At 68.8% G+C, this 87,984-nt stretch carries 84 protein-coding genes, 1 rRNA gene and 3 pseudogenes; 47 read left to right on the top strand and 41 right to left on the bottom strand.

From position 1 onward, the window contains the following. The 11 genes from rrf to ABH929_RS16735 all read left to right on the top strand — a co-directional run. A 5S ribosomal RNA gene (rrf, locus tag ABH929_RS16685) occupies positions 1-92 on the top strand; the annotation flags it as partial. Between the two features lie 1,526 nt (positions 93-1,618). Next, positions 1,619-2,431 (top strand): hypothetical protein, encoded by an 813-nt coding sequence (locus ABH929_RS16690; protein WP_404562007.1) that lies wholly within the window; start codon positions 1,619-1,621, stop codon positions 2,429-2,431. Between the two features lie 31 nt (positions 2,432-2,462). Then, complete coding sequence (locus tag ABH929_RS16695; RefSeq protein ID WP_131922791.1) at positions 2,463-3,434, top strand: HAD-IIA family hydrolase; 972 nt, start codon at positions 2,463-2,465, stop codon at positions 3,432-3,434. Between the two features lie 10 nt (positions 3,435-3,444). Continuing rightward, the gene (locus tag ABH929_RS16700; RefSeq protein WP_159572718.1) at positions 3,445-3,612 is read left to right on the top strand and encodes a hypothetical protein; all 168 of its coding nucleotides are present in this window, start codon (positions 3,445-3,447) and stop codon (positions 3,610-3,612) included. A gap of 13 nt (positions 3,613-3,625) precedes the next feature. Next, positions 3,626-4,438 (top strand): TlyA family RNA methyltransferase, encoded by an 813-nt coding sequence (locus ABH929_RS16705; protein WP_404562009.1) that lies wholly within the window; start codon positions 3,626-3,628, stop codon positions 4,436-4,438. Further along, positions 4,435-5,364, top strand: a complete 930-nt coding sequence (locus ABH929_RS16710; RefSeq protein ID WP_111086586.1) for an NAD kinase — start codon at positions 4,435-4,437, stop codon at positions 5,362-5,364. Before ABH929_RS16705 ends, ABH929_RS16710 begins: the two co-directional genes overlap by 4 nt. Before the next feature lie 25 nt (positions 5,365-5,389). Continuing rightward, the gene (gene recN, locus ABH929_RS16715) at positions 5,390-7,084 is read left to right on the top strand and encodes a DNA repair protein RecN (protein ID WP_404562012.1); all 1,695 of its coding nucleotides are present in this window, start codon (positions 5,390-5,392) and stop codon (positions 7,082-7,084) included. Between the two features lie 94 nt (positions 7,085-7,178). Further along, complete coding sequence (locus tag ABH929_RS16720; protein ID WP_404562014.1) at positions 7,179-8,894, top strand: CTP synthase; 1,716 nt, start codon at positions 7,179-7,181, stop codon at positions 8,892-8,894. A gap of 168 nt (positions 8,895-9,062) precedes the next feature. Then, positions 9,063-9,638 carry an NUDIX domain-containing protein gene (locus ABH929_RS16725; RefSeq protein ID WP_404562015.1) on the top strand — a complete coding sequence of 192 codons (576 nt, stop codon included), beginning with the start codon at positions 9,063-9,065 and terminating at the stop codon, positions 9,636-9,638. After that, positions 9,635-10,216 carry a DUF1349 domain-containing protein gene (locus ABH929_RS16730; RefSeq protein ID WP_404562016.1) on the top strand — a complete coding sequence of 194 codons (582 nt, stop codon included), beginning with the start codon at positions 9,635-9,637 and terminating at the stop codon, positions 10,214-10,216. The genes ABH929_RS16725 and ABH929_RS16730 overlap by 4 nt, the downstream gene beginning before the upstream one ends. A 49-nt stretch (positions 10,217-10,265) precedes the next feature. Then, positions 10,266-11,258: a site-specific tyrosine recombinase XerD gene (locus tag ABH929_RS16735; protein WP_263091470.1), complete on the top strand. Its 993-nt coding sequence runs from the start codon at positions 10,266-10,268 to the stop codon at positions 11,256-11,258. A 114-nt stretch (positions 11,259-11,372) separates the two neighbouring features. On the opposite strand, the gene ABH929_RS16740 is transcribed toward ABH929_RS16735, so the two are convergent. Next, entirely contained in the window at positions 11,373-11,819 is a 447-nt protein-coding gene (locus ABH929_RS16740) for a DUF2510 domain-containing protein (RefSeq protein WP_404562017.1), read from the bottom strand. 123 nt (positions 11,820-11,942) lie between these two features. Between ABH929_RS16740 and ABH929_RS16745 the strand changes: the two genes are divergently transcribed. After that, a complete protein-coding gene (locus tag ABH929_RS16745; protein WP_404562019.1) occupies positions 11,943-12,476 on the top strand; it encodes an ASCH domain-containing protein in 534 nt (177 codons plus the stop codon). Positions 12,477-12,485: 9 nt separating this feature from the next. On the opposite strand, the gene ABH929_RS16750 is transcribed toward ABH929_RS16745, so the two are convergent. Continuing rightward, positions 12,486-13,517: an LLM class flavin-dependent oxidoreductase gene (locus ABH929_RS16750; RefSeq protein WP_276583151.1), complete on the bottom strand. Its 1,032-nt coding sequence runs from the start codon at positions 13,515-13,517 to the stop codon at positions 12,486-12,488. Positions 13,518-13,573: 56 nt separating this feature from the next. Between ABH929_RS16750 and ABH929_RS16755 the strand changes: the two genes are divergently transcribed. From ABH929_RS16755 to ABH929_RS16765, 3 genes are all read left to right on the top strand, one after another. Then, a complete protein-coding gene (locus ABH929_RS16755; RefSeq protein ID WP_404562021.1) occupies positions 13,574-13,906 on the top strand; it encodes a TraR/DksA family transcriptional regulator in 333 nt (110 codons plus the stop codon). A 219-nt stretch (positions 13,907-14,125) separates the two neighbouring features. Then, a complete protein-coding gene (locus ABH929_RS16760; RefSeq protein WP_404562023.1) occupies positions 14,126-15,052 on the top strand; it encodes a hypothetical protein in 927 nt (308 codons plus the stop codon). A gap of 119 nt (positions 15,053-15,171) precedes the next feature. Next, positions 15,172-15,627, top strand: a complete 456-nt coding sequence (locus tag ABH929_RS16765; protein WP_243648858.1) for a TIGR02611 family protein — start codon at positions 15,172-15,174, stop codon at positions 15,625-15,627. A 110-nt stretch (positions 15,628-15,737) separates the two neighbouring features. On the opposite strand, the gene ABH929_RS16770 is transcribed toward ABH929_RS16765, so the two are convergent. Continuing rightward, positions 15,738-16,991, bottom strand: coding sequence for an MFS transporter (locus ABH929_RS16770; RefSeq protein ID WP_404562025.1), 1,254 nt, complete (start codon positions 16,989-16,991; stop codon positions 15,738-15,740). 100 nt (positions 16,992-17,091) lie between these two features. Between ABH929_RS16770 and ABH929_RS16775 the strand changes: the two genes are divergently transcribed. Further along, complete coding sequence (locus ABH929_RS16775) at positions 17,092-17,457, top strand: ArsR/SmtB family transcription factor (protein ID WP_404562026.1); 366 nt, start codon at positions 17,092-17,094, stop codon at positions 17,455-17,457. After that, positions 17,454-19,040, top strand: a complete 1,587-nt coding sequence (locus ABH929_RS16780) for a methyltransferase (RefSeq protein ID WP_404562027.1) — start codon at positions 17,454-17,456, stop codon at positions 19,038-19,040. The genes ABH929_RS16775 and ABH929_RS16780 overlap by 4 nt, the downstream gene beginning before the upstream one ends. An 18-nt stretch (positions 19,041-19,058) precedes the next feature. Here ABH929_RS16780 and ABH929_RS16785 read toward each other — a convergent pair whose 3' ends face one another. Next, positions 19,059-19,919 (bottom strand): NAD(P)-dependent oxidoreductase, encoded by an 861-nt coding sequence (locus ABH929_RS16785; RefSeq protein WP_111086594.1) that lies wholly within the window; start codon positions 19,917-19,919, stop codon positions 19,059-19,061. 183 nt (positions 19,920-20,102) lie between these two features. Between ABH929_RS16785 and ABH929_RS16790 the strand changes: the two genes are divergently transcribed. From ABH929_RS16790 to ABH929_RS16800, 3 genes are read left to right on the top strand one after another with little or no spacing between them, the layout of a single operon-like run. Next, entirely contained in the window at positions 20,103-20,849 is a 747-nt protein-coding gene (locus tag ABH929_RS16790; protein ID WP_404562029.1) for a S8 family serine peptidase, read from the top strand. Continuing rightward, positions 20,846-21,577, top strand: coding sequence for an SAR2788 family putative toxin (locus ABH929_RS16795; RefSeq protein ID WP_404562031.1), 732 nt, complete (start codon positions 20,846-20,848; stop codon positions 21,575-21,577). The genes ABH929_RS16790 and ABH929_RS16795 overlap by 4 nt, the downstream gene beginning before the upstream one ends. Continuing rightward, positions 21,574-22,005 carry a hypothetical protein gene (locus ABH929_RS16800; protein WP_404562033.1) on the top strand — a complete coding sequence of 144 codons (432 nt, stop codon included), beginning with the start codon at positions 21,574-21,576 and terminating at the stop codon, positions 22,003-22,005. The genes ABH929_RS16795 and ABH929_RS16800 overlap by 4 nt, the downstream gene beginning before the upstream one ends. 111 nt (positions 22,006-22,116) lie before the next feature. Here ABH929_RS16800 and ABH929_RS16805 read toward each other — a convergent pair whose 3' ends face one another. Further along, entirely contained in the window at positions 22,117-22,707 is a 591-nt protein-coding gene (locus ABH929_RS16805) for a TetR/AcrR family transcriptional regulator (RefSeq protein WP_123294964.1), read from the bottom strand. A 131-nt stretch (positions 22,708-22,838) separates the two neighbouring features. Between ABH929_RS16805 and ABH929_RS16810 the strand changes: the two genes are divergently transcribed. Further along, the gene (locus tag ABH929_RS16810; RefSeq protein WP_263091405.1) at positions 22,839-24,107 is read left to right on the top strand and encodes an MFS transporter; all 1,269 of its coding nucleotides are present in this window, start codon (positions 22,839-22,841) and stop codon (positions 24,105-24,107) included. 48 nt (positions 24,108-24,155) lie between these two features. Continuing rightward, positions 24,156-26,615, top strand: coding sequence for a glycoside hydrolase family 3 protein (locus ABH929_RS16815; protein WP_404562080.1), 2,460 nt, complete (start codon positions 24,156-24,158; stop codon positions 26,613-26,615). Positions 26,616-27,063: 448 nt separating this feature from the next. Here ABH929_RS16815 and ABH929_RS16820 read toward each other — a convergent pair whose 3' ends face one another. After that, positions 27,064-28,080: an LLM class flavin-dependent oxidoreductase gene (locus tag ABH929_RS16820; protein WP_404562035.1), complete on the bottom strand. Its 1,017-nt coding sequence runs from the start codon at positions 28,078-28,080 to the stop codon at positions 27,064-27,066. An 87-nt stretch (positions 28,081-28,167) separates the two neighbouring features. Here ABH929_RS16820 and ABH929_RS16825 point away from each other — a divergent pair, with 87 nt between their 5' ends. Further along, positions 28,168-30,771, top strand: coding sequence for a DEAD/DEAH box helicase (locus ABH929_RS16825; protein ID WP_404562037.1), 2,604 nt, complete (start codon positions 28,168-28,170; stop codon positions 30,769-30,771). Beyond that, positions 30,771-31,283: a GNAT family N-acetyltransferase gene (locus tag ABH929_RS16830; RefSeq protein WP_404562039.1), complete on the top strand. Its 513-nt coding sequence runs from the start codon at positions 30,771-30,773 to the stop codon at positions 31,281-31,283. The genes ABH929_RS16825 and ABH929_RS16830 overlap by 1 nt, the downstream gene beginning before the upstream one ends. Positions 31,284-31,293: 10 nt before the next feature. Here the strand turns inward: ABH929_RS16830 and ABH929_RS16835 are convergent, their stop codons facing one another. The 3 genes from ABH929_RS16835 to ABH929_RS16845 form a co-directional block, all read right to left on the bottom strand. Then, a complete protein-coding gene (locus ABH929_RS16835) occupies positions 31,294-32,331 on the bottom strand; it encodes an SDR family oxidoreductase (RefSeq protein WP_404562041.1) in 1,038 nt (345 codons plus the stop codon). Between the two features lie 185 nt (positions 32,332-32,516). Beyond that, positions 32,517-33,038 carry a ribonuclease H gene (locus ABH929_RS16840; RefSeq protein ID WP_404562042.1) on the bottom strand — a complete coding sequence of 174 codons (522 nt, stop codon included), beginning with the start codon at positions 33,036-33,038 and terminating at the stop codon, positions 32,517-32,519. 70 nt (positions 33,039-33,108) lie between these two features. Then, positions 33,109-33,939: a hypothetical protein gene (locus tag ABH929_RS16845; RefSeq protein ID WP_263091411.1), complete on the bottom strand. Its 831-nt coding sequence runs from the start codon at positions 33,937-33,939 to the stop codon at positions 33,109-33,111. Between the two features lie 104 nt (positions 33,940-34,043). Between ABH929_RS16845 and ABH929_RS16850 the strand changes: the two genes are divergently transcribed. Further along, complete coding sequence (locus ABH929_RS16850; RefSeq protein WP_205463137.1) at positions 34,044-34,295, top strand: hypothetical protein; 252 nt, start codon at positions 34,044-34,046, stop codon at positions 34,293-34,295. Positions 34,296-34,509: 214 nt separating this feature from the next. Continuing rightward, positions 34,510-34,851, top strand: coding sequence for a hypothetical protein (locus ABH929_RS16855; RefSeq protein WP_404562045.1), 342 nt, complete (start codon positions 34,510-34,512; stop codon positions 34,849-34,851). Between the two features lie 45 nt (positions 34,852-34,896). Here the strand turns inward: ABH929_RS16855 and ABH929_RS16860 are convergent, their stop codons facing one another. Then, positions 34,897-35,715 carry an aldo/keto reductase gene (locus ABH929_RS16860; protein WP_263091413.1) on the bottom strand — a complete coding sequence of 273 codons (819 nt, stop codon included), beginning with the start codon at positions 35,713-35,715 and terminating at the stop codon, positions 34,897-34,899. Between the two features lie 190 nt (positions 35,716-35,905). Further along, positions 35,906-37,111 (bottom strand): MFS transporter, encoded by a 1,206-nt coding sequence (locus ABH929_RS16865; protein WP_263091414.1) that lies wholly within the window; start codon positions 37,109-37,111, stop codon positions 35,906-35,908. Between the two features lie 377 nt (positions 37,112-37,488). Here ABH929_RS16865 and nrdH point away from each other — a divergent pair, with 377 nt between their 5' ends. The 5 genes from nrdH to ABH929_RS16890 all read left to right on the top strand — a co-directional run bounded on the left by nrdH (position 37,489) and on the right by ABH929_RS16890 (position 44,107). Beyond that, a complete protein-coding gene (gene nrdH / locus ABH929_RS16870; protein WP_404562046.1) occupies positions 37,489-37,722 on the top strand; it encodes a glutaredoxin-like protein NrdH in 234 nt (77 codons plus the stop codon). Between the two features lie 111 nt (positions 37,723-37,833). Next, positions 37,834-38,250, top strand: coding sequence for a class Ib ribonucleoside-diphosphate reductase assembly flavoprotein NrdI (gene nrdI, locus ABH929_RS16875; protein WP_071291227.1), 417 nt, complete (start codon positions 37,834-37,836; stop codon positions 38,248-38,250). A gap of 17 nt (positions 38,251-38,267) precedes the next feature. Next, positions 38,268-40,373: a class 1b ribonucleoside-diphosphate reductase subunit alpha gene (gene nrdE, locus ABH929_RS16880; protein ID WP_404562047.1), complete on the top strand. Its 2,106-nt coding sequence runs from the start codon at positions 38,268-38,270 to the stop codon at positions 40,371-40,373. A gap of 94 nt (positions 40,374-40,467) precedes the next feature. After that, a complete protein-coding gene (gene nrdF, locus ABH929_RS16885; protein ID WP_111086559.1) occupies positions 40,468-41,469 on the top strand; it encodes a class 1b ribonucleoside-diphosphate reductase subunit beta in 1,002 nt (333 codons plus the stop codon). An 868-nt stretch (positions 41,470-42,337) separates the two neighbouring features. After that, entirely contained in the window at positions 42,338-44,107 is a 1,770-nt protein-coding gene (locus tag ABH929_RS16890; protein WP_404562048.1) for a protein kinase, read from the top strand. A 69-nt stretch (positions 44,108-44,176) separates the two neighbouring features. Here ABH929_RS16890 and ABH929_RS16895 read toward each other — a convergent pair. The 5 genes and pseudogenes from ABH929_RS16895 to ABH929_RS16915 all read right to left on the bottom strand — a co-directional run. Beyond that, positions 44,177-44,656 (bottom strand): annotated as a pseudogene (locus ABH929_RS16895) (ATP-binding cassette domain-containing protein); the annotation flags it as partial. A gap of 287 nt (positions 44,657-44,943) precedes the next feature. After that, positions 44,944-45,309 (bottom strand): annotated as a pseudogene (locus ABH929_RS16900) (RNA-binding domain-containing protein); the annotation flags it as partial. Positions 45,310-45,967: 658 nt separating this feature from the next. Next, on the bottom strand, positions 45,968-47,944 hold the full coding sequence (locus ABH929_RS16905; RefSeq protein ID WP_404562049.1) for a hypothetical protein: 1,977 nt from the start codon (positions 47,942-47,944) through the stop codon (positions 45,968-45,970). 2 nt (positions 47,945-47,946) lie between these two features. Continuing rightward, on the bottom strand, positions 47,947-48,531 hold the full coding sequence (locus ABH929_RS16910; RefSeq protein WP_404562050.1) for an ABC-three component system middle component 2: 585 nt from the start codon (positions 48,529-48,531) through the stop codon (positions 47,947-47,949). Continuing rightward, positions 48,528-49,604, bottom strand: a complete 1,077-nt coding sequence (locus ABH929_RS16915) for a hypothetical protein (RefSeq protein WP_404562051.1) — start codon at positions 49,602-49,604, stop codon at positions 48,528-48,530. Before ABH929_RS16915 ends, ABH929_RS16910 begins: the two co-directional genes overlap by 4 nt. Before the next feature lie 700 nt (positions 49,605-50,304). Here ABH929_RS16915 and ABH929_RS16920 point away from each other — a divergent pair. Beyond that, positions 50,305-51,375: a hypothetical protein gene (locus ABH929_RS16920; protein ID WP_404562052.1), complete on the top strand. Its 1,071-nt coding sequence runs from the start codon at positions 50,305-50,307 to the stop codon at positions 51,373-51,375. A gap of 805 nt (positions 51,376-52,180) precedes the next feature. On the opposite strand, the gene ABH929_RS16925 is transcribed toward ABH929_RS16920, so the two are convergent. The 5 genes and pseudogenes from ABH929_RS16925 to ABH929_RS16945 all read right to left on the bottom strand — a co-directional run bounded on the left by ABH929_RS16925 (position 52,181) and on the right by ABH929_RS16945 (position 55,445). After that, positions 52,181-52,606 carry a PRC-barrel domain-containing protein gene (locus ABH929_RS16925; RefSeq protein WP_404562053.1) on the bottom strand — a complete coding sequence of 142 codons (426 nt, stop codon included), beginning with the start codon at positions 52,604-52,606 and terminating at the stop codon, positions 52,181-52,183. Between the two features lie 125 nt (positions 52,607-52,731). Further along, positions 52,732-52,974: pseudogene (locus tag ABH929_RS16930) on the bottom strand (methionine synthase); the annotation flags it as partial. After that, positions 52,971-53,324 (bottom strand): SdpI family protein, encoded by a 354-nt coding sequence (locus tag ABH929_RS16935; protein WP_404562054.1) that lies wholly within the window; start codon positions 53,322-53,324, stop codon positions 52,971-52,973. The gene ABH929_RS16935 and the pseudogene ABH929_RS16930, both read right to left, overlap by 4 nt. A 190-nt stretch (positions 53,325-53,514) precedes the next feature. Continuing rightward, the gene (locus ABH929_RS16940) at positions 53,515-54,444 is read right to left on the bottom strand and encodes a phosphotransferase (RefSeq protein WP_404562055.1); all 930 of its coding nucleotides are present in this window, start codon (positions 54,442-54,444) and stop codon (positions 53,515-53,517) included. A gap of 2 nt (positions 54,445-54,446) precedes the next feature. Then, positions 54,447-55,445, bottom strand: coding sequence for a LacI family DNA-binding transcriptional regulator (locus tag ABH929_RS16945; protein WP_404562056.1), 999 nt, complete (start codon positions 55,443-55,445; stop codon positions 54,447-54,449). 152 nt (positions 55,446-55,597) lie between these two features. On the opposite strand from ABH929_RS16945, the gene ABH929_RS16950 reads away from it, so the two are divergent. Genes ABH929_RS16950 through ABH929_RS16965 form a run of 4 tightly spaced genes read left to right on the top strand, consistent with a single transcriptional unit; the run spans position 55,598 to position 60,760 of the window. Then, positions 55,598-56,899 carry an ABC transporter substrate-binding protein gene (locus tag ABH929_RS16950; RefSeq protein ID WP_404562057.1) on the top strand — a complete coding sequence of 434 codons (1,302 nt, stop codon included), beginning with the start codon at positions 55,598-55,600 and terminating at the stop codon, positions 56,897-56,899. Next, positions 56,896-57,846 (top strand): carbohydrate ABC transporter permease, encoded by a 951-nt coding sequence (locus tag ABH929_RS16955; protein ID WP_402739621.1) that lies wholly within the window; start codon positions 56,896-56,898, stop codon positions 57,844-57,846. The genes ABH929_RS16950 and ABH929_RS16955 overlap by 4 nt, the downstream gene beginning before the upstream one ends. Continuing rightward, positions 57,843-58,817 (top strand): carbohydrate ABC transporter permease, encoded by a 975-nt coding sequence (locus tag ABH929_RS16960; RefSeq protein ID WP_404562058.1) that lies wholly within the window; start codon positions 57,843-57,845, stop codon positions 58,815-58,817. Before ABH929_RS16955 ends, ABH929_RS16960 begins: the two co-directional genes overlap by 4 nt. Further along, positions 58,814-60,760 (top strand): beta-L-arabinofuranosidase domain-containing protein, encoded by a 1,947-nt coding sequence (locus ABH929_RS16965; protein ID WP_404562059.1) that lies wholly within the window; start codon positions 58,814-58,816, stop codon positions 60,758-60,760. The genes ABH929_RS16960 and ABH929_RS16965 overlap by 4 nt, the downstream gene beginning before the upstream one ends. A gap of 85 nt (positions 60,761-60,845) precedes the next feature. Here ABH929_RS16965 and ABH929_RS16970 read toward each other — a convergent pair whose 3' ends face one another. After that, complete coding sequence (locus tag ABH929_RS16970; RefSeq protein WP_404562060.1) at positions 60,846-61,802, bottom strand: CPBP family intramembrane glutamic endopeptidase; 957 nt, start codon at positions 61,800-61,802, stop codon at positions 60,846-60,848. 150 nt (positions 61,803-61,952) lie between these two features. On the opposite strand from ABH929_RS16970, the gene ABH929_RS16975 reads away from it, so the two are divergent. Then, entirely contained in the window at positions 61,953-62,807 is an 855-nt protein-coding gene (locus ABH929_RS16975) for a serine hydrolase domain-containing protein (RefSeq protein ID WP_404562081.1), read from the top strand. Positions 62,808-62,975: 168 nt separating this feature from the next. Here the strand turns inward: ABH929_RS16975 and ABH929_RS16980 are convergent, their stop codons facing one another. Together ABH929_RS16980 and ABH929_RS16985 are read right to left on the bottom strand one after the other, a co-directional pair. Beyond that, a complete protein-coding gene (locus ABH929_RS16980) occupies positions 62,976-64,025 on the bottom strand; it encodes a methionine synthase (protein ID WP_404562061.1) in 1,050 nt (349 codons plus the stop codon). Positions 64,026-64,045: 20 nt separating this feature from the next. Next, positions 64,046-65,008 carry a putative oxygenase MesX gene (locus tag ABH929_RS16985; protein ID WP_404562062.1) on the bottom strand — a complete coding sequence of 321 codons (963 nt, stop codon included), beginning with the start codon at positions 65,006-65,008 and terminating at the stop codon, positions 64,046-64,048. 119 nt (positions 65,009-65,127) lie between these two features. Here ABH929_RS16985 and ABH929_RS16990 point away from each other — a divergent pair, with 119 nt between their 5' ends. Further along, positions 65,128-66,069, top strand: coding sequence for a LysR family transcriptional regulator (locus ABH929_RS16990; protein ID WP_404562063.1), 942 nt, complete (start codon positions 65,128-65,130; stop codon positions 66,067-66,069). A gap of 74 nt (positions 66,070-66,143) precedes the next feature. On the opposite strand, the gene ABH929_RS16995 is transcribed toward ABH929_RS16990, so the two are convergent. Further along, positions 66,144-67,625 carry a family 20 glycosylhydrolase gene (locus ABH929_RS16995; RefSeq protein WP_404562064.1) on the bottom strand — a complete coding sequence of 494 codons (1,482 nt, stop codon included), beginning with the start codon at positions 67,623-67,625 and terminating at the stop codon, positions 66,144-66,146. Between the two features lie 89 nt (positions 67,626-67,714). On the opposite strand from ABH929_RS16995, the gene ABH929_RS17000 reads away from it, so the two are divergent. Continuing rightward, positions 67,715-68,893, top strand: coding sequence for a GDSL-type esterase/lipase family protein (locus tag ABH929_RS17000; RefSeq protein ID WP_404562065.1), 1,179 nt, complete (start codon positions 67,715-67,717; stop codon positions 68,891-68,893). Between the two features lie 21 nt (positions 68,894-68,914). On the opposite strand, the gene ABH929_RS17005 is transcribed toward ABH929_RS17000, so the two are convergent. From ABH929_RS17005 to ABH929_RS17040, 8 genes are all read right to left on the bottom strand, one after another. Next, positions 68,915-70,381 carry an SDR family NAD(P)-dependent oxidoreductase gene (locus ABH929_RS17005; protein ID WP_263091431.1) on the bottom strand — a complete coding sequence of 489 codons (1,467 nt, stop codon included), beginning with the start codon at positions 70,379-70,381 and terminating at the stop codon, positions 68,915-68,917. Between the two features lie 18 nt (positions 70,382-70,399). Then, positions 70,400-71,473 (bottom strand): low specificity L-threonine aldolase, encoded by a 1,074-nt coding sequence (locus ABH929_RS17010; protein ID WP_205463105.1) that lies wholly within the window; start codon positions 71,471-71,473, stop codon positions 70,400-70,402. Between the two features lie 4 nt (positions 71,474-71,477). After that, on the bottom strand, positions 71,478-72,149 hold the full coding sequence (locus tag ABH929_RS17015; protein WP_404562066.1) for an SDR family oxidoreductase: 672 nt from the start codon (positions 72,147-72,149) through the stop codon (positions 71,478-71,480). Then, positions 72,146-73,618, bottom strand: coding sequence for a DUF6421 family protein (locus ABH929_RS17020; RefSeq protein ID WP_404562067.1), 1,473 nt, complete (start codon positions 73,616-73,618; stop codon positions 72,146-72,148). Before ABH929_RS17020 ends, ABH929_RS17015 begins: the two co-directional genes overlap by 4 nt. 191 nt (positions 73,619-73,809) lie before the next feature. Then, positions 73,810-74,106, bottom strand: a complete 297-nt coding sequence (locus ABH929_RS17025) for a hypothetical protein (protein WP_404562068.1) — start codon at positions 74,104-74,106, stop codon at positions 73,810-73,812. After that, positions 74,106-74,831, bottom strand: coding sequence for a hypothetical protein (locus ABH929_RS17030; protein WP_123341207.1), 726 nt, complete (start codon positions 74,829-74,831; stop codon positions 74,106-74,108). The genes ABH929_RS17025 and ABH929_RS17030 overlap by 1 nt, the downstream gene beginning before the upstream one ends. After that, complete coding sequence (locus ABH929_RS17035) at positions 74,828-75,727, bottom strand: ABC transporter ATP-binding protein (RefSeq protein WP_263091436.1); 900 nt, start codon at positions 75,725-75,727, stop codon at positions 74,828-74,830. The genes ABH929_RS17030 and ABH929_RS17035 overlap by 4 nt, the downstream gene beginning before the upstream one ends. Further along, on the bottom strand, positions 75,724-75,978 hold the full coding sequence (locus tag ABH929_RS17040) for a hypothetical protein (RefSeq protein WP_131921396.1): 255 nt from the start codon (positions 75,976-75,978) through the stop codon (positions 75,724-75,726). The genes ABH929_RS17035 and ABH929_RS17040 overlap by 4 nt, the downstream gene beginning before the upstream one ends. A 151-nt stretch (positions 75,979-76,129) precedes the next feature. On the opposite strand from ABH929_RS17040, the gene ABH929_RS17045 reads away from it, so the two are divergent. Then, on the top strand, positions 76,130-76,705 hold the full coding sequence (locus ABH929_RS17045) for a TetR family transcriptional regulator (protein WP_404562069.1): 576 nt from the start codon (positions 76,130-76,132) through the stop codon (positions 76,703-76,705). A gap of 32 nt (positions 76,706-76,737) precedes the next feature. Continuing rightward, complete coding sequence (locus ABH929_RS17050; RefSeq protein WP_404562070.1) at positions 76,738-76,959, top strand: hypothetical protein; 222 nt, start codon at positions 76,738-76,740, stop codon at positions 76,957-76,959. Between the two features lie 46 nt (positions 76,960-77,005). On the opposite strand, the gene ABH929_RS17055 is transcribed toward ABH929_RS17050, so the two are convergent. Beyond that, positions 77,006-77,650: a GntR family transcriptional regulator gene (locus tag ABH929_RS17055; protein WP_404562071.1), complete on the bottom strand. Its 645-nt coding sequence runs from the start codon at positions 77,648-77,650 to the stop codon at positions 77,006-77,008. A 120-nt stretch (positions 77,651-77,770) separates the two neighbouring features. On the opposite strand from ABH929_RS17055, the gene ABH929_RS17060 reads away from it, so the two are divergent. From ABH929_RS17060 to ABH929_RS17070, 3 genes are read left to right on the top strand one after another with little or no spacing between them, the layout of a single operon-like run. Further along, positions 77,771-78,478, top strand: coding sequence for a DUF969 domain-containing protein (locus tag ABH929_RS17060; RefSeq protein ID WP_205463098.1), 708 nt, complete (start codon positions 77,771-77,773; stop codon positions 78,476-78,478). Continuing rightward, entirely contained in the window at positions 78,475-79,545 is a 1,071-nt protein-coding gene (locus ABH929_RS17065; RefSeq protein ID WP_263091440.1) for a DUF979 domain-containing protein, read from the top strand. Before ABH929_RS17060 ends, ABH929_RS17065 begins: the two co-directional genes overlap by 4 nt. Continuing rightward, on the top strand, positions 79,532-80,587 hold the full coding sequence (locus ABH929_RS17070) for a DUF2891 family protein (protein ID WP_404562072.1): 1,056 nt from the start codon (positions 79,532-79,534) through the stop codon (positions 80,585-80,587). Before ABH929_RS17065 ends, ABH929_RS17070 begins: the two co-directional genes overlap by 14 nt. A gap of 22 nt (positions 80,588-80,609) precedes the next feature. Here the strand turns inward: ABH929_RS17070 and ABH929_RS17075 are convergent, their stop codons facing one another. Then, entirely contained in the window at positions 80,610-81,020 is a 411-nt protein-coding gene (locus ABH929_RS17075; RefSeq protein WP_404562073.1) for a hypothetical protein, read from the bottom strand. After that, positions 81,017-81,691 (bottom strand): DUF433 domain-containing protein, encoded by a 675-nt coding sequence (locus ABH929_RS17080; RefSeq protein WP_263091443.1) that lies wholly within the window; start codon positions 81,689-81,691, stop codon positions 81,017-81,019. The genes ABH929_RS17075 and ABH929_RS17080 overlap by 4 nt, the downstream gene beginning before the upstream one ends. Positions 81,692-81,882: 191 nt before the next feature. On the opposite strand from ABH929_RS17080, the gene ABH929_RS17085 reads away from it, so the two are divergent. After that, positions 81,883-82,638, top strand: coding sequence for a glycoside hydrolase family 16 protein (locus tag ABH929_RS17085; RefSeq protein ID WP_404562074.1), 756 nt, complete (start codon positions 81,883-81,885; stop codon positions 82,636-82,638). An 11-nt stretch (positions 82,639-82,649) separates the two neighbouring features. Here ABH929_RS17085 and ABH929_RS17090 read toward each other — a convergent pair whose 3' ends face one another. The 4 genes from ABH929_RS17090 to ABH929_RS17105 all read right to left on the bottom strand — a co-directional run bounded on the left by ABH929_RS17090 (position 82,650) and on the right by ABH929_RS17105 (position 85,304). Next, positions 82,650-82,952 (bottom strand): putative quinol monooxygenase, encoded by a 303-nt coding sequence (locus tag ABH929_RS17090; RefSeq protein ID WP_404562075.1) that lies wholly within the window; start codon positions 82,950-82,952, stop codon positions 82,650-82,652. Positions 82,953-83,032: 80 nt separating this feature from the next. Continuing rightward, on the bottom strand, positions 83,033-83,917 hold the full coding sequence (locus ABH929_RS17095; RefSeq protein ID WP_404562076.1) for a biotin-dependent carboxyltransferase family protein: 885 nt from the start codon (positions 83,915-83,917) through the stop codon (positions 83,033-83,035). Then, a complete protein-coding gene (locus ABH929_RS17100; protein ID WP_404562077.1) occupies positions 83,914-84,546 on the bottom strand; it encodes an allophanate hydrolase subunit 1 in 633 nt (210 codons plus the stop codon). The genes ABH929_RS17095 and ABH929_RS17100 overlap by 4 nt, the downstream gene beginning before the upstream one ends. Next, positions 84,543-85,304: a LamB/YcsF family protein gene (locus tag ABH929_RS17105; RefSeq protein WP_404562078.1), complete on the bottom strand. Its 762-nt coding sequence runs from the start codon at positions 85,302-85,304 to the stop codon at positions 84,543-84,545. The genes ABH929_RS17100 and ABH929_RS17105 overlap by 4 nt, the downstream gene beginning before the upstream one ends. Positions 85,305-85,476: 172 nt before the next feature. Between ABH929_RS17105 and ABH929_RS17110 the strand changes: the two genes are divergently transcribed. After that, the gene (locus ABH929_RS17110; RefSeq protein WP_123939346.1) at positions 85,477-85,659 is read left to right on the top strand and encodes a hypothetical protein; all 183 of its coding nucleotides are present in this window, start codon (positions 85,477-85,479) and stop codon (positions 85,657-85,659) included. Positions 85,660-85,743: 84 nt separating this feature from the next. Here the strand turns inward: ABH929_RS17110 and ABH929_RS17115 are convergent, their stop codons facing one another. Further along, positions 85,744-86,328, bottom strand: a complete 585-nt coding sequence (locus ABH929_RS17115) for a TetR/AcrR family transcriptional regulator (RefSeq protein ID WP_240347426.1) — start codon at positions 86,326-86,328, stop codon at positions 85,744-85,746. Between the two features lie 132 nt (positions 86,329-86,460). On the opposite strand from ABH929_RS17115, the gene ABH929_RS17120 reads away from it, so the two are divergent. Next, complete coding sequence (locus ABH929_RS17120; RefSeq protein WP_404562079.1) at positions 86,461-87,825, top strand: MFS transporter; 1,365 nt, start codon at positions 86,461-86,463, stop codon at positions 87,823-87,825. Positions 87,826-87,984: the final 159 nt, after the last annotated feature.

Genomic DNA, 87,984 nt, shown 5'->3' on the forward strand with positions numbered 1-87,984 from the left:
CGCCCGGTCACATTCCGAACCCGGAAGCTAAGCCTCTCAGCGCCGATGGTACTGCAAGGGGGACCTTGTGGGAGAGTAGGACGCCGCCGGACTTAACGTAAGAAGATGTGGCCATCGGCCCTCCATCGTGAATTCGCAGGGGAGACCCTCGTTCACGGTGGTGGCCGGTGGCCATTTCTGTTTTGCCGCTCGTTGCTCGACGTCGGCTCCGGTTCGTGATGGACTGGAGCTCGAACGTCGGTCCGACCGACGCGGCACCCAACACAACGACACAGCGGACGAACGCCCGGCCTTTGGGTCGGGCACGCGATGAGGAGCAACGGTGGCGAACGACGACGAGCGGCGGAACGACGGCGACCGGGGAGACCGACCCCGACGGGACGACCGAGCCCCTCGACGCGACGGAGGTCCGCGCGGAGACGCTGCGAGCGGAGGCCGTTGGTCGTCCGGTCCACGCGACTTTGAACGCCGTGAAGGCGACCGCCGCGACCGCCCTGAGCGCTCCGACCGTCCGTTCCGCGACGGCGCTGCACGTCGCGACAGTGCGCCGCGGAGCGGTGGCGACCGTCCGTTCCGCTCCGGAGACCGTGATGATCGTCCGTCGTGGCGGAGCGATCGCGGCGACTCCGGCCGTCCGCCGCGCGGCGACGGCCCCCGCGGTGCTGAGCGTCCGCGCCGCGACGGGGACCGTCCGTTCCGGTCGGACCGCCCCGCGCGTGATGGAGATCGTCCCGCCTACCGTGGTGGTTCGGATCGTCCGCGTCGTGATGGCGACCGCCCGTACCAGGGTGGTTCGGACCGTCCGCGTCGTGATGGTGACCGTCCCGCGTACCGCGGTGGCTCGGACCGTCCCGATCGTCCCGCCCGCGACGGCGACCGTCCCGCGTACCGCGGCGGCTCCGATCGTCCCGCCCGTGACGGCGACCGTCCCGCGTACCGCGGCGGCTCCGATCGTCCCGCCCGCGACGGCGACCGTCCGGCTTACCGTGGCGGTTCGGATCGCCCGCGTCGTGACGGCGACCGCCCCTACCAGGGTGGTTCGGACCGCCCGCGTCGTGACGGCGACCGTCCCTACCAGGGTGGTTCGGATCGCCCGCGTCGTGACGGTGACCGTCCCGCGTACCGCGGTGGTGCCGACCGTCCCGCTCGCGATGGCGACCGCCCGTACCGCGGCGGCTCCGACCGCCCGGCTCGTGACGGCGACCGTCCGTCGTACCGTGGCGGTTCATCGGACCGTCCGCGTCGTGACGGCGACCGTCCCGCCTACCGCGGTGGCTCCGACCGTCCCGCGTACCGCGGCGGTTCAGACCGTCCGGCGCGTGACGGCGACCGTCCTGCTCGCGACGGCGACCGTCCGCGTCGTGACGGAGACCGACCGTCCTTCCGGGGTGCTTCGGACCGTCCGGCCCGCGGGGGCGACCGCCCGCGTCACGACGGTGGCGACGACCGCCGCCGCTTCGGCGACGGGACGCGTCACGCCGGCGCACGGTTCGGCGAGGCGGCCCGCGACGACTGGGAAGACCGCGACCCGTACGGCACGAAGTCGATCCGCCCGCGTCACGACGACCCGGACATCCCCGACGAGATCGATGCGCGCGACCTCGACCCTGCGGCGCGCATGGAGCTGAAGACGCTCAGCAAGGACAACGCCGACTGGGTCGCCCGGCACCTCGTGGCTGCGGCGCTGTTCGTCGACGAGGACCCCGCCCTGGCGAACGAGCACGCCCTGAGTGCTGCCCGTCGTGCCGGTCGCGTCGGTGTCGTCCGCGAGACCGCTGCGATCACGGCGTACCGCCTGGGGGACTTCGCGACCGCGCTGCGCGAGCTCCGCACCTACCGTCGCATCTCCGGCCGCAACGACCAGCTCCCGATGATGGTGGACTGCGAACGAGGCCTCGGCCGCCCCGAGCGTGCGCTCGAACTCGGCCGTTCGGTCGAGCGAGCCGCGCTCGACACCGCCGTGCAGGTCGAACTCGCGATCGCGATGTCCGGCGCACGCATCGACCTCGGCAACCCCACAGCAGCCCTGGGCGAGCTGGAGATTCCACAGCTGGACCCGTCCACGGCCTACACGTGGTCACCGGCGCTCTACAGTGCTTACGCGGCCACGCTCGAAGAGCTCGGCCGCCAGGACGAGGCCGACGAGTGGTGGGCCCGTGTCGACCGTGCGGCAACGGCTCTCGCCGAAGCCGCCGACGAGAACGCTTGGGAGACAGTTGATGTGGTCGAGGAAACGCTCGAAGTCGAAGAACACGGAGACACCGGCGAGCTCGACGACACCGACCAGCTCGACGACGACGCCGACCTCGACGACGACGACGAGCCAGCCCTCGCTGAGCCCGACGTCGTCGGCGAACCCGGCGACGCCGACGAGCCCGGCGAACTCGACGACGACAACCCCCGCGACGTCGACGGCTCCGCAGCCGACTGACGTCCCGACCGCGCCGACGGACGGCGTCGACGTGGTGCTCACGGACCTCGACGGCGTCGTCTACCGGGGGCGGAACGCCATCCCGCACGCGGTCGAGGCGCTCACACGGGCCTCGCTGACCGCACGGGTCGGGTACATCACCAACAACGCGTCCCGACGACCGATCGACGTCGCCGAACACCTCGAGCGCTACGGGCTCGAGGTGTCCGAGGACGACGTCGTCACGTCGTCGCAGGCCGGCGTGCAGCTCCTGTCGACGCTCGTGCCCGCCGGCGCGACGGTGCTCGTCACCGGTGGGCTAGGACTGTCGAGCATCGTCGAGGCCGCCGGCTTCACGGTGACGACCAGTGCCGAGGACTCCCCGGCCGCGGTGATCCAGGGCTTCTCCCCGGACCTCGGGTGGAAGGAACTGGCCGAGGCGTCCTTCGCGTTGGCCGACCCGGCGATCCCGTGGGTCGCCACGAACATGGACTGGTCGATCCCGGTCGAGCGCGGCATCGCGCCCGGCAACGGCACGCTCGTGTCCGCGGTCCACCAGGCCGTCGGGCGGATGCCCGTGGTCGCCGGCAAGCCGGAGCGCCCGATCTTCGACGCCGCGGTCGAGCGGTTCGGCGGCGGGAAGACACTGTTCATCGGTGACCGTCTCGACACCGACATCAAGGGGGCGAACGACGTCGGGATCCCGAGCGTCCTCGTGCTCACCGGCATCGACCAGGCGAAGCAGGTGCTCGCGGCCGATCAGCGCTCGCGTCCGGTGTTCGTGCTCGAGGACCTCCGCGGTCTGTCCGAGCCCTACCCGGTGACCGTCCGGCGGCAGGACGACGACGGTACGCGGTACGTCACCGTCGGCAGCGCCACCGTGGCGATGCGGGGGCACGTGGTGCGGGTGCTCGACGCCGGTAGCGACATCGATCGGCTCCGCGCCGGCGCGGCGCTGATCTGGGAGTCCGGCCTGGCCATCTACGGCCTGGACGTGGACCCGCAGCTGTACGGCGGCGAGTAGCGTGTCGGACGTGCCGAACCCCGAGCAGCCGTCCGCCGACCTGGAACCGCAGGACGAGTTCGCCGCGCGCACCTCGGCGGCTGAGACCCTGCCGCTCGTCGAACGTGCAGACGCGTTCTCGGCACTCCACGACGAGCTGCGCACGCGGCTCGAGAGCGGCGGCACCGCGAGTGCCTGAACCGGACGGAGCCGTGCCCGACGCGACCCCGGTCCGCCTCGACGCCCTCCTCGCCACACGTGGCCTCGCGCGGTCTCGCACCGCTGCCACCAAGCTCATCCAGGACGGCCGGGTGACGGTCGACGGTCGTCCCGTCGTGAAGCCCTCCACCCCGACCTCGTCGGCTGCCGACATCGTGGTCGACGCGGCCGACGAATGGGTCTCCCGCGCTGCCCAGAAGCTGGTCGGGGCGCTCGATGCGTTCGGCGTCGACCCGTCCAGCCGTGTGGTGCTCGACGTCGGTGCGAGCACGGGTGGCTTCACGCAGGTGCTCCTGGCCCGAGGTGCCCGCCGGGTCATCGCGCTCGACGTCGGGCACGGGCAACTGCACCCGACGATCGCCGTCGACGAGCGTGTCGCCGTGGTCGAGGGCACCAACGCCCGCAGCCTGACCCGTTCCGACTACCTCTCGCTCGACGTCGCCGCAGGGGAGACGACCCTGGTGGTCGGCGACCTGTCCTTCATCTCGCTCCGGCTCGTGCTGCCCGCCCTGGCCGAGGCCGTCCCCGCCGACGACTTCGTCCTGTTGGTCAAGCCGCAGTTCGAGGTCGGTCGCGGTGGCGTGCGCGAGGGCATCGTGCACGATCCGGCACTCCGCGACGACGCCCTGATGAACGTGCTGTGGGCGGCATGGGACCTTGGCTTCGGGACCACCGGGCTCGCGGCGTCGCCGATCATCGGGACGCACGGGAACCACGAGTACCTCGCGCGCTTCCAGCGTGGTGTCGGTGGCAATCCGACAGAATGGAGAGTCCGGGCAACCGAACTCACAGAGGGGACCGCATGAGCGACGACCGGCACATCCTGCTCGTCTCCCACACGGGTCGCCGTGACTCGATCGACGCTGCGGTCGAGGTCTGCGACCTCCTGCACGCCGCCGGTCTGATCCCGGTGATGCCGTTCGACGAGTACGCCGACATCCGGCGGGCCGAAGCCTCGGTGGGACAGGTCGACATCCTGGGCGTCGACGTCCAGGCGGACCAGCTCGAGATCGTCATCGTGCTCGGCGGCGACGGCACGATCCTGCGCGCGGCCGAACTCGTGCGCGAGACTCGGGCACCGATCGTCGGCGTGAACCTTGGGCACGTGGGCTTCCTGGCGGAGAGCGAGCGGGACGCCCTCGCCGAGACCGTCGAGCGCGCCCTGTCGGGTGAGTACCACGTCGAGGAGCGCGTCACCCTGCAGGTCGACGTGGTCGTCGGCAACCAGATCGTCTACTCGAGTTGGGCGCTCAACGAGGCCACCATCGAGAAGGCCTCGCGCGAGCGCATGCTCGAGGTGGTGACCGAGGTCGACGGTCGCCCGCTGTCCTCGTTCGGGTGCGACGGCGTCGTCGTGTCGACCCCCACCGGGTCCACGGCGTACTCGTTCTCCGGCGGCGGTCCCATCGTCTGGCCCGACGTCGACGCCCTGCTGATGGTGCCGCTCAGCGCGCACGCCCTGTTCGCCCGCCCGATCGTGGTGGGCCCGGACTGCACGCTCGCGATCGAGGTCCTGCGGCGCACGAGTGGTGTCGGGGTGCTGTGGTGTGACGGTCGCCGGACGCACGACCTGCCGCCGGGCGCTCGCGTCGAGGTCCGACGGTCGCCGGACCCCGTGCGGGTCGCGCGCCTCAAGGACGCCCCGTTCACCGACCGGCTGGTCGCGAAGTTCCGGCTCCCGGTCACCGGGTGGCGGGGGCCGCAGACCGACGAGGACGAGGACCACCTGTGACCGGCCGAGGCGAGGAGCACCACCGATGATCGAGGAGATCGCGATCCGTGACCTCGGGGTCATCGGCGAGACCACGCTCGAACTCGGTCCGGGGTTCACCGTCGTCACGGGCGAGACCGGTGCCGGCAAGACCATGATCGTCACGGCCCTCGGGCTGTTGCTCGGTGCTCGTGCGGACGCCGGCTCGGTCCGTCGTGGTGCCTCGAGCGCCGTGGTCGAGGGCCGGTGGAACGTCCCCGAACACGCTGCCGTCGCCGAACGCGTCGAGGACGCCGGCGGCGCGGTGGAGGACGGCGAACTGATCCTCACGCGCACCGTCTCGGCCGAGGGGCGCAGCCGTGCGACCGTCGGGGGCCGCAGCGCTCCCGTCGCGGTGCTCGGTGAACTCGCGGACCAGCTCGTGACGGTGCACGGCCAGTCCGACCAGATCCGACTGACCTCGTCGACCGCGCAGCGTGCGGCGCTCGACGGCTTCGGCGGGGCGGCCCTCGAGAAGGCCCTGAACCGGTACGTCGCTGCGTACGACGCGTGGCAACAGCACACGGGCGAACTCGAGACACTGACGCGCGACCGCGACGAGCGGGTGGCCGAGGCCGACCGGATCCGCGCTGCCTCGGACGAGATCGAAGCGGCCGACCCGCAGCCCGGCGAGGACGTCGAGCTCGCCGAGCGCGCTGAGCGGCTCGGCAACCTCGAGGAACTCCGGCTGTCCGCGGCCCTGGCGCACGAGGCCCTGTCCAGCGAGTCCCTCGACGGCGTCTCCGACGTCGTCGGCCTGGTCGAGTCCGCCCGACGCGCCGTCGAGCGGGTCGCCGACTCCGACGCCGCCCTGCAGCCCGTGCTCGAGCAGCTCACGGAGCTCGGCATCCAGGCGGCCGAGGCTTCGGCGAGCATCTCCAGCTACCTCGGCTCGCTCGAGCCCGAGGCCGGGCACGACCTGGAGCTCATCAACGAACGGCGCGCCCTGCTCGCCGGGCTCACCCGCAAGTACGGCGAGACCGTCGACGACGTCATCGCCTACGGGCAGCGGGCGAGCGACCGCCTGCTCGAGCTGGACGGCGACGACGACCGCATCGCGGCGCTCCAGCAGTCCGTCGAACAGGACGAGCAGGCACTCGGGGCGGCAGCGGCCGCGTTGACCGCTGCCCGCACGAAGGCGGCAGCGGACCTCGCGAAGCGCGTCACGACCGAGCTGAAGACGCTCGCGATGGCCGGCGCCACCCTGGTGGTCGAGGTCACCGACGCGGGGGAGTACCGCCGACACGGACGCGACCAGGTGTCGATCCTGCTGCAGCCGCACTCCGGCACCGACCCACGACCGATCGGCAAGGGGGCATCGGGCGGCGAGCTCTCCCGCGTGATGCTCGCGATCGAGGTCGTGATGGCCGGCAGCACGACCGTACCGACGTTCGTCTTCGACGAGGTCGACGCCGGCGTGGGCGGTGCGGCGGCGATCGAGATCGGCCGTCGGCTGGCGAAGCTCGCCGAGCGCACGCAGGTCATCGTCGTCACCCACCTGGCGCAGGTCGCGGCGTTCGCGAACAACCACCTGAACGTGGTGAAGGACGCCAGCGGCGCCGTGACGTCGTCGAGTGTGCGACGGCTCGAAGGCGAGGACCGCCTGCAGGAGATGGCGCGGTTGCTCTCCGGGCTCGGCGACAGCGCGAGCGGCGTCGAGCACGCCCGCGAACTGCTCGACGTGGCCGGCCAGACGGCCTGAAACACGGCCCGAACACCCGGCCACCCACCCCGCGCAACGCCCACGGCGAACCCGGGTCGCGCCTCCCGGCAGTTCTGACGTACGATGGAATCCCGTGGCGGACACTCTCAGCAGCGGTACCCAGGCAAACACCCCGACCCCGAAGGTGACGAAGCAGATCTTCGTGACCGGCGGGGTCGTCTCGTCTCTCGGCAAGGGCCTGACGGCAGCCAGCCTCGGCAATCTCCTGACGGCTCGCGGCCTCAAGGTCGTCATGCAGAAGCTCGACCCGTACCTCAACGTGGACCCGGGCACCATGAACCCGTTCCAGCACGGCGAGGTCTTCGTGACCGACGACGGTGCGGAGACGGACCTCGACATCGGGCACTACGAGCGCTTCCTCGACATCAACCTGGCGCAGTCGGCGAACGTCACGACCGGCCAGGTGTACTCGACGGTGATCGCCAAGGAACGTCGTGGCGAGTACCTCGGCGACACCGTGCAGGTCATCCCGCACATCACCGACGAGATCAAGCGTCGGATGCGCGAGCAGGCGGAGAACGACCCGCAGCCCGACGTCATCATCACCGAGGTCGGCGGCACCGTCGGCGACATCGAGTCGCAGCCGTTCATCGAGTCGGCGCGCCAGGTGCGCCACGAGCTCGGCCGCAACAACGTGTTCTTCGTGCACGTGTCGCTCGTGCCGTTCATGAACGCCTCGGGTGAGCAGAAGACGAAGCCGACGCAGCACTCGGTCGCCGCGCTCCGCTCGATCGGCATCCAGCCCGACGCGCTCGTGCTGCGGTCGGACCGTCCGGTGTCGGAGTCGAACAAGAAGAAGATCGCGCTGATGTGCGACGTCGACGAGGACGCCGTGGTGAACGCCGTGGACGTCCCGTCGATCTACGACCTGCCGACGCTGCTGAACAACCAGGGCCTCGACCAGGTCATCGTCGACGCGCTCAAGCTCGAGGCCGGCCCGGTCGACTGGACCGCGTGGACCCCGGTGCTCCGAGCCGTGCACGAGCCGAAGAAGGACGTCACGATCGCCCTGGTCGGCAAGTACATCGACCTGCCGGACGCCTACCTGTCGGTCACCGAGGCACTCCGTGCCGGTGGCTTCGCGCACGACGCGAAGGTGACGCTGAAGTGGGTCGTCTCGGACGACTGCACCACGCCCGAGGGCGCTGCGAAGCAGCTCGGCGACGTCGACGGCATCTGCATCCCCGGCGGGTTCGGCGTGCGCGGCATCGAGGGCAAGCTCGGCGCGCTGCGCTTCGCCCGTGAGCAGGGCATCCCGACGCTCGGCCTGTGCCTCGGCCTGCAGTGCATGGTCATCGAGTACGCCCGCCACGAAGCCGGGCTGACCGACGCGTCGAGCTCCGAGTTCGACCCGGAGACCTCGACGCCGGTCATCGCGACCATGGCGGAGCAGGTCGACATCATCGCCGGCGGCGACCTGGGCGGCACCATGCGCCTCGGCCTGTACCCGGCGACGTTCACGTCGGGGTCGTTGGCCGAGTCGCTCTACGGTGCGCCCGAGGCGTCCGAGCGCCACCGTCACCGCTACGAGGTCAACAACACGTACCGGCAGCAGATCGCGGACGCCGGCCTGGTGTTCTCGGGCACGTCGCCCGACGGCACCCTGGTCGAGTACGTCGAGCTGCCGCGCGACGTGCACCCGTTCTACATCGCCACGCAGGCGCACCCGGAGCTCCGCTCGCGTCCGACGAACGCGCACCCGCTCTTCGCGGGGCTCGTCGCGGCCGCGATCGAGCGCCACGAGGCGTCGAGCCTCTTCGACCCGCAGAACGAGGAGCAGGTCGCGTAAGCGCAGCCCAGCCACGGTCGGACGGGAGGTGGGGTGCCAGCTGGCACCGCGCCTCCCGTCCGTCTTTGGTCGCGTCCACGGCACGTGGTTCCGGACACGGAACCACGGAACGACGCGGTGCTGTGTCCGGAACCTGGTTCCGCGAGGGGCGCGTGCTTGGATGGTTCCGTGACTGACGCACCCATCGCTGACGAACCCGCCTCGTTCGAGGTCACCGAGTCCACCGTCGTGTACGAGGGTGCCGTCTGGGACGTGCGTCGCGACGCGATCGCGTACCACGACGAGACGATGGTGCGGGAGTACATCGACCACACCGGTGCCGTCGCGGTCTACGCCGAGGACGACGAGGGCCGTGTCCTCGTGATCCAGCAGTACCGACACCCGGTGCAGGTGCGCGACTGGGAGCTGCCGGCCGGGCTGCTCGACGTGGAGGGCGAGGACCTGCAGGTCGCTGCCGCACGCGAACTCGCTGAGGAGGCCGACCTCGAAGCGGACACGTGGGAGCCGCTGGTCCGGTACAACACCTCGTCCGGTGGGAGCGACGAGTTCCTGCAGGTCTACCGCGCGCGGGGCGTGCGGCCCACGACGACGGCGTTCGAGCGCGAGGCCGAGGAAGCCGACATCGTCAAGCGGTGGGTGCCGCGGGCCGAGCTGGTGGAGGCGATCCTCGACGGTCGGCTGCACAACTCCGGACTGGTCGTGGCCGTGCTCGCGGTGGATGCGCTCGAGCGAGGCCGCGCGTGAGCCTGCGAGAACTGGTCGACGCGGCGACGTGGACGCACGAGCCCGAAGCCGTGGAGTTCGACGGCGATGTGCTGCGGGTCACGGCGGCCCCGGGCAGTGATGCCTGGCGCACCACGTCGTACGGGTTCGTCCACGACTCCGAGCACGCGCTGGTGCAGCCCCTCGAGGGATCGTTCTCGATCGAGGCATCGTTCGTCCTCGACTACACGGAGCAGTTCGACCAGGCAGGGGTCTTCCTGCGCGTCGACGAGCGGAACTGGATCAAGGCCGGTGTCGAGGTCTCCGACGGGACGCCGCAGCTCGGCGCCGTGGTGACCCGTGACTCCTCGGACTGGTCGGTGGCGCCCGTGCCGGAGTGGGTGGGACGCGTCGTGACGGTCCGGGCCAGCCGCGACGGCGATGCGGTGACCGTGCGGGCGTGGGCCGACGACGAGCAACCCCGGCTGGTGCGCGTCGCGTACCTCGATCCCGATGCTGCCGTGTCGGGTGGACTGCTGTGCGCTGCTCCGACGCGTGCCGGCCTGACCGTGAGCTTCACCGGGTACCGGGTCGGCGCACCTGACGAGGCGCTGCACTGACGGGCGGTCGTCCGGTCGCCGTCCGTCCGGCGGCTAGCCTGCTGTCGTGATCCCGCTCGACCGTGCCACGGAGACGTACCTGCGGCACGTCGCGATCGAGCGCGGGCTGTCGCAGCACACCCTGTCGGCCTACCGGCGTGACCTCGCGGTGTTCACGTCGTGGTTGGCGACCGCTCCGGTGGTCGATTCCGACGGTGCCGACCGCGCCGGCGGGGCCTCTGCGATCGACGACGTCGGGCGGCTGGCGCGTGCGGACGTCTCGGAGTTCGTGACCCACCTGGCGACGAAGCCGGACGGTCCGCTGGCACCGAGGTCGATCGCGCGGATGCTCAGCTCGGTGCGGTCGTTCACGGCCTTCGCGGCGGGCGAGGGCTGGCTGCCGCTCGACCCCGGCACCGCCGTCCGGCCGCCGAAGGCCCCGATGCGGCTGCCGAAGGCGATCTCGGTGGAGGAGATGGAGCGGCTGCTGGGCGCGGTGTCCGTCGACGCCGACGACCCCGTCCAGCTGCGTGACAAGGCCCTGCTCGAGCTGCTCTACGCCACCGGCGCGCGGATCTCCGAGGCGGTGGGGCTGTCGGTGGACGACGTGACGACGCTGTCCGACGACTCGGCTCCCGACGCCGACGGCCTCGCCGTCGTGAAGGTCACCGGCAAGGGGAACAAGCAGCGGGTCGTGCCGCTCGGCAGCTTCGCCCGGGCGGCGATCGACGCCTACCTGGTGCGTGCGCGGCCGGTGTTCGCAGCACGTGGGCACTCGACGCCGGCGCTGTTCCTCGGCGCCCGGGGCGCTCGGCTCTCACGGCAGAGCGCGTGGCTCGTGATCCAGTCGGCGGCAGCGGCGGCGGGCCTCGAGGCGCACGTGTCGCCGCACACCTTCCGGCACTCGTTCGCGACGCACCTGCTCGAGGGCGGGGCCGACGTGCGCGTGGTGCAGGAGTTGCTCGGGCACGCGAGCGTCGCGACGACCCAGATCTACACGATGGTCACGGCGGACATGCTGCGGGACGTGTACCAGACGGCGCACCCGCGGGCGCGGCGGTAGGGCTCGTCGTTCGGCGGGTCCGGGCGTGCACTTCGTGAGCAGAAATGGTCGGGTCGCTGGTCGGTACCCGACCACTTCTGCTCACGAAGTCGGCCGGTGGCGGTACTCGGCCCGTCAGAAGAGGTGGAACTGCGCCGACGCCGCCACCGCGCCGGTCGCGACCGCCACCACCACCGCGCTCGACGACGCGCTCCTTGCCGCGACCGCCCACCCGCCGGTCGCGCCGGGGTAGACGACACCGACGAGCCCGCACACGAGGGCGAGCGCGCTGCAGACACCAAGCGGGTTGATGAGGATCGACATCAGCGCCAACAGCACCGCGAGTGCCGTGAACACGCACAGCCGACGGTCGCGGGCGCCGCCGGACGCCCAGGCATGGGTCCGGATCGATGCCGTGTGCACGGAGAACGAGGGGCCGACGGGCGCGACGACGATCGGCATGACCGGTTCCGGAGCGCTCGGCAGGACGCGCGTCGCAGCACCCCAGGCGTGACCGTCCCACCAGCGCAGACGGCTGGCGTCCTGCGGGTCCGGGAACCAGCCTGCGGCCGGCAGTGTCACGGGGACTCCTCGAGGTGCGGGGAACGGTGCTCCTCGACGGTACGAGTCGGGGCGGTCCTGCCACAGTCCCAACGCGGGTGTCGGCACAAGTGCGGACACCCGGCGGTGCGCTACGGTCGGCTGGTGACCACGACCCTCGACGACTTCTGGAGCGAGCGGTGCGCCGAGGCCCCGGAACTGCCGACTGAGGTGCCGGAAGCGTGGTCGTTCGGTGCAACGCCGGAGCAGGCTGACGAGCTGCTCGGCCTGGTGCTCCGTGGGGTCAAGGACGGCACGGCGTCTTCGCTCTGGGACTACGAGGAGACGGGTGACCCGCTGCCCGAGGCCGGTGAACTCAGCATCGTGACCGACGGCGCCGGCGTGCCGCGGGCCGTCATCGAGACGACGGACATCCGGATCGTCCCGTTCGACGCGGTCGGGGCCGAGCACGCGCGCGCCGAAGGCGAGGGCGACCGGAGTCTCCAGCACTGGCGGAGGGTGCACGAGGCGTACTGGCGTGCGCACTCCGAGAACCCGCGCGGCTTCGAACCGGGCATGCCGGTGGTCTGCGAGCGTTTCCGGCTGATCTGGCCGACGCCGACGCCGACGCCCACGCCCACGCCCACGCCCACGCCGACGGCGCCTGCGGAGACGAAGCCGCCGACCGTCAGCGCCTGACCGAGCAGATCAGGCCGGAACGGGCGCCGCGTCGACCTCGGTGAACACGTCCTTCACCGCGGCGAGCAACCGCGCGTTGAAGTCGACGCCGAGCTGGTTCGGCACCGTGACGAGCACGGTGTCGGCAGCGCGGACGGCCTGGTCGGCCGCGAGCTCCGCGACGAGGTCCTCGGGTGATCCGATGTACGAGCGGCCGAACCGGGCGAGCCCACCGTCGAGGTGTCCGACCTGGTCCTGCCCCTCGACCTGTGCGCGGACGCCGAAGTAGTGCTGCGACTCGTCGTCGATGATCGGGATGATGCTGCGCGACACCGAGACGCGCGGGGTGCGCTCCCAGCCCGACTCCGCCCACACGCGGCGGAAACGCTCGATCTGCTCGGCCTGCAGTTCGTCGAACGGCACGCCGGTGTCCTCGGTGAGCAGGGTCGACGACATCAGGTTCATGCCCTGTTCGGCCGTCCACTCGGCGGTGGCCCGTGTGCCGGCACCCCACCAGATGCGGTCGCCGAGCGAGTCGGAGAGCGGGGAGACCGGCAGCGATCCGACGGAGCCGGTCATCTGCGGGTTGGCGTTCGCCATCGGTTCGCCGGCGATGGCGCGACGGAACACGCTGGTGTGTGCGCGGGCCATGTCGCCGCCGTTCTCGTCGGACGCGTCCGGCACGTAGCCGAACTGCTGGTAACCGGCGAGGGCGGTCTCGGGTGAGCCACGGGAGACGCCGAGCTGCAGTCGTCCGCCGGAGATCAGGTCGGTCGCCGCGGCCTCCTCGGCCATGTAGAGCGGGTTCTCGTAGCGCATGTCGATCACGCCGGTCCCGATCTCGATCCGGCTGGTCTTCGCGGCGATCGCGGACAGCAGGGGGAACGGTGCCGCCTGCTGCGGAGCGAAGTGGTGCACGCGGAAGTAGGCGCCGTCGACGCCGGCCTCTTCGGCAGCGACCGCGAGGTCGATCGCCTGCACCAGGGACTCTCGCCCGCTGCGCACCTTCGACCCAGGCACGTCGCGCCAGTGTCCGAACGACAGGAACCCGATCTTCGTCATGTCGATGCAAACGCATCCGGAGAGCCGGGCATTCCGTCACGACTACGGTGTCCGCCATGGACGACCCCCGCCCCGCACTCGATGCCGAACGCGCTCGCAACGAACGGCTGCTCGCCGACCTCGAGCGGAGCATGCGCGACGTCAGTGACGCCCGCCAGGACGCCAACTCCGACGACGAGCACGACCCCGAGGGCGCGACCCTCGCGTGGGAGCGGGGCTCGCTCGGCGCCGTCCGTGACGCGGCCCGGCAGCGCATCCAGCAGGTGGACGCCGCGCTCGCGCGGCTCGATGCCGGCACCTACGGGATCTGCGCGGTCGGAGGAGAACCGATCCCAGCGGCCCGATTGGCCGCCGTCCCGTGGGCCGCGACGTGCGTCGCCCACGCGTGACGCACGAAGATTTCCTCACAGGTGAGATTTCTTTACTATTTCACCGCGGACCGCGCGTCGCGCCAGTACGAGTCGTCAGCTCCCCGAGATCATGGCACCATGACGCAGACCATCTACCGCACCGAGCCGATGGCGACTCGTGCCCTCGGCGCTGAGATCCGACATGACCACGAGCGGTTCGTCCAGCTCCTCGAACGCGTGAGTGGCAAGCAATTCGGGTTGTTCGAGAAGGTCGAGTGTGAGGTGCCGCACAAGGACGTCGAGACTGAGCGGGGGACTGTTCGTCTCGATGTGCAGCTGACCTTTGACAGGGGACTGGTCGGGATCGAGGCGAAGCTGGACCACGAGCTGACCGCGCGGCAGGTCGCCGCGCAGCTGGAAGCCCTCGGCAAGACCGGCACGTTGTTCGTGTTGGTGCCGCGCAAGGAGTCGCTCGCAAGTTCGGTCATGCACGACGATCGCGTGAGCGTGATCGACTGGGACGAGGCGCTCGCGTGCTTCGACGCCCCGCGGCTCGTCAAGGACGACATTGAGGGCGAAGGGCGTCTGCTCAAGACGACCGTCGAGGCTCGCCTCCATGCGCTCGGGCTCCACGAGCGGATGCCCGACTGGGACATCCGCGTGCAGCGCGGCGACGGCGGTATGCCGTCCATCGTCTTCGAGCGTCGCCTGCACGACAGCGAGGACGCGAAGTGGATCCGCGGACAGATCCAGGTTCCAGGACGCGGAATGCCCCCGCACTTCGAGGACACGCAGTTCGAGGGCTTCGTCGGCATCTCCGTGGACCACACGTCCGACGCCGACTTCCCGAATCCGAATCTCGCTGAAGAGGCGCCCTCGTGGATCCGGGCGCTCGAGGTGCTGGACGAACAGGTCCTCTCGAAGAACCCGGGCCGGATCGCGGTGAGCCGTGGGTCGGCGGGCAACGGCCGGAAGGGCCTCGGCAAGCACAAGCTGCCGCTCGCGAAGCGCCACCTGTCCGGGCGCACTCACCTGGCGAGGGGCTACGCGGACTGGTCGATCGGCCCGAAGACCGAGCCCGTCGGCCTCGACGACCTGGACGCTCTCGTCGAGACGATGCTCACGTGGAGCAACGGCTGGTTCGCCGCCCTGCAGGAGGTCTCGCTCACGCGAGCGGAGCAGTAGCGGTGACCACCTGACGGCCGGGAGGCGCGGGGGCACGCCGCCCCGCGCCTCCCGACCCACGCACCGCGCGTCCACCGCGTGCGCCGCGGATTCCCAGCCGCACGCCCTACCTTTTCGGCATGGACGGCGACGCGAACGACGGACCCGGCGAGAGCCGGACCGACGGTGCGCCGCGTCAGCGCTTCCAGTGGTTCCACGACATGCGGACCTGGATCCACGCCAGGCCCCACCTGCACCTGTTCTACAAGGTCCTCGTCGGCATCGTCGGCGGGCTGGTTGTCATCATCGGACTCATCCTGGTGCCGCTGCCCGGGCCGGGATGGCTCGTGGTGTTCATCGGCCTCACGGTGCTGGCGAGCGAGTTCCACTTCTTCCACAAGATCATCGTGTGGCTCAAGGCGCAGCTGCACCGCTTCTGGGACTGGGCCAAGCGGCACGGACCGAAGCGGCTGCGCGATGCTGCCGACCGGGGCAAGGCCGACGTCGACGCCGCCCACACGGGTGCTGCTCGGACGGTCGGGGTGCGTGCTCGTGGACGGGCGCGCGGCGCGAACTCGGCGCACCCGGGGCACTAGCGGTCAGCTGGTGCGAGGTTGATCACTCCGTGCGGTGCTGTGGCCTCGCACCGTGTGACCAACCTCGCACCGTGCGCCTGGCGCGCGCCGCCCGCCGGGCGGACGGCCCGCTACTCCGCTGCGACGCGGATCGATCCGGTGGCCGTGCGCTCGATGACCTCGGCGGCCTGCTCCTCGACGGCGGCCGCGTCCTTCGACGTCAGCTGCAGCACGAGCGCGACGACGGCCGCGAGGACGATGAACCCGCCGTACCCGGCGATGACGGGGACGAGTCCGATCGACGGTTCGAGCAGCCCACCGATCACGGCAGGGACCCCGAACGCCAGGTAGCTGACGACGTAGATCGTCGAGAGCAGTCCGGCGCGGTGGGTCGGTGCCGCGGTCGCGAGCAGCATCCGCAGCGGTGCCTGGAACCCGGCGCCGAACCCGATGCCGGCGATCGCACTGCCGACGACGAGGCCAGGCAGGGAGTGGGCCATCACGAACGCCACGGTCACGATCGGGCCGAGCACCAGGGCGACGAGCCCGACGAGTACGGCGCGACGAGCGTCCATCCGCTGCGTCGCGAGCCCGGTCAGTGCGCCGACGCCCGTGACGACGGCGATGAGAGCGCCGGCCGCGAAGTGGTTCGTGATGCCGAACACGGCACCGAGGGCCGAGGGGACGAGTGAGAGGAACATGCCGCCGAGGGCCCAGCTGGCGACGAGGGAACCGACGACCCCGCGGAACAGCCGACGCGAGCTCCGCGGCACGCTGATCGTCGGGCGGAGCGAACGGAGTGCGCCGGGACGCCGTTGGACCTGCTCGGGCACGATGAACAGCGCCAGCACGAGGAGCACGAGCAGAGCGCCGAAGACCAGGTAGACGAGCTGCTCCGGCGCCGGACCCCACTGCACGAGCGCACCGCTCGACATCGCGCCGGTGGCCAGCGCGATCGGCGGGATGACACCGTTCAGCACGCCGGCCAGGGTCGGGTGCCGCTCGAGCGAGTTGTCGATGAGGGCCGCTCCGAGCGCACCGATCAGGAGCCCGACGGAGACGCCCTGCACGATGCGGTCGACGATGAGCGCTCCGACGCCGTCCGCGATCGCGAACAGCCCGAGCGACAGGGCGACGCCGAGGCCGCCGGCGACCAGGACGGGCTTGCGGCCGACGTGGTCCGACAGCCGGCCGGCGATCAGCAGGCTCGCGAGCAACCCGGCGACGTAGATGGCGAAGACGCCGGTCAGCATGAGCGGCGTGAGGTGCCACTCGGCGGCGTAGACCGGGTAGATCGGCGACGGGACCGCGGATGACGCGACCGACACCAGGAGCATCGCCGCGAGGATCCAGAACCCGGCGACCGAGCGAGCTGACTGCTGCATGAGCATCCTTCCGATGGTCCGTTGTACGACTGCATTCGTAGCGCAGTCCGCTGTACGACGCAAGTCGTACAGCGAGCCGAACGGTGGTAGCGTCCCGTCCATGCCCGCGCACGTCGATGCCCCCGAGCGGCTGCCCCAGCCGTCCGTGGCCGAGATGGACCTCCCCGTCGTCCTGGACGCCCTGAGCGACCCGATCCGGTTGGCGATCCTGCACCGCTACCTCGTCGACGCCGCCGGTGGTGAACGGAGCTGCGGCTGGGTCGGGATCGACCGACCGAAGTCCACGCTCACCCACCACTTCCGGGTCCTGCGCGAGGCCGGACTGCTCGAACAGCACCTCGAGGGCCTGACCCGCGTCAGCCGGGTCCGGATCGAGGACGTGCAGCAGCGGTTCCCGGGGCTGCTCGACCTGGTGCTCGACTGGCAGGTGCCCGCGGCCCTGCTGCGCGACGGGATCGAGTCGTGAGCACGGTGCCCGGCGCGGGTGCCGCCGCCGGTGCCGGGGCGGCCGTGCACCGGCTGCCCGACATCGGTGCCGACCCGGCCGTGACGACGGCGCTCGCCGCGGACCTCGACGCCGCCGGCTTCACCGTCGATCGGGTCGACGCGCTGTGGGGGACCGAAGCGGCCGCGTCGCTGCACCGGGGCTCGCGCGTGGCGGCCCTCCGTGCCCTGGCTGCTCGTGAGCCATCGCCACTCGGCACGCTCGCCACGCTGTTCGTGCTCGGCCTGCCGACGTCCCGCGCGGACGCAGCTGCCGCGTTCCCGACCGCCGGACTCGACGCCGTGGTGGCGGCAGGGCTGCTGACGGCAGACGGAGACGACGTCCGCCCGACGGTCGACCTTCGTCCTTACGCCTTCGTCGACGACCTCGGCGCCGGCAGCTGGTGGATCGTCTCGGACCTCGGCGAGCTCGCCCTCGGTCACGCGATCAGCGAGGAGCACGTCCTCGGCATCGGTGGCGCCACCACGACGCTGAGCGGCCTGCAGGTGCCCGTCGCCGTCCGCACGGTCCTCGACCTCGGCACCGGCTGCGGGATCCAGGCCATGCACGCCCGGCGCTTCGCCGAGCACGTGGTCGCCACCGACATCTCGCGCCGCGCCCTCGACATCGCCCGGTTCAACGCGCAGCTGAACGGCATCGACGGGATCGACTTCCGGTACGGCTCGCTCTTCGAGCCCGTCGCGGGGGAGCGGTTCGACCGCATCGTGTCGAACCCGCCGTTCGTCATCACACCTCGCCGGCCGGGTGTCCCCTCGTACGAGTACCGCGACGGCGGCATGGTCGGCGACGCCCTCGTCGAGACCGTGCTCCGTGGGCTGTCCGAGCACCTCGAGCCCGGTGGGACCGCGCAGCTGCTCGGCAACTGGGAGTACCACTGGGGCGTCGACGGGCTCGACCGCGTGCGCGGCTGGTTCGCGGACACCGACCTCGACGCATGGGTCATCGAGCGCGAGCGCCAGGACCCCACGTCGTACGCCGAGACCTGGATCCGCGACGGCGGCACGAAGCCCGGAACTCCCGAGTTCGACACGCTGATGGGTGCCTGGCTCGACGACTTCGCGGACCGCCGCGTCACCGGCGTCGGCTTCGGCTACGTCGTGGTGCGTCGAGCCCTGCCAGGAGGAACGGCGAGCCTCCGCCGGTTCGAGCGCGTCCCCGAGACGCTCGGCTCCAACCCCGCCGGGCTCGGTGCCACGGTCGCTCGCGTCCTCGACGCGGCGGCGTGGCTCGCTGCGCACGACGACGCCGCGCTCGCCACGACGCACCTGACGGTGGCGGGCGACGTCACCGAGGAGCGCTACTACTGGCCGGGCAACGACGACCCGACGGTGATGACGCTCGTGCAGGGCGGCGGACTCGGACGGCGGGTGGACGCGGACACGGCGCTCGCCGCGTTCGTCGGAGCCTGCGACGGGGACTTGTCGGTCGCGGCGATCGTCGGTGCGCTCGCGCAGATCACGGGCGTCGACGAGCAGGTGCTCGCCGCCGACCTGTTGCCGGCGGCGCGCGACCTGGTGCTCGACGGGCTGCTGCTGCCGGCGTAGCCGCGGTCGCGGGCGCTGTCAGCGCCCGTCGCGCCAGCTGTGCTCGGGGGCGTAGCCGAGCAGCTCGCGGGCCTTCTCGGACGACAGCAGCGAGCTGACGCCGTCGATGTCCGCGCGACGCTCGATGTCGGGCACGTAGCGCTCGACGAGCTCGATCGTCGGGGTGTCCATCACGGTGTCGGGGCTCGCGATGACGAACGCCTCGAACCCGGTGAGCTCGGCCTCGACGGCCTTGCGGACCGCCTGGGCGCCGTCACGCGAGTCGATGTACGACCACAGGTTGAAGGTCTTCGCCTCGGGGGTGGCGTCCCACGGGAACGCCGGGTAGTCGGTCTCGTCCATCACGTTCGAGAACCGCAAGCCGATCATCTTCAGCTCCGGGTCCCAGCGGGTGAAGTGGCGGGCCATCTCCTCTTCGACTGCCTTGCCGAGCGAGTACGACGACTGCGGGCGAACCGCGAACTCCTCGTCGACGGGCAGGTAGGGCGGGTGGTGCTCGCCCATCGGGATGCCGAGCAGGGTCTCGCTCGACGCCCACACCAGGTTCTTGATCTTCGCGGCACGTGCGGCGTGGAAGACGTTGATCGACGCCGTGACGTTGTTCGTGATGAGCGCCACGTCGGGGACCTGCCCCGGAGCGGGCACGGCCGCGAGGTGCACGACGGCGTCCACGTGGTCGTACCGGTCGTCGATGCCGAGCAGGGCGTTCAGGACTTGGCCGTAGTCGGTCAGGTCGATCCGGACGAACTGCACGCCCTCGGGCTGGTCGGGGGAGGGGACGCGGTCGAGCAGCACCACGTCGTACCCGTGCGCATCGAGGTCGCGCACCACCGCTCGTCCGAGCTTGCCGCTGCCGCCGGTCACCACTACACGCGTCATCGCGTCACTCCACATCCTCGTCGGGTCGCCCTTCGGGCACGGCCCATCCTGCCCGGTGCCGCCTGACCCGACCAGGCCCTGTCCGTACCCCGCTCGGCAATGTGCCCGCAGGATTTCAGATCTCACGTGTCATATGACAGTCTCGATCTCATGCTTCGATGGGGATGCGGCGCAGTCGCGGTCATGACGCTGCTGGCTGTCGCCGGCTGCGCGCATGTGTCTGACTGGACGCCGACTCGATCAAGCAGCGACCGGAGTATCGCGATCATCGACGGGGGCATGAGGCCAGCGGGCAAGGTCCAGTTCTCGGTGGCTGGCTCGTGGACCGTTCCCGGCCTTCCGAGCGAGCCTGTTGATGGACACGCCGATCTCCTCGCCGCAGTGATCGGAAAGCTCGGGGATGCTGCGCCGTCGCTCCTGGACGTCCGGGTGGCGACTCCGGGTCACGCGGCGACCCCGGATTCGATCGCACAAGGGCTCGACTGGGCCGTGGGCCGAGGGGTCGACATCGTGTTGATAGCGCTCAGCGGTCGTTCTGACTCGGTCACCCTCCGACAGGCGTTGCGTCACGCCGACCACAACGGCGTCCTCGTGGTGAGCAGCCTGCGGAACGAGTTGGTCGGTGCATCGTCGTTCCCTGCGGATCACGAGTCCGTGCTCTCCGTGTCGAGCGTCGACGAAGCCTTCGCGCGGGCCGCGACATCGCCGCGCGACGGTGACGTCAGCGCGCTCGGCGTGGAAGTCGACCTCGGAGATGGACGGGTGATCTCCGGTACCAGCATCGCTGCGGCTTCTGCCGCCGCTGCGGTGGTCCGGTGCGGTCCGCCGTCCGCATCGCGAAGCGACCTGATCCGTGACGCGCAGCGTCGCGGGCTCCGAGACGACCGCGGCGTCCCAGTGCTGCGGTGCACCGAAAGGAACAAGCAATGAAGCTCTTCAAGCGGGCAGCGCCCGTCGGCATCCTCGTGACCGTGGCCATGGTCTTCGGCCTCGTCACACCGGCCTCTGCAGAATCGCTGGAGCCCGACCAGGGCGAAGCAGTCGTCGATGTGTCTGTGGTCATGCAGGGGATGCCAGCCGACGAGGCGTCGGTCTCGACTCAGATCGAGTCTGAGCTCGGGCTCGAGGGTGAGGCCGTCGTGTCGATCGACGCCTACGAGATCGACGAGGTGCGTGTCGAGACAGAGCAGGAGGGCGAGGTCCTCCAGGACACGTACTCGATCAGTGACGTCACGATCGTCGATGACGAGAACTTCTCGGCGCTGCTGACGTCTGATTCGACCGGTGAAACACACTTCATCGACACATCGGTAGCCGAAGCTCAGGTGCTTCCGCTCATCCTCGTGGTGCTGGCACGCGTGGGGATCCAGATGGCCATCCGTCAGTTCTCGAAGGCCGCGATCCAGAGCGCAGCGAAGAAGTACGCTCTCTCGCTCGCAACGAAGAAGTGGACGCACATCATGGCGTCGAAGCACAATTGGCGCTACGTCGGGGGGACGACGCGAGCGAAGGTGGCTGATCTGATGAGCAAGGCCGTGGTCAATGGACGCTCTTCGAAAGCTCGTGACCACATCGACTACACCTGGGGGTACAAGGGCCGGACGATCACCGTCCGGACATCAACGGGTGGCCACATCAGCAACGGATGGGTGAAATGAGCAGCATCGCTGACCTGGTCGACGCGGGCAAGATCGGTGACGCCGTGCAGCAAGCTCGTGGGCTCACCCCGCAGCGGGTTCGCGAACTCCTGTTCGCGTCTGGAGGCTTCATGCGGGACTCAGGGCCGTACGACGAGTTCCTCCGTCGCTGGTACGCCACGCTCGAGAGCCCGTACCTGCGAGCAGAAGCGGCCGATTGGTTCTGCCAGGCCTACCTGACCGAGCTCGCCGACGTCCCCGGCGCGGAAGAGCACGGCGCGGCATTGGCGACTGAGTCGAAGCGTGACGTGCTCGAACACCTCGCGAGTGAGATGCGGGGGCGGAACATCTCGGATTGGTCGACCTCTCCGGAGGAGCCTCTGTCGAAGGCGCAGGTTCGTGCCTGGGTCGACGCGTCGTACGTGCTGGCCTCGGTGCGGTTGCCCTGACCGTCGCGTGACCTGAGCCGCCGCGCGAACCAGGTTCCGGACACGACACCACGGAATCGCACGGTGCTGTGTCCGGAACCTGGTTCCGGCGGGGATCGCCCGGGAGCAGCGTCAGGCGGTGGGGGCGACCTGGGCGATCGCGAGCCGGGCGACGAGCTCGACGTGCTGCGCCATGTCCCTGGACGGGTCGAACAGCCACTGGATCTGCATGCCGTCGGACACGGCGAGCAGCACGCTCGTCAGCTCCTCGGCATCGACGTCGGCGCGGAGCCGGCCGTCCTGCTGCATGGTGCGGAAGTCGGCGGACAGGTCGCGACGGCTGCGCTCGTAGCGCTCCTGGAAGTACGCGTGGGCCGGGTGCTCGGGGTCGGTCGCAGCGGCCGCGGAGAGGTTGACGAACATCTGCACCAGGCCGGGGACCTCGGCGTTGTGCCGGACGATCGCGGCGAGCAGGGCGGCCGGGTCCGGTGCCTGCCAGTCGTGCTGCAGGTCCATCTCGTCGCGTCGTCGCAGGATCTCGACCCAGAGCTCGTCCTTGGAGTCGAAGTAGTGCAGCAGGCCGGCCTGGGTCAGCCCGACGGCATCGGCGATGTCCTTGATGCTGGTGCGGCGGAACCCCTGCGAGGCGACGAGGTCGAGCGCGACCGTGAGGATCTCCTCGCGCTTCGCGATGCCCTTCGCGTACGAACCCCGTCGTGCCATGGCAGGACTGTACCGCTCGGAGTGCACACGGAAAACCTAGCCGTGCTTGGTTTTGGTGTTACGGTGGCACCAGCCGCCGACGAAGGCGTGCGAGTCACCGATGCAGGTGGCGTCCCTGAGAAGAGGTTGCAGTGGCTGGCGATGCCCTGACCATCAACGACACCCCGACCGCAGTCGCACCCACGCGCGGCCGAGGTGCCCCGCTCATGTACACGCTCGGCATGCCGATCGCGATGCTCGGCCTGTACATCGCGCTGCTGCCGCCGGTGCTGGTCGCCATGGCGCTCAAGGTCGCCGAGATCGCGCCGGACAACCAAGCGGGTGTGCTCGGCCTGGCACTCGGTGTCGGCGCGTTCGCCGCGATGGTCGCCAACCCCCTGGCCGGTCGCTTCAGCGATCGGACTGCCGGGAGGCTCGGCATGCGTCGTCCGTGGATCATCGGTGGCACCGTGGTCGGCTTCGCGGGCCTCGTGGTCGTCGCGACGACCACCTCGACCGTCGTGCTGGTGATCGCGTGGGGCGTCACGCAGGTCGCCTACAACGCCACGATCGCCGCCCTGACCGCGGTCCTGCCGGACCACGTCACGCGGTCCCAGCGCGGCCGGGTCGCGGCGCTGCTCGGGCTCTCCCAGAACCTCGCGCTCGTCGGCGGCACGTTCCTCGTGCAGCTCTTCTCGACCTCGGCGACGCAGATGATCATCCCCGGTGCGATCGGGTCGATCGTCGTCGTGCTCTACGCGCTCGTGTTCCGCGACCGCGTGCTCACCAACCGGCCGACGTCGAAGCTCAGCGTCGGGCAGGTCTTCGGCTCGTTCGTCTTCAACCCCGTGAAGCACCCGGACCTCGGCTGGGCCTGGCTCACCCGGTTCCTGATGGTCGCTGCGCAGTACACCGCGGTGAGCTACCTGACGTACTTCCTGCGGGACGACATCGGCGTGGACCCGGACCACGTCGCGAACGCGGTGTTCCAGGGCACGCTGTGGAACGTCGTCGGCATCGTCCTCACCTCGCTCATCGCCGGCTGGCTGTCGGACAAGCTCGGCCGCCGCAAGCTGTTCGTCGCGATCGCGGGCATCGTCGGCGTGGTCGGGCTCGTGATCATCGCGCTCGCGCCGTCGCTCGGCACGGTCCTGGTCGGCGAGTTCGTGATGGGTGCCGGCATGGGCGTCTTCTACGCCGTCGACCTGGCGCTCATCACCGACGTGCTGCCGTCCGACGAGGACAACGCGAAGGACCTCGGCGTCGTCAACATCGCGCAGGCCCTGCCCCAGTCGATCGTGCCCGCTGCGGCCCCGGGCGTCATCGCCCTGACCGGCGGGTACAGCGGCTTCTTCATCACCGGCGCCGTCGTCGGACTGCTCGGCATCGTCTCGGTGTCCCGCATCCGCGGCGTGCGCTGACCACGTTTCCCCAGGCTCTGAACGAAAGGACCGACCACCGTGACTACCGTGAACGACGTGACACCTGCCTCCAGTACGGCCGAGCGCATCGACGCGCTCGTCGACCAACTGACCACCGACGAGAAGGTGCAGCTCCTGACCGGGCGCGACTTCTGGACCACCTGGCCCATCGAGAAGATCGGGCTGCGCCGGATCCTGATGTCGGACGGCCCCTCGGGCGTCCGTGGTGAGGTCTGGGACGAACGCGACCCGTCGCTGAACCTGCCCTCGGCGACCGCCCTGTCGGCGTCGTGGGACCGCGCGATCGCGAAGCGCTACGGCGCCGCAGCAGCCGTCGAGGCACGCCGCAAGGGCGTCGACGTCGTCCTCGGCCCGACCATCAACCTGCACCGCTCGCCGCTCGGCGGCCGGCACTTCGAGGCGTTCAGCGAGGACCCGGTCCTGACCGGCGACCTGGCTGCGTCGTACGTCGACGGTGTGCAGGAGAACGGCGTGGCCGCGACCCCGAAGCACTACATCGCGAACGACTACGAGACCGACCGCTTCACCGCGTCGACCGAGGTCTCCGACCGGGCGCTGCGCGAGCTGTACCTGCTCGCGTTCGAGAAGGCCGTGACCGAGGCGCACGCCTGGGCGATCATGTCGTCGTACAACTCGATCAACGGCGTCACCGCGTCGGAGCACGACCTGCTCGAGACGCCGCTGAGCTCGGAGTGGGGCTTCGACGGCATCGTCGTGTCCGACTGGACCGGCGTGCGTTCGGTCGACTCGGCGAAGGCGTCCCAGGACGTCGCGATGCCCGGGCCGAACCAGTGGTGGAGCGAGGGACCGCTGCTCGCCGCCGTGCAGTCCGGTGCCGTGCCGATCGAGGCGATCGACCGCAAGGTCCGCCGCATCCTGACCCTGGCCGCCCGCGTCGGCGCACTCGAGGGCTTCGAGCCCGTGGCCGCGCAGCCGGTGCACGTCGAGGACGGCGTCGCCTTCGTGCGCGAGGCCGAGGCCGAGGGCACCGTCCTCGTCCGCAACACCGGCGTGCTGCCGCTCGACGCGCCCGCCGTCTCCCGCATCGCGGTCATCGGCCACAACGCCGACCAGGCCCGCACGCAGGGTGGTGGCTCGGCCACGGTCGTGCCGTCGCAGGTCGTGTCGCCGCTCGACGGGATCCGTTCGGCGTTCCCGGGCGCCACGATCGACTACGCGATCGGTGCCGTCGTGCAGGAGGGCATCGCGGAGTTCCCGCTGTCCACCATCACGAACCCCGGCACCGGCGAGCCCGGCGCCCGCGTCGCCTTCGTCAAGGACGGCGAGGAGCTGTACGTCGAGGACCGGCGCGCCACGGCGCTGTTCTGGTTCGGCGGCGACGCCCCCACGCGCGAGGCCGACCGGCTCGACATCACCACGACCTACACCGCGCCGTCCACCGGCACCGTGCGGATCGGCATCGGTGCGGCCGGCCGGTCGCGGATGTGGATCGACGGCGAGCTCGTGCTCGACGAGGACGTGCCCTTCGAGGGGGACCAGCTCGGCGCGGCCTTCCTCAACCCGCCGGCACGTTCGGTGCCCGTGTCGGTGACGTCCGGGCAGCAGGTCGCGATCCGCATCGAGTACGACGTCATCCAGGACGAGACCCTCGGCGGCGTGCTCGCGTACCAGTTCGGCACCGAGCCGTCCGACGAGGACCCGTCGGTGCTCATCGATGCCGCAGTCGAGGCTGCCCGAACGGCCGACGTCGCCGTGGTGGTCGTCGGCACGAACTCGAAGGTCGAGTCCGAGGGCTACGACCGCTCGTCGCTCGCGCTGCCCGGGCACCAGGACGACCTGGTGCGCGCGGTCGTGGCGGCGAACCCGAACACGGTCGTCGTCGTGAACGCCGGCTCGCCCGTGGAGATGCCGTGGCGGAACGACGTCGCCGCGGTCCTGCTCACCTGGTTCGGCGGACAGGAGTACGGCAACGCCCTGGCCGACGTCCTGACCGGCGCGCAGGAACCGGGCGGTCGACTGCCCACCACCTGGCCGGTCGCGATGGCGGACGTGCCCGTGCTCGACGTCACCCCGGTCGACGGCAAGGTGTCGTACGACGAGGGTGTCCACATCGGGTACCGCGCCTGGCTCCGTGCCGGCATCACGCCGGCGTACCCGTTCGGGCACGGCCTCGGCTACACCACGTGGAGCATCGACGGCGTGGTCGCGACGCCGACCGTGTCCGAGGGCGACGCGGTCATCGTCACGGCGACGGTCGCGAACACCGGGCAGCGTGCCGGCAAGCACGTCGTGCAGGTCTACGCCTCGCGGGAGTCGTCGGCGGTGGACCGTCCGGCGCGGTGGCTCGTCGGGTTCGCCCCGGTCCGCCTCGGCGCGGGGGAGTCCACCGAGGTCTCGATCGAGGTGCCGGCCCGCGCGTTCGCGCACTGGGACGGGGCCTGGCAGTACGAGCCCGGCACCTTCACGCTGCACGTCGGAGCCTCGGTCACCGACGAGTCCGGGAGCGCGGCCCTCGAACTGGAGTGACCAGTTCGTCCGGTTTCCGCGCGCCGACGACGCCTGTTGAGTAACATCGACGTGCGCCAGTCGGCTGGTTACCGTCGGCGCACGCACCGACTACGGGGTCGCTGGTTGTGCGACTCAGCCTCCTGATCCGGCTGACGATGCCCCAGCTTCCCCGGTGCGTCCAGAATGCGTCCCCGCGTCCGCGCGGGGGCGCATTCGTTCGTCCGGACCGTTTCCGTCCTGGAAGGGGTGCGGCGAACCGGTTGACGGACTTCGTGCAATCCGGGCAAAACGGATGACGGATGATCAACTTTTTCGTCCTGAGGCCGCGACTGAGTGTGACAAACCGCTCGGTAGGTGGAACGATGGTCCCACCATCCCGTGCGGATCAGGGACGAGATGGTCATCCGGCAGGGCTCTCGAGCATCACCGACTCGATCTGAGCCCCGCCGGATGTCCTGATCCGTTCTCAGGCCCGCAGCGCCGGCGCGATCTCCTCGGCGACGATGCGCAGGATCCGCTCGTGGGCGGCCACGTCCCCGTTCGCGGGCAGGGTGATCACCAGCTCGTCCGTCGCGGTGACGGCGGGATCGGCGAGCAGCGCGTCGACGATGGCGGCCGGCTCGCCGGACAGGACCTTGCTGAACCGGAACGGCGGGCCGGAGAGCGGCCGGCCCTCGTCGTCCATGCCCGAGGCGTACCCGGTCAGGAACTCCTCGTGGACCGCGCGGTCGTGGTCGTCGAGCAACGGCACGACGATGCGGCCGACGGCGACCTTCGACGGACGGCCGGTCCCACCGTGCAGCTCGGCGAACCGCTCCCGGTACGCGGCGATCTGGTCGGCCTGCGCCTGGGCGAAGGGTGCACCGGTGTCCTCGGTGTTCAGGGTCGAGCAGTGCAGGAGCAGCCCCTTCTCGGCCGTGCGCACCGCCGTGCCCATGCTCCCGCCGCCCCACCACACGCGGTCGCGCAGGCCGGGGCTGAGCGGCTGCAGGGTCAGGTCCGCACCGGCCGGGATGCTCTCGTAGCCAGAGCCGGCGCTGCCGAGAGCGTCGCCGTCGAGCACCTCGAGCAGCCGGGCAGCCCGGGCCTCGGCCTCGTCGCGGAACGAGCGGTCGACGGCGCCGAACACCGGGTCCAGGATCGGCCCGTACCCGGCGATGCCCGTGCTGATGCCGAGCTGCACACGCCCGCTGCTCAGCAGGTCGACCGTGCTGGCGTCCTCGGCGAGGCGCACCGGGTCCTCGTAGCGCATGCCGAGCACCGCGGTGCCGAAGGCGATGGTGCTGGTTCGCTGGGCCGCGGCGGCGAAGAACGTCATCGGGCTCGTCAGGAAGGGCTCGAAGTGGCGGCCACGGACCCAGCCCGTGCCGTAGCCGAGGGTCTCGGCCGTCTCGAACAGCCGCAGACCGTCCTGCAGGGCGCTCGCCGCACCCGCAGTGCCGCCGTGGTTCGGGACGAAGGTGAGGAAGCCGAGTTCGCGCATGACGCGAGTCTATGCGCGCGTATGGAGCCGGGCCTCCCGGTCGGCCGTACCGACCACCTCGTCACCGCAGCCTGGGAGGATGGGGCCATGACCGACGTCACCACCGTGCCCCCACTCGTCGCCGCGATCCCGGCGGCGGTGGACGGCGTCGTCGACGCCGACGAGGTCTACGAGGCCTTCGCCGCCTGGGCAGCCGAGGGCGGCCGGCCGCTGTACCCGGCGCAGGACGAAGCGGTCATCGAGCTCGTGTCCGGTGCGAACGTCGTGCTGAGCACCCCGACCGGCACCGGCAAGTCGCTCGTCGCGGCCGGCGCGCACTTCGCCGCGCTCGCCGAGGGCAAGCGGAGCTACTACACGGCACCGATCAAGGCGCTCGTCTCCGAGAAGTTCTTCCAGCTGGTCGAGCTGTTCGGCGCGCAGAACGTCGGCATGGTCACCGGCGACTCCAGCGTGAACGGGGATGCCCCCATCGTCTGCTGCACGGCCGAGATCCTGGCGAACCTCGCCCTGCGCGAGGGACCTGACGCCGACGTCGACGTCGTGGTGATGGACGAGTTCCACTTCTACGGCGACCCCGACCGCGGCTGGGCGTGGCAGGTGCCGCTGCTCGTGCTCGAGCGCGCGCAGTTCCTGCTGATGTCCGCCACCCTCGGCGACGTCACCACCATCGCCGACGACCTGTCACGGCGCACCGGCCGACCCACCGCCCGCGTGACCGGGGTCAGCCGACCGGTGCCGCTCGAGTACGAGTACGTGATGACGCCCGTGCAGGAGACCGTCGAACGGCTGCTGGAGGAGGGCAAGGCGCCGATCTACATCGTGCACTTCGCCCAGGCCGCGGCGCTCGAACGGGCGCAGTCGTTGATGTCGGCGAAGGTCGCTGATCGGGCGCGCCGAGACCAGATCGCGGAGGCGATCGCGGGCTTCCGGTTCAGCGCGGGGTTCGGACAGACCCTGTCGCGCCTGATCCGCGCCGGCATCGGCGTCCACCACGCCGGCATGCTGCCCAAGTACCGACGGCTCGTCGAGCAGCTCGCACAGCGCGGGCTGCTGCCCGTCATCTGCGGCACCGACACCCTGGGCGTCGGCATCAACGTGCCGATCCGGTCCGTGCTGTTCACCGGACTGACGAAGTTCGACGGCACGAAGATGCGGCAGCTGTCCGCACGCGAGTTCCACCAGATCGCCGGCCGTGCCGGACGCGCCGGGTACGACACCGAGGGTGACGTCGTCGCCGAGGCCCCCGAGCACGACATCGAGAACGCCCGTGCGGTCGCCAAGGCCGGCGACGACCAGAAGAAGAAGAGCAAGATCAAGCGGAAGAAGGCGCCGGAGGGGTTCGTGTCCTGGGGGCAGGCCTCGTTCGACCGGCTCATCGGCGCCGAACCGGAGCCGATGGTCTCGCGGATGCGCATCACGCACGCGATGGTGCTGTCGGTGGTGGCTCGCGGTGGTTCGGCGTTCGACGAGGTGCGCTCGCTGGTGTTCGACAACCACGAACCCCGTGCGCGGCAGCTCGCGATGGCCCGGCGGGCACTCGTCATCGCGCGGACACTCGTGAACGCACAGGTGATCGAGAAGGTCGACGGGGTCTACCGGCTCACCGTCGACCTGCAGTCGAACTTCGCCCTCAACCAACCCCTGTCGCCCTTCGCGCTCGCCGCGTTCGAGCTGCTCGACCCTTCTTCGCCGACGTACGCCCTGGACATGGTCTCGATCGTCGAGGCGACACTGGACGACCCGCGGGCGATCCTGTCGCAGCAGCAGTTCAAGGAGCGTGGCGAAGAGGTCGCCCGCATGAAGCGCGAGGGCATCGAGTACGAGGAGCGGATGGAGCTGCTGGAAGAGGTCACCTGGCCCAAGCCGCTCGACGAGCTGCTGACGGCGGCCTACGAGGCGTACTCGGCGGAACAGCCCTGGGTCCTCGACTTCGCACTCTCGCCCAAGGCCGTCGTCCGCGACATGTACGAGCGCGCGATGACCTTCGGCGACTTCGTGCGGTTCTACCAGCTCACCCGCTCCGAGGGGCTCGTGCTCCGGTACCTGTCGGACGCTTACCGGACCATGCGGCAGACCATCACCGAGGAACAGCGGAACCAGGAGCTGGACGACCTGATCGAGTGGCTCGGCGAGGTCGTGCGGCAGACCGACTCCTCGCTCGTCGATGAGTGGGAAGCGCTGCTCAACGGTGACGTGCTGCTCGCCCTCGCCGAGGAGCAGGAGATCGCGCCGCCGCAGCCTGCACGGCTCACCGGGAACGTGCGGGCCTTCACCGTGCTCGTGCGGAACGCGCTGTTCCAGCGGGTGCTGCTCGCCGCACGCGACGACGTCGACGGGCTCGGGGCGCTCGACGCCGCTGCCGGGTTCGACGGCGACGCGTGGGACGCGGTGCTCGAGGAGTACTACGAGGAGCACGACACCATCGGCACCGACGCCGAGGCGCGGTCCATGTCCTACCTGGTGCTCGACCAGGCGGGCGCGACGGGTGTGGGTGCTGGTGCTGGTGCTGGGGCGTCGAGCCCGTCGCGTGTTTGGCGCGCTCGGCAGATCTTCGCGGACCCGTCCGGTGACAAGGACTTCGGGTTCTCGGCGACGATCGACCTCGACGCCTCGGACGAAGCCGGCGAGGCCGTGGTCCGGGTCACCGAGATCGGTCGGTTCGACGGGTGGGCCGACGTGGACGTGGACTGATGCCGGCCGGTGCTGGCTCGTTCGTCGTGCGAGCGCTCGGTGCGGACGACGTCGACGCGCTGCAGGTGCTGCTCGAGACCGTGCCGGGCTACGCCGAGCGGATCACCGGGTACCCGCCGGGGCCGTCCGACGCGCTGAGTGCACTCGTGTCGGTGCCGGACGGCTTCGACCCCGTGGGCAAGCACGGGATCGGTCTGTGGGACGGCGACTCGCTCGTGGCGTTCGCGGACGTGCTGCTCGGGTACCCGGCGCCGACCACGGCGTACATCGGACTGCTCGTGGTCCGCGGCGATCGGCAGGGGTCCGGCCTCGGTCGGGTCCTGCACGAGTCCCTCGTGTCCCTGGCAGCCGACGCCGGCGCCGACCGCCTGCGACTGGGGATCGTGGCGACGAACGCGGCCGGTGCCGAGCCGTTCTGGCGGGCGCTCGGGTACGCGCCGACGGGGGAGCGGAAGCCGTACCGGTACGACGGGCTCGAGAGCACGGTGGCGCTCTGGGAGCGGGCGGTCTGATCCTCGTGGGTCAGGGACGGACGAGGCCCTTGGCCACCAGGCTCCGAGCCGCCGCCACGATCGCCTCGTGCGGGTCGCGAGGTGTCCAGCCGAGCACGGTGCGGGCTCGCTCGTTCGAGGTGCGCTTGGCGGAGCCGAGGTCGGGCACCATCGCACGGAACTGCGGCTGTGTCTCGGCCGCGGTTCGCACGACGTCGTCGGGCAGCGTCTGCGTCGGGACCGCGTGTGCGTCGTCACCGAGGTGCTCGCGCAGGGTGGCGGCGATCTCGGCCATCTCGAGCGCCGGACCGTTCGAGAGCAGGAACCGCTTGCCCGCCGCGTCCGGTTCGGTCGTGGCGGTGACGTGCGCCGCGGCGACGTCGCGCACGTCGACGACGGGGATGAACAGTCGCGGCGTCGCGGGCATCGCGCCGGAGAGCATGGTCTGCAGGATGTGGTTCGCGCCGGACACCGTGTGTCCCATCGCCGGTCCCATCACCGCGACCGGCATCGTCGTGACGAGCTCCGGCGCACCGGGCTCGGACGCGACGAAGTCCCAGGCGGCGCGTTCGGCGAGGGTCTTGCTCTTCCCGTAGGCGTCGACTCCGGGCCCGTCGAGCACCGTCCAGTCCGCCTCGGTGAACACGTGATCGGAGTGCGGATGGCCCCAGCTGACCGCGTGGAAGGCCGAGGTCAACACGACGCGATCGACTCCGGCAGCGTGTGCGGCGCGCAGCACCCGCAGCGTCCCCTCCACGGCCGGACGGATCACCGAGTCCTCGTCCTCGACGTGGCCGGGCATCACCGGCGAGGCGACGTGGTGCACGATGTCGATGTCCGCGACCGCCTGAGACCATCCGTCATCGGACGTCAGGTCGGTGGCGACGAACTCCAGCCGGTCGTCGGCGGTCAGGCCGGCTTCGGCGAGGACCGCACGGACCGTGGGTTCACGGTCGAGGGACCGGATCGTGGTGCGGACGCGGTGTCCGGCGTCGAGCAGCTGCAGGATCAGGTGGCCGGCGATGAAGCCGGAGCCGCCGGTGACCAGGACGTGTTCGGTGTTCTCCATGCGTCCAGCATCGCCAGCAGTCCCGACGCGGACCAGTGCCTCGGTGTTCCTGGGTCTCCGAGACCCAGGCTGACCGAGGGCGGACGCGCTGGCCCGAGACTCGCGGTGAGCGACGGTTCTCGGGCGCGCGGCCGCGAGATCAGTCGCTCAGGCCGAGACTCGGCCACCGGCCAGGGGTGGCCGCGTCAGAAGAGCGTGGCCGGCGGGGTCGCCTCGGGCAGTGCGGACGGCTCGGTGACCTCGACTCCGGGCCAGCCCGGACCGTGCGGCACGTCGGTGTGGTTCTGGTACGCGGTGGCGGCACCACGGGCGCGGACGTCGGCGGCCTCGTTCATCTCGTGGCCGACGTGCCCGCGGACCCACTCGAACGTGACCTTGCGGCCCTGCAGCTCGGCGTCGAGCTCCTTGATGATCTCGACGTTCACGACCGGCTTGCCGTCGGCCTTGCGCCAGTTCTTCCGCTTCCAGCCAGCCAGCCACTCGGTGCAGGCCTTGATGGCGTACTGGCTGTCGCACAGGATGTGCAGCGGCTCGCCGGTGTCCTTCGTCGCGCGGAGCAACTGGAGGACGGCGGTGAGCTCGCCGATGTTGTTCGTCGCGCGCGGCCAGCCACCGGCGGCCCAGCGGTCGTCGTCGACGTACCAGGCCCAACCGGCGGGGCCGGGGTTGCCGAGGGCTGAGCCGTCTGCTGCGGCGACGATCGTCACGAAGGGACCTCCTGGTCGGGGCTGGTGCCCGTCGAGCGTAACGGACGGTCGAGCACCGTCCGTGCCGAGGTCATCGGCGCGCGGGATCGAGGTTCAGCGTGCTGCCCTCGAGCAACCAGTCGTCGGCGCGGGTCTCCAGGTACGGGTTGAGCCACTGCACCTCGGCCGGCGTGATGCCGAACCGCTGCGCGACGGTGGTCAGCTCGTCGCCGTGTGCCACCAGGTAGTCGGCCGGGCTGCCGTCGGAGTCCGTCACGATGCCGTACGCCCCCGGTCGGTCCTTGCCCACGGTGACGCGCAGGTCGGGGTAGGGGTTCGGGATCTTCCAGTCCAGGGCGCTGGCGGCCAGCACCGATCCCACCCACGGGCGCATCGACGGGTCTTCGTCCGGCACCGAGGCAGGGACGAGGACGACACTCTGCAAGTAGTCCGGTCGTGCACCGGCGTCGTGCATGACCACGGTCTTCGGCGGCCCGGAGGCGGCGGTCCACTCGGTCGTGTCCCGCGCCGACGCGTCACCGCCGTCGAGCGGGCTGGCGGTCCGGTGCCGGAACTGCAGGCTCATCTGCTGCGGTTTGGTCGTGCGGTAGTCGGACAGCTGCGCGGTGAACGTACCCATGTCGTTCGCCACGATGCGCACGTGGATGCTCGTGTCACCGCTCGGGGATGTGATGTCGGTCTCCGCCGCGACCGTGCCCGTGGGCAGGACCTGCTCGACCTCGTCCGCGTTGCCGCCGACCTGCTCGGTCGTGAGCGTCGGATCGGGGATCGGCTCCGCGGTGCGCTCGGTGGCCTGTCGGGTCGGCTTCGGCAGGGTGCCGTCCCCGCCGAACGCCGTGCAGCCCGTCAGCAGCAGCCCCACCATCGCCGTGCCGATCACCGCGCTCGCCGCGGTTCGCATCCGTGTCATCGTTCCCCCACGGCAGGAGCGTACCGCCGGGGTCCAGCCCGATCGATGGTCGTGACCGAACTGGTACTCGGGGCACACGGACTACCGTCCGGGACATGAGCGACAGCATCCCGGAGACGCCGGAACCCGACTCGACCGACACCGCGTACAGCCCGTCGAGCGAGCGGGAGACCGAAGCGTCGCAGACGAACCAGCGCAGCGACGCCGAGCTCGAGGCGGACGGCATCGACACGTCCAAGATCACCGCCGCACCGGGAACGGGCGGCGCGGACGACGCCGGCGACGTCGAGCCCGCACCGGGCGACCTGCACCTGCCGTGGCAGTCGGAGGAGGACCGCCGGGGCTAGCCGGACACCCGGTCGAGTTCGCGCACGAGTTCCTCGCCGTCGCGGACGTCCCAGAACGCGAACACCTGCGGTCCGAACAGTCCGTCGAGTCCGGTGTTCGCGTAGATCTTGGCGGTCGCTCCGCCGCCGAAACGCCGCCACTCCGCTCGGATCGCCGGTGTTCCACTCCACCGAACAGTGTCGTCGGCCCCTGGTCCAGGTGACGGTACGGTCGGTGCGTCCGACCGGGACCTCGCGGGTGGTGCTCGGCCCGATGATCAGCGCGCGGCGGTCGGTGACGGCGTACACCATCGTGCGCTTGCGGTGGACCTTCACGAAGAAGCGGCCGAACACCAGGTGCAAACCGACGATCGAGAAGACGATCGGGATGATCGCGCCCACGCCGAGGGAGCCGTTGCGCACGATGTCGACCATCGAGAACGCGACGAAGCTGGTCCACAGCAGCGAGAACGGCACGAGGAAGGCGTCTCGCCCCGAGAAGAGCTTCGCCGGGTCGCTCGTGCCGGCCCAGTACAGGTGCTCGTCGGGTCGGAGGTGCTCGCGGGCGGTCTGCTGAGGATCGTTCACTCCGAAGAACCTACGCCGTCACGCACGCTCCGCGTCACGAGACCGAGTCGGGGTGGGAGCCCGTCCGCTGCCCGGACTCGAGTGTCGCGATCGCCGCGAGCTCGTCGTCACCGAGGACGAAGCAGTCGGCCTCGAGGTTCGACCGGATCCGCGACGGCGTCACGGACTTCGGCAGCACCACGACCCCCTGCTGCACGTTCCACCGGACGAGGACCTGCGCGACGCTCACCCCGTGGGCGTCTGCGATGCCGGTCAGGATCGGTTCGTCGATCAGCCGACCGCGACCGAGCGGCGACCAGGCTCCGGTGACGATGTCGTGCTGCTGGTGGAAGGCGATGAGCTCGCGCTGGGGGAGCCACGGGTGCCGCTCGACCTGGTTGAGCGCCGGGACCTCGCCCGTCTCGTCGATGAGCCGCTGGAGGTGCGGCACCTGGAAGTTCGAGACCCCGATGCTCCGTGCCCGGCCGGAGTCGCGCAGTTCGACGAGCGCGCGCCAGGTGTCGACGTAGCGGTCGTTCGCCGCGGCTGGCCAGTGGATCAGGTAGAGGTCGACCGCGTCGAGCCCCAGCCGCTCGAGGCTGCCGTCGAAGGCCCGCAAGGTCGCGTCGCGCCCCTGGTGGTCGTTCCACACCTTGGTCGTCACGAAGACGTCGTCACGGTCGAGCCGGGAGGCCCGGATCGCCTTGCCGACGCCGGTCTCGTTGCCGTACATCTCGGCCGTGTCGACGTGCCGGTAGCCGGAGTCGAGCGCGAGACCGACCGCCGTCTCGGCCTCGGCGTCGTCGACCTTGTAGACGCCGAACCCGATCGCGGGGATCGCGTTGCCATCGCGCAGGGGAAGTGAACCGACCATGCACCCATCCTGCCGGTGCGTGGCGGGCGCGCGTCGGGCCTCCCGGCCATCTGTGGAGAACGCGACCCGCTCGTGGGAAGCACGTTCCTTCCCATACGGGCCGCGATCGCGAACGCAATCGGGCGTACCTGGTCAGAACTTCCGACCAGGTACGCCCGATTCGACCAGGTACGCCGAAAGTCCGCCCCGCTCAGGTCGGCAGGACCACCGGCTCGGTGTCGGGGATGGGGCTGGCGTCACGGCCGCGCAGGTCGGGCAGCCAGCGCTTGGCCCCGAGCGCGACGACGACACCCACCCCGGCCATGACCGCACCGACGGTGAAGCCGCCGATCGAGCCGCTGCTGTCGATCAGGAAGCCGGCGACCGCGGAACCGCCCGCGGCACCGATGAGCTGACCGGTGCCCATCCAGCCGTAGGCCTCGGCGGTGTCGGAGAACTTGACGGTGGCGGAGACCGAGCCGAACATCACCGCGAGTGCCGGCGCGATGCCGATGCCCGCGATGATGAGGGCCAGGCAGAGCCACCAGAAGCTCGTGCCGCCCAGGGCGAGCGCGAGACCGACGAAGACGATCGCCATGCGCGTCCACAGGGTGTTGGGGGAGATCGGACGGTGGCCGAAGGCCAGGCCGCCGAACAGTGAGCCCACCGCGAAGACGGCCAGGACGATGCCGGCGTTCGGACTGCCCTCGCCGAAGACGCTGGTGACGCTGGCCTCGACCGCGGCGCACGCCCCGATGAGCAGCAGACCGGTCAGGGTGGCGACGACGACCGACGGGCGCTTCAGCACCACGCCGAACGCGCGCTTCGAGCGCGGGATGCGGACGCGGCCGAGCTCGGGTGAGGCGATGAACCACGTACCGCCGACCACCAGGAAGACCATCGCGACGACGATCGCCTCGACCGTGCCGACCTGGGTCGCGACGAACGTGGTGATGACCGGGCCGGCGACCCAGATGAGTTCCTGGGCGCTGGCGTCGAGCGAGAACAAGGGAGTGAGTTGCGACGAGGTCACCATCTTGGGGTAGATGGTGCGCACCGCCGGCTGCACGGGCGGGACCGCGAGGCCGCCGAGGAACCCGACCACCACGTAGCCCCAGAGCGGCATGAGGACGAAGCCGATGACCCCCATGCTCAGGAGCGCGACGATGCTCGTCAGGATGAGGACGGGGCGCATGCCCCAGCTGCCCATCCACCGGCTGGTGAGCGGGCCCGCCAGCGCCTGCCCGACACTCGTCGTCGCGAGCACCAGGCCTGCGGCGCCGTAGGAGTGGAAGACGTGCTCGACGTGCAGCAGGTAGGCCAGCGAGAGCATCCCGAACGGGAAGCGCGCGGTGAGCTGTGCAGCGATGACGCGACCCACGCCGGGGGTCTTCAGGAGGGGGCCGTACGTACTCACGAGACGAGTGTACGGACCGGACGGATCGGGGTGTCACCCGTCCGGGGGAGGTGTGGATCGCGGTCCGTTCGTGACGCACCCGCGACACGCCGACGCGCTGATTCCACACTTGTGGATCGAACCTGTCCACGGGTGTGGGGAAGTGTCGGTGGTCCGCTGGAGAATGGCGGAATCACGGGCCTCTCCGAGCTGTTCACACTGTGGAGGAGCTTGTGGAGAACTACACGGCTGTAACACTGCCTCTTGTGGTCGGTGACTCCGCCAGCCACTAGATGTAGTGTGGAGCCATCGCAGCGGCCCTTCCCGGACACGACTGCGGACAGGCATCAGCACCACCTCCACAGCACAGCAGAAACCAGTAGGAACCAGGGGAGAACATGGCCGTCACCGTCTACACCAAGCCGTCCTGCGTCCAGTGCACAGCGACGTACCGGGCCCTCGACAACAAGGGCATCGAGTACGAAGTGCACGACGTCTCCACCGACGAGGCAGCCCTCGAGCACGTCAAGAGCCTGGGCTACATGCAGGCCCCCGTCGTCGTCACGGACGACGACCACTGGTCGGGCTTCCGCCCCGACAAGATCGCGACGCTCAGCGCCGAACTGGTGTAGTCGTCTCCCGTCCTGTGGACGGTCACCCGGTTCCGTTCAGGAGGCCCGGATCACCGCCCACAGGACACCCTCCGGTCCGCCTGTTCCGCACCTTCACCACAGGAGCGCACCATGAGCCGATTGGTCTACTTCTCGAGCGTGTCCGGGTACACCGCACGCTTCGTCGAGAAGCTCGGCCGCGACGCGGACCGGATCCCGCTCTACCCGAGCGAACCCTTCCTCCACGTGGACGAGCCCTACGTCCTGTTCCTGCCCACCTACGGTGGCGGCAACGGCGAGGGCGCGGTCCCCAAGCAGGTCATCAAGTTCCTCAACGACGCGCACAACCGCTCGCTCATCCGCGGTGTGGTCGTCGGCGGCAACACGAACTTCGGCGAGGCCTACGGCCTGGCAGGGGACGTCATCGCACGGAAGTGCAACGTCCCCCTTCTCTACAGATTCGAACTCTTCGGGACCCCTGACGACGTGTCGGCGGTCAACTCAGGATTGGATGCATTTTGGACGCAGCAGTTGCAGACGTCGATCTGACGTCGCCGCAGACGGGGATGGACTACCACTCCCTCAACGCGATGCTCAACCTCTACGACGCGGACGGGAACATCCAGTTCGACAAGGATCGTGAGGCCGCCAAGCAGTTCTTCCTGCAGCACGTCAACCAGAACACCGTCTTCTTCCACAACCTGAAGGAGCGGCTCGACTACCTGGTCGAGAACGAGTACTACGAAAAAGCCACGATCGACATGTACTCGCTGGACTTCATCCAGCGACTCAACGACCTGGCGTACTCGAAGAAGTTCCGGTTCCAGACGTTCCTCGGTGCGTTCAAGTACTACACGAGCTACACGCTCAAGACGTTCGACGGCAAGCGCTACCTCGAGCGCTTCGAGGACCGCGTCGTCATGACCGCCCTCGGCCTGGCCCAGGGCAACGAGCAGCTCGCCGTCGACCTCGTCGAGGAGATCGTCGCCGGCCGCTTCCAGCCCGCCACCCCGACGTTCCTCAACACGGCGAAGGCCCAGCGCGGCGAACTCGTCTCCTGCTTCCTGCTGCGCATCGAAGACAACATGGAGTCGATCTCGCGCGGGATCAACTCGTCGCTGCAGCTCTCGAAGCGCGGCGGCGGCGTGGCCCTGCTCCTCTCCAACATCCGTGAGGCCGGCGCCCCGATCAAGCAGATCGAGAACCAGTCCTCGGGCATCATCCCCGTGATGAAGCTGCTGGAAGACTCCTTCTCCTACGCGAACCAGCTCGGTGCGCGTCAGGGTGCCGGTGCCGTCTACCTGTCGGCGCACCACCCCGACATCATGAAGTTCCTCGACACCAAGCGCGAGAACGCCGACGAGAAGATCCGCATCAAGACGCTGTCCCTCGGCGTCGTCGTGCCGGACATCACGTTCGAGCTCGCGAAGAACAACGAGGACATGTACCTGTTCTCGCCGTACGACGTCGAGAAGGTCTACGGCGTCCCGTTCGGCGACGTCCCGATCTCCGAGAACTACCGCGCGATGGTCGACGACTCGCGCATCAAGAAGACGAAGATCAAGGCGCGTGACTTCTTCACGACCATCGCCGAGATCCAGTTCGAGTCCGGCTACCCGTACATCGTGTTCGAGGACACGGTGAACAAGGCCAACCCGATCAAGGGTCGGATCAACATGTCCAACCTGTGCTCGGAGATCCTGCAGGTCAACACCCCGACGACCTTCAACGAGGACCTGTCCTACAAGGAGATCGGCAAGGACATCTCCTGCAACCTCGGGTCGTTGAACATCGCGCTGACGATGGACTCGCCGGACTTCGGCAAGACGATCGAGACCGCGATCCGTGGCCTGACGTCCGTGTCGCAGATGTCGCACATCGCCTCGGTGCGTTCCGTCGAGGACGGCAACGACAAGTCGCACGCCATCGGCCTCGGCCAGATGAACCTGCACGGTTACCTCGCTCGTGAGCGCGTCTACTACGGCTCCGAAGAGGGCATCGACTTCACGAACATCTACTTCTACACGGTGCTGTTCCACGCCCTTCGTGCGTCGAACAAGATCGCGATCGAGACCGGCGAGACCTTCGACGGCTTCCGTGACTCGAAGTACGCGTCGGGTGAGTTCTTCGACAAGTACACCGACCAGGCGTGGACCCCGGCGACCCCCCGCGTTGCGTCGCTGTTCGACAACGCGAACATCACGATCCCGACGCAGGACGACTGGAAGGCGCTGAAGGCGTCCGTCCAGGAGCACGGCATCTACAACCAGAACCTGCAGGCAGTCCCGCCGACCGGTTCGATCTCGTACATCAACCACTCGACGTCGTCGATCCACCCGATCGCGTCGAAGATCGAGATCCGCAAGGAAGGCAAGCTCGGCCGCGTCTACTACCCGGCGCCGTTCATGACGAACGACAACCTGGACTACTACCAGGACGCGTACGAGATCGGTGCCGAGAAGATCATCGACACGTACGCCGCGGCGACGCAGCACGTGGACCAGGGCCTGTCCCTGACGCTGTTCTTCAAGGACACCGCCACCACGCGTGACATCAACAAGGCGCAGATCTACGCATGGCGCAAGGGCATCAAGACGATCTACTACATCCGTCTGCGCCAGCTCGCCCTCGAGGGCACCGAGGTCGAGGGCTGCGTCAGCTGCATGCTGTAGAGCTGCTGCTCTCTTCCTGGAGGCGCGGGGCGGGCCCCGCCCCGCGCCTCCAGTCCGTCATCAGATCACCATCTCGAATCCGGAAGACAATCCCATGACCCTCACCGACCCGGTCCACGCCACGGGCAAGTCCATCCCGCTGATCAGCTCGGTCAGTGCCATCAACTGGAACCGCATCCAGGACGACAAGGACGTCGAGGTCTGGAACCGGCTGGTCAACAACTTCTGGCTGCCCGAGAAGGTGCCGCTGTCGAACGACGTGCAGTCGTGGAACACGCTGACACCGGCAGAGCAGCAGCTCACCATGCGGGTCTTCACCGGCCTGACGCTGCTCGACACCATCCAGGGCACCGTCGGCGCGATCAGCCTGATCCCCGACGCGATCACCCCGCACGAAGAAGCCGTCTACACGAACATCGCGTTCATGGAATCGGTGCACGCGAAGAGCTACTCGTCGATCTTCTCGACGCTGGCCTCGACGCCCGAGATCGACGACGCCTTCCGCTGGTCCACCGAGAACGTGAACCTGCAGAAGAAGGCCCAGATCGTCCTCGACTACTACACCGGTGACGACCCCCTGAAGCGCAAGGTCGCTTCGACGCTGCTCGAGTCGTTCCTGTTCTACTCCGGCTTCTACCTGCCGATGTACTGGTCCTCGCGCGCGAAGCTCACCAACACCGCTGACCTGATCCGCCTGATCATCCGCGACGAAGCCGTCCACGGGTACTACATCGGGTACAAGTTCCAGAAGGGCCTCGAGGGCGCTTCCGAAGAGCGCAAGCAGGAGATCAAGGACTACACGTTCAACCTGCTCTTCGAGCTCTACGAGAACGAGGTGCAGTACACGCAGGACCTCTACGACCAGGTCGGGCTGACCGAGGACGTCAAGAAGTTCCTGCACTACAACGCCAACAAGGCGCTGATGAACCTGGGCTACGAGCCGATGTTCCCCAAGGAGACGACGGACGTGAACCCGGCGATCCTGTCGGCGCTGTCGCCGAACGCGGACGAGAACCACGACTTCTTCTCGGGGTCCGGGTCGTCGTACGTCATCGGCAAGGCGGAGAAGACCGAGGATGAGGACTGGGACTTCTGATCCTGGTCTGACGCGTGGGGACGCCCCGTCGGCTTCGGTGGCCCGACAGCCTTCCAGTTGGCCGTTGCATCCGTGAAGTTGGCCAAGGCTCGGACGACTTGGCCTCGACGGCGCCGAGTTGGCCAGTTTTTCTCGGTGCCGCGTTTGAGGCGGAGTTAGGGGGGTGAGCTCTCCGACATCGGATGGTCGAGCGAGTCCGTTGGTAGTACACGCAGAAGGGTGAGGGTGATGGCTAGAACGCCCCGTGCTCGTCCCGTGGACATCGCGCCCTCACCTTGGCCCGATCGTCCAACCAAGGATCCGTTGGGCGAATACGCTCGCCGATGGGTGCTCCGGCTGCTGGAAGTTATCGACGACCGCTCTATCCGATCAGTTGCGGATGCAGCTGGGCTTCATCATGCGACTCTTGACGCGATTGTTGCTGGGCGCGTGTGGCCGGACCTGGCGACGATCCGCAAGCTCGAGCTGTCTACGGGGACAGTGATCCACGCGCAGCTCGGCGGCCCGGGTGGCTCTGGGAGCGTAAGCGGTAGCCGCCGGAGGGTCGTGAGTTTCGGGCGCTGAACCGTACCGCGTCAAAATCGTGCGCTAGAGCGTCCGTGTGCTGGACGCCCGTAGGCTTGCCCTATGGGATGGACGTCGCGACTGCGACCAGCGGAGGTCACGGGGGAGCCGTGGCCCGACATTCCTTCTGATGGCCCCGTTACGGAAACTGCCCGGGCGTTTGTCGTCGCGGTTCGAGCAGGCGACCGCATCCAAGCAACGATGGTGTTCGAAAGCCTCAACTAATGCCTCAACTTGAAATGTTGCGAGTCCACGGCTGGGTCGGTTCGGTTGTGCCGCCCGTGGGTGTCGCTACGGTTAAATCATGAAGAACAAGTTCCTGACTATCGACGGCGTGACCTATAAGAAGGTGGCGCCGGTCGCGGACGGAGGGAACTCCATTGTCTGGGAGGCGCGATCCTCCGCCGATGGCAAGTCGTACGCGGTAAAGCGTATCGAGAAGTCCGACGCTGACCACAACAAACGCTTCGAGCGCGAGATTGACTTCGGCGCGCACGCAACACACCCAAATGTCGTCAAAATCCACGGATCGACGGAAGACGAGAAGTACTTCTACTACGTGATGGACTTGTACAGCGCAAGCCTCCGAAGGATCATCGCTGACGAATACGACCCGGATGTCCTCCTCGAGTACCTTTCCCAGTTGTGCGATGCCGTCGAGTATGTCCACAGCGAAGAGGTCGTGCACCGAGACATCAAGCCGGAGAACATCCTGATCGACGCGGACCGGCAACACCTGGTTCTCGCAGATTTCGGCATAGCGCACTTCAAGGACTCCACCCTCACCACGCAAACATCGCTGCTCGCGAACCGGAACTACCTCGCCCCCGAACAGATGCAGGGGCAGGACGCCCGCGACGTCAACGCTCCAGCAGATGTGTTCGCGGTCGGTCTGATCATCAACGAAGCGTTCACCAAGGACTATGCACGCGGGTTCGAGCACCAGCGGGTCAGCGATGTTCAGCCGCACTTGTCGGCCCTGGACGACCTCGTCGACCTGATGATGCTCCAGGACCCCACGCAGCGGATCACGATCAACGCCGCCCATGACTGGCTGCGGGCCATCATGATGAGTACAGAAGCGGAGGACATCCAGGAGAACCTGCAGGATGCGAGCTCTCCGTCCGCGCTACCCGCGAACACCGAAGACATCTTCAAGATCGCTGTACGGGACGTCGTAGCAGCTCAACAAATCTTCGAACGTGTGCCTGAAGCTCGGCTCCGCCGGTACAACTCGAACTACCACTGCGAGATCAGTTACACGGCAACTGACGAACTCTTCAACACCTGCGTGCTGTTCGAAATTTACAATACTTGCAAGCGGAAATTCGACAACGAAACACCTGCAGAGTTCGACGACGCTGGGCAGTCCGTCGCTCAACCGATTGCCACTGCGGATCAATTGGATGCCTTACACGCAATCCTGAGAGAGTATGCGCTGCCAGCTGGAGCGCGGTGGGGATTCCTTGGCCGTCGCGCAGTCCACTACTTCTCCTTCTGCAAGGACTATCACTGCGCTGAACTCTTGCAAACCATTCGTGCACTCGTGCCAAATCCAGAGGCCGGCGACAAAGGCGCAATGCGCGAGCGTCTTGCCGGCGCACCAATCCTCTGGCTGACGCAGGCTGCTCGAGGGTATCTGCAACTCGACGGCACCAGTTTGACCGAGGACGACCGCCGCGATATCCGGTTCGGCCTGAACGTCATCGTGGATTGGTCGGCGACCGATGTTGAAGACGCGCACCGAGCGCAGGTTGGCGCAGACCTGTTCGACGACCAGTCGGTCGCAGCGCCGATAGCGAAGGTTCTCGACAGACTCGCACAGGATTGGGACGTTTCCTACGCTCGACGCGCAGCGCAGACCTTCGTTGTGTTCTTCCGGTCCGAGCAAGAGTTCGACCGGTTTCGCATCCATGCGGAAGGCGTCGCACCGGAGGGCTCACTGCTGGAAGCCGACGTACACGACCTCCTGCGGCTCGCGGAGCACCACGGCAGCCTTGTTGCGCTCAATTGGGACAGTGTGTTCGATATTCCCAATACGCTCGCAAAAGTGTTGGGGCTACGGAAGGTGTAAGGGTCACGGGGCGACGCACAAGCAGTGCCCCCCCCCGGTGGAGAGATGTTCAGGTCGCACGCGCCCTATTCACGAATCCTCTTGTCGTGCTTCTGGCAATGCGACGGCCGCGTCGACGATTTCCGCCAGCCCGGTGATCACGCCGGCGGCGCGTCCTTCGCCGTCGACCGCGATCGGCCCGGCCTGGGTCTGCTTGACTCGTAGGGATCGGCGACCGTGGGCGGCGCCGGTGAAGTTGGCGACGAAGTCGTCGGCGGGCTCGGCGAGGATCTCAGCCGGCGTACCGAGCTGCGCGATCTCGCCGCCCTTCTTCAGGATGACGACCTGGTCGCCCAGCTTGAAAGCCTCGTCGATGTCGTGCGTGACGAAGACGACCGTCTTGCCGAGATCGCGCTGGAGCCGAATGAGCTCGTCCTGCAGGTCGTTGCGGACCAGCGGGTCGACGGCGCCGAAGGGCTCGTCCATGAGCAGGATGTTCGGGTCGACAGCCAGGCCACGGGCGATCCCGACGCGCTGCTGCTGGCCGCCCGAGAGCTGCGACGGGTAACGAGGGTGAATGCCGACTCGAAGACGTCACTCGCGGCGTCGTGGTTCATCCCGGATGTCACGTTCAGAACACGTGGCGACGCAACCGCATAGAGCCATGCATGTGGAACGGTCCCACGCCCAGCGCTCACCTGCGTATACAGGTTCGTCAGGGCCTCTCGAGCGTGCCGCTGCTCATCAAAACGAGCACGATAGGCGTTCGCGATCTCGCGCTCCTTCATCCAGACCGTATCGGCGTCATTCCGCACAGGCGCGCCGAAGTAGTCGTGGCGGTAGATCAAGTGCGGCCCGTCGACGCTCGCCGGCACCTCGACGACCACCGCCGATGCGCCGTCGCCGGCAAGGACGTGCACAGCCAGCGCGAATACTGGTGGGGAAATCGCCGTTACCGCCGCGCTCCGCCGGGCTCGCTCGTACCCCTCATCGAACTCGACGATGTGCACGCGCTCGGTCGCGGCCTTCTGCACCTCGCGCACCCCGTACACGATCACGCCGCCGCCGCCGCTGTTGGCCATCGCAGTGACGTCCTTCGGGAAGTCTGTCTGGGTGATGTTCTTGCGAGGCGGTAGCTCTGACTTCCAGTCAAGGTCCCGCGTCTCACGAACACCCGCGGCGACGGCATCGTTCAGCAGCTCGTCAGTGACGGGCCCGTCGATCGGTGCAACGCAGTAAAACTCATCTCGTCAGCCTACTTTCGCCATGCCACCCCGCTACGAAGCTGTCTCAAGTCGATCGCGTTGCGGGGCACGCTCTATGGGAGCGCGTTTTGACTAGGGTCCCCTGTTGAGTGTCGCCGGAGTCGCCTAAAGGGGCGGGACGCCTAGTCGACGACTCCAATCGCCCGATCGCCCGTCGGCAACCGGGCGCTTACATGTCTAAGCGCGCCGCGTCGTATCGAGTGCGCGCCGCAGAGATGCTCCGTTCTGAATAGGTGGTCCGGAACGAATCTCGTTGCGGGTGCGTCATACGACCGCGCCGGAAGCGTCGGTACCTCTTCGTACGATCCGTGGCGTGGGTCGTCGTCGCTCGAGTTGGTGGGTGCCACCGCTCCCGGTCTCGCTGGACGGAGCCGCACGCGGCACTGAAGTACGCGAGCTCGAGCAGCCGATGCCGGTGCGCGCCTGGTTCCAGCTACCGGACCGGCTGGTCCGCCGCGACGATACGGTTGCTCGAAGCACGACTCGTGACGCGGTCTGGGTGGAAGCGGGGCGAGGCGTAGCGACACTTACGGCATGACACCGCGGTTGTGGAAGGCCCGAGTGCCGGAAAGGACGGTCAACCGCACAAAGGCCGACCACCGTTCAAGCTTCGGGGTCAGCTGACGGCGTCAGCGATCAGCCCATACGGCGGCATATCGGCGCGGCGTGTGAACTCAATGACCACGTCGTCGGAGACCGATTCCGGTGGGCTGTTGTCGACAACGATGAGCTGTGCGCCCTGCCCGTCCGTCGACAGCCAGTGTTTTGCATGAGCGTAGAACCGTTCTACGAGTGCTGCATCCGCGAAGTCGTCGTCTGGGGTCGCGTTGTGACCGAGGTTCTTCTGTGGGCTATCAATGATTAGCAGACCCGGCGCGTTCGCATCCTGTTCATAGGAGATTTCCCAAAGAGCGAGATTCCACGCTAACGCGATCACGACCATGCCGCCGCTGCTCGCGTTGGTGTATTCAAGGCCGCGGACATATGGGACAAAGTTGGAGTTGATGTAGGCGTCGCTGAGTTTCGGGTAGCCGACGTCTTCAAGGATCGCAGCGAATCGGTTCGACAGCATCCGAACGATGGCGTCTCGATCGGGTCTGGTTTTTCGTCTCTGACCCGAGAGCTCCTCGTACTCGCGTTGAAGTTGAAGGACCAACGCTGCGCTCTTGTCGACCCATTCCCAAGCCTTCACCCCGGTCTCGGCGGCCTGCTTAGCCAGTTTTAGGTCGGTGGTCTGCGCGGTGATGCGATCGCGGAGCGCCAGCCACGGAGCGGGGCTGTCGGTGATGGCATCGACTGCCGCGGCGGTTTCCGCGGCTCGGCGTGCAGCGTCCGCGGCGTCGCGAACAAGCAGGTCGCGGTCTTTCTCCAACCGTGTCATGTAGTCGGTGAGGCTGACGATTCGGGCATTCACCGCGCGCAGCTCTGCGCGGACGAGGGGAGCGGAATCGCTGCCAGCATCCTCCGTGGTGCCCTCGTCTTCAGTGTGTACAACGCTTTGATGGCAGAGCGAGCAAGTTCCATCTGCGACCGTAGGCACCTCGGAGAGCGTGTTAAAGCAGGCGGGGCAGACGGTCACGCGGAGTGGGTCGAACAGCACCTGCGTATCGAGAAGGAACCCGAGCTTCCGGCGATCATCGGCGTACTGAAGTCTGAGCGCGTCTAAGCGGTCGAGCAGTGACTCGCGGTCACGGAGCCGGACACGAGCCGCAGCGTCAGTGCGCTGTGCGGTCTCCAGCGCAAGGCGGATTTCGGCGGACGCCGACTCAGTGCTCCGACGAAGAGCGTCGAGCGTGCGAAGTTGCACGTTGAGGTCAGCGAGCTCTACCGACAGCGCGTCGACACGTTGCTGCAGCACTGCACGTCCGTCCGGATGGTCACGGTCTGCCGTTACCGTCAACGCATCGAGGCGCCCTTCCTCTTTCGTGCGCTGCAGTGCAACGCGCTTCTGCCGCTCGGCAAGAACAGCTTCCTCGTTGTCGTAGACGCCGAACATCACCTCGATGGTCTGCCGATACTTCTGCCCGACCATGAAGTTGCCGTGCTCGAATACAAGGTTCTTCGAGTCGAGGCGGTCGTTCGGGATGATCATGACGTGGAAGACATCGCGGATGGACAGCATCGCTGAGCCGGTGTCCTCTTTGACAACTGAATCGGACAGACGCACGCCGTCTAGGCCCGACGCGGACAACACCAGTTGCGACAACCCATCCGGGGCACTGGTGGGTTCAACCGGGTATCGGCGTTCCGCGGCCGCCGCTGTTGTGTCAAGAGTCGCCTGCCAGATCGTCGCGAACGGGGACACGGCACCAGCCGCGGACCGCTCGATCACCGTCGACGTTGCATCAAGATCCACCTCGAGCAGTGCCGCGCGGACGTTAGTGCGCACTTCATCGTGCGGTGGGAGGTAACTGCCGCCCAGCGCGTAGGCGATGAAGTCGATGATCGTGGTCTTCCCGGTCAGGGAAGGGCCGGCGATGATCGACAGGGGCCGGTAGCCGCCCGCGGCGCCCTCAGCTTGAAATGAGACCTCGTACGGTTCGGCGGTCGCTGAGGCTCCTGCAAGACGCAGTCGCTTCACTCTGATACCCACTACTAGAGTCCTTTCTCCGAGGCCGGCGAGAGGTCTGCGCCACGGACGTCGTCGAGGAGGTCAACAAGCAACCAGGAGTGTCCGAGCCATTCTTCGACATTCTCTTCGAGACGCTTGTTCGAGAGGCGTACCAGTCGTCTCAGCACGATCGACGCGGAGCTTCGGTATGCGTCGGCGTAAGACGACTGCATGTTGGCAACTAGCTGATCGCCGCCCTCAGTTGTCGAGAAGCGTGTACCAGCCAGACGGACCAACCCGAACGTGATGAGCTGCGCGAGGTCGCCCCGAATGCGCTCTCGCCGAGATGCAAATCGGTGGCCGGTGGATGCGTACGACAGCTGTGTCTGTGAGAACCCCGCGAGACGCAGTGAATCCCGATCGTTCGCATCGGACGGAGCGCCGTCGCCCAGGATCACCCACGGGTTGTCGGCGAAGAACTCGTAGTAGGCAAGCCGATCGACCGAGTCGATGGTTCGGCCGTCCTGCCGGGCCACACCGAGCAGCAGCAACAGCCGACCCATGCGGAACGTTGCGCTGCTCTCCGGAACGAACGCGGATTCGGGCCGCGCCGATCGTGCGGGTGTCACCGTGTTTCTCCTGTGTCGACAACGACGTGTTCCGTCTCCGCGACGTCACCACCTGCTGTTGCCGCAACGGCTTCTATGCCAGTGTCCGTGTCGGTGATGTTGTTTTCCCGCGCATCCCCGTAACCGGTGGCAACGTCACGCCAATGCTTCACCCAGCCGGCCTTCTGCTCTTCGACGAGGATGTGCGCGGCGCCCTGCTTGTGAGCGTGCTGCAGGACAAGTCCGGGCGCGTCAGGGACCGTCGCCGCGTCTGCCAACACCACGCCATAGAGTTTCGGCATCAACCCGTCCGAGTCGGCAGTCGGGGCATGCTCGTTGAAACGTGTCTCCCATGCACCCTGTACGCCCAACTGAACGGTCTGCAGCGCTTGCAAGGCATCCGTAGAGCGTTTCGCTTGAAGGTCGCGCCGCAACGCGTCGGTAGCAAAGAACATGCCACGAGCCGCGCCGGTTTCGGTGTAGCCGGCGGCGTGCATCTGCCGGACGAACAACGCATCCTCGAACATGCTGTAATCGTCCGCCATCGCGACCGGGGCGACAGCGGCGGCAGTGCTCGGCGTATCGAGAGTGTGTGGGAAATACTCTCGTCGGACGTCCAATGCCTCGGCGCTCATCAGACGCTGGCGGAGCTTGTCGCCGGTCCAGAGCACGATGCGCACCCCAGTATTCCGTTGGGTTCGTGAAGACCAGCCGTGAAACCACTTCATCTGCGCGGGATGCAGAATCGCGGGCACCACCAGTGTCCATTCCAGGATTCGGTACCCGTGTTCGAGCGCTTTGCCTTGCGCGGAAGCAAACGATTCCCGCACCTTGCCCTGCGGCCCCGGGCCCTGCCACTCCCGGAAGTACTTGGACTGCCAGATGCGGACCTCCCCGCCGCCAAGGTTGCCGACGAAGGTATCAATTCCCCAGTCCGTGTGGTTCGAGGCAGCGACCGTCGAGGCATCCAACCACTGAACAGCCACGAGATCACTGACGAACTGTTCGAACCGGTCTCGGGCAGCACCATCCGAGTTGTTGTCCGAGTCGAACCTAGCGAAGAGCTGCGGAGGTTCCGGCAGCTGCGGAGTCATCGGATCATACCCATGGCGCCAACGTCCCCGGTACTCGCGCGACGCACTGCGCCCTCTTCCCCCATAGGCAGCAATATACCCGGCCTTGACGTGCGTATTGGCGCACACGACATAGGCGCGCGTAGTCGGGCGGCCCCTCCCGAGTCGGGACGCCCGTTGCTCGACTCACGATGGTGACTACAAGGTCACGTCGGCTACGAGTTCTGCGCGCGCCCGTGAGGATCGGAGGTCGGAGAGAAGCGAGTTGAACCATCATGTGCTGGCGAGTTAGCTTGTACCTGGAGCGGCCTTGCGCGCTCGCAGGCGGCATCGCTGATGAAGCTCGACACGATTCCGGACACCGAGCGACGCCCCGTGTACGACACGATCGCCGCGACAGCCACTCCGAGCCAAGAGGCGTGACGCAGCCCCGACACGCTTCAAGAACCCGGGAATGGTGTCTGCTGTCCTGAAACTCATCGCTCCCCGTGTCGAATACGCTCAAGGGAAGACTCCGACGGTTCGAGCAACAATAAAGGCTCGAGCACGGTACCCACTGGTCACTACGGCCACGGGCGAACGTTTCACCCCCATTCGAGTGCCCCTCCAAAGGGCTGAGCAAACTTTCGACCCACACGGCCCACCATCATCGCCCCGTCGCACGGACCCTTCGAAACACGCAACACGGCCGCAAGGTCGACTACGCCGTTACGCTGGACCAATGACAGATCCGTCATCGGCCGGCAGCTTGGTGACCATCGCATGCGACGAATCAGCGTCGGCGGGGGAAAACCTCATCGACTCCCCGTTTCCGGTGTTCGTCCATGCAAGCACCGACCTGCCGCTTCGAGAGGCGGAAGCGTTCATGACAAAACTCCGCGCGGGCCTCCGGTCACGTGCCGCGGAACTCAAGTCGACAGCGGTACTCGCGCCGAAACACCGAGACACACTGCTGCGCATGCTCGCATCCGCACCAGACCGCGGCAACATCCACCTTGTCGACAAGTCCTTCTACGTATCCGCGAAACTCATCGACCTGCTCCTGGCGGCGCACGCAGACTCTTTCGGCGACGACATCCGTTTCACCGGCGAAGCCCGGTACCTCACCACGATGCTCGCGGATCGTGCGCCGGCCGACGTCGGCGCGACGTTCTGGAACATGCTGCTGCGCAAGTACAACGCCTTCATCCGCGTGTACGCGCGAGCCAACCAAACCCCGCCAACGGAGCAGCCGTTCTTCCGAGCTCTCGACACTGCCCGGCATCGGTCGACCGATCCGCGTGTTCGCGGGATTCTGGATCAGCTGTGGGCCGCGCGGCACTTTGCCATCGAATACGCCGGGGCTCGGAAGGGCGAGTTCCGGGAGATGGACCCGATGTTCAGCACGCTGACCGCAGTCGCGCGGACCTGGCAGCTGCGACTCGGAACACGCCCAGTCGAGTTTCTTGTTGACTCATACGCGCCGCTTACCGACACAAGAGCGGCGGAGGTCCTTGCTGCCGTACAAGATGAGCTTCACATCGGGAACCGTGTGCTCCCGGCGGCCGACCTCCGCGTGATCCGGCAAACGCCCTCGCACCTTGACGCTCGAGTCCAAGTTGCGGACATCCTCGCGGGCGTCGGGCGCGAAGCCTCTCGCCTCGCATTCGAGGGCACATACGACGACGACCTCCAAATAGCGATCAGTGAAATGTTCGACCTACAAGGCATGTGGAGTGACGGTTCACCGCTCGATGTCCTCTTCGAACGCCGCCGCCCGCAGTACGCCCGTGCGGCTCTAGGTGGACAATGAAGATACACCACACGGTGGTTCGAGAAGCTCGTCCGCCTCGTACGCACTAACTGCTTTACATTCCCAAATGCCCGTGCTATAGTAATTGAAGAATTCAAAATGTGCGCGGTCAGTCACCGGCTCGAAACCGGTGGTCACTCATCAAATGGGTGGTATTGCTCGCCCTCCTCATCAGCACAGCAGCGTTCACCGTTGTCGCCTTCGGGCCTGAATTGGGAAGGGGGTTGGATATGAAAGCCATGCAAGCGGTGTCAACACAGCTCGTCTCGCTCATCATCAGCATCCTCGGGGGGCTTGCTGTGGCATACCTGACCGATGCTTTCCCGACGCGAGTCGGATGGAGCGGCCCCATCAACGATGATGGGGCCGCTTTCGTTGAACGTGGTAGGTCGCTCGTGTCGGCCATGAACCGACGCTGCAACTAACCGTGCACCCCTTACCCGGACGGCGCACCCCAGTTCTGGTGCTTGCTCGACCGGCCCGCGCCGCTTGGAAGCGCCTTGACGTCGAGGGGCGGGAAGGCCACCATGCTCATCGCCGCTGGCGCTTCCGAGGCGGAACTGGCCATCGATAGTGTCCCGCGGGTCGTCGGCGTGGAGGTGCCCGCCCCGTGTACCGCGAAAAGTCTCCTCCAGGAGCGCCTGACGGAGCAGACCGAGATTGAGACCCGGGTCCGTTAGCCGATCGTTTGGTGAGATGCCGACGCGGCTCGGCTCGTGTCTCGTTCGGTGACGTGAATGGGGCGTGCCGGGGTCCGCTTGCCGGGAGGACGGGACGCGGGCGGATGTAGCCCGTCCGGCACCCTTCACGCAGCCCGCGTCGTCCCTGCGCCCTCGGTGTCGTCCGCGCCCGCCGGGCCGGTGCCTGCCTGATCGAGGTTCTCGTGCGCGTCGCCCATGTCGCCGGTGGCCTTGCCGGCGGGGGAGAGCCCGAAGTGTTTGCGGACGGCGTTCGCCTCGGCGAGGGACAGGGTGTGTCCGGGCCCGAGGGCTGGCGCGCCCTTGATCGCGTTCTTCGTGTACCCGACGTGCAGATCCGTGCCGTCGAAGGTGGCATCCTCGACCGGGACGAGCGACTGGTTCCTCCCGAGCACTCCCGTCGCGACGCTGACGTAGGCGGCGCTTCCGTCCTCGTCGGAGGGGAACACTTGCGTCACCTTGCCGACCGACGCGCCGTCGCGGTCCCGGACCGTCGCGCTCTCGACCTGATGGATGAGGCTCTTGGAGATCATGGGCGTAGTCAACGCCGTGCGCCTGACGCTTCGCGGCAACGATCTCGGCCCGGCCTCTGACGTCTCTGTCGCTACGGCCATTGGGCGCTCGAGTCCAGGGGGCCACGCGCTGAGGGTCACTTGTTGTTCGCCTCGATGCCGTAGCGGTAACAGATGTGCACGGCGGTCTCGGCGCGCGGGCCTTCGGTCGCGCGTTCGAGTGCGGCGACGCCCCAGTCCTGCACCTCGTCGTGGAAGACGGTGAAGGCGGGCTCGTCGAACTGGATGATGTCGACGCCGGCGGCTTGGATCTCGCGCGCTTCCTGGCTGAGGATCGTGGCGAACTCCCACGCCAGCTTTCCGCGTGAGAGCGTGTCGAGGATGGTCATCGCTCGGGCGAGGCCTGGCGTACGGCGCGGTGCGCCATTGGGATGGACAGGAGCGTGCCGCCGAGGAGCACCGCGGCGGCCACGAGCACCGAGACCGGATTGCGGAGCGGCGCGAGACCGATGCTCGCCAGGCTCCACAGCACGGTCAGAATTCCGGCGATGAGCGTCGGGCGTAATGCCGCTCGGTGCCCGATTCGCCAGGCATCGTCGCTGGACATCGTGATTCGCGTCCGGACGCCAGCGAGATCGTTCCGAGGCAGGGTCCCGTTGGCTGCCCTCCAGGTCAGCCAGATCACGAGGATGGCAGCGCCGATCTCGAGTGCCAACGCGAACACCATTGCTCCACCCATGACGCCAACGCTAGTTTGATGAAATCGAAACGGCAATGTGCTACCGCCTCGTCGGTGTGACGATACGACGGAGTGGTGCCGTCGACCAAGGAGCAGGGCGTTAATCCACTCGTCGCCCGACGGCGCGATCGGTCAGTGACGCCCACGCGGGCCGGCAACGACACATGAGGGGCACGGACGCCTCCCGGACCTACCGGGCAGCCCGAGTGATCGTCCGCACGATCCGCTGCTCTGCCACCGCCCGCACGGGGGCATCCGGATGGTGCCCGAAGATCGCCAACTCCACCCACAGGTCGTAGAACGCCAGCCGCGCCGCGAGCGATGGCCGCGCGAACAACTCCGGGTACGCCTCTTCCAACCACCCCCGCGCCGGAGCCAACGACGCAGCATCGAGTCCCCGTGACGTCGGCGTCGGCGGGAACTCCTCCGGCCGCGCACACCACCGCAGGATCGTGTCGAGCTCCACGTCCGCCGGCTGCGCCACGGCCTCGGCGAAGTCGATCAACCCCGTGACCCGTCCGTCGTCGACCATGATGTTGGACCCGTGCAGGTCCCCGTGCACGAGCACGTGCGGATAGGCGTCGAACAGTGGCAAGTGGGATGACACCCAAGAAGCGAGCAGTCGCGAGGAAAGCCCGGCCGCCGCCGCATCCTCGACGAGCGCCATCGCCACACCCACGACCGGCGGGTGGTACGCCGGCCACGATCCGCCGGCAAGGGCCCCACGAAGCCACGGCGGCATCAGACCGTCGGGAACCGGCACGCAGTGGAGCGCCCGCAACGCGTCCCCGAGCGAGTGGATGATCGACCGACGCTCGGCGACCGAGGCAGTCGGCCACGTGTCGTGCAGTGTCCGCCCGGGCAAGCGAGCGGACACGTACCAGGCACCCTCAGCCGAGGTCCCGTGCGCGATGTGCCGAGCGTGCGGCACGTCCGTCCCGGCAAGCAACGCCACGACGGACGCCTCGTGTTCGTACGCGCTCGCCGCCGCGGCGTCCCCGACCCGCACGACGTACGACGACCCGACCCACGCCCGACTGACCCACCCACTCTTCGCCTCGTAGTGCCCATCGGTCGGCAGGCCGGCGGCAGCGAGCACCGCGGCCAACGAGCCTGGCACGCTCACGTCGACTGTCGCGGCACGAGAAAGCACTCCGCCGTTCGGACCCCACCCTCGACGGCCTCCCCGGCGATCTTCCGCATGAGCAGGTCCGCCGCCTGCCGTCCGACCTCGCGCAGGTTGAGGTCGACCGACGTGATCGAGGGCCGCGCAGCGTCGGTGATGACGCTCCAGTTGTCGACACCGACGACCCCGACCTGCGTCGGCACGGCGATCCCCGCTTCGCGCAGGCAGTCGACGACCCCGCGTGCGATCTGGTCGCTCGTGCAGAACACCCCGTCGAACTCGGTGCCGAGCAGTCGCGTGGCGGCTTCGTACCCCCACCGCTCGCTCCACTCTCCGTACAGGGCATCGCCACCGGCGAGCGTGGCCCCCGCAGCGGCGATCGCACGCTTCGCGCTCTCGACGCGGTGCGAGCTCGCCGTGTGCCGGCGGGCGCCCGAGATCACCGCGATGGATCGTCGGCCGGAGCCGATCAGGTGGTCGATCGCGCGGGCGGCGCCGGCTTCGTCGTCCGGCACGATGGAGACGTCGTCGGGGTCGAGGGACGGCGAGAGTGCGTAGACCGCGGGCACCCCGAGCAGTCCGGTGATCGAGGGCCGCGGGTCGCTCGAGCGACCGGTCACGACGATCCCGTCGACGCGCTGGTTCAGGAACGTCTGCACGTAGTGCGCTTCGCGGATGGGGTCGCCGCGGCTCTCGGCGAGCAGCATCGACACCTCGCCCGGCCCGAAGGTGTCCTCGGCTCCGGTGAGGATCGGGATGGTGAACCGTCCGTAGGCGTCGGTGGAGAGCACCCCGACCAGGAAGGACCGGCCTGGAGGCACGGCTCGCGTCTCGGCGCGCACGCTCAGTCCCAGCTCGGTCGCCGCTGCAGCGACGCGTTGCCGCGTCCCCTCGGCGATCTGCCCGCGCCCGTTGAGGACCTTGGAGACGGTCCCGACGGAGACGCCGGTCTGGGCGGCGACGTCGGCGAGCGTCACCTCACGGCGGTTGACCACGGCGTCCTCCTTGCGATGCGAGCGTACGGCACTCGGCAAACCTTGCCGCATCACGATTGAGACGTCAAGCATTGACACGGCTCGTGGTGCACTCTAGCGTCGGCAAACACAGCAAAGCTTGCCGCAACGATGCGGCAAGGAGCGATTTGGAGATGACGATGAAGACATCCACGATCCGGCGGACCGCGACCCTGGCCGCCGCCCTCACGGTCGCGGCACTCGGGTTGGCCGGGTGCTCCTCGAGCGGGACGGCCGACAGCGGAGGTTCCGCGAAGGGCACGGTGACGCTCTGGCAGCGCGACGGTGGCGTCGACCTGACCGATCAGGTGAAGGCCTACGAGAAGGCGAACCCCGGCATCACGGTGAAGCTCTCCACGATCCAGGCCGACCAGTACCTCACGAAGCTCGCGAACTCCGCTCGTGCGGGGTCGGTGCCGGACCTCGTTAGCTACGACATCGTCAACACGCCGCTGCTCGCGACCCAGGGACTGCTCGCCGACGTCACCGACAAGGTGAAGAGCCTGCCGAACAAGGGCGACCTCGCGCCGGCCGGTGTCGAGATCGGCACGCTCGACGGCAAGAACTACGCCCTGCCCGTGGCGCTCACCGGCTCCCAGATGTTCTGGAACAAGTCACTGTTCACGAAGGCCGGCCTCGACCCCACCAAGCCGCCGACGTCCCTCGCCGAGGTGAAGGCCGCGGCCGAGAAGATCCAGGCACTCGGGGGCGGCGTCACCGGGTTCTCGACCCTCGGCGGAGTCGGGCAGGCGTGGACAGGGTTCCCGAGCTCGTGGGCGAAGAGCGGCAGCGTCCTGACGGCGGCGGGCAAGAGCCAGAAAGCGGAGTTCACCAGCCCGGAGCTCGTCGGGATGGTCGACTGGTACCAGGACATGTGGAAGTCCGGGCTCATGCAGAAGACCGACCAGCCGAACCAGGACCCGGGCAACGTCGGGCAGGAGAACGCGCTGAACGGCAAGGTCGGCATCCTGTTCGGCGGCGCGAACACCCTCACCGCGAAGAAGGCCGACTTCGGCAGCGCGGTCGGGATCCCCGGCGTGGACGGCGGCTCCGGCTCGTTCCTCGGTGGTGACGAGATCGGCATGACGGCCGGCGCGAAGAACGCCGACGGCGCGTGGTCCCTCATGAAGTGGCTCGTCAGCTCGAAGAAGGCCGCCGAGATCGACCTCTCGCAGGGCTGGATCGCGCCGGACCTCACGGTGGCGAAGAGCCTCGCGACGGACGACTGGTCGAAGGACATCGTCGACACGCTCGCGATCGGCAAGCTCCCGAAGAGCATCGCCTACAACGCGGTGATCAACGACCCGAACGGTCCGTGGGCGCAGCAGTCCCAGAAGGTCATCTTCCAGGGCGCCGACGCGAAGACCGCGCTGGCGAGTGCCGAGAAGCAGGCCAACTCGCTCATCGAGCAGGCGTACAGCCAGGTCGGGCAGTGACAGCCGTCACCTCCTCGGCGCTCGCCGGGGTCGCGGACGGGGCGAAGCGCTCCCGTCCGCGGTCCGCGAGTCGTCGTCGCCAGACCCTCGCGTGGGTGCTCGTGGCGCCGGCGCTCGTCCTCGCGGTCGTGTTCTTCGTCGTGCCGATGGTGCTGCTCGTCGGGATGTCGTTCTCGAACTGGCCGCTGCTCGGCAAGGTCAGCGTCGCCGGCGTCGCGAACTACGCGCAGGCGTTCCAGGACACCGCGTTCTGGCGTTCCCTCGGCTTCTCGCTGCTCTTCACGGTGGTGTCGGTGCCGCTCGGGATGGCCGCGAGCTACGCCGCCGCGACGATGGTCCGCGGTGAGGGCCGACTCGTCTCCTTCGTCCGGACGGCGTTCTTCATGCCCGTGGTCATCGGCTTCACCGCCGCGGCGTACATGGCGAACGTGCTCCTCGTGCCGGGGACCGGCGTGATCAACGTCCTGCTGAAGTCGATCGGCCTGACGAACGGGGACACCGCCTGGTTCACGTCGCCCGACACCGCGTTCTGGGCGGTCATCGTCCTGACGGTGTGGAAGTCGATGGGCGTCGCGATGATCCTCCTCATGGCTGGCATGCAGGCCGTACCGACCGAGGTGATCGAGGCGGCGAAGATCGACGGCGCCGGCTGGTGGCGACGCGAGGGTTCGGTGGTCTTCCCGCTCGTCCGGCGACAGTTCGCGCTGTGCATGCTGCTCGCGGTGTCCGGGTCGATCCTGGTGTTCGATCAGTTCTACGTGCTGACCAAGGGCGGCCCGAGCGGGTCGACCACGACGACCGTGATGTACACGTACCAGCAGTCGTTCGTCCGCTACGACCTCGGCTACGGCGCCGCCCTGTCGATGATCCTCACCGTGATCATCCTCGTCATCGCGATCGTCCAGCTCCGGGCCCTGCGCTCCACCGGACAGGAGGACGAGCGATGAGCGCGACCGACGTGACCAGACGGACGACCGCGGCGTCCCGACGCGACGCGAGCCGCGCCTCCAGGCCGGATTCGCCGGGTGCTCCGGGCCGGACCGACCTGCCGGGCGTCACCCCGCCGCGACGTCGTCGGGTGCACGCGAGCGGCGTCGCGTACGTCGTCGTGGGGACAGTGCTGGCACTGCTGTTCATCGCGCCGGTCGTGTACATCCTGTTCCGGTCGTTCCTGCCGGCGGACGCCGACGCCCGGGGGATCGGGTTCGAGTCGATCGCGACGCTCACGCTCCGGAACTACACGAAGGTGTTCGACCCCTCGGTCGACCTGCGACAGAACATCGTCAACTCGTTCGTCGTCGCGATCTCGGTCGCCGTACTCGTCGCCATCGTGTCCACGCTCGCCGCGTACGCGCTGTCGAAGATCCGGTTCCGCGGGTCGACGATCGTGTTCGTGCTCCTGCTGGCGCCGCTCGTCGTACCGTTCCAGGGCTTGCTCACGCCGCTGTCGATCGTGCTCGGCAAACTCGGGCTGCTCGACTCGCTCGCCGGGGTGGTGCTGGTGCTGGTGACGCTCCAGCTGCCGTTCTCGGTGTTCGTGATGCGGAACACGTTCGACGGCATCCCCTCGGAGCTCGAGGACGCCGCGGCCATCGACGGCGCCGGCACCGGTCGGATCCTGCGTTCGGTGATGCTGCCGCTCGCGTGGCCTGGGCTCGTCACCACCGCACTGTTCGGCTTCATGGCCGGCTGGAACGACCTGCTCAGTTCGGTCACCTTCCTGTCGACCGACAGCAAGTACACACTCCCACTCGCGCTGTCGAGCATCAGCACGTCCTTCAAGATCCCCGGCGTGCCGGTGATCGACCCGGGACTCCTCACCGCCGTCGCGTGCGTCGCGACCGTCCCGGTGGTCGTGCTGTTCCTCGCACTGCAGCGGTACTACACCAGAGGTCTCATCGGAGGATCCATCAAATGACCATCACGGACACCCCGACCACCGGCATCGCCGCCGACGCTCCCACCCCCGGCGGTCGGCCGCACCGGCCCCTGCCGCTCGGGAGCATCACACCCGGCGGCTGGCTGCTGGACCAGCTCCGGCTGCAGGCCGACAACATCACCGGGCAGCTCGAGGCGCTCTGGCCCGACGTCGGACCGGACAGCGGCTGGCGCGGCGGAGCAGGTGAGAACTGGGAACGCGGGCCGTACTACCTGGACGGACTCGTGCCGCTCGCGCACGTGCTGCACGACGACAGACTGCTGGCGCTCGCGACGCCGTGGATCGAGTGGATCCTCGGCTCGCAGCGCGAGGACGGGTTCTTCGGACCGACCGGCAACGACGACTGGTGGCCACGGATGGTCGCATGCAAGGTGCTCACGCAGCACGCCGACGCCACCGGGGACGAGCGCGTCGCACCCTTCCTGGCGCGGTACTTCCGGCACCAGCTCGAGCACCTGCCCGGCCGCCCGCTCACCTCGTGGGGTCGTGCACGCGGCGCGGACGCCGCGCTGTCGGTGTGGTGGCTGTACGAGCAGACGAGCGAGGAGTGGCTGCTCGACCTCGTCGACGTGCTCGCGGCGCAGACGATCCGGTGGGACGAGTACCTGGCCGGCGACCTCATCACCGGCGCCGCACGGGTGTTCTCGCACCGCACCCACGGACCGAACGTCGCGATGGGGCTGAAGACCGGCGCCGTGGACGCCCTCCGTGACCGCGACCTCGCCGGCCACGCCGCCCGTACGGAGTCGGCGTTCGGGAACCTCGATCGGTGGCACGGGCAGGCCCACGGGTGGTTCTCCGGCGACGAGTGGCTCGGGGGACCGGCTGCGACGGCGGGCGTCGAGACGTGCCAGGTCGTCGAGATGATGTTCACGCAGGAGGTCCACGCGCAGGTCTACGGCCGGGCGATCGACGGCGACCGGCTCGAGCACCTCGCGTACAACCTGCTGCCGGCGTCGAGCGACCCCGAGATGCGCGGACACCAGTACCACCAGCAGGCGAACCAGGTCGAGGTGTACGTCGCCCGCCGCGAGTGGAGCTTCTCGTCGGACGACGCCGGGATCTTCGGCCTCGAGCCGCACTTCGGCTGCTGCACCGCGAACCTGCACCAGGGATGGCCGAAGTTCGTCGCGAACTCCTGGTTACGTGATGACGACGGGCTGCGGGTCGTCGCGTACGCGCCCGTGGCGCTGCGGACGACCGTCGGAGCCGATCCCGTGGCGATCGAGGTCGACACGGCGTACCCGTTCGACGAGACCGTCACCATCCGCGTGGAGACCGAGCGGACGACACCGTTCGCGCTCCGACTCCGCATCCCGGAGTGGGCCGACGACGCCCGGCTGACGGTCGGCGGTGCCCCGGTGGCGCTCGCCGGTGAGTCGCGGCTCCCGGCCGAGGACGGCTACGTGACCCTGGAACGCGACTGGTCGACGGCCGGTGACGTCGTGCTCGTGCTGCCGATGCGGGCGAGGGTGACACGACGCGAGCGGCAAGCGGCGGCGGTCCGGCTCGGGCCGCTGACGATGGTGTACTCGCCGGGGGAGCGCTGGGTGGAACACGAGGGCGCACCGGGCATCGGGGAGTGGGAGATCCACCCGCGCGGGTCGTGGAACTGGGCGCTGGACCAGGTCGGATCAGCCGCTTCGTGGCGGGTGACCCGCGGAACCGTTCCGGCGGCGCCGTGGTCGCTCCGCGACCGGCGGAGCGCTGCGGTCGTGCTGCACGCGCCGGGCGCCCGAGCGACCGAGTGGCGGATGGCGGGCGCGCAGGCCGACGTTCCCCCGGCGAGCCCGGTGCTCGACCACGGGCCAGATGACGACCTGCGCCTCGTGCCGTACGGGTCGGCGCGGCTGCGGGTGACGGAGTTCCCGGTGATCGGGAACTGGCGGGACGTGGACGATGTGGAGGAGCCGGGGCGGTAGCGGGAGGCAGCTTTCCGGACTGGAGGCGCGGTGCCGGTTGGCGCCGCGCCTTCAGTCCGGCGAGGCGGGCAGCGCCCGTGTCAGTTCACGCGTCGAGCCGGCGATCCGGAAGACTGCCGCTCGGAGTCGGCGGTGCCGAGGTTCCTCGGCCGAACGCACCGCGTTGTCGCCGCCGAGCGACTCCGAGCCAGACGAGCATCGCCGCGATGACGATCCACCCCGTCACTGAGAGGGGGCCGACCAGGCGTGGGTCGAAGGGCGGGAAGAGCGCTGATTGGTAGGTGGTGAAGACGTTGAGGCCTGCGTGGGCGAGGACACACGGCAGCAGTGATCGGCTGCGCAGCCGCAACCAACCGATGAGTACTCCAACGCCTGTGCACCCCACCGTCATCATGCAAATGCCGAGGAGATCGCGCTGGTCGTAGTTGAGGCCGAGCAGGATCGCAGGCGTGTGCCAGACGCCCCAGATGAGTCCGCTGAGCGGGAGCGCCCACCGTGGCACGAGCTCCACGAGACGCGGCAGGAGCCAGCCGCGCCAACCGACCTCTTCTCCTGCCGCTGCGACGCTCGTCACGGCGAGACCGATGGGGAGGTTCACGAGCTGGAGGGTGGCGAGAGCGGCCATCGGCAGCGGCGGCTCCTCGCCGGTGAGTTGCCTGAACAGGGTCTTGAGCGGGGACCGTTCCGGGTCCAGCTCGAGCCATCCGAAACACAGGCCCAGCGCCCAGCTCCCCACCACAAGAGCCGCCGATGCCGCCGTCGCCCAGAGCCCGATACGCCAACCACGCCGGGTGAAGAAGGCGTCGAGGCCGACGCCGCGGAGGACTGAGCGGCCGCGGTGCCGCTCCAGGACGAGAGCGACGAGCAGCGCGCTCGCCGCAGGGGTGAACATCATCGCGACCGCGGCGAGGTACGCCCCGGGGCTGCCCACCGGATCCGCGAGGTCAGCGCTCGACAGGAGCGCCGGTGCGAGGAGAGCCCAGGCTCCACCGTAGGCCAGCGCGATGAAGACGATGATTCGAGCGACGAGCAATCTACGCACCCCCGATGCTTGACATGTCGCACACATTATTGGAATTGCTGTCGCGGGCGCATCCCCGGCGGTTCTCCTGTCGATCGCAAGCCCAGCGCAGATGGAGGCCGACGATGCCCAGTGAGGGTTGCCGCCCGCTTGATGGACCATTCGGAGAGGATGGGCCTGGTGCGGAATCCGCTTGAGAGTTCCGGTCACTGGCGCGCGAGTCTTCGCGCAGTCGACGGCTGGCGAACCGTCCGTGGGCCCCGCGGGCCGTACGCCACCGCCTCGATGCTCGAGTGGGGGAGCATCACGAAGGGACTCGTCGGCACGACGGCCTGGCTCACACTCGAGGTCGAGCGGCCGGTCGCGCGCTACCTCCCTGGTGTGCCCGATGCCGACATGACCGTTGCTGACCTCGTGCACCACACCTCGGGTCTGCCCCGGCTTCCGGCCACGATGCACGACCGACTGTTCGGCGACCCGTACCGAGAGTCTGTCGGGGTTCCTCTGGATCTGGCAGCTGCGGTGCCGGCCACGCCCCGAGGCCAGTTCGTGTACTCGAACCTCGGGTACGCGTTGCTCGGCGCAGTGCTCGACGAGGTGCACGGCGACTGGTTCACCGCTGTGCGCCAGCACGTCCTCGAGCCGGCGGGGATCAGCTCTGCCACGCTCGAGCCTCTTCCAGCAGACCGGGTGGTGGCGAAGCTCTTCGGTCGCACGATTCAGCCGTGGGCGCTCGGGGAGTCGTCGTTCGCGGCGGCCGGTGGCGTCTGGTCCACGTTCGACGATCTCTGCCGCTACGCCGACTGGGCGCTCGAGCCCGGCGCTGCGCACTCCCGCACGGTGAGCTGGCAGCGGGAAGGGGCATCGACCTGGATCAACGGAGAGGTGCGAGCGGCAGGAGCGGTCATCGCCAACGCGGCAGGGCTCACCGCGGTGGTGCACACGCTCGCGAAGGCTCCGCACGCGGCCGACGCGATCGCCACGGCGCTCATCGAGCAGGAGGTGCGGTCGACACGCGACGGCTGATGTCCGCGGTCGAGGGGAGGTGAAAGGTGACTCCGGTACCAGCGCGACCCGTCGGTCGGACGGTAGCCGCGCCTCCAGGCCAGATCGAGAGCCGCGCACGGGGCGGACGCAAGACGAACGGCGGCCCTCCTCCTTCCGGAAGAGAGCCGCCGTGGTGTCTCGCAGTGGTCAGCGCGCGGACGGGACCGCCGTGCCGACGAGCTCGGCCCGCACGATGTCCGCGCCAGCGGACAGTGCACCGAGCTTGTCCAGCGCGGCACCCCGCGCGAGGGGAGCCATCCCGCAGTTCGAGCTCGCGATGAGCTTGTCCGCGTCGACGAACTCGAGCGCCCGACGCAGCACCTCCGCGACCTCTTCCGGCGTCTCCACGGTCTCGGTCGCGACGTCGATCGCCCCGAGCATGACCTTCTTCCCGCGGATGAGTTCGACGAGCTCGAGCGGCACGTGCGAGTGGATGCACTCCAGCGAGACGATGTCGATGGAGGACTGCTGCAGGAGCGGGAAGGACTGCTCGTACTGCCGCCACTCCGCTCCGAGCGTCTCCTTCCACTTGTTGTTCGCCTCGATGCCGTAGCCGTAACAGATGTGCACGGCGGTCTCGGCGCGCAGGCCCTCGGTTGCGCGTTCGAGTGCGGCCACGCCCCAGTCCTGCACCTCGTCGTGGAAGACGGTGAAGGCGGGCTCGTCGAACTGGATGATGTCGACACCGGCGGCTTCGAGCTCGCGCGCTTCCTGGTTGAGGATCGTGGCGAACTCCCACGCCAGCTTCTCGCGGCTCTTGTAGTGCTGGTCGGAGAGCGTGTCGATCATCGTCATCGGGCCGGGGAGCGCCCACTTGATCGGCCGGTCGGTCTGGGCGCGGAGGAAGCGGGCGTCGTCCACGAACACGGGTGCGCGTCGGCTGACGGCACCGACGACGGTCGGGACGGCCGCGTCGTACCGGTCACGGATCCGGACGGTCTCCTTGCGCTCGAGGTCGACGCCGTCCAGGTGCTCGATGAACGTCGTGACGAAGTGCTGGCGGGTCTGCTCGCCGTCGCTGACGATGTCGATGCCGCGGCGCTCCTGCTCGTGGACGGCGGAGCGGAGTGCGTCCTGCTTGCCCTCGGTGAGCGCTGCGCCCTGCAGGTTCCAGGGGGACCAGAGCTTCTCGGGCTCTGCGAGCCAGGACGGTTTCGGCAGGCTGCCGACGATCGAGGTGGGCAGGAGGGTGCTCATGCGGGTGCGAGTCCTAACGATCAGAGAGAAGGAACGGCGGCGTCGGCAGCGAACCGCGAGAGGAGCGCGTGGTGCGGCGTCACGAGGTGCTCCTCGGTCCACCGGCCCTGGGTGATCCCGAGGCGGCTGCGCTCCTCGCGGTCGTAGGTGACCGGGGTGGGCGTGAAGTCGGTGTGGTCGAGGGTGGGGCGGTAGGTGCTGCCGGCCGGGGTGTTCGCGGCGTAGATCTCCGGGCGGTAGATCTTCTGGAACGTCTCCATGGTGGCGATCGTGCCGATGAGCTGCAGGTCCGTGTAGTCCCCGGTCAGGTCGCCGCGCGTGTAGAACGCGAGCGGGGCCGACGCTCCGGCGGGCTGGAAGTACCGGACCCGCATGCCCATCCGACCGAAGTAGTCGTCGGTGAGCGATGAGTGCTCGTGCTCGTACTCGGCGCCGAGGACGGGGTGGACGTACCCGGTCCTGCGGTACGTCTGGCTCGTCGAGACGCTGATGCAGACGACGGGCTCGCCACCGAACCCGTCGCGGAATGCCGGCGACGAAAGGAACCGCTGGAAGAGCGCCCCGTGCAGCGCCCCGAAGTCAGACGGCAAGCCCGGCGACGACGGCAGCAGCACCGAGAAGTCGTAGTCGCGAAGGTACGACGAGAAGTTGTTGCCGAGGATGCCGTGGTGGTGCTCGCCGGTCTGCTGATCGACGATCGTGACGTCGAGCATCTCGAGTAGCGGGAACTCCGCGTCCGATCCACCGTCGGAGAACTGCAGTGAGGCCGAGACGATGTCGAGCTGCAGGCGGTAGCGATCACCGGCAGCCAAGAGCTCGTTCGCGCGCCCGTCGATCATCGCCAGCGCAGCACGGAGGTTCTCCTGCCGGCGCTCGCCGCGCGCCAGGTTGGCGAAGTTCGTGGTCAGCCGGGAGCTGTCCGCGGGGGAGTAGTCCTCGTCGAACCGCGTCCGGGTGATGCTGAAGGTGATGTCGTTCGCCATGGTCGGCAATCTGTTCGTCGAGCGCCCGAGGGCACTGGGGAAGGGGTACCTCGATGATGGCGGGAACCACGAGCCATCAGGTAATACCGAGACGCTATTCACTGGTATAGCCTGCGCCTATGGCACGTGTCTCGAACGACATCACCCTGCAGCAGCTCCGGTACTTCATCGAGGTCGCGACGGAGGGCTCGATCAGCGCAGCGGCCGACCTGCTCTACGTGTCACAGCCGACGATGTCCGCCGCGATGAAGGACCTCGAGACGCGGATCGGACGCCCGCTCTTCACCCGATCGGCCCGAGGGGTCGTGCTCACCGTCGACGGCGTCGAGTTCCTCGGCTACGCCCGGCAGGTCGTCGAGCAGGTCTCCCTGCTCGAACAGCGCTACGTCGGTGGACAGTCGTCGCGTCGGCTGCTCGGGGTGTCCGCCCAGCACTACTCGTTCGCGGTGGAGGCCTTCGTCCGCATGGTCGAAGCAGCCGCTGCGGACGAGTACGAGTTCTCGCTCCGCGAGACACGCACCTGGGACATCATCGAGGACGTCCGCACGCTGCGGAGCGAAGTGGGCATCCTCTACCGCAACGACTTCAACAAGCAGGTGCTCGGCAAGTTGCTGCGGGACGCCGGGGTCGTCTTCACGCCGCTGTTCGTCGCGCAGCCGCACATCTTCGTGGCCCGTCGGAACCCGATCGCGTCACGGGAGCGGGCGACCCTCGCCGACCTGGCCGACCTGCCGCGGCTGACGTTCGACCAGGGCGCGAACAACTCCTTCTACCTGGCCGAGGAGATCCTGTCGACGATGTCGAGCAAGCGGGAGATCCGGGTGTCGGACCGGGCGACGATCTTCAACCTCATGATCGGCCTCGGCGGGTACACGATCTCGACGGGCCTGATCAGCGACGACCTCGACCCCGAGATCGTCGCCATCCCCCTCGACGTCGACGAACGCATCGAGATCGGCTGGATCGCGCACGCCTCGGTTCCCCTCACCGTGCAGGCGCAGACGTACCTGGACGAGTTGCGCGCGGTGGTCACCAGCTACGGCGTCGAGCCGCTCGGGTAGGCGGGTGGCGATTCCGGCGATTCCGGCGCTTTCGGCGGTTCCGGCGGTCGGCCTGGAGGCGCGACATGCGTCCGTCAGGAGGCTGCGGTCTCGATCATCGCCTTCACGTGCGGCGCGCTCCACCGCAGGAGGGCGTCAGCCGGTGGACTGTCGAGGTCCTCGCCCCAGATCGCGACGGCCGCGCCGGACATCGGAGCAGCGAGACGTGCTCCGGAGTCGCCGTCCCACGCGCGGAGCGACCAGTGCTCGCGGAGGTCGGCGACGGTGTACTCGCTGTCGGCCGGGTCGAGGTCGGTCGGCACTTCGTAGAGGTAGTACGAGTTGTAGTTGAGCAGGTCGATCCCGGCCTGCTGCAGGTCGACCGCGCTCGCCCGTCGTGCTCGGCGTTCGCTGCGCTCCGCTGCGTCCTCGGTGTCACCGTCGAAGCTCCAGTAGGTGATGCGGATGCGCGGATCCAGTCGCCCGACGGCAGCCCGATCGATCCCGTCGTTCCAGGCCCACACCTCGCGGTTGCCGAGCGCGGCGGCCATCGCGTTCAACCACGCGACGCGCCCGTCGGCGGTGACGTCGCCGCCCCATTCGTCTCCACCGATGTGCACGGTGCGGCTGGACGGGAAGGTTCGCTGCACCTCCGCGTAGAGCTTCGTCGCCAGCGCGAGACTGCCGGGCGCCGACGGGTCGAGCTCACTCTCGCCCGAACGGATGCGGTCGACCCACTTCGTGCCGTGCTGCGCCTCGAGCAGAGCGAAGGCGGCAGCCATGTGGCCGGGAGTGTCGACCTCGGGCACGATCCCCACGCCCTGCTTCGCCGCGTAGTCGGCGATCGTCCGTGCCTGCGCGGCGCTGAGGAACGGCCGGCCGGTCACGCGGCTCGTGTAGACGCCGTGGTCGAGATCAGCGTTCGCGAGCGTCTGGCCGAGGACCTTGCTCTCGATCCCGACGTTCTGGTCATCGGTGAGGTGCAGGTGCAGGAAGCGGCCGCCGTTGCCGGCGAGCATGTCGATGTACCGCTTGATCAGCGCCACGGGGTAGTAGGCGCGGGCGACGTCGAGCATCACACCGGTCTCGGGACGTGCGCGCTTCGAGGGCTTGGTGGTGACGGTCGCCGTCGACGTGCGACAGTGCTGCCCGGAGTACGCACCCACGCAGGCGAGGACCGAGTACTTCCCGGCCGTGGCGCGGGAAGGCGTCGTGCGGACTGCGCTGACCGTCGTGCTCGAGCCCGGGGCGAGTGCCTGCACCGCGACCCGGCCGAGCGAGTACTTCGTCGTGCCGGTCGACAGGGAGAGCCAGGCGGACGAAGCCGGCTTCCGCACCGAGGTGGTGTTCGTGACCTTCAAGGTGGTGCGCACGGCGCTGCCCGTCGAGGTCGCGGCGACCTTGATGATCTTCACGGGCGATGCTGCGGTGTCCGCTGATCCCGCGACCGCACCGATGCCGACCAGGGCTGCTGCCGACACGACGACCGCCAGACCGACCGCGATGGTCCGTCTGACGAGGTGCGGTGCAGTCGCTGGACCGGCGGTCGGGTCCGGAGTTCCGGTGGAGGAGGGCACGGACACGACGGTAGTTCACCAGGGTTGCGCGGATAGCATTGCCGCCCCGACGCCCGGTCGCGGACCCCATCCCACCCAAGGGAGACAACGTGAACGGCCACGAGCGCACCACCGATCGCGGACGGCATCGAGGGGCGCCCCGGCTCGTCGCCGGACTGGTCGTCGCACTCGTGTCGATCGTCGTGACGGGGTGCTCCGCGGCGAAGCCCCCGGAGACCGCCGAGCCGCTCGCGACCTGGAACGCCGCCGTGGCCGACCGGACCGAGGCGCCCGCGAACTGGGTCGCCCTGGGGGACTCGATCACCGAGGGGCAGGGCGCCTCGTCACGCTCCACCCGGTGGATGGACCTCACGCTCGACCAGCTGCGCGCGGAGCACCCGACGGACGGGGTCACCGGAGGGGCCGGGTACCTCCCCGCGCAGTTCGCCGTGTACGCACCGGACTCGACCTGGGGTGACTGGGCGACGGCGCGCACGGGGGAGAGCCAGTTCGACGTCACCACCCCCGACCTCGGCTACCGCTCGGTCACCATGCAGGCGGGCGCCTCGCGGAGCTACGACTTCACGGGCACCGGGATCGACATCTGGTGGGCGCGGTGGCCCGGGTCCGGCGACTTCACCTACAGCGTCGACGGAGCCGCACCGACGACCGTCGCCACGACCGGGACCGCCAGCACCGGGACGATCACGACGGTGGACGGACTGTCGAGCGGGGAGCACACGGTGACCATCACCGCGGTCGCACGGTTCTCACTGCTGGGGTTCACGATCTACGACGGTGACCGTGACAAGGGGATCCGCCGCTACGACTCCGCGCACTCGGGCTCGACGATCGCGACGTTCACCGACGACCAGGAGGGCTTCCTGACGGCGATGCGCCGCGCTGCTCCGGACCTCATCACCATCACGCTGGGTGGTAACGACGCGGCGAACCTCACACCCGAGGAGCTCGGCGCCCAGTACGTGGCGTTCCTCGAGACGCTCGCGGCGCTGCCCACGAAGCCCTCGTTGCTCGTGATCGGGGAGTTCACCCCGGCCTCGAGCATGACGGACGCCATGTCGGAGCCGTGGTCGAGCTACCTCGCCGAGATCAAGCGTGCCGCAGCGGAGGGCGGGGCCGCGTACGTCAGCATGGCCGACTCGTTCCCCGAGGCCGACACATCAGGCTCGGGGATCTACTCGACGGACGGCATCCACCCGAACGACGAGGGGCAGCGTCGGATCACGAAGCTCGTACTCGCCACCCTGGCTGCGCACGAGGGGGACTGAGCGGCGGACAGGCCGAGGGGCTCACCAGGAGCTCGGCTTGTAGTCCTTCAGGAACACACCGAACACGTCGTCGCCCGCTTCGCCCCGCACGATCGGGTCGTACACGCGAGCCGCCCCGTCGACGAGGTCGAGCGGTGCGTGGAAGCCCTCCTCCGCCAGCCGGACCTTCGTCGGGTGCGGTCGCTCGTCGGTGATCCACCCGGTGTCGACGCTCGTCATCAGGATGCGGTCGGTCTCGAACATCTCCTGCGCGCTCGTGCGGGTGAGCATGTTCACGGCGGCCTTCGCCATGTTCGTGTGCGGGTGCCCCGGTCCCTTGTAGGCCCGGCCGAACACACCTTCCATCGCGCTGACGTTCACCACGTAGGTGCGGTGCGCCTCGCTCGCCGCCATCGCGGGGCGGAGCTTGGAGATGAGGATGAAGGGCGCCGTGGTGTTCGCGAGTTGGACCTCGAGCATCTCGAGCGGGTCGACCTCGTCGACGGCCTGCGTCCACGAGTTGACGTCGTGCAGGTCGGGCACGAGACCACCGGCGTCGATCGCGGTGCCCATGGCGAGGCGCTCGAGCGAGCTCGACCCCGGAGCCATGGCCTGCTCGGTCAGCTCGTCGGCGCGGGCTGCGGCGGCCGCGAGGATCGGGTGCGCCGTCACCGATCGGGCGAGCGCCTGCGGGTGCTGGTCGTTCGTGTGCCCGAAGGTCACGAGCTCGGGCAGCGGGCCGTCCGGTAGCGGCGCGAGTTCGGCGTCGACGAGGGGCTGGTACGCGCCGGGCGACCGGCGGACCGTCTGCGTGGCGTTGTTGATCAGGATGTCGAGCGGGCCAGCAGCGGCGACGTCCTCGGCGAGACCGATGACCTGGGCCGGGTCGCGCAGGTCGATGCCGACGACCTTGAGGCGCGAGATCCAGTCGGCCGAGTCGGGGAGGCTCGTGAACCGGCGCACGGCGTCGCGGGGGAACCGCGTTGTGATGGTCGTGTGGGCGCCGTCGCGCAGCAGGCGGAGCGCGATGTACATGCCGATCTTCGCGCGGCCGCCGGTCAGCAGGGCCCGCTTGCCACTCAGGTCGGTCCGGGCATCGCGCTTCGCGTGGCTCATCGCCGCGCACGACGGGCACAGCTGGTGGTAGAACGCGTCGACGACCGTGTACTGCTGCTTGCACATGTAGCAGGGGCGTGACTTCAGCAGGGTGCCGGCGGTGGACGCCGTGGTCGAGGTGCTGATCGGCACCCCGCGGGTCTCGTCGTCGATGCGGTCGGCTGCTCCGGTCGCGGTGGCGGCGATCACGCGGCGGTCGGCCTCGGCGATGACCGCGCGCTTCTCGAGGCGGTGGGCCCGCTTCACGGCCTTGAACATCTTCGCCGTGGCCTGACGCACCCGCACGAAGTCCGGGTGCGTCTCGTCGATGTCGCTCATCTGCTCGAGCACCCGGAGTGTGGCGTCGAGGTCCTCGGGGAGGATGCCGCTGGGTTCGGGGTGCTCGGAGATCACACGGGATTCTACGTTGGATCAGGCCGCGTCGAGCTCCCGCGTCAACGCCGCCACGAAGTCGTCGATGTCCTGCTCCGAGGTGTCGTACGCGCACATCCACCGCACCTCGTTGCGGCTGGCATCCCAGTCGTAGAACCGGAAGTGCTTGCGCAGCCGCTCGGCCACCCCCGCAGGCAGTGTCGCGAACACTCCGTTCGCCTGCGTCTCCTGGCTGAACCCGACGCCCTGGATGCTGCCGTCCGCGATCCGGGCCTCGAGTGCGCCGCGGAGCCGGGCGGCCATGGCGTTGGCGTGCCCGGCGGAGCGCAGGTACAGGTCGTCGGACAGCAGCGCGATGAGCTGCGCGGAGACGAACCGCATCTTCGACGACAGCTGCATGTTCATCTTGCGCAGGTAGTGCAGTCCCTCTGAGGCGTCGGGGTTGAGCACGACGATCGCCTCGCCGTAGAGCATGCCGTTCTTCGTGCCGCCGAAGCTCAGCACGTCCACGCCGGCATCGGTGGTGAAGTCGCGCAGGGGCAGGCCGAGGGTCGCGGCGGCGTTGGAGATGCGTGCGCCGTCCATGTGCAGCGTCATGCCGAGCGGGTGGACGTGGTCTGCGATCGCCCGGATCTCGTCGACGGTGTAGGCGGTGCCGAGTTCGGTGGTCTGCGTGATCGAGACCACGAGCGGCTGGGCACGGTGCTCGTCACCCCATCCCCAGGCCTCCTTGTCGATGAGCTCGGGGGTGAGCTTGCCGTCGGGGGTCTCGACCGGCAGCAGCTTGATCCCGCCGATGCGCTCGGGAGCACCCGCTTCGTCGGTGTGGATGTGTGCGGTCGTGGTGCACACGACGGCGCCCCACCGCGGCAGCATCGACTGCAGCCCGACGACGTTGGCGCCGGTGCCGTTGAACACCGGGAACGCCTGCGCCTGCGCGCCGAAGTGGTCGCCGATCACCTCGTTGAGGCGGGCCGTGTAGACGTCCTCGCCGTAGGCGATCTGGTGGCCGTCGTTGGCCGCGGCGATCGCGTCGAGGATCTCGGGGTGGACACCGGCGTAGTTGTCCGAGGCGAAGCCCCGCAGGTCCAGATCGTGGAGTCGAAGGGTCACTGGTTCATCCTAAGGAGAGCGGGAGCGGGAGACGGGCGCCGTTCACGTCGGCCGGCGGTGCCGACCAGAGCCGTACGACCTCGTCGCCGAGGCGGTCCTCCAGACCGGCCAGAGCGCCGACGACGAAGACGGTGGCTGCCGCCGAGTCCGGTGCGTCCTTCCGGAAGCCCTGGGCGACGGCACGGACCCACGCGTCGGAAGCGGCCTTGGCGGCTGCGTAGTTCGCGGCACCGGCGGTGGGGGAGTCGACGGCGGTGGACGAGACGAACGCGAGTCGTCCGGCCGGGGACGCCACCAGGTCGTCGTAGAAGACGCGCGTGGTGTTCCGCAGGGTGCGGAACGCCCGGTCGAAGAAGTCCCAGTCGTCGTCCGACTGGCCGGCGATGCCCCCGCCCCCGCGCCACCCACCGACCAGGTGGACCAGTCCATCGACCGGTCCCGCCGTCTCGCGGACCGCAGCCGCGAGCGCGGTGACCGCCCCGAGGTCTGCGAGGTCGCACGTGTGGGTCGTGACGCCCGGGACGGAGGCGCGCAGTGCCTCCAGTGCGTCTGGTCTGGTGCCGACCGCGACGACGGCCGCCCCGGCGGAGGTGAGTGCGCGCGCGACGGCCGTGCCGCTGGTGCTGGTCGCGCCCGCGACCAGCACCGTGCGACCGGACAGGGATCCAGCGCTCACGCGGCGACGTCCGGAACAGCGGAGGGAGCAACTGACGACGAGCCGGTGATGCCAGCCGTCGAAGCGATGACCGCAGCCATCTTCTTGTTCAGCGCCTCGTAGAACATCGACAGTGGGAATTCGTCGTCGAGCACGGCGTCGGTGTAGCCCTTCGGCATTCCGGCGAGTGTTTCTTCCGGCAGTCCCCGCGCCCACTTCGAGGCCGGGTGCGGCGTGAGCGTCCGGGTCAGCATCTCGTACGCAGCGAGCCAGTGTGCCGATTTCGGCCGGTCGATCGAGCGCCGGTACAACTCGTTGATCTGATCGCTGAGCGCGATGATCACATCGGGAACGGCATCCCAGTCGATCGTGAGTCGTGTGTCGGTCCAGTGCAGGACATCGTGCTGGTGCATCCACGCGAACAACAACTGCCCGCCGAGCCCGTCGTAGTTCCGGACGCGGCTGCCGGTGATCGCGAACCGGAAGATGCGGTCGAACACGACGGCGTACTGCACCAGGCGGGCGTGGTCGCGGATCGCGCGTTGCGCCTCGTCGAGATCTGCATCCGGTACCGCGGAAAGCGCGCGTTCGAGCCGCACGGATTCCCGGAACGCCGTCAGGTCGCAGCGGAGTTCTTCCAGCGAGTAGAGGAAGAACGGCATCCGCTGCTTGATCATGAACGGGTCGAACGGCAGGTCGCCGCGCATGTGCGATCGGTCGTGGATGATGTCCCACATCACGAAGACCCGTTCCGTCAGCTCCTGGTCGTCGAGCATCGCTGCAGCGTCGTCCGGCAACTCCAGTTTGGTGATCTCCGCAGCGGCACGGACGACTCGGCGGTAGCGAGCGGCTTCGCGGTCCTGGAAGATCGCACCCCACGTGAACGTCGGGATCTCGCGCATCGCGACCGTCTCGGGGAACAGCACCGCCGAGTTCGTGTCGTACCCGGGCGTGAAGTCGACGAACCGCAGTGCGACGAAGAGCTGGTTGCTGTAGTCGCCCGCTTCGAGTTCCGCGATGAACTCCGGCCAGATGACCTCGACCAGGACGGCTTCGACGAACCGCGAGGAACTGCCGTTCTGCGTCACCATCGGGAAGACGACCAGGTGGCCGAGTCCGTCGATGCGGTGCTGTTGCGGCTGGAATGCGTTCAGTGCGTCGAGGAAGTCGGGAACGCCGAAACCGTCGCGTTCCCAGCGTGCGAAGTCGCGCTGCAGTGCAGCGAGGTACGCCGCATCGTGCGGGAAGAACGGGGCGAGTTCGGCAACTGCCGAGAGGATCGTGGCCAGGTGCTCCGAAGCGGTCGCGTGGTCCGACTGGTCGGGTATCGAGCCGTCGGCCGTCTGCAGCGCACGGAACGACACGACAGCGGCTTTCAGCCGCGTCCACGCGGGATGCTCGGCGACCTCGCGCACCGACGGGCGGTCCTCGACGACCTCGGGTTCTCCGACGATGGCGCCCTGCGTGAACTCCTGGACGAACTGTGACATGTCGAACCTCCCGTCATTGGGCTGGCCGCGGATCTGCGGCGTGGTGGTGCGCTTGTCATGAGCCTAGGGAGGATCGGGGGACGCATTCTTGCCCATCCGTGGGGGTTTCGTGCGCCGGGGCATTGTCAGCGCACGCGATGTCGCTCGGCGCGCAACGTTTCGCCGGCGCGGGCTCGGGGGACCGTCAACAGCTACGACTTCGTGATGGCGGCGATCGCCTCGCTCACGGTCGAGCTCGGGTGCTCGGCGCGCCATCGCCGCACTGCCGCAGGGTCCGGCGATGCTCCCTGGGGGATCGGCGTGGTCCCGGTGACGCTCGGCGCAGACGCCGCCCAGGCGAGCGTGGCCAGCGCAGCAACGCAGGCGGCGAGCAGGTCGAGAACCAGCCAGGCGCCGCAGGTCACGACCACCCCGCCGACGAGGTCGAGCGTCGGTACGCGATGTCTCGTAGGGCGCCCGCTTGCCTTGCCCGCGGTCGGACCAAGCATCAGCGAGGCTCCGCGCGGAGTTGTCGGACCCACCCGAGCGCGAGCGGGAGTGCGGTCCAGACCGCGAATGACGTCACCGCGGGCCCGAGTCCGACAGTGGTCTCCGACGTGATGGTCCAGGACAGTTGCGGCTCCGCGAGCCAAGACGCGAAGCCGTACGGGTTCAGCCAGTCGACCAGGCCGGGTGTGAACGCGAGCCCGATGGTCAGGAGAAAAGGTCCGAACACGGCGATGAGCAGGGCGAGCGCCGTTCGCAGCACGAGGCTCGCAACGGCGATTGCCGTGAGGGTTGCCGCGACCGTTGTCGCGAGCATCTGCCAGAACTGCGCCAGAACGGCAACGTCGAAAACGGAACCGACAGAACCGGGCCTGCTGACAACGAAGCCGACGGCTGCAAGGAGATGGATGGCAACGAGAGTCGAGGCAGCGAGGAGCAGGATTGCGGCGTAACGGGCACCGAGTATTCGTTGTCGGCGTGGCGTGACAGCGAACGTCGTCAACGCAGCGCGCGTGCTCCATTCCGCCGTGAACGCCATGACAGCCAGAAGGCCCATGAGCAGCGGAAGCGCAAGGCTGAGTCCGGCGACGAACGCCGCGAACGTCGTCGCATCTCGCGCAACGACAAAGGACAACAGGACCCCGCTGACGGCCGCCGCCGCGAAGGCCCAGCGCGGCCCGCGCGTATCGACCGCGCGTCGCAGTTCGACGAGAACTAATCGGATCACGTCGACTTCCCCTCGTATTCGGTCTCAGTGATGGAGGACAAGTAGGAATCAAGCCGGACGTCCTCTGCGCGGAGTGCGGAGAGCGCGATGCCCGAATCTCTGGCAAGCCGCCCGACTTCCACGGGCTCGAGGTCCACGAGCAAGCCTTCTGCCATCGGAGATGGGTGCGCCCCGACGAGCCGCAAAGCATGCGCGAAGCGCGGTTGATCCTCGGCCACGAGGAAACTCCGCCCGGTTCGTGCGCGCAGCTCCTCAAGCCGAACCTGGTCGACGACCCGTCCGCGCGAGATCGCAACGATGCGATCCGCAGTCCGCTCCACCGCCGCGAGCTGATGTGTGGAGACCAACACCGTCCCGCCCTGATCAGCGAATTGGCGAAGCATTCTGTCGAGCCACTGCATTCCTTCGGGATCCAGACCGTTGGAGGGCTCATCCAGGACGAGCACCCGAGGGCGTCCGAGTAGTGCATGCGCAAGCCCGAGTCGTTGCCGCATGCCGAGGGAGAGCTTGCCGACTCGCCTCGCGGCCACCGACTGCAACCCGACGGTCTCGAGGCACTCGTCGACTCGTTGCCTGGGCTCACCGATGGTGAAGGCGGTGAGTCGGAGCGTCTCGCGAACCGACCGACCTGGGTGGAACGCTGACGCGTCGAGAAGGGAACCGAGGAACCTGGCCGGAGTGGGCAGCTCCTGGAGTTCCTGACCGTTCACCATCGCAGTGCCGACGTCCGCTCGGGTGATCCCGGTCAGGATCCGAAGCGCGGTGGATTTGCCGGCGCCGTTCGGTCCGCAGAACGCTGTGATCGTCCCCTGCGGGCAGGTGAAGGACACATCGTCGAGGGCGACGTGCTTTCCGTAGGCCTTGCGGACCCCGCGCAGTTCGATCGGGTCGCTCACGAGACCACCTGATGGACAACCAACGCCGTGCCGATTGCTGCAACGCAGATCAGGAAGGCGGCCGGGGCGGCCTTGCTCTTCGGATCGACGGTGCCTGCAAAGCCCGAGGCGGTCAGCCCGGCTGCTCCGGCTGCGACCGACAGCGGCCAGCCGCTGGCGACGAGCACGACACAGGTTGTCCCGAGCAGGACTGCACTCACTGCGAGCCCGGTGCTGACCATGTGGCGCAGACGAGAGTGTTTGACGGGCACGGACCCTCCTTCTTCGTGCGCCGGAAGCGCGTCGGACCGTGCCTGGTCCGGCGCCCGTTCGTACACAGTCGACGCTAGCAAAGTGTCAGTATCACCGGTGTGACACGGAAATGTTGCCACGAGTTGCCAATGCGTCAGTACGGTTGTCTGCATGGCACGCTTCACGCCCCCAGCCGCCGACGCGATGCGCGCACGACTCCTGCTCGCAGCACGCGACGAGTTCGCCGCGGCCGGGCTCGTCGGCGCCAAGGTCGAGCGGATCGCCGCGGCGGCGTCGAGCAACAAGGCGCAGGTCTTCCACTACTTCGGCAGCAAGGAGGGGCTGTTCGACGCTCTGCTCGCCCAGACCGTCGCCGAGACGTTCGACGAGGTCCCCGTCGACACCGAGGACCTCGCCGAGTGGGCTGCCCGGCTGCACGACTCGTACGTCCGGCGTCCGTGGGCCGAACGGCTCGCGACGTGGCACCGCCTCGAGCGGGGGAGTGACGGTGCGCTCGAAGCGGTCATCGCCAGCAACGCCGAGGCCGTCGCCGCGGTCGAGCACGCCCAGCGCGCCGGGGTCCTGCCGCGCAGCTACCGGCCCGCGGTGCTGCTGGGCCTGGTGATGCACCTCGCCGCGTTCTGGAGCTCGAGTTCTCCCGAGTACGGCTCGTTGGTCGCGGCGGTCGCACCCGCGCGGCGTCGGCAGATCGTGATCGACGCGGTCGAGGCGCTCGTCGGGGGCTGACGTGTCGCACGGCTGGGCGTAGGGTTCGGCCCATGAGCAGCGACAACCGGTTCTTCCGCGCGGCCTTCGGGCGGCCGCTCGTCTGGGTCGGCGTGGTGTGGATCGCGGTCGGGGTGGTCTGGGGCGTCCTGGCGATCGTCGAGCCGAGCACGTTCCGAACGATCATGGCCGTCCTGTGGCTGGTGCTCGGTGGCAGCATGCTCGTCGTCGCGCTCCGCGACAGGAAGCGCGGCCTCGGCCGGTACCAACGCTAGTCGAGGCGGTCCGAGCGCGTCGGCAGGACCCGCACCGGACCTCCCGTCAGCCGCCCGCGCCCGCGGCCGCCCGCAGCGTCCGCTCCGCATCGTCGAGGTAGTCCGCCAGCAGCGCCGATGCCCCGGCCTGGTCGCCGGCGCGCAGCGCCACGACGATCGCGTCGTTCCGCTCCACGAACTCGGCGTGGAACGACCCCGGGTCGTCGGTCGTCAGGAACGCCAGCCGCATCTCGGCGAGCAGCCCGTCCATCAGCCCGTGGATCCGAGCGCTCGGGACCGCGCGGACGAGTTCGGAGTGGAACCGGATGTCCGCGGTGCCCACGGCGCCCCAGTCGCCCGCGACAGCAGCGTCCCGTGCAGCCGTGACGGCCGCCGCGGCTGCATCGAGTGCCGGTGCCGTCGGTGAGCACGCACGCACCGCGGCTTCCTCGAGCACCCGCCGGGCGGCGTACAGGTCGGCGACGTCCTCGGCGGAGAGTCGTCGCACGAAGACCCCGCGGTTGAACACGTGCTCGACGAGCCGGTCGCGTGCGAGCAGCCGGAAGGCCTCGCGCAGCGTGTTCCGCGACACCCCGAGCTGGTCGCTCAACCGCTCCTCGGACAGCTGCGTCCCGGGGGAGAACTCGCCCGCCGCGATCAGGGTGCGCAGCCGCTCGGCCGTCGAGTCGGCACCACTGACGGTTCGGGTCATGTCCCGATCCTGACACGGCCTCGGGCATCGAGGGTGCGAACCCCGCACCGTGTGACCGTCGTGTTACAGAGCAGAACACCCCCTTGCGATTGTTGAACAATGCGGTCCAGACTGTCCCGCATGTTCGTCCTCATCGGCGTCGCCGTCGTCATCATCGGGTTCGCGTTGCGCATCAACGCGCTGCTCGTCGTGACCGTCGCGGGTATCGTCACCGCGGCCATCGGCGGGATCGGTCCCGTCGGCATCCTCACCGCGTTCGGCGACGGCTTCGCGTCGAGCCGGTCCGTCACGACCTTCGCGCTCGTCCTGCCCGTCATCGGCCTGATCGAGCGCTACGGGTTGCAGGACCAGGCCAAGCGCCTGATCGCGAAGCTCGACAGGCTCACGACGGGTCGTCTGCTGGCCGGGTACCTGGCCATCCGGCAGGTCACGGCCGCGGTCGGCCTCACCAGCATCGGCGGGCCGGCGCAGACCGTGCGGCCGCTCGTGCACCCGATGGCCGAAGGGGCGGCGATCAAGAAGTACGGCCGGATCGACGAGCGGATGCGCGAGAAGATCAAGGGCTACTCGGCGTCGTCGGACACCGTCGGGGTCTTCTTCGGCGAGGACGTGTTCGTCGCGGTCGGCTCGATCCTGCTCATCACGACCTTCGTCGACGCCACCTACGGTCTGTCGCTCGAACCCATCGACCTGGCGCTGTGGGCGATCCCGACGGGCATCGCCGCGCTCCTGGTCCACGGCACGCGACTGCTGCTGTTCGACCGCACGCTCGACAAGATGGCCGCCGACGCACGCGTCGACGCCCCGACGCAGGGAGCCGCAGCGTGATCACCAGCGAATGGCTCTACTGGCTCATCGGTGCGTTCTTCATCGCGGTGGCCGTGCTCATCGTCACGGACACCGCGCACGCGAAGCGACTCGGCAACGCGGCGTTCTGGGGGATCCTCGGGGTCTCGTTCTTCTACGGCACGTTCGTGGCCGCGAAGACCGCGCCGTCGTGGGTGCTCGGCATCGCCGTCCTGGTGATGGTCGCGCTCGCCGGACTCGGGTTCACCGGGACGACCAGTCGCTCGCGGGTCGCCAGCATCCCCGGCGCCGGCACGGGTGCCGAGACCGGCCCGGCCGAGCCAACCGCTGCCGCGACGAAACCGTCCGCCAGCACGAGTGTCCTCGCGACGACCAGCCCGGACGAGCGCGCGGCGTTCGCCACCCGGTTCGGCAACAAGCTCTTCATCCCGGCGCTGGTTGTGCCCGTGGTCGCCGTCCTCGTGGCGACGCTCGGTCCGCTCGTCTCGATCGGCGGCGAACCGCTGCTCGCCGAGGGCAGCGCGACCCTGACCGGCCTGGGCATCGGCTCGGTGCTGGCCGTGGTCGTCGCGGTGTTCGTCCTGCGCCCGCCGAGGATCGCCACACCGATCCGCGAGGGCGGTCGTCTGCTGCAGGCCATCGGGTGGGCGGCGCTGCTGCCGCAGATGCTCTCCACCCTCGGCATCGTGTTCACCCAGGCCGGTGTCGGCGACGCCGTCGGCACGATCATCAAGTCGATCTTGCCCGGCGGTTCGCTGATCGCCGCGGTGGTCGTCTACTGCCTCGGCATGGCGCTCTTCACGATCATCATGGGCAACGCGTTCGCCGCCTTCCCGATCATGACGGCCGCGATCGGCTGGCCCGTGCTGGTGCAGGGCTTCGACGGCAACCCCGCCGCGGTCTTCGCCATCGGCATGCTCGCCGGCTTCTGCGGAACGCTGGTCACGCCGATGGCAGCGAACTTCAACCTGGTGCCGGCCGCCCTGCTCGAGATGCGGGACAAGTACGGTCCGATCAAGGCGCAGATCCCGACCGCCGCCATCCTGCTCGTCGTCAACATGGGAGTCATGTACCTTGTCGCTTTCTGATGCTGCCCCGCTCGACCTGACCCGGGCTGCGTGGGCCGACCGCTTCGCGGCCGTCGCCGCCGAGAACACCTCGCGCGAGTACCCGTACGCGGCGCACCACACGACGTCCGGTCCGGACGACCGGGCGCTGCCGGTCGAGCTGCACCCCGCCTTCGCGACGTCCTACGACTGGCACTCGTCCGTGCACATGCACTGGCTCGCAGCGCGTCTGGTCGCGCACGGCCTGCCGGCCGACCTGGAGGCCCGGCTCACCACGATCCTGCAGGCCCACCTGAGCGCGGATCACCTGGCGACGGAAGCCGCCTACTTCCACACGACGCCGCACTTCGAGCGCCCCTACGGGTGGGCCTGGCTCGCGAAGCTCGCCGCCGAGGTCTCCGCGTCCGAGGTGCCGGCCATCCGGCAGCTCGCCCCCGGGTTCGCGCCCGTCGTCGACGTGCTCGAGGAACTCGTCGCCCGCTGGGTCGACGGCGCTGCCCACCCGGTGCGGCACGGGGTGCACTCGAACTCGGCCTTCGGGCTGCTGCTCGTGCTCGAGGCCGCACGGTCGCTCGGTCGCGACGAGCTCGCCACGACGGTGGAGCGGGCGGCGCGCGAGTGGTTCGGCGAGGACGCCGGGTGGCCGTTCGCCTGGGAGCGCAGCGGGCACGACTTCCTGTCCGCCGGTCTGGCCGAGGCTGACCTGATGCGGGCTGTGCTGACCCCTGCCGAGTTCGCGACGTGGTCGGACGGCTTCTTCGCCGAGGTGCGGTCGGGCGACGCGATCCTGCAGTCGACGGTGGTCCGCGACGAGAACGACCCGCAGCAGGTGCACCTGTTCGGGCTCGACCTGTCGCGAGCGGGCTCGGCCCGGCGCATCGCGGACGCCCTGCGCGCCGGTGCGCTGGACGACGACGGGCTCGCGAGCCTGCTCGACGAGGCGGCCGACCGGCTGTTGGCCTCGGGTCTGGCCGCCAGCGTCGGCGAGGAGTACTACTCCACGCACTGGCTCGCGAGCTTCGCCTGGGATGCCATGGAAGCGCGGGAGCACGCCGCGCGCTGACCCTGCCGTCAGCTGAGTCCCGTCACGGGAAGTTGAGCCGCTTCCGACGGATCCCGCGTTCGCTGAGGGACATCACGAACGGCGGGCTGGCCTGCGCCAGCCGATGGATGGACCGCTCGTGCTCGAGACACAGGTCACCCATCACTCCAGCGGTGATCTCTCCGCGCGCAAAGGCAATGACCCTCGCGTCGTTCATGTAGATCGCCTGTGCTTCGAGTGGCCGGCTGGCCACGCGGTGGTCCTTGGCCAGCAGAAGGAACCCGCCGTGAGTGCCCTCGGCAATCCACTCTTCGTCGCGCATTCGTTGTGCGCGGTCGTCGCCGTACTCCTCTGCGAGCGTGCGAGCGTCCCAGCCTGCTTCGCGGAGCCTGCGGACGAGGAGTCGCCCTCCGACAGATCGGTCGAGAAGAAACCGGGCAGACAGCACGATCACGCTGCCTGCAGGAGCAGGGATTGCAACTCTCGCTTCGCCAGACCGAAGTCCTCAGCGACATCCGCCATCGGTTCTCCGGCGCGGACGCGGCTGACGACACTCTCGACGCTCACGCCGATCCGGTCGATCGTCGGCTGGCCCGAGTTCCGGAGCGGATCAACGACGACCTCTGCCCGCTCGTAGGTCGGGAGTCGTACGGACTGGACGTATCCGTTGCGGTAGGTGATCGTCCGGAGGTACTCCGCGACGACGTCCCGGAACACGCCTTGCTTGTTCCGAACGACGACCAGCTCGTCGTCACCGTTCTCGAACAGGATCTCCGCACCGTCAGTCTTGAGGCGTTCGCTCAGAAGCGCGTTCTCGATGCCGATTTCGTTCCGGAGCGCGGTGATCGCCGGACGGATCCGCGCCATGGGCAGTCCAGCTCGGCGGAAGGTCTCGACGATGTACCCCTCAGCGAGGGCATTGAACGGGACGGTGTAGCCACGTCCTTCGCGCACTCCCGTGAGGATCGGCTCGCTCCACCCCCACTCACCCTCGCGCCGTTGTCGGAACTTGTGTCCATGAGCCCACCGCGCGAACGAACTCGAGGGCGCGCGGACGATCTGCGCGGCTTCGTTCAACGCGTAGATGGGTGTGGTGTAGACACCATCAACGACCGACGTTTGCATGCAAACACGATACCGCTGACGAGGGCGCGATGTGGCTCGTGGTCACAGGTGTGCCGCTCTGCAACATCTCCAGCGGGTGGGTGTCAACCCCCTGCATTCGTTGCGGAATGCACCTACCTTCGACGCGCAGCCGAGATCCGGCTGGGTGCCCGAGGGGAACGGGTGCCACCAGTCACACCAGGGAGTGACACATGCAGCACCGCAGGATCAGGCGGACCGCACTCATCGCCGCACTCATCGGAGCCGTCGTGGCGGCACCGCTCGGAGCGGGAACCGTTGCCTACGCGGGGGTCACCGCCCCGGTCGGCAACGTCGGCAAGTTCAAGCAGACCTTCGTCGAGAACTTCAGCACGACGGCCTCGGCGAACGGCCAGTTCGCGAAGACCTACGCGAACTCGTGGCAGCCCTACCCGGACGGGACGGCCGGCACGTACTGGTCGGGCTCACAGGTCAGCGCCCGCGACGGCTACATGGACGTCACGCTCGACGGCAAGCACGGAGCCGCGGGGACCTTCGGGACCCCGACCGGCGCGTGGTCGCACGTGGGCGGCAAGTTCAGCGTCCGTGCCAAGGCCACCGGCGGCAACGGGAACGGTGCAGCGTTCATGCTGTGGCCGTCGTCGAACGTCTCGTCGGACGGCGAGATCGACTACCCGGAGGCGAACTTCGAGGGATCGCCGATGCTCCACCACCACTCGATGGTCGCGGGGCAGGAAGCGAACTCGACGAGCATGAGCACCGGGGTGACCTGGCGCAGCTGGCATGTCTACTCGGTCGAGTGGATCCCCGGCAAGTCGGTGCAGTACCTGCTCGACGGCAAGGTCATCACGACGGTGGCGTCGAACGTGCCGACGACCGCGCACCGGTACATGTTCCAGGTCGGGAACTGGGGCGCCGCCGGGCACCTCGACATCGACTGGGTCAGCACCTACGAGTACACGGGCTGACCCGCAGCAGGTCAGCCGATCGCGATCGTCCGTGCGAACGTCCGCGCGACGGGCGGTGCGGCGACGATCGGTCCGATCGCTGCGGCACCGTCCGGGGTCGCCCGCCATGCCTCGTAGGCGTCGTGGGCGGCCCCGCTCGTCCAGGACTCGACGACGACCACGCGTGTCGGGTCGGCGTCGTCGACCAGCACCTCGAGGGACTCGCAGCCGTCGAAGGCGCGGGTCTGCGCGAGCGTCTCGCGGATCGCCGCCTCGACGGTGTCGGCGGGGACGTCGCTCTGGAACTGGACTTCGAGCAGGACGGTGATCGACATGTGGTGCACCTTTCGTCGGTAGTGTCCCACTCAACCGGCGGCGGCACCGACCTGTTCCGGATCGGTCAGCCGGCCGGTCGTCAGTGGACGAGCCGGAAGCGGATGGTGCCGCCCGGCCGGAGCTGCGCCGCCCGGTCGACCGACTCCGGCGTGAGGACCGCCACGACGGGGTAGCCGCCGGTGACCGGGTGGTCGGCGAGGAACAGCACCGGGAAGCCCTCCGGCGGGACCTGCAGCGACCCGGTCTCGACGCCTTCGCTCGGCAGCTCGTGCGTCACAGCACGGACGAGCGGCTGCGGAGCCGTGGTGCGGACCCCCACGCGGTCGCTGTCCGACCCGACGGTGAAGTCCTGGCCGGTCAGGGTGTCGCGCCAGCCCGGCGTGAACCAGTCGTCACGGGGGCCGGCGGCGACGTCGAGGACCACCGGGTCGTCCGGCCAGCGCTCGTCGGGTTGCGGCACGGCGTCGACGATCGGCCACGAAGCGCGCGCGTCGCCGATCGGCAGGACGTCACCCGGTGACGACGGCGGAGGCCCGAGGCGTGCGAGCGAGTCCCACGAGCGACTGCCGAGCACGGGCTCGACCGCGAACCCGCCGAGGACCGCGATGTAGGAGCGCAGCCCGGCGGCGGCGGTGCCGATCCGGAGCGTGTCGCCCGGGGCGAGCATCAGGACCTCGTGCGAGGCCGCACCGCGGACCCGCCCGTCTGCCCGCTCGATCTCGACCGGGCAGGCGGCCCCGGCGGTGGCGGCGACCACGTACGCGTCGGTCCGCAGGGTGACGGAGCCGAGCAGGGCCTCCAGGACGGCCGCATCGGGACGGTTGCCGACCAGCCGGTTGGCCAGCGCTGCGGATCCGCGGTCGGCGGCGCCCGCCGCGCCGAGGCCCATGTCACTGAAGCCGGGGCGCCCCAGGTCCTGCGTGGCGACGCCGAAGCCGACCTGCAGGACGGTCAGCCCGCTCATGCCGCACCCGCGTCGACGAACCGGACCCGTGTGCCGGCGGGAGCCAGCGCCGGCGGTTCCCGGTCGAGCGACCACATCGGCACGTCGGTGCGGCCGATGAGCTGCCAGCCGCCGGGGGAGACGCGGGGGTAGACGGCGCTGAACTCGCCCGCCAGCGCGACGGCGCCACTCGGGACGGCGGTGCGCGACGTGCTCCGGCGGGGCAGGTCGAGTGACGGCGCGGCGCCGGTGAGGTAGCTGAAGCCCGGGGCGAAGCCGCAGAAGGCGCTCGTCCAGAGCTGGCCGGTGTGCCACGCGATCACGCGGTCGCGGCGCATGCCCGTCAGGGCGACGACCTGGTCGAGGTCCTCGCCGTCGTAGACCACCGGGATGACGAGCGGGTCCGCGGCGCTCGCCGTTTCGGCGTCGACGGACGGGACGACCCGTTCGAGTGCGCTGCGGAGTCTCGCGGCGTCGGTCGACGCCGGGTCGTACCGGAGCAGCAGGGTCCGCGCGCCGGACACGACCTCGGTGAGGCCGGGCAGCCGAGCCGCGGTCAGCCCGGCGCGGAACGCGACGACCTGCGGCAGCGAGTCGAACGTGGCGAGCAAGGCCGCGCGCCCAGCGGGCCGGAGGTCGAGGACGGTCACGGTGCGAACGGCGCGATCGTGACGCCGTGCTCGGTCAGCAGTGATCGGATCGCGCGCGCCATCGCGACGGCACCGGGGGAGTCGCCGTGCACGCAGACGGAGTCGGCGCTGACCCGCAGCTCGGAGCCGTCGACGGCGGTCGCGACCCCGTCGGTGACCATCCGGAGGACGCGAGCCGCGACCTCGTCCGGATCGTGCAGCACCGATCCCGGCGTGCTGCGGGACACCAGGGCGCCGTCGGGTTCGTAGGCACGGTCGGCGAAGGACTCGGCGACCGCGCGGAGCCCGTGGCGTTCGGCAGCGAGCAGGAGTTCCGAACCCGGCAGCGCGAGCACCGCGAGCGCGCTGTCGACGTCGGCGACCGCCTGGACCACGGCTTCGGCCTGGACCGGGTCGGCGCAGGCTGTGTTGTAGAGGGCGCCGTGTGGCTTGACGTAGGTGACAGCGGTGCCGGCGACCCGCGCGGTGGCGGCCATCGCGCCGAGCTGGTGCACGACGTCGGCGTGGAGTTCGTCCGGGGTGACGTGCACCGGACGGCGACCGAAGCCGGCGAGGTCGCGGTAGGCGACGTGCGCACCGATCGCGACCCCGCGCTCGGCGGCGGCGCGGGCGGTGTCGAGCATGATCGTCGGGTCGCCGGCGTGGAATCCGCAGGCGATGTTGGCGCTCGACACGACGTCGAGCATCGCGGCGTCGTCGCCCATCGTCCAGGCGCCGAACCCCTCGCCGAGGTCGCTGTTCAGGTCGATCGTCGTCACGGGGACTCCCTGTCGTCGCGGGTTGTTGAACAATCTACCGAGCGGTGACCCCGCTGTCGACCGGTCGGGGCACGCGGCTGGTGGGTGGATTCCGAGCAGCGGCACGTAGCGTCCGAGGTCAGCACCTGCCGGGGGCGTCGCCCTCGGTTCGACCACTGCACTGGAGCAGACCATGACCGACAGCAGCAACACGCACGACGACGACGCCAAGGCCCCCGTGAACGACTCCGAGGGCACCGAGAAGCCGGGTGGGCTCGGCGACGACAACACCATCCCCAACGACCCGGACGGCCTGGCCGCTGGGCACGTCGGGGACGACTCGCACTTCAACCCGGAAGAGGACGGCGAGGAGTAGGGGTCGTTCGTCGACTCGGAACGACGTCCTCGTCGTCGTACGACGACGAGGACGTCGTTCCACGTCGACACGTGGCACGCCCCCCTACAACACCCGCTCCAGCAACCGCAGCGTCCCCGCGATGTCCACGTTCCGGTCCAGCAGCCACTGCACCTGCAGTCCGTCGAACGCCGCGATGATGAGCGACGCCACCTGCTCGAGGTCGGCGTCCGAGTGCCGCCCCGACGCCGCGAGCTCGTCGCGCAGCTGAGCGACCAGGTTCCCCCGTGCCTCGTCGAACCGTGCGGCGAAGAACTCCCGCGCCGTCTCGTTGCCGGCCTCCACCGATGCCCCGAGCAGGGTCGTGTAGAGGGTCACGAGTGCCGGCTCGCTGACGTTCCGATCGGCGACGAACGACAGCCTGGTGAAGACGCCCGCGGTGTCGCCGAGAGCCCGGTCCGAGGCGGCATCGCGTTCCCGCAGGACCTCGACCAGCAGCGCTTCGCGTGACGAGAAGTAGTGCTTCAGCGCCGCGTGCGAGACCCCGATCGCATCGCCGATGGCGCGCAGCGAGGTGCCGTCGATCCCGCGCGAGGCGACGACGTCGAGTGTCTGGTCGAGGATCTCCCGCCGACGCTGCACGCCCTTGGCGTAGGGGCCCCTGGTGCCGATTCCATCGTTGGAGGTCACAGGTGCCAATGTACCGGCGCAACAATCGGAGCAAAAACTTCCGGTCGGAGGTTTCTGGTGCTACAGTCCCGATCACCTAGCAGCACTAGGTATTCGAGGGCCCCGAAGCCCCCTATGACTCGAGGAGGAGTCATGTCGACACCGACGTCGAAGGAAGAACCCACCCGCGGCATCGCCGGGACCGCATCACCAGCGGTCACCGCAGCCGCCGGTGCCACCGCCTCGGACGCTGCGGCGCCCCGAGCGTTCTCGGTCGAGGGGATCACGCAGTCCGTCAGCACCATGCGGGTCGGCCGTGGCTACCTCTGGGGCCTCAGCTTCGCCCAGTTCGGCCTCTTCGTCGCCCTGCTCACGCCGGTCTTCGTGAGCATGTCGATCAAGGCGACCGAGCTCAACCCCACGAGCCCCGAGACCGTGGTGGGCTCCGTCCTGCCGTTCGGTGCCCTCGGCGCGCTGTTCGCCAACCCGCTGTTCGGTGCGATCTCCGACCGCACCCGGACCCGGTGGGGACGCCGACGCCCGTGGATGCTCGGCGGCGTCATCGTCTTCGTCGGTTCGCTCGCCTGGCTCGCGTTCTCGCCGAACGTCCTGCAGCTCACGCTGGCCTGGGTCCTCGCGCAGGTCACGGCGAACGCCGTCCTCGCCACGTTGACCGCGAGCTTCGCCGACAACGTGCCGGAGTTCCAGCGCGGCAAGGCCTCGAGCGTCATCGCCCTCGCGCAGAACACCGCCATCCTCGCCGGTCTGTACCTGGCCGTGTACCTGGTCGGGAACCTGCCGGTGCTCTTCATCGCCCCGGGTGTCCTGGCGATCATCGCGATCCTCGTCTACTGCTTCGTGGCCCGCGACGACCTGCCGACGACGCCGGTCAAGCCGTTCAGCTGGATCAACCTGATCAGCTCGTTCTGGACCAACCCGATCAAGCACCCGGACTTCGGCCTGGCATGGTGGGGTCGCTTCCTCATCACCTTCGGCACGTTCATGTTCACGACGTACCGCCTGCTCTACATGCAGGACCGCATCGGTCTGCCGCAGGCCGAGGCCGTCGGGGTCGTCGCGTTCGGCGTCCTGCTGTACACGGTCGCCCTGCTCGTCAGCGCCGCCGTCTCCGGCTGGGTGTCGGACCGCGTCCAGCGCCGGAAGGTCTTCGTCTGGGGCTCCACCGCACTGACCGCGGTCGGCCTCGTGATCCTGGCCCACGTCGACACCGTCGGCGGCTTCTACTTCGCCGAGATCGTCCTCGGCTTCGCCTTCGGCATCTACGCCGCCATCGACACCGCCCTGATCGTCGACGTGCTGCCCGACCCGGAACGCCCCGGCAAGGACCTCGGCGTCATCAACATCGCGAACGCGCTGCCGCAGTCGCTCGCTCCGGCCGTCGGCCTGTTCCTGCTCGGCATCGGCGGTGGTCAGAACTACACGCTCATGCTCTGGGGTGCCGGCGTCGCCGTCATCCTCGGTGCCCTCGTGATCCTGCCGATCAAGTCGGTCCGCTGACCAACGCAACCAGCCGGGAGGCGGGGGGGGGGCGCCGCCCCCCCCCCGCGCCCCCCCCCCCGCCCCCGCCGCCCCCCCCCCCCCCCCCCCCCCCGCGCCCCCCCCACCCCCCCCCCCCCACACCGCACGGAGGCCCCGGAGAACCACCCGTCACCGAAG

Origin of the sequence: Curtobacterium sp. AB7, assembly GCF_044909335.1 — a bacterium.
Lineage (GTDB): Bacteria > Actinomycetota > Actinomycetes > Actinomycetales > Microbacteriaceae > Curtobacterium.

Excerpts from the sequence above, each read along its gene's own strand:
- ABH929_RS16690 (WP_404562007.1), top strand. The coding sequence starts at position 1,619 with ATGGAGCTGAAGACGCTCAGCAAGGACAACGCCGACTGGGTCGCCCGG.
- ABH929_RS16710 (WP_111086586.1), top strand. The coding sequence starts at position 4,435 with ATGAGCGACGACCGGCACATCCTGCTCGTCTCCCACACGGGTCGCCGT.
- recN (WP_404562012.1), top strand. The coding sequence starts at position 5,390 with ATGATCGAGGAGATCGCGATCCGTGACCTCGGGGTCATCGGCGAGACC.
- ABH929_RS16750 (WP_276583151.1), bottom strand. The coding sequence starts at position 13,517 with ATGACGAAGATCGGGTTCCTGTCGTTCGGACACTGGCGCGACGTGCCT.
- ABH929_RS16755 (WP_404562021.1), top strand. The coding sequence starts at position 13,574 with ATGGACGACCCCCGCCCCGCACTCGATGCCGAACGCGCTCGCAACGAA.
- ABH929_RS16765 (WP_243648858.1), top strand. The coding sequence starts at position 15,172 with ATGGACGGCGACGCGAACGACGGACCCGGCGAGAGCCGGACCGACGGT.
- ABH929_RS16770 (WP_404562025.1), bottom strand. The coding sequence starts at position 16,991 with ATGCAGCAGTCAGCTCGCTCGGTCGCCGGGTTCTGGATCCTCGCGGCG.
- ABH929_RS16775 (WP_404562026.1), top strand. The coding sequence starts at position 17,092 with ATGCCCGCGCACGTCGATGCCCCCGAGCGGCTGCCCCAGCCGTCCGTG.
- ABH929_RS16785 (WP_111086594.1), bottom strand. The coding sequence starts at position 19,919 with ATGACGCGTGTAGTGGTGACCGGCGGCAGCGGCAAGCTCGGACGAGCG.
- ABH929_RS16790 (WP_404562029.1), top strand. The coding sequence starts at position 20,103 with ATGACGCTGCTGGCTGTCGCCGGCTGCGCGCATGTGTCTGACTGGACG.
- ABH929_RS16795 (WP_404562031.1), top strand. The coding sequence starts at position 20,846 with ATGAAGCTCTTCAAGCGGGCAGCGCCCGTCGGCATCCTCGTGACCGTG.
- ABH929_RS16800 (WP_404562033.1), top strand. The coding sequence starts at position 21,574 with ATGAGCAGCATCGCTGACCTGGTCGACGCGGGCAAGATCGGTGACGCC.
- ABH929_RS16805 (WP_123294964.1), bottom strand. The coding sequence starts at position 22,707 with ATGGCACGACGGGGTTCGTACGCGAAGGGCATCGCGAAGCGCGAGGAG.
- ABH929_RS16820 (WP_404562035.1), bottom strand. The coding sequence starts at position 28,080 with ATGCGCGAACTCGGCTTCCTCACCTTCGTCCCGAACCACGGCGGCACT.
- ABH929_RS16825 (WP_404562037.1), top strand. The coding sequence starts at position 28,168 with ATGACCGACGTCACCACCGTGCCCCCACTCGTCGCCGCGATCCCGGCG.
- ABH929_RS16830 (WP_404562039.1), top strand. The coding sequence starts at position 30,771 with ATGCCGGCCGGTGCTGGCTCGTTCGTCGTGCGAGCGCTCGGTGCGGAC.
- ABH929_RS16835 (WP_404562041.1), bottom strand. The coding sequence starts at position 32,331 with ATGGAGAACACCGAACACGTCCTGGTCACCGGCGGCTCCGGCTTCATC.
- ABH929_RS16845 (WP_263091411.1), bottom strand. The coding sequence starts at position 33,939 with ATGCGAACCGCGGCGAGCGCGGTGATCGGCACGGCGATGGTGGGGCTG.
- ABH929_RS16850 (WP_205463137.1), top strand. The coding sequence starts at position 34,044 with ATGAGCGACAGCATCCCGGAGACGCCGGAACCCGACTCGACCGACACC.
- ABH929_RS16860 (WP_263091413.1), bottom strand. The coding sequence starts at position 35,715 with ATGGTCGGTTCACTTCCCCTGCGCGATGGCAACGCGATCCCCGCGATC.
- nrdH (WP_404562046.1), top strand. The coding sequence starts at position 37,489 with ATGGCCGTCACCGTCTACACCAAGCCGTCCTGCGTCCAGTGCACAGCG.
- nrdI (WP_071291227.1), top strand. The coding sequence starts at position 37,834 with ATGAGCCGATTGGTCTACTTCTCGAGCGTGTCCGGGTACACCGCACGC.
- nrdE (WP_404562047.1), top strand. The coding sequence starts at position 38,268 with ATGGACTACCACTCCCTCAACGCGATGCTCAACCTCTACGACGCGGAC.
- nrdF (WP_111086559.1), top strand. The coding sequence starts at position 40,468 with ATGACCCTCACCGACCCGGTCCACGCCACGGGCAAGTCCATCCCGCTG.
- ABH929_RS16890 (WP_404562048.1), top strand. The coding sequence starts at position 42,338 with ATGAAGAACAAGTTCCTGACTATCGACGGCGTGACCTATAAGAAGGTG.
- ABH929_RS16915 (WP_404562051.1), bottom strand. The coding sequence starts at position 49,604 with ATGACTCCGCAGCTGCCGGAACCTCCGCAGCTCTTCGCTAGGTTCGAC.
- ABH929_RS16920 (WP_404562052.1), top strand. The coding sequence starts at position 50,305 with ATGACAGATCCGTCATCGGCCGGCAGCTTGGTGACCATCGCATGCGAC.
- ABH929_RS16925 (WP_404562053.1), bottom strand. The coding sequence starts at position 52,606 with ATGATCTCCAAGAGCCTCATCCATCAGGTCGAGAGCGCGACGGTCCGG.
- ABH929_RS16935 (WP_404562054.1), bottom strand. The coding sequence starts at position 53,324 with ATGGGTGGAGCAATGGTGTTCGCGTTGGCACTCGAGATCGGCGCTGCC.
- ABH929_RS16950 (WP_404562057.1), top strand. The coding sequence starts at position 55,598 with ATGACGATGAAGACATCCACGATCCGGCGGACCGCGACCCTGGCCGCC.
- ABH929_RS16960 (WP_404562058.1), top strand. The coding sequence starts at position 57,843 with ATGAGCGCGACCGACGTGACCAGACGGACGACCGCGGCGTCCCGACGC.
- ABH929_RS16965 (WP_404562059.1), top strand. The coding sequence starts at position 58,814 with ATGACCATCACGGACACCCCGACCACCGGCATCGCCGCCGACGCTCCC.
- ABH929_RS16975 (WP_404562081.1), top strand. The coding sequence starts at position 61,953 with ATGGGCCTGGTGCGGAATCCGCTTGAGAGTTCCGGTCACTGGCGCGCG.
- ABH929_RS16980 (WP_404562061.1), bottom strand. The coding sequence starts at position 64,025 with ATGAGCACCCTCCTGCCCACCTCGATCGTCGGCAGCCTGCCGAAACCG.
- ABH929_RS16985 (WP_404562062.1), bottom strand. The coding sequence starts at position 65,008 with ATGGCGAACGACATCACCTTCAGCATCACCCGGACGCGGTTCGACGAG.
- ABH929_RS16990 (WP_404562063.1), top strand. The coding sequence starts at position 65,128 with ATGGCACGTGTCTCGAACGACATCACCCTGCAGCAGCTCCGGTACTTC.
- ABH929_RS17020 (WP_404562067.1), bottom strand. The coding sequence starts at position 73,618 with ATGTCACAGTTCGTCCAGGAGTTCACGCAGGGCGCCATCGTCGGAGAA.
- ABH929_RS17025 (WP_404562068.1), bottom strand. The coding sequence starts at position 74,106 with ATGCTTGGTCCGACCGCGGGCAAGGCAAGCGGGCGCCCTACGAGACAT.
- ABH929_RS17045 (WP_404562069.1), top strand. The coding sequence starts at position 76,130 with ATGGCACGCTTCACGCCCCCAGCCGCCGACGCGATGCGCGCACGACTC.
- ABH929_RS17050 (WP_404562070.1), top strand. The coding sequence starts at position 76,738 with ATGAGCAGCGACAACCGGTTCTTCCGCGCGGCCTTCGGGCGGCCGCTC.
- ABH929_RS17055 (WP_404562071.1), bottom strand. The coding sequence starts at position 77,650 with ATGACCCGAACCGTCAGTGGTGCCGACTCGACGGCCGAGCGGCTGCGC.
- ABH929_RS17060 (WP_205463098.1), top strand. The coding sequence starts at position 77,771 with ATGTTCGTCCTCATCGGCGTCGCCGTCGTCATCATCGGGTTCGCGTTG.
- ABH929_RS17080 (WP_263091443.1), bottom strand. The coding sequence starts at position 81,691 with ATGCAAACGTCGGTCGTTGATGGTGTCTACACCACACCCATCTACGCG.
- ABH929_RS17085 (WP_404562074.1), top strand. The coding sequence starts at position 81,883 with ATGCAGCACCGCAGGATCAGGCGGACCGCACTCATCGCCGCACTCATC.
- ABH929_RS17090 (WP_404562075.1), bottom strand. The coding sequence starts at position 82,952 with ATGTCGATCACCGTCCTGCTCGAAGTCCAGTTCCAGAGCGACGTCCCC.
- ABH929_RS17095 (WP_404562076.1), bottom strand. The coding sequence starts at position 83,917 with ATGAGCGGGCTGACCGTCCTGCAGGTCGGCTTCGGCGTCGCCACGCAG.
- ABH929_RS17110 (WP_123939346.1), top strand. The coding sequence starts at position 85,477 with ATGACCGACAGCAGCAACACGCACGACGACGACGCCAAGGCCCCCGTG.
- ABH929_RS17120 (WP_404562079.1), top strand. The coding sequence starts at position 86,461 with ATGTCGACACCGACGTCGAAGGAAGAACCCACCCGCGGCATCGCCGGG.